This is a genomic window from Akkermansiaceae bacterium, from assembly GCA_017798145.1.
Lineage (GTDB): Bacteria > Verrucomicrobiota > Verrucomicrobiia > Verrucomicrobiales > Akkermansiaceae > Luteolibacter.
Window position 1 is genome coordinate 979215 of record CP059069.1, and the last position, 115343, is coordinate 1094557.

General features: G+C 61.4%; 94 protein-coding genes, 1 tRNA gene and 1 pseudogene (2 of these 96 cut by a window edge). 53 read left to right on the plus strand and 43 right to left on the minus strand.

Annotated elements, in window-relative coordinates:
- Together HZ994_04140 and HZ994_04145 are read left to right on the plus strand one after the other, a co-directional pair.
- Positions 1 to 1091 carry the 3' portion of a YifB family Mg chelatase-like AAA ATPase gene (locus HZ994_04140; GenBank protein ID QTN31548.1) on the plus strand. 445 nt of this gene lie to the left of the window's left edge, so only the last 1091 of its 1536 coding nucleotides appear in the window; its start codon lies beyond the left edge, outside the window; it ends in the stop codon at positions 1089 to 1091.
- Positions 1092 to 1110: 19 nt separating this feature from the next.
- A complete protein-coding gene (locus tag HZ994_04145) occupies positions 1111 to 1947 on the plus strand; it encodes a Bro-N domain-containing protein (GenBank protein QTN31549.1) in 837 nt (278 codons plus the stop codon).
- Positions 1948 to 2201: 254 nt separating this feature from the next.
- Here HZ994_04145 and HZ994_04150 read toward each other — a convergent pair whose 3' ends face one another.
- The gene (locus HZ994_04150; GenBank protein ID QTN31550.1) at positions 2202 to 2981 is read right to left on the minus strand and encodes a hypothetical protein; all 780 of its coding nucleotides are present in this window, start codon (positions 2979 to 2981) and stop codon (positions 2202 to 2204) included.
- A 138-nt stretch (positions 2982 to 3119) separates the two neighbouring features.
- Here HZ994_04150 and HZ994_04155 point away from each other — a divergent pair, with 138 nt between their 5' ends.
- The 4 genes from HZ994_04155 (at position 3120) to HZ994_04170 (ending at position 7705) form a co-directional block, all read left to right on the plus strand.
- Positions 3120 to 4187, plus strand: coding sequence for a substrate-binding domain-containing protein (locus tag HZ994_04155; protein ID QTN31551.1), 1068 nt, complete (start codon positions 3120 to 3122; stop codon positions 4185 to 4187).
- Positions 4188 to 4524: 337 nt separating this feature from the next.
- The gene (locus HZ994_04160; protein QTN31552.1) at positions 4525 to 6873 is read left to right on the plus strand and encodes a hypothetical protein; all 2349 of its coding nucleotides are present in this window, start codon (positions 4525 to 4527) and stop codon (positions 6871 to 6873) included.
- A gap of 100 nt (positions 6874 to 6973) precedes the next feature.
- Positions 6974 to 7456: a GNAT family N-acetyltransferase gene (locus tag HZ994_04165; GenBank protein QTN31553.1), complete on the plus strand. Its 483-nt coding sequence runs from the start codon at positions 6974 to 6976 to the stop codon at positions 7454 to 7456.
- Positions 7457 to 7546: 90 nt separating this feature from the next.
- Positions 7547 to 7705 (plus strand): hypothetical protein, encoded by a 159-nt coding sequence (locus tag HZ994_04170; protein QTN34313.1) that lies wholly within the window; start codon positions 7547 to 7549, stop codon positions 7703 to 7705.
- Between the two features lie 71 nt (positions 7706 to 7776).
- Here HZ994_04170 and HZ994_04175 read toward each other — a convergent pair whose 3' ends face one another.
- Positions 7777 to 8310 carry a hypothetical protein gene (locus tag HZ994_04175; GenBank protein ID QTN31554.1) on the minus strand — a complete coding sequence of 178 codons (534 nt, stop codon included), beginning with the start codon at positions 8308 to 8310 and terminating at the stop codon, positions 7777 to 7779.
- Between the two features lie 116 nt (positions 8311 to 8426).
- Between HZ994_04175 and HZ994_04180 the strand changes: the two genes are divergently transcribed.
- Positions 8427 to 10064: a hypothetical protein gene (locus HZ994_04180; protein QTN31555.1), complete on the plus strand. Its 1638-nt coding sequence runs from the start codon at positions 8427 to 8429 to the stop codon at positions 10062 to 10064.
- Between the two features lie 91 nt (positions 10065 to 10155).
- On the opposite strand, the gene HZ994_04185 is transcribed toward HZ994_04180, so the two are convergent.
- On the minus strand, positions 10156 to 10473 hold the full coding sequence (locus tag HZ994_04185; GenBank protein QTN34314.1) for a winged helix-turn-helix transcriptional regulator: 318 nt from the start codon (positions 10471 to 10473) through the stop codon (positions 10156 to 10158).
- A 58-nt stretch (positions 10474 to 10531) separates the two neighbouring features.
- Between HZ994_04185 and HZ994_04190 the strand changes: the two genes are divergently transcribed.
- The 15 genes from HZ994_04190 to HZ994_04260 all read left to right on the plus strand — a co-directional run bounded on the left by HZ994_04190 (position 10532) and on the right by HZ994_04260 (position 25880).
- Entirely contained in the window at positions 10532 to 11329 is a 798-nt protein-coding gene (locus HZ994_04190; GenBank protein ID QTN31556.1) for a DUF3365 domain-containing protein, read from the plus strand.
- 18 nt (positions 11330 to 11347) lie between these two features.
- Complete coding sequence (locus HZ994_04195; protein QTN31557.1) at positions 11348 to 12955, plus strand: FAD-dependent oxidoreductase; 1608 nt, start codon at positions 11348 to 11350, stop codon at positions 12953 to 12955.
- 5 nt (positions 12956 to 12960) lie between these two features.
- On the plus strand, positions 12961 to 13200 hold the full coding sequence (gene ccoS / locus HZ994_04200; protein ID QTN31558.1) for a cbb3-type cytochrome oxidase assembly protein CcoS: 240 nt from the start codon (positions 12961 to 12963) through the stop codon (positions 13198 to 13200).
- A gap of 218 nt (positions 13201 to 13418) precedes the next feature.
- A complete protein-coding gene (locus tag HZ994_04205) occupies positions 13419 to 13997 on the plus strand; it encodes an ATP-binding protein (protein QTN31559.1) in 579 nt (192 codons plus the stop codon).
- Positions 13998 to 14053: 56 nt separating this feature from the next.
- A complete protein-coding gene (locus tag HZ994_04210; protein QTN31560.1) occupies positions 14054 to 14275 on the plus strand; it encodes a hypothetical protein in 222 nt (73 codons plus the stop codon).
- A complete protein-coding gene (locus HZ994_04215; protein ID QTN31561.1) occupies positions 14275 to 14433 on the plus strand; it encodes a hypothetical protein in 159 nt (52 codons plus the stop codon). The genes HZ994_04210 and HZ994_04215 overlap by 1 nt, the downstream gene beginning before the upstream one ends.
- Before the next feature lie 403 nt (positions 14434 to 14836).
- Entirely contained in the window at positions 14837 to 17521 is a 2685-nt protein-coding gene (locus tag HZ994_04220; GenBank protein QTN31562.1) for a c-type cytochrome, read from the plus strand.
- Positions 17522 to 17603: 82 nt separating this feature from the next.
- On the plus strand, positions 17604 to 17753 hold the full coding sequence (locus tag HZ994_04225; GenBank protein ID QTN31563.1) for a hypothetical protein: 150 nt from the start codon (positions 17604 to 17606) through the stop codon (positions 17751 to 17753).
- 16 nt (positions 17754 to 17769) lie between these two features.
- Positions 17770 to 19704, plus strand: coding sequence for a sulfatase-like hydrolase/transferase (locus HZ994_04230; protein ID QTN31564.1), 1935 nt, complete (start codon positions 17770 to 17772; stop codon positions 19702 to 19704).
- 1 nt (position 19705) lies between these two features.
- A complete protein-coding gene (locus tag HZ994_04235) occupies positions 19706 to 20443 on the plus strand; it encodes a phosphatase PAP2 family protein (GenBank protein QTN31565.1) in 738 nt (245 codons plus the stop codon).
- Positions 20444 to 20456: 13 nt separating this feature from the next.
- Positions 20457 to 21134, plus strand: a complete 678-nt coding sequence (locus tag HZ994_04240; GenBank protein QTN31566.1) for a response regulator transcription factor — start codon at positions 20457 to 20459, stop codon at positions 21132 to 21134.
- Positions 21131 to 22570 carry a hypothetical protein gene (locus HZ994_04245; GenBank protein ID QTN31567.1) on the plus strand — a complete coding sequence of 480 codons (1440 nt, stop codon included), beginning with the start codon at positions 21131 to 21133 and terminating at the stop codon, positions 22568 to 22570. The genes HZ994_04240 and HZ994_04245 overlap by 4 nt, the downstream gene beginning before the upstream one ends.
- Before the next feature lie 128 nt (positions 22571 to 22698).
- Complete coding sequence (gene pxpB / locus HZ994_04250; GenBank protein ID QTN31568.1) at positions 22699 to 24429, plus strand: 5-oxoprolinase subunit PxpB; 1731 nt, start codon at positions 22699 to 22701, stop codon at positions 24427 to 24429.
- A gap of 19 nt (positions 24430 to 24448) precedes the next feature.
- The gene (gene pxpA / locus HZ994_04255; GenBank protein QTN31569.1) at positions 24449 to 25177 is read left to right on the plus strand and encodes a 5-oxoprolinase subunit PxpA; all 729 of its coding nucleotides are present in this window, start codon (positions 24449 to 24451) and stop codon (positions 25175 to 25177) included.
- Positions 25178 to 25214: 37 nt separating this feature from the next.
- Entirely contained in the window at positions 25215 to 25880 is a 666-nt protein-coding gene (locus HZ994_04260) for a pseudouridine synthase (GenBank protein ID QTN31570.1), read from the plus strand.
- A 24-nt stretch (positions 25881 to 25904) separates the two neighbouring features.
- Here the strand turns inward: HZ994_04260 and HZ994_04265 are convergent, their stop codons facing one another.
- Genes HZ994_04265 through HZ994_04290 form a run of 6 tightly spaced genes read right to left on the minus strand, consistent with a single transcriptional unit; the run spans position 25905 to position 42616 of the window.
- Positions 25905 to 27479 carry a cation:proton antiporter gene (locus HZ994_04265; protein QTN31571.1) on the minus strand — a complete coding sequence of 525 codons (1575 nt, stop codon included), beginning with the start codon at positions 27477 to 27479 and terminating at the stop codon, positions 25905 to 25907.
- The gene (locus HZ994_04270) at positions 27476 to 29113 is read right to left on the minus strand and encodes a cation:proton antiporter (protein ID QTN31572.1); all 1638 of its coding nucleotides are present in this window, start codon (positions 29111 to 29113) and stop codon (positions 27476 to 27478) included. The genes HZ994_04265 and HZ994_04270 overlap by 4 nt, the downstream gene beginning before the upstream one ends.
- Before the next feature lie 57 nt (positions 29114 to 29170).
- Entirely contained in the window at positions 29171 to 30274 is a 1104-nt protein-coding gene (locus tag HZ994_04275) for a thioredoxin domain-containing protein (protein QTN31573.1), read from the minus strand.
- 52 nt (positions 30275 to 30326) lie between these two features.
- Positions 30327 to 31241: a hypothetical protein gene (locus HZ994_04280; GenBank protein ID QTN31574.1), complete on the minus strand. Its 915-nt coding sequence runs from the start codon at positions 31239 to 31241 to the stop codon at positions 30327 to 30329.
- A gap of 13 nt (positions 31242 to 31254) precedes the next feature.
- Positions 31255 to 31914, minus strand: coding sequence for a PEP-CTERM sorting domain-containing protein (locus HZ994_04285; protein QTN31575.1), 660 nt, complete (start codon positions 31912 to 31914; stop codon positions 31255 to 31257).
- A 52-nt stretch (positions 31915 to 31966) separates the two neighbouring features.
- Complete coding sequence (locus tag HZ994_04290) at positions 31967 to 42616, minus strand: DUF11 domain-containing protein (protein ID QTN31576.1); 10650 nt, start codon at positions 42614 to 42616, stop codon at positions 31967 to 31969.
- A gap of 458 nt (positions 42617 to 43074) precedes the next feature.
- Here HZ994_04290 and rph point away from each other — a divergent pair.
- From rph to HZ994_04310, 4 genes and pseudogenes are all read left to right on the plus strand, one after another.
- Positions 43075 to 43791 (plus strand): annotated as a pseudogene (gene rph / locus HZ994_04295) (ribonuclease PH).
- A gap of 207 nt (positions 43792 to 43998) precedes the next feature.
- A complete protein-coding gene (locus HZ994_04300) occupies positions 43999 to 44964 on the plus strand; it encodes an SUMF1/EgtB/PvdO family nonheme iron enzyme (GenBank protein ID QTN34315.1) in 966 nt (321 codons plus the stop codon).
- A gap of 36 nt (positions 44965 to 45000) precedes the next feature.
- A complete protein-coding gene (locus HZ994_04305; protein ID QTN31577.1) occupies positions 45001 to 45879 on the plus strand; it encodes an FAD:protein FMN transferase in 879 nt (292 codons plus the stop codon).
- Positions 45880 to 45913: 34 nt separating this feature from the next.
- Entirely contained in the window at positions 45914 to 46753 is an 840-nt protein-coding gene (locus tag HZ994_04310) for an ion transporter (GenBank protein ID QTN31578.1), read from the plus strand.
- Between the two features lie 6 nt (positions 46754 to 46759).
- Here the strand turns inward: HZ994_04310 and HZ994_04315 are convergent, their stop codons facing one another.
- The gene (locus HZ994_04315) at positions 46760 to 48052 is read right to left on the minus strand and encodes a Gfo/Idh/MocA family oxidoreductase (GenBank protein ID QTN31579.1); all 1293 of its coding nucleotides are present in this window, start codon (positions 48050 to 48052) and stop codon (positions 46760 to 46762) included.
- A 46-nt stretch (positions 48053 to 48098) separates the two neighbouring features.
- Complete coding sequence (locus tag HZ994_04320; protein QTN31580.1) at positions 48099 to 49427, minus strand: sulfatase; 1329 nt, start codon at positions 49425 to 49427, stop codon at positions 48099 to 48101.
- 120 nt (positions 49428 to 49547) lie between these two features.
- On the opposite strand from HZ994_04320, the gene HZ994_04325 reads away from it, so the two are divergent.
- On the plus strand, positions 49548 to 52823 hold the full coding sequence (locus HZ994_04325; GenBank protein QTN31581.1) for a glycoside hydrolase family 9 protein: 3276 nt from the start codon (positions 49548 to 49550) through the stop codon (positions 52821 to 52823).
- Between the two features lie 246 nt (positions 52824 to 53069).
- Here the strand turns inward: HZ994_04325 and HZ994_04330 are convergent, their stop codons facing one another.
- From HZ994_04330 to HZ994_04340, 3 genes are read right to left on the minus strand one after another with little or no spacing between them, the layout of a single operon-like run.
- The gene (locus HZ994_04330; protein ID QTN31582.1) at positions 53070 to 54611 is read right to left on the minus strand and encodes a proline--tRNA ligase; all 1542 of its coding nucleotides are present in this window, start codon (positions 54609 to 54611) and stop codon (positions 53070 to 53072) included.
- A 60-nt stretch (positions 54612 to 54671) separates the two neighbouring features.
- The gene (locus HZ994_04335; protein QTN31583.1) at positions 54672 to 55076 is read right to left on the minus strand and encodes a hypothetical protein; all 405 of its coding nucleotides are present in this window, start codon (positions 55074 to 55076) and stop codon (positions 54672 to 54674) included.
- Positions 55077 to 55125: 49 nt separating this feature from the next.
- Entirely contained in the window at positions 55126 to 55815 is a 690-nt protein-coding gene (locus HZ994_04340) for a DUF1080 domain-containing protein (GenBank protein QTN31584.1), read from the minus strand.
- A 51-nt stretch (positions 55816 to 55866) separates the two neighbouring features.
- Here HZ994_04340 and HZ994_04345 point away from each other — a divergent pair, with 51 nt between their 5' ends.
- The 5 genes from HZ994_04345 (at position 55867) to HZ994_04365 (ending at position 61828) form a co-directional block, all read left to right on the plus strand.
- A complete protein-coding gene (locus HZ994_04345; GenBank protein ID QTN31585.1) occupies positions 55867 to 56976 on the plus strand; it encodes a transglutaminase domain-containing protein in 1110 nt (369 codons plus the stop codon).
- Positions 56977 to 57056: 80 nt separating this feature from the next.
- Complete coding sequence (locus tag HZ994_04350; protein ID QTN31586.1) at positions 57057 to 57347, plus strand: DUF4212 domain-containing protein; 291 nt, start codon at positions 57057 to 57059, stop codon at positions 57345 to 57347.
- A gap of 25 nt (positions 57348 to 57372) precedes the next feature.
- On the plus strand, positions 57373 to 59199 hold the full coding sequence (locus HZ994_04355; GenBank protein QTN31587.1) for a cation acetate symporter: 1827 nt from the start codon (positions 57373 to 57375) through the stop codon (positions 59197 to 59199).
- Positions 59200 to 59291: 92 nt separating this feature from the next.
- Positions 59292 to 60218 carry a sugar phosphate isomerase/epimerase gene (locus HZ994_04360; GenBank protein QTN31588.1) on the plus strand — a complete coding sequence of 309 codons (927 nt, stop codon included), beginning with the start codon at positions 59292 to 59294 and terminating at the stop codon, positions 60216 to 60218.
- Between the two features lie 35 nt (positions 60219 to 60253).
- Positions 60254 to 61828 (plus strand): hypothetical protein, encoded by a 1575-nt coding sequence (locus tag HZ994_04365; protein ID QTN31589.1) that lies wholly within the window; start codon positions 60254 to 60256, stop codon positions 61826 to 61828.
- Here the strand turns inward: HZ994_04365 and HZ994_04370 are convergent.
- Positions 61818 to 62663 carry a hypothetical protein gene (locus HZ994_04370; GenBank protein QTN31590.1) on the minus strand — a complete coding sequence of 282 codons (846 nt, stop codon included), beginning with the start codon at positions 62661 to 62663 and terminating at the stop codon, positions 61818 to 61820. The genes HZ994_04365 and HZ994_04370 overlap by 11 nt on opposite strands.
- 66 nt (positions 62664 to 62729) lie before the next feature.
- On the opposite strand from HZ994_04370, the gene ispG reads away from it, so the two are divergent.
- Genes ispG through HZ994_04385 form a run of 3 tightly spaced genes read left to right on the plus strand, consistent with a single transcriptional unit; the run spans position 62730 to position 65272 of the window.
- Positions 62730 to 64514: a (E)-4-hydroxy-3-methylbut-2-enyl-diphosphate synthase gene (gene ispG / locus HZ994_04375; protein QTN31591.1), complete on the plus strand. Its 1785-nt coding sequence runs from the start codon at positions 62730 to 62732 to the stop codon at positions 64512 to 64514.
- Between the two features lie 3 nt (positions 64515 to 64517).
- Positions 64518 to 64799 carry an ATP-dependent Clp protease adaptor ClpS gene (locus HZ994_04380; GenBank protein ID QTN31592.1) on the plus strand — a complete coding sequence of 94 codons (282 nt, stop codon included), beginning with the start codon at positions 64518 to 64520 and terminating at the stop codon, positions 64797 to 64799.
- Positions 64796 to 65272, plus strand: coding sequence for a hypothetical protein (locus HZ994_04385; GenBank protein QTN31593.1), 477 nt, complete (start codon positions 64796 to 64798; stop codon positions 65270 to 65272). Before HZ994_04380 ends, HZ994_04385 begins: the two co-directional genes overlap by 4 nt.
- On the opposite strand, the gene HZ994_04390 is transcribed toward HZ994_04385, so the two are convergent.
- The 4 genes from HZ994_04390 to HZ994_04405 all read right to left on the minus strand — a co-directional run bounded on the left by HZ994_04390 (position 65262) and on the right by HZ994_04405 (position 71951).
- Positions 65262 to 65933, minus strand: coding sequence for a hypothetical protein (locus HZ994_04390; protein ID QTN31594.1), 672 nt, complete (start codon positions 65931 to 65933; stop codon positions 65262 to 65264). The genes HZ994_04385 and HZ994_04390 overlap by 11 nt on opposite strands.
- A 22-nt stretch (positions 65934 to 65955) precedes the next feature.
- A complete protein-coding gene (locus HZ994_04395; protein QTN31595.1) occupies positions 65956 to 66843 on the minus strand; it encodes a tyrosine recombinase XerC in 888 nt (295 codons plus the stop codon).
- Positions 66844 to 66930: 87 nt separating this feature from the next.
- Positions 66931 to 69375, minus strand: a complete 2445-nt coding sequence (locus tag HZ994_04400; GenBank protein QTN31596.1) for a DNA translocase FtsK 4TM domain-containing protein — start codon at positions 69373 to 69375, stop codon at positions 66931 to 66933.
- Positions 69376 to 69506: 131 nt separating this feature from the next.
- Complete coding sequence (locus HZ994_04405) at positions 69507 to 71951, minus strand: circularly permuted type 2 ATP-grasp protein (protein QTN31597.1); 2445 nt, start codon at positions 71949 to 71951, stop codon at positions 69507 to 69509.
- Between the two features lie 143 nt (positions 71952 to 72094).
- Here HZ994_04405 and HZ994_04410 point away from each other — a divergent pair, with 143 nt between their 5' ends.
- Entirely contained in the window at positions 72095 to 73090 is a 996-nt protein-coding gene (locus HZ994_04410) for a DUF4190 domain-containing protein (GenBank protein ID QTN31598.1), read from the plus strand.
- Positions 73091 to 73106: 16 nt separating this feature from the next.
- On the opposite strand, the gene HZ994_04415 is transcribed toward HZ994_04410, so the two are convergent.
- From HZ994_04415 to HZ994_04430, 4 genes are all read right to left on the minus strand, one after another.
- Complete coding sequence (locus tag HZ994_04415; GenBank protein QTN31599.1) at positions 73107 to 76493, minus strand: transglutaminase family protein; 3387 nt, start codon at positions 76491 to 76493, stop codon at positions 73107 to 73109.
- Between the two features lie 64 nt (positions 76494 to 76557).
- The gene (locus HZ994_04420; GenBank protein QTN31600.1) at positions 76558 to 76848 is read right to left on the minus strand and encodes a KH domain-containing protein; all 291 of its coding nucleotides are present in this window, start codon (positions 76846 to 76848) and stop codon (positions 76558 to 76560) included.
- 79 nt (positions 76849 to 76927) lie between these two features.
- Complete coding sequence (locus HZ994_04425) at positions 76928 to 78925, minus strand: c-type cytochrome (protein QTN31601.1); 1998 nt, start codon at positions 78923 to 78925, stop codon at positions 76928 to 76930.
- 6 nt (positions 78926 to 78931) lie between these two features.
- Entirely contained in the window at positions 78932 to 81139 is a 2208-nt protein-coding gene (locus HZ994_04430; GenBank protein ID QTN31602.1) for a hypothetical protein, read from the minus strand.
- A 93-nt stretch (positions 81140 to 81232) separates the two neighbouring features.
- Between HZ994_04430 and HZ994_04435 the strand changes: the two genes are divergently transcribed.
- Positions 81233 to 81703, plus strand: a complete 471-nt coding sequence (locus tag HZ994_04435; GenBank protein ID QTN34316.1) for a GNAT family N-acetyltransferase — start codon at positions 81233 to 81235, stop codon at positions 81701 to 81703.
- A gap of 8 nt (positions 81704 to 81711) precedes the next feature.
- Positions 81712 to 82722, plus strand: coding sequence for a hypothetical protein (locus tag HZ994_04440; GenBank protein ID QTN31603.1), 1011 nt, complete (start codon positions 81712 to 81714; stop codon positions 82720 to 82722).
- A gap of 4 nt (positions 82723 to 82726) precedes the next feature.
- Here the strand turns inward: HZ994_04440 and HZ994_04445 are convergent, their stop codons facing one another.
- Positions 82727 to 83152 (minus strand): hypothetical protein, encoded by a 426-nt coding sequence (locus HZ994_04445; protein QTN31604.1) that lies wholly within the window; start codon positions 83150 to 83152, stop codon positions 82727 to 82729.
- A 50-nt stretch (positions 83153 to 83202) separates the two neighbouring features.
- The gene (locus HZ994_04450; GenBank protein ID QTN31605.1) at positions 83203 to 83664 is read right to left on the minus strand and encodes a tetratricopeptide repeat protein; all 462 of its coding nucleotides are present in this window, start codon (positions 83662 to 83664) and stop codon (positions 83203 to 83205) included.
- A 114-nt stretch (positions 83665 to 83778) separates the two neighbouring features.
- Here HZ994_04450 and dgt point away from each other — a divergent pair, with 114 nt between their 5' ends.
- Positions 83779 to 85062, plus strand: a complete 1284-nt coding sequence (gene dgt / locus HZ994_04455; GenBank protein QTN31606.1) for a dNTP triphosphohydrolase — start codon at positions 83779 to 83781, stop codon at positions 85060 to 85062.
- Between the two features lie 6 nt (positions 85063 to 85068).
- Here dgt and HZ994_04460 read toward each other — a convergent pair.
- From HZ994_04460 to HZ994_04480, 5 genes are all read right to left on the minus strand, one after another.
- Positions 85069 to 85139 (minus strand) — tRNA-Gln (locus tag HZ994_04460).
- 306 nt (positions 85140 to 85445) lie between these two features.
- The gene (locus HZ994_04465; GenBank protein ID QTN31607.1) at positions 85446 to 86321 is read right to left on the minus strand and encodes a transglutaminase family protein; all 876 of its coding nucleotides are present in this window, start codon (positions 86319 to 86321) and stop codon (positions 85446 to 85448) included.
- On the minus strand, positions 86318 to 87358 hold the full coding sequence (locus HZ994_04470; protein ID QTN31608.1) for an alpha-E domain-containing protein: 1041 nt from the start codon (positions 87356 to 87358) through the stop codon (positions 86318 to 86320). Before HZ994_04470 ends, HZ994_04465 begins: the two co-directional genes overlap by 4 nt.
- Before the next feature lie 19 nt (positions 87359 to 87377).
- Positions 87378 to 88805, minus strand: coding sequence for a circularly permuted type 2 ATP-grasp protein (locus tag HZ994_04475; protein ID QTN31609.1), 1428 nt, complete (start codon positions 88803 to 88805; stop codon positions 87378 to 87380).
- A 72-nt stretch (positions 88806 to 88877) separates the two neighbouring features.
- A complete protein-coding gene (locus HZ994_04480) occupies positions 88878 to 89624 on the minus strand; it encodes a TPM domain-containing protein (protein QTN31610.1) in 747 nt (248 codons plus the stop codon).
- Between the two features lie 105 nt (positions 89625 to 89729).
- Between HZ994_04480 and ruvC the strand changes: the two genes are divergently transcribed.
- Positions 89730 to 90233 (plus strand): crossover junction endodeoxyribonuclease RuvC, encoded by a 504-nt coding sequence (gene ruvC / locus HZ994_04485; GenBank protein ID QTN31611.1) that lies wholly within the window; start codon positions 89730 to 89732, stop codon positions 90231 to 90233.
- A 145-nt stretch (positions 90234 to 90378) separates the two neighbouring features.
- On the opposite strand, the gene HZ994_04490 is transcribed toward ruvC, so the two are convergent.
- The 5 genes from HZ994_04490 to HZ994_04510 all read right to left on the minus strand — a co-directional run bounded on the left by HZ994_04490 (position 90379) and on the right by HZ994_04510 (position 98387).
- Positions 90379 to 91707 carry a sulfatase-like hydrolase/transferase gene (locus HZ994_04490; protein QTN31612.1) on the minus strand — a complete coding sequence of 443 codons (1329 nt, stop codon included), beginning with the start codon at positions 91705 to 91707 and terminating at the stop codon, positions 90379 to 90381.
- Positions 91704 to 93146 carry a hypothetical protein gene (locus HZ994_04495; protein ID QTN31613.1) on the minus strand — a complete coding sequence of 481 codons (1443 nt, stop codon included), beginning with the start codon at positions 93144 to 93146 and terminating at the stop codon, positions 91704 to 91706. The genes HZ994_04490 and HZ994_04495 overlap by 4 nt, the downstream gene beginning before the upstream one ends.
- A gap of 30 nt (positions 93147 to 93176) precedes the next feature.
- Complete coding sequence (locus HZ994_04500; protein ID QTN31614.1) at positions 93177 to 94862, minus strand: sulfatase-like hydrolase/transferase; 1686 nt, start codon at positions 94860 to 94862, stop codon at positions 93177 to 93179.
- 65 nt (positions 94863 to 94927) lie between these two features.
- Positions 94928 to 97477 carry an SUMF1/EgtB/PvdO family nonheme iron enzyme gene (locus tag HZ994_04505; GenBank protein ID QTN31615.1) on the minus strand — a complete coding sequence of 850 codons (2550 nt, stop codon included), beginning with the start codon at positions 97475 to 97477 and terminating at the stop codon, positions 94928 to 94930.
- 193 nt (positions 97478 to 97670) lie between these two features.
- Positions 97671 to 98387, minus strand: a complete 717-nt coding sequence (locus tag HZ994_04510; protein QTN31616.1) for a hypothetical protein — start codon at positions 98385 to 98387, stop codon at positions 97671 to 97673.
- Positions 98388 to 98495: 108 nt separating this feature from the next.
- Between HZ994_04510 and HZ994_04515 the strand changes: the two genes are divergently transcribed.
- The 4 genes from HZ994_04515 to HZ994_04530 all read left to right on the plus strand — a co-directional run bounded on the left by HZ994_04515 (position 98496) and on the right by HZ994_04530 (position 100644).
- Positions 98496 to 99092 (plus strand): methyltransferase domain-containing protein, encoded by a 597-nt coding sequence (locus HZ994_04515; GenBank protein ID QTN31617.1) that lies wholly within the window; start codon positions 98496 to 98498, stop codon positions 99090 to 99092.
- A 52-nt stretch (positions 99093 to 99144) separates the two neighbouring features.
- Positions 99145 to 99285, plus strand: coding sequence for a hypothetical protein (locus HZ994_04520; GenBank protein QTN31618.1), 141 nt, complete (start codon positions 99145 to 99147; stop codon positions 99283 to 99285).
- On the plus strand, positions 99285 to 99905 hold the full coding sequence (lipB, locus tag HZ994_04525; GenBank protein QTN34317.1) for a lipoyl(octanoyl) transferase LipB: 621 nt from the start codon (positions 99285 to 99287) through the stop codon (positions 99903 to 99905). The genes HZ994_04520 and lipB overlap by 1 nt, the downstream gene beginning before the upstream one ends.
- Before the next feature lie 91 nt (positions 99906 to 99996).
- Entirely contained in the window at positions 99997 to 100644 is a 648-nt protein-coding gene (locus HZ994_04530) for a type II secretion system protein (protein QTN31619.1), read from the plus strand.
- A gap of 7 nt (positions 100645 to 100651) precedes the next feature.
- Here HZ994_04530 and HZ994_04535 read toward each other — a convergent pair whose 3' ends face one another.
- On the minus strand, positions 100652 to 101323 hold the full coding sequence (locus tag HZ994_04535; GenBank protein ID QTN31620.1) for a DUF1080 domain-containing protein: 672 nt from the start codon (positions 101321 to 101323) through the stop codon (positions 100652 to 100654).
- Positions 101324 to 101455: 132 nt separating this feature from the next.
- Here HZ994_04535 and HZ994_04540 point away from each other — a divergent pair, with 132 nt between their 5' ends.
- Positions 101456 to 102331, plus strand: coding sequence for a transglutaminase family protein (locus HZ994_04540; protein QTN31621.1), 876 nt, complete (start codon positions 101456 to 101458; stop codon positions 102329 to 102331).
- A 76-nt stretch (positions 102332 to 102407) separates the two neighbouring features.
- Complete coding sequence (locus HZ994_04545; GenBank protein QTN31622.1) at positions 102408 to 102815, plus strand: hypothetical protein; 408 nt, start codon at positions 102408 to 102410, stop codon at positions 102813 to 102815.
- Between the two features lie 49 nt (positions 102816 to 102864).
- Here the strand turns inward: HZ994_04545 and HZ994_04550 are convergent, their stop codons facing one another.
- Both HZ994_04550 and HZ994_04555 read right to left on the minus strand, forming a co-directional pair.
- Positions 102865 to 103545, minus strand: coding sequence for a rhomboid family intramembrane serine protease (locus HZ994_04550; GenBank protein QTN31623.1), 681 nt, complete (start codon positions 103543 to 103545; stop codon positions 102865 to 102867).
- 24 nt (positions 103546 to 103569) lie between these two features.
- A complete protein-coding gene (locus tag HZ994_04555; GenBank protein ID QTN31624.1) occupies positions 103570 to 104424 on the minus strand; it encodes an ROK family protein in 855 nt (284 codons plus the stop codon).
- Positions 104425 to 104673: 249 nt separating this feature from the next.
- Here HZ994_04555 and dnaX point away from each other — a divergent pair, with 249 nt between their 5' ends.
- From dnaX to HZ994_04580, 5 genes are all read left to right on the plus strand, one after another.
- Positions 104674 to 106131, plus strand: a complete 1458-nt coding sequence (gene dnaX / locus HZ994_04560; protein ID QTN34318.1) for a DNA polymerase III subunit gamma/tau — start codon at positions 104674 to 104676, stop codon at positions 106129 to 106131.
- A 12-nt stretch (positions 106132 to 106143) separates the two neighbouring features.
- Entirely contained in the window at positions 106144 to 106449 is a 306-nt protein-coding gene (locus HZ994_04565; GenBank protein ID QTN31625.1) for a YbaB/EbfC family nucleoid-associated protein, read from the plus strand.
- A 71-nt stretch (positions 106450 to 106520) separates the two neighbouring features.
- A complete protein-coding gene (locus HZ994_04570; GenBank protein ID QTN31626.1) occupies positions 106521 to 107519 on the plus strand; it encodes an endonuclease/exonuclease/phosphatase family protein in 999 nt (332 codons plus the stop codon).
- 73 nt (positions 107520 to 107592) lie between these two features.
- On the plus strand, positions 107593 to 108921 hold the full coding sequence (locus tag HZ994_04575; GenBank protein ID QTN31627.1) for an alkaline phosphatase D family protein: 1329 nt from the start codon (positions 107593 to 107595) through the stop codon (positions 108919 to 108921).
- A gap of 77 nt (positions 108922 to 108998) precedes the next feature.
- Entirely contained in the window at positions 108999 to 110156 is a 1158-nt protein-coding gene (locus HZ994_04580; protein ID QTN31628.1) for an alpha-hydroxy-acid oxidizing protein, read from the plus strand.
- A gap of 60 nt (positions 110157 to 110216) precedes the next feature.
- Here the strand turns inward: HZ994_04580 and thiH are convergent, their stop codons facing one another.
- From thiH to HZ994_04600, 4 genes are all read right to left on the minus strand, one after another.
- The gene (thiH, locus tag HZ994_04585; GenBank protein QTN31629.1) at positions 110217 to 111344 is read right to left on the minus strand and encodes a 2-iminoacetate synthase ThiH; all 1128 of its coding nucleotides are present in this window, start codon (positions 111342 to 111344) and stop codon (positions 110217 to 110219) included.
- Positions 111345 to 111617: 273 nt separating this feature from the next.
- Complete coding sequence (locus HZ994_04590) at positions 111618 to 112076, minus strand: hypothetical protein (protein ID QTN31630.1); 459 nt, start codon at positions 112074 to 112076, stop codon at positions 111618 to 111620.
- Between the two features lie 268 nt (positions 112077 to 112344).
- Entirely contained in the window at positions 112345 to 113064 is a 720-nt protein-coding gene (locus HZ994_04595) for an SGNH/GDSL hydrolase family protein (protein QTN34319.1), read from the minus strand.
- Between the two features lie 78 nt (positions 113065 to 113142).
- Positions 113143 to 113517 (minus strand): hypothetical protein, encoded by a 375-nt coding sequence (locus HZ994_04600; GenBank protein QTN31631.1) that lies wholly within the window; start codon positions 113515 to 113517, stop codon positions 113143 to 113145.
- An 82-nt stretch (positions 113518 to 113599) separates the two neighbouring features.
- Here HZ994_04600 and HZ994_04605 point away from each other — a divergent pair, with 82 nt between their 5' ends.
- Both HZ994_04605 and tsaD read left to right on the plus strand, forming a co-directional pair.
- Positions 113600 to 114196, plus strand: coding sequence for a DUF479 domain-containing protein (locus HZ994_04605; GenBank protein ID QTN31632.1), 597 nt, complete (start codon positions 113600 to 113602; stop codon positions 114194 to 114196).
- Between the two features lie 23 nt (positions 114197 to 114219).
- Complete coding sequence (gene tsaD / locus HZ994_04610; protein ID QTN31633.1) at positions 114220 to 115236, plus strand: tRNA (adenosine(37)-N6)-threonylcarbamoyltransferase complex transferase subunit TsaD; 1017 nt, start codon at positions 114220 to 114222, stop codon at positions 115234 to 115236.
- A 45-nt stretch (positions 115237 to 115281) separates the two neighbouring features.
- Here the strand turns inward: tsaD and HZ994_04615 are convergent, their stop codons facing one another.
- Positions 115282 to 115343, minus strand: partial view of a LysR family transcriptional regulator gene (locus HZ994_04615; protein ID QTN31634.1) — the final stretch only. Its footprint extends 838 nt past the window's final position; the window shows 62 of its 900 coding nt (coding positions 839–900); its start codon lies off the right edge, out of view; it ends in the stop codon at positions 115282 to 115284.

Here is a 115343-nt window from a genome sequence, read left to right on the forward strand (position 1 = left end):
TCGAAGGCATCGATGTCATACCCGTCCGCAGCCTGCGGCAGGCATGGGATTTCATCAGCGGCGAAAAACGCATCCTTCCCTTCAACCTCGACCGCCGCGCGTTTTTCGAAAGCCACCGCAGCTACCTCGTCGATTTCAACGAGGTCAAAGGCCAGCACCACGTCAAACGCGCCCTCGAGGTCGCTGCCGCCGGGGGCCACAACCTTCTCATGGTCGGCCCGCCCGGCACGGGGAAGTCGATGCTCGCGAAACGCCTGCCCACGATCATGCCTGACATGACCGAGGAGGACGCAATCGAGACCACCAAGATCCACTCCATCGCCGGCACGCTGGATACGAAGAAAGGCTTCCTCACCACCCGCCCCTTCCGCGCCCCGCACCATACCATCTCCGACGCCGGTCTGTTAGGCGGCGGCACGAACCCCGGCCCCGGCGAGGTCTCTCTGGCTCATCACGGCGTCCTTTTCCTCGACGAGCTCCCCGAGTTCCGCCGGCAGACGCTGGAGGTCTTGCGGCAGCCGCTGGAAGACGGTCACGTGACGATCAGTCGCGCCGCCGGTTCCCTGACTTTCCCCGCCCGCTTCATGCTCGTCGCGGCGATGAACCCCTGCCCCTGCGGTTTTTACGGCGACTCAAAGCGCCAGTGCCGCTGCTCCGTCCGCCAGATCGAGAACTACCGCCAGAAGATCAGCGGGCCATTGCTCGACCGCATCGACATCCACGTCGAGGTGCCGCTCGTCGATTTCCGCGAACTCACCTCGGACGCCGTCACCGGCGAGTCCTCGGCCGTGATCCGCGAGCGCGTCGCCGCCGCACGCGGAATCCAAGTGGAGCGTTTCAAGTCCGCAAAGCTCACCACCAACGCCGCGATGGGCGCGAAGCAAGTCCGCGAGTGCTGCAAACTCGACGCCGAGGGCAGGGGATACCTCGAGCACGCCATGGAGCAGATGAACTTCTCCGCCCGCGCCCACGACCGCATCCTCAAGGTCGCCCGAACCCTCGCCGATCTCGCTGGGAAGCAAAACATCACAGGGAACGAAATCCTGGAGGCTATCCAGTTCCGCTCGCTCGACCGTCAGTTGTTTGAGTGAATCCAACACACCGAATATCATGTCTCAAATCTCACTCTTCGAGGAAAAGCAAGTCCGCCGCGCCTGGAATGCGGAGCAGGAGAAATGGCTGTTCGCCATTGTCGATGTCGTAGCCATTCTGAGCAACAGCTCCAACCCACAAACCTACTGGCGCGTTATGAAAAAGCGCCTCTTGGATGAGGGAAATGAAACCGTTACAGATTGTAACGGTTTGAAAATGACCGCCGCCGACGGCAAACAGCGCATGACCGATGTCGCCGATACCGAACAGCTTCTGCGCCTCATCCAGTCCATCCCATCCCCCAAAGCCGAACCCTTCAAGCGCTGGCTCGCCAAAGTCGGATACGAGCGCCTTGAGGAAATCGAGAACCCTGAACTCGCCGCCAAGCGCACACGCGAAATCTACGAATTAAAGGGTTACTCGGAAGAATGGATCGAAAAACGCCTGCGCGGCATCGCCGTCCGCGACGAACTCACCGACGAATGGAAAAAGCGCGGCGTCAAACAAGGCAAGGAATTCGCCATCCTCACGGCCGAAATCAGCAAAGCCACCTTCGGCATGACCCCATCCGAGTACAAAGAGTTCAAGGCGCTTTCCAACCCCAAGGAAAACCTCCGCGACCACATGACCGACCTCGAACTCATCTTCACCATGCTCGGCGAGGCATCCACCACCGAGATCGCCAAGAAACGCAATGCCCTTGGATTCCCGGAAAACAAAAAGGCTGCGGAAGACGGCGGTTCCGTCGCCGGCAAAGCCCGCAAAGACCTCGAAAAGCAAAGCGGCAAGCGCATTTCCACACGAGAGAACTTCAAGGAACCACCCGAATCCCGAAATCGAATCCCCAAAAGCTGAAATAGCCCGCATCCTTCAGACCTCGAGGGAAAGCAGGACATCACCGGCAACGAGATCCTCGAGGCTATCCAATTCCGCTCCCTCGACCGGCGGCTGTTCGAGTGATTTCACCTGTTCCAGAGACCTCGCCAGATCCCGCTTGAATGTTGAGATTAGCGATTCGCTTCATTTTTCATAAAGTCTTTCAATCCGATCGGCCGCAATTGCGTGGCTGACCCGGACAAAAGGCCGAAGCTTTTGCAAAACGCTGCGTGTTATCTGCGACGGCGCACAAACATGAAGCCGAAAGCCAAGCCGAGAAGTGTCGCTGACGAGGTCTCGGGAATAACGTTGCCGTCGCTTAGCGAAAAGCTGGTGATTGTGCCGGGACACTGCTCCCCCGAGAGGGCAAAGCCGACCGAGTTGATGGAGGCCTGGCTAACAACATCCTCGGTGCCCTTGATGACCGTGTAGGAGGAAGCCGTCGCATCCTTGGCATACCATGTGGCTGTCCATGTGGTAGCCGTGGTATCCAGGACAATGCGCATGTCGATCGTTCCGGTCACGCTGATCGTGTTATCTTCAACGTGATTGACACTGGTTCCATCTTGCCAGGCTGCACCACCGCCACCTTCACTCATCAACATCCAGACCCGCCCCAGTGGCGTACTGCCGGTAACGAAACGAGCTTGGAAATTGGTGGCGGTGCTTTGGCCGCTCGCAAAACCCATGGCGAGCCAGCCGGTCGTGGAGGTGACATCCATCCGCGAGTCGAGTGTGTAAACCTTACCTGAGCTTGGCGTGTAGAGCAGGGTCGCACTGGCTCCCGCTGTGCCGCTCGCTGCCAGGAACGAACCATCGGCATTAAAGTTCGATGCAGAAACCCAAGCGGCTGCACCGGTGGTGGTGTCGGGTGACTCGCCGTTCAAGCCGTCTGCTCCGGTGTCGGGGTTACCCGTGAAATCGTCCTGAAAAATCACGGCGGCTTGCAGGGAGGAACAAGCCATTAGGATTCCCAGGGATAAGAAAGGGGCGATGGTATGGTCGGATTTCATGATGTTGATTGGTTTTTGATTTCTCGGAGGGGTCGCCTGGTGACATCGGGCGATTACTGCCAAACTAGTTCCTCCGTAAAATGATCCACAAGGGGATTTCCCTTGCCTAGCTGTTGGTTTTTCCGACAGGTTTTGGCCATGTCCGAATGCAATTTCACCTCGCGTGCCGATCAGGTTGTTGAGCGGCTGCGCGAGGGCATGCTGGACGGCAGCTGGCGTGGCAGCCTGCCGGGACGGAGCCGGCTGGCGGGACGATTCGGGGTCAGTCACTCGACCGTCGAGGAGGCGATGCGGCGCCTGGCCAAGGAAGGCTGGTTGGTTTCCGATGGCCCCGGGCGGCGGCGGCGCATCGTCCTACCCAGTGGCGCGGCAAGGGCACGCACCTTGAGGATCAGGATCCTGCTCTACGAGCGAAAGGACATCGGCGCGCGCGAGGAGCTCGAAGTGCTGGCTGAACTTGACCGGGCCGGCTTCGCTGTCGGCTTCGCCCAGAAATCACTCCACGACCTAGGGATGGATCCGGGGCGGGTCGCCCGTTTTGTCGCGAAAACCCAAGCCGATGCGTGGATCGTCTGTGCGGGGAGCAGCGAGGTGCTGGAGTGGTTCAGCCGGCAACCCGTGCCGGCCTTCGCGCTGTTCGGAGTGAAGTCCGGGTTGCCGATCGCCGGAAGCAGCGCTTGGAGAGACCCTACTGTGGTGGTGCGGCGTCTGGTCGAACTGGGTCATCGCCGCATCGTTATGCTGACGCGGGAAGAACGCCTGGTTCCGAAGCCCGCGCTTTATGAACAGGGCTTTCTTGACGCCCTGGAAGCCCATGGCATCGTCACCGGTCCCTACCATCTGCCCTGCTGGGGCAGCACCCCTGAGGAACTGCATCGCTACCTCGACCCGCTCTTCAAGCACACGCCACCAACCGCTTTCATGATCAGCGAGCCACCACTATTCATTGCGGTTCGCGATCACCTCGCGCAGCGGGGCATCATCGCACCGCGCGATGTGTCCTTGGTCTGCGAGGAAGCGGACGCCGCCCTGTCGTGGTGCGATCCGGAGGTCGCTTGTTTTGAGTGGGACTTCGCGCCGATCCGGCGGCGGATCCTGCGCTGGGCCAAGCTCGTGGCGCAGGGCAAGGACGACCGTCGCCAGACCTTTTCCATAGCGCGGTTCATCGAGGGCGGCACGATCGGACCGGTGCCAGCGGGCAGATGACCTATTGTGATCGCTTCCGCCAACCTGACAAACGGGGGACGGGTGAAATTACGCCCAAGAATCCTTTCGACTCTCCGGCTTTCAGGATTGCCCCGGCGTTCGACTTTTTCTTCGACGTTTCTCCTGCAAACAAACTCCTGCCCTTGTGGTTTCTGCAGGTGTCCAAAGGGATGGTTTCACGGCTCCGTCCGGCAGATCGAGAACCACCGCCAGCTGTTCGATTGGAATGAAAACCGGCACCCACGACAGGGCATGTCACAAATCTTCCTGTTTGTGAAAATGAGAGAGAAGAAAGACAGTCCCTCTGGTCACCGTTCAAGAACCAGCGCTTCGGATCATGAAAACCATACCCACCAAGCATCTCCTCTCCAGCCGCCTGCTTCTGGCTGCCATCTCCAGCCTGCTCCTGACCGGCGCCCACGCCAGGACATGGACCAGTTCCGACGGAGCCAAGACCTTCGAGGGCGAACTCAAGTCCTACGACCCCAGGATCGGATTGGTCACGGTGGCCTTGTCCAACGGCACGAGCATGCATTTCGAGCAGGACAAGCTGGCCGCTGCGGATATCGCCTACCTCAAGGAATACCTTGAGGAAAAACGCACCATAGGGGTGCCGACATCGGTGCCCACCCCGGCGGGCGCATCGGATCCCAAGGATCTCCCGGATGTCTGGCCTCCCGCGGACGAGAGTCCCTATAAGGGCAAGAGACTAAAGTCCGGCTTTGCGTCCGATTTGAAATCACTCAAGGAGGAAATCTCCCGCGCGCTGCCCAAGGTCGGCGACAGTGCGGTGGCGGATCTTGAAAATGCGGCGAAAGTGCTCGCCGAAGCATCGGCCACGGCGGATGCCGCGCAAAAGGGTCTCGGCCAGATCGCAGCCGCGAAAGGCTTGATCGACCACGCGAATGGCAAGTGGATCGGCGGCGCGAAGAAGGATATCGCAGCGGCTCAGGCGAACCTGAAGAATGCCAAAACCGCGGCGGAAAAGAAAGCCGCCGAAAACCAACTCGAGGCCGCCGAGAAAAACCTCGCCGCGGGCGAGGCCGCCCTCAAGGAGCGCACGGCTCTCTATGAAAAAGCCAAGGCCGACGAGCCATCCCTCAAGAAAGCCCACGAAAAGGCCCAAGCCGAACTGGCCAAGGCCAAGGCCGACGAGACCGCCGCCGCCAAAAGCCTCATGGGATCGATGGGTTCCTTCCTCGACAACGACACGCTCGACGGGAAACTCGCCAAGGCCTTCGTTCTCACCGCAGCCACCCCGGATGGGCTCGCCGATTTCGCCGAGCAAAGCGCCGACAACGCCGAGGCGGTCGGGCAGCTGCTGGCCGACGAGGCCTTGATGAAGGAGATGATGGAGGCCGGTGGCGCCCGCTTCGGAAAGTTCGGCGAGGCGATGAAAATTTTCACCGTCATCCGGAAGGTCAGCCCGCAGGCGAAGGACGGGGTTTTGCGCCGCCTCGCGCTGGCCACCAGCCTTGAGCACGCCAACCCGGTCACCCAGAAAAACAGCCCCAACGTGAAGGACCAATCCTCCCACATCCACCCGGTGAAGCGTTATCTGCATTTCGAAAAAGCCTTCCTGGGCGGCGAACTGGATCCCGCTTTCAAAAGTCTCACCACATGGGAGATGCGCTTTGTCGCCAACGCCGAGGACCCCGACGAAATCCTCGCATGGGGGCGTGAAATGCTCCGCACCTACCGCCCGGACCACATATACGGCGCGGACTACGGCTGGCGCTATGTTTCCAGCGTGAAGAGCGAGGTGCCCTACGGTTCGCAGAACGTGCAGTATGACGACCCCCAGAATCACCATATGCAGAACATCATCCGCAACGGCGGGGTCTGCGGACGCCGCGCGTTCTTCGGGCGTTTCATCCTGCGTTCCTTCGGGATCCCGACATGGGGAGTGACGCAGAAAGCCCACGCCGCCCTCAGCCACTGGACGCCGAAAGGCTGGGTGGTCAATCTCGGCGCCGGTTTCCCCCACAGTTGGTGGGACAAGGACGATGTGCCTCTCAGCGGATCCGAGTTCCAGCTGGAGACCCAGGCGCGCGCCCACAAGGAGGACTATATGAAAATCGTGCGCGCGGAAATGGTCAGCCGCATTCTCGGCGAGCCGGCCTACAGCGAACGCCGCAAGGTCGATGGCGGGTTCTGGAGCCGTGTCGCGCTTTACCAGTCCCGCACCCTCGCCGCAAACGCCGCCGACCTCGGCGCGCTCGGTGAGGAGCTCGCCGAAGCCAACGAGAAGGAGCAGAAAATCCAATCGGAGGCGGCCGCCAAGGCAGATCGTGAAATCCGCGAGGAAGGCGGCATCGTCACCATCCCGTCCGTCGCCCACGAAACGACATCCGGAAAATCGGCCTCGATGCGCTCGTTCTCCGGCGGCATGCAGATCCACGCCTTCGGTGGTTTCAAAACCGAGTACAAGGTCAAAGCACCTAGATCAGGGAATTACCTGCTGACAGCGAAGGTCGCCACCGCCCAGACCGGCCAGAAATTCCTCTTCGCCGTGAATGACGAAAGTCCTGTGGAACAACCCGTGCCCTACACCATAGGCCTCTGGCAAACCACAGAGCCGATCCCGGTCACCCTGAAAAGCGGATCGAACACCCTCCAGTTCGAAATCGCCCAGGGCAGCCGCGGCGTCACGATCAAGGAATTCATCCTCACCCCGGCGGAGTGAACAAGACCATCTCCTATCTCGTGGAATCCTCTCAATCGGCAACAGGCGGGAACTTGTAGTTTGAAGGGCGTGAGGAGCGCCGATCATGATGGATGCTTGTATGACGGAATGGATCACGTTTTTGGAGATGGTGGAGCGGCCGGTGAATTTTCCGACGGTGCCTGAGGATTTCCAGATCGCCCTCGCGGAAAAAAATGGGCGGATCAACCTGGACTGGTATCGAAGGGTGGGCGCGCGGTGGGCTTGGACGGATCGCCTGAAGTGGTCGGAGGAGGAGTGGCGCGGGTATGTGGAATCGGAGAATCTGGAGACATGGATCGCGAGTTTCCAGGGGCAGGATTGCGGGTATTTCGAGCTCTCGAGACAGGACGAGGGAGTCCGGATCGCGCTGTTGGGATTGGCTCCGGAATCCATCGGAAAGGGTCTGGGCGGGTCTTTGCTATCGAAGGCTTTGGAGCGCGCATGGACGGAGGGAATCGGACGGGTGTTTCTCGACACCTGCTCGAAAGATCATCCCAACGCATTGCCGACTTATCTTCGGAACGGCTTCCGGATCATCCGGACGGAATACGGGAGCCGATGAGCTCCATGCCGGTGTCTGCGAAAATGGAGCCCAGACCCGTGCGGGTTTTACGGAGACGGGTAGAGGCAGTGCCGCTGCTCCGTCCGGCAAATCGAGAACTACCGCCAGAAAATCAGCGGATCCCTGCCCGACCGAATTCTCAGGGTCTCCCGCACCTCGACCGACCTCGCCGGAAAGGAAAACATCACCGGTAACGAAGTGCTTGAGGCGATCCAGTTCCGCTCGCTCGACCGGCAGCTCTTCGAGTGACAAGTAACTGCTCCCAGATCACGCATCACATTTCTATGGCTACCTCATCAAGCCACAGGAGGGTCACTGCATCATTTCGGTGCCTGCTTTGAAGGTTCGGATTCGGCCGCCTTTTTTCCCTCATCGAACTTGAGCTGTGTGGTGTCCGGGTGCTCGCGCTCGACGGACGGGAAGCCTTCCTTGGCAAAAGAGGTCACGATGTTCGCATGGTTCTGGGCAATCTTGATGGCACGCGGGGTTTTGCCCGTCACCGTGACTTCGAGACCGTTCTCAACCGGGGTGATCTTTGCATCAAGATCCTCGTAGTGCTCCACCATCTCGGCGTAAGCCGGATCCCAACGCCGCACCATTGCGCCGGAATCGAGCCGCTTTTTCATGTAGGCGACATGGGCGTGAAGCTTTTCCACTAGCTCCTTGTTCTCTGTGGTGGTGACCGCGCTGTATCCCGTCTCCGTCATGGTGACTTTTCTCGACAACTCAGCGTGGTGCTCCGCCATGTAGTGGATGATGTCGCGCTGCTCTTCGGGAAGTGGGCCGCGGAAGGATTCTGCGCGAGAAGAGGCCGTGCTGGCGAGAAGGACGGGAATCAGGAGTAGGGCTTTCATTGTTGAAACGGTCGGTTGGTTTGGCATGACGACAAATATATTCTTCTATCGCGATATTTGCAATTGATGGGATGAGGAATTTTTGGGACGGTCTATCCATTCCTAGGAACTCCAGCATGAAAGCAATCACGATCAAGACTTCAACGCTCTCGCTGTTCGTGCTTGGCGCTCTTCCTTCAGCAGCTCAACACCAGACAGCTGAACTCACTTTGCCCTATGCCGAGGGCACCCTGCCATATTCCCTGGAGATTCGGGAGATTTCCTTGGCTCCGGCGGTTCTGCCGAACATTCACTCGGTGGCAGCGGCCTCATGGGAGGGGGAGTGGATTCTCATGGCGGGGCGAACCAACGGATTGCACGGCATGACGGGAATGAATGCTTTCGACCCGGTGTACGAGAACCGGGAGGTCTGGGTCATCAACCCAACGACCAGGCAATCGTGGCACAAGTCGCTCGAAACTTCCGGCGCCAGTGGTTTGTCTGCGGATCAGGTCGATAGCCTTTCCTCGACCAATACCCAATACCACCAACAGGGGGAAACGCTCGTGATCGCGGGCGGCTATGGCTACAGGCGATCGGTATCAGACCACCGAACCTATGACACTCTGTCGGCGGTCAACCTGCCGGGAATCGTCGCTTGGGTGAAAGAAGCCGCAGGTGCCGAGACTTCCATGGCCAGCGCCCACATCAGGCAGATTTCCGATCCCTATTTCCAGGTCACCGGCGGAGCCTTGGAAAAGCTGGGCACCGAATTCCAACTGGTCTTCGGGCAAAAATACGCCGGGCGCTATCGTCCGAATTTCAATGGTGTCTACACGCGGCAGGTTCGTCGTTTTGAAATGGGCCTGGATGCCTCCGGAAATCCTGTTGTCCCCGCAGCCTCCAAGATGGCAACTCCGGCCGATGACGCCTATCGCCGCCGGGATCTCAATGTGGTGCCGATCGTCAGGCGAACCGGCCTCGGGGAATTTGAGGAGGCCGCCATGGTGCTCTCGGGTGTCTTCACCCCGGAAAACGGGGTCTGGACCCTGCCCGTCCTGATCGGGCAAGGGGGGAGCGTCTCGATGCAAGACCCGGGTGACCAGGCCTCGCTAAAGCAGGCCTTCCAGATCTACCATTGCGCCAAGACCACCCTTTACCAGCGAGCCAACGATGAGTGCCATATGATCCTTTTCGGCGGCCTGACAATTCTAGAGCGGGAACTCGTCGGCGGCTCCTTCGTAAGGGACGACCAAGCCCCGTTCACCAACCAATGCTCGGCCGTCGTCCGCTCGTCCGACGGTTCGCTGCGGCAATACTGGCTTCACACGCGATTCCCCCTGGTCGAAAGCAATGGCAAAGAGCTCCGCTTTGGAACCAATGCCGAATTCTTTCCGAAAGAGGGTCTCCGGACGCTCGCCCCGAAGGTTCTCGACCTCACCGTGATGAACCAGCCTCTCGTAATCGGACACATTTTCGGCGGTATCGTAGCGGATGCCGGAAACGGCGGGAACACAGGGGCATCGGGTCGTGTTTTCGAAGTCGTCCTCACGCCAAACGTTCCGGAAACGGCACTAAGCATCAGGCTCGGGCCGGGTGAGTTGACCTGGGGGCCGCTTCCCGTCGGGACGTCCATACTGGTCGAGGAGTCAGCCGATCTTATCGGGTGGCGGGAGCTTGCCACCGGCCTAACGGCAGGGGTCTATGGATTCGATGAGACAAAGGCCGCGCAGAAGTTCTTCCGCATATATCCAGCGACGGAGGCCACCCCATAAGTCGGTTGATCGGATTTCCTGGTTGCCCCGGAGGCTATCGGAGGGCGATTGCCAAGAAGCCGCTGCCGGAACCCAAAACCTTCCTTGTCCGTTATATCGAATAGTCGATCTCTCCGCGGCTCTTTTGATCGGTATTCAGTTTCCCACAAACCAGTCTGCAGAGTGTGAAAACCATTTCGTCCTTCAACGAATAAAACACCTTCACGCCATCTTTCCGGCGCGAGACAAGTCCCGCGTCGAACATCAGCTTGAGATGTTTCGAAACACTCGCCTGCCCCTGTCCGCTTGCCTCAACAAGCTCACCTACGGTTTTTTCCCCGGATTTCAGCTCCTGAAGCAGCGAAAGGCGACCCTCCTCACCCAGAACACGGAACATCCCGGCGACTTTCTCCAATGCCGCTGCTCCCATCTTTGATTTTCCACTGGACTTCGTGCTCATCTATTCTTACTTCGGAATCTATTCATTTATGTCTCTACAAAATTCTATCGTCACCCAACCACCTGTCGCAAGCAGACTTTCAGAGAAGCGCGGAAGCAACCCGAAATTTCTCTTTCTTGCCACCTTTCACCCGCAAATCAACACAGGCTCCCACGAGCTGCTGGATGTCAGCATCGATGTCGATTTCGCGGAGCATCACGTCCCGGGATTCCACCACACCAGACTGAGCCTCTTCACCTCTCTTCTTTCCGCCTGTCTGCTCCCATTCACCTCGGGCTGCAGCTCTGATAATGACACTACCAACACAGCAGAACTGCCGCCGGAGCAGGTCGAGACAGCCGGGCGCATTGGCTCGGACGCCTCGCTCACCCTCAAGAAAAATCTTGGAGCACAGCTCAAAGCCGCCCTCCAATCCGGCAGCCCGGAGACCGCACTTCACGTCTGCCAGAAAATCGCCCAGCCACTAACCACGCAAACCAGCCAAGAGTTCCCAGAGGCAATCGTCTCCCGCACCGCACTACGAGTGCGCAATCCTGCCAACGCCCCCACCGATCAAGACCGCGCAGTCCTCCTCGAATGGGAAAATCTCCTCGCTTCAGGAAAAGATCTCCCTCCATCGAAACTCATCCACAACGGCCGCACTCAAATCATCTACTACCAACCCATTCTCACCGAAGCAATCTGCCTCAAGTGCCACGGCTCCCCCTCGGAATTTTCCTCCGCGCTGTCGGAAAAAATCATCGATCTCTATCCCAACGACCAGGCAATCAACTTCTCCGAAGGCGACCTCCGCGGTGCGTTCCGTGTCACCGTCACACTCGATTAATCCATTTCCACGCATCCTATGAAAATCCTCATCATCGGAGGCGTCGCCGGTGGCGCATCCGCCGCCGCCCGCGCCCGCCGCCTCTCCGAATCCGCAGAAATCACCATCATCGAGCGCGGCCCGGACGTTTCCTTCGCCAACTGCGGCCTGCCTTACCACATAGGCGGGGAAATCCAAGACCGCTCGGATCTCGCGATCCAGACCCCCGAGTCCCTCTCGCAACTCCTCAATCTCACGGTGCTCACCCGCACCGAAGCGCTCTCCATCGACCGCCCCTCAAAAAGCGTTCTCGTCCGCGATCTCTCGACGGGCACCGAGACGAAACTGCCCTACGACAAGCTCGTTCTCGCCCCCGGAGCTTCGCCCATCGTCCCGGATCTCCTCGGTATTGATCTCCCGCGCGTCCACTCCCTGCGCACCCTGCAGGATATGGATCGGATCGAGGACGATCTGAAATCCGCGAAGTCCGTGCTCATTCTAGGAGGCGGTTTCATCGGGCTGGAAATGGCGGAACAGATCCATCGCCTGGGCAAGCAAACGATCCTCGCGGAGCGCTTTCCGCAAGTGCTCCCGCCCCTCGATCCCGAGCTTTCCCACGATCTCGCGAAAGCGCTTTTCACAAATGGAATCGAGCTGCACCTCAGCGAGAATCTCATCTCCATCGAGCCAGGTCTGACGGCCTCCTTTTCCAGCGGCCTCCGCGTGGAAACGGATCTCATCATCCTCTCCGTCGGTGTCCGTCCGGAAAGCTCCCTCGCCAAGGACGCCGGCCTCACCCTCGGCCAGCGCGGCCATATCCGCGTCAATGAGTTCCAACAAAGCTCCGACCCCGACATCTACGCGGCCGGAGACGCCGTCGAAACGCGCGATGCCATCCTCGGCACCTACCGCCCGCTTCCTCTTGGCGGCCCCGCGAACCGCCAGGGGCGCACCATCGCAGATCACATTTTCCGCGGAGAAAAAGCCCTGCCATACCCCGGCTCGATCGGCACCGCCATCGTCCGCGTCTTTGACCAGATCGCCGCCGTCACCGGGCATGGCGAGGCGTTTCTCAAAAGCCAGGACATCCCCTACGAAACCGTCACGATCAACGCATCCTCCCACGCGGATTACTTCCCCGGCTCGGAAACCATCAAGCTCAAGCTCCTTTGGTCCCCGGAAGACGGCCGCGTTCTCGGCGCACAGGCCGTGGGCAAGGACGGCGTGGACAAGCGCATCGACATCATCGCGACCGCCATACGCGCCCGGATGACCATCGACGACCTCTGCCACCTGGAACTCTGCTACGCGCCGCCTTTCGGCTCCGCCAAAGACCCGGTCAACATCGCCGGATTCGCCGCCTGCAATCTCCGCGACGGCCTGCTGAAGCCCGCCTACGGCCTGCCGGAAGAATCCGCCCAGATCATCGACGTCCGCCCTGCCGCGAAATCGGCAACCCAGCCCGTGCCCGGAGCGAAAAACATACCCCTCGCCCAGCTCCGCAGCCGCCTTTCCGAGATCGATTCTTCGCAATCGGTCTTCACCATTTGCCAGATGGGAAAGACGTCCTACTTTGCTGCGCGCATCCTCCAGCAGAACGGTTTTGATGCCCACTCCATCATCGGAGGCGCGCACCTCAATCTCTGATCACAATGCTCACCGCCATCATCATCGTCATGGTCATCATGATCCTCGGCAGCCTCGGGACGATCTTCGCCTTCTCATGGGCTGCGAACAACCGCCAGTTCGAGGATCTGGAACATGCCGCCGAGACGATTTTCGATGCCAACGAACCCAACGGAGAGCCAACCGATCCATCCATTTTCTACTCGACGGTGAAATCATCGGGCAAACCAACTTCCGCGAGGAATCCCGCGAGGGCGCTACCCTAGCAATCGACCAACTCCTCGCCTTCACCCTTGCCTACAATTTCATCGGCATCGCATTCGCCGCCTCCGGACTCCTTCACCCGGTCATCGCCGCCATCCTCATGCTCGCATCCAGCATCACCGTCCTGGCCACTGCCAACCAATCACTTGGTGCATTGGCCAAAGAAGGAAATGAGTGAGGAAATCGAAGTGGTGAAACTCATCATTTCCCCGCCCGCTTCATGATCGTCACGGCGATGAACCTACACCCGTGCGGTTTTTACGGGGACTCGAAAAGGCAGTGCCGCTGCTCCGTCCGGCAGATCGAAAACCATCGCCAGAAAATCATCGGCCCGCTGCTGGATCGCATAGACATCCAGGTCGAGGTGCCGCTCGTCGATTTCCTCGAACTCACCTCCGATGCCGTCACCGGTGAATCATCGGCAGTGATCCGCGAGAGATTCGCCGCCGCGCGCCACATCAAGGTGCAGCGTTTCAAATCCGCGAAACTCACCACCAACGCAGCGATGGGCGCGAAACAGGATCGCGAATGCTGCCAGCTCGACGCCGAATCACGCGGCTACCTCGAACACGCCATGGAGCAGATGAACTTCTCCGCCCGCGACCGCATACTAAAAGTTTCCCGAACCCTCACCGATCTCGCGGGGAAGCAATACATCACCGGCAACGAGGTGTTCGAAGCGATCCGGTTCCGGTCACCCGATAGACAGGGCAACCAGGGCACGCTGCACGATGGTGCGGGTCTCTCTTTTCGGACGGAGGGGCGCTGGATTGGATCGAGGCCGGGCGCGGTGAGGTGACCCGCCATGCCGGGACCGATGCAGGCCATGGCCGTGCCGAGGAACGCAGGATCCGCGTGACGAATCATCTCGGTTGGATCGCCCCGAAAGGGCGGATCATGTGGGTGGGGATCTGCAGAGTGATGTGTGTGGGAAGCGTCCGGCACCTGCCGGGTGAGGAGGCTGTCAGGGCGAGGCGCCACTGGCTGAGCAGCCTGCCACCCGAGGCAACGCGGTTGCTCGCGCTCGTGCGCGGATATTTGGCGATCGAAAACCGCTGCCACTGGGTGATGACGTGATGTTCAACGAGAACCAGTCGCGCGGCCGCAGCGGGCATGCGGCGAAGAACATGTCGCTGCTGCGCCGTCTGGGCCACAACCTCCTGCAAACAAGCGGCGAACTTGCGGGGAAATCGGATCGTTCAAAGCGTCTAGCCGCCTTCCTCGGAACAACCTGAATGCGGTAGCCCTGGCATCCAGTTCCGCTCGCTGGACAGGCGGTTGTTGGAGTGATTGGACGGATATCAAACTAATGGGAAAACTCTCCGATTGCTGGGCAAAAACCGATCTGGCAAACGGAAAGCCTGGTCTCTCGGTTGAGGCTCACTGCCGGTTCGTCGGACACATTGCGAATGCGCTTTGGGAGAATTCGCCAAGACCCGTTAGGGACACAATACGCGAATGCACGGTCACCCTCAGGTTTCCCCACACCCGTGGGGATGAACCGCAGACTAGACAGCGCCATAGCCGCCGGTGGGGATGATTCTGTGCCTGAACGGGTAAGCCGAGCGCCGCTGCAGACGGGTGATTGACCAGAAAGTTCCGGCAAGTAGGATAGGCCATAGAGAAGCCTGCCGAAACATGAGACCCATCCACTTCCTGCCACTCCTTTTTTCCTCCGCCGCTTTCGCCTGGAGTCCCACCGATGAGGCTCCCGAGATGCCCTTGGATTCCTTCGTCTTACCGGAAAGCCTGGAGATTGTCCCGTGGGCCGCCTCGCCGCTGCTTTTCAACCCGACGAACATGGATGCGGACCATCTCGGCCGCATCTGGGTCACCGAGGGGGTCAACTACCGGGGCAAGCAAGGCCGCCGACCCGAGGGTGACCGCATCGTGATCCTCGAGGACACGGATATGGATGGGAAAGCCGACAGGTCCACCGTGTTCTGGCAGGATCCCGAACTCGTCGCGCCGCTCGGAATCGGCGTGTTCGACAACGTGGTCATGGTTTCGCAGCCGCCCAACCTTCTCAAGCTCACCGATGTGAACCGCGACGGGAAATTCAGCGAGGCGGACGGCGACACGAAAGAAGTTTTCCTGACCGGCTTCAACGGGCGCAACCACGACCACTCGCTCCATTCCGTCACCGGCAGCCCGGATGGGAAATGGGTTTTCAACCAGGGCAACACCGGCGGGATGTTCACCGACAAGGCAGGCAAGGCCTTCCGCTTCGGCGGATCCTACGTGCACGAGCCGTTCTCGAAATACGTCACCGATGTCCGGAAAATCGCCGGACTGGCCTCCGACGACGGCTTTTCCTACAACGCGGGCGCGGCTTTCCGCATCAACCCGGACGGCACCGGCACCGAGGTGATCGGCCACGGTTTCCGCAACTCCTACGAGCAGATCACAAACTCCTTCGGCTTCGTTTTCCAGAACGACAACGACGACCCGCCTGCCTGTCGCGTGACCCACATGATCGAGCATGGAAACGCCGGCTACTTCTCCCGCGACGGCAAGCGCGACTGGCGAGCCGACAAGCGTCCCGGCCAGGACACGCCCACCGCAGAGTGGCGGCAGCAGGATCCGGGCACCATGCCGGCGGGCGATGTCTACGGGGGCGGCTCGCCCACCGGGATCGCATTCTACGAAAACGGCGCGCTGCCGGAAAGTTTCAGCGGCACCCTGCTTTCCTGCGAGCCGGGCAAAAACGTGATTTTCTCCTACCGCCCGGAACTCGATGGTGCGGGCTTCAAGCTCGATCGCCACGACTTCGTCACCTCGAACGCCGGAAAGGAATTCCGCGGCTCTGATTTCGTCGGGGGGGTGAAGAAAAAGGATAACTCGAAGACGGGCCGCGAGGTCTTCTATCAGTTCCGCCCTTCGGATGTGATGGTCGGCGCTGACGGTGCGATCTACGTCGCCGACTGGACCGATTCGCGCGTGGGCGGTCACGGCACCAACGACGAGGCGGCCTCCGGCGTCATCTACCGCATCGCCCCGAAAGGCTTCAGGCCGTCCGTCCCGAGGATCGATCTCTCGACCATGGATGGGGCTGTCACCGCGCTGGAATCTCCGGCGAACAACGTCCGCTGGTCAGGCTTCCGTAAGCTCAAGGAAGATGGGGCAAAGAGCCATGAAGCGATTGCCGGGGTGCTGGAAAACGAGAATCCCTTCGTAGCAGCACGGGCGGTCTGGTTGCTCCCTTACGTTGGTGATAGGGGTGTTGCGAAGCTCGAGGAAATCCTCTCCGGGGACGATGAGAGAGAACGTCTCACCGCTTTCCGAGCGATCCGCCGCTCCGGCAAACTGGACGCACTGGCATACGGCAAGAGGCTCGCTTCGGACAGCTCCGCCGCCATCCGCGCGGAGGCCGCGATGGAAATGCGCTACCGCAGTTGGGACGAGGCCGGGGAAGTCCTTGTCGCCGTCGCCAAGGCATGGGACGGCAAGGATCGATCCTACCTCGAATCGCTAGGCCTCGGCGCGGGGCACAACACCGAGGCTCTCTGGAAGGCGCTTGTTGAGGAAATGAGACCCGGCGCACCCAATGCTTGGCCGGAAAGTTTCGCATGGCTCACCTGGCGGCTCATGCCGCAGGCCGCCGTTCCCGCGCTCGCCGCCCGCGCCAGCGAGAAAAGCTTTTCCGATGTGCAGCGCAGATTTGCGGTGGATTCGCTCGCCTTCATCGACACACGCGAATCCGCCGATGCACTCATTGCCTTGGCCGCGGAAAGCTCCCCCGCACGCGAACAGGCGACGTGGTGGCTGCTCAACCGCAGCGGTGGCGAGTGGTCATCCATGAACCTCCAGCCAGCGCTCGCGAAAAGGGGGATCGCCGGAAAGCCCGCGATGATCGTCGCCTCCCCCATGCCACCCAAACCGGAGGCCATGAAATTTTCCGTGCAAGATGTCCTGGCCCTGAAGGGCGATGCGGCGAAGGGCAAGCAGCTCGCAGCCCGTTGCATGATGTGCCACCAGATCGATGGCAACGGCCCGGACTACGGGCCGGCGCTCAAGGGGTTTGCGAGGGCTCAGCCGGCCGAGGTGGTTGTGCGCAGCATCGTCGATCCATCCGCCGACATCGCGCAGGGATTCGAGGGGCAGTCGCTCACACTAAAGGACGGCAAGCGCATCGATGGGATCGTGCTTTCCGGAGGGAAAGCCGTCTCCATCCGCTCCACCGGAGGCATCACCCAGGATGTGCCGAGACCGCAGGTCAATGACCTCAAGCCGCTTGACCGTTCCCTAATGCTCAGCGCCGACCAGATCGGCCTCAGCGCACAGGATGTCGCGGACATCGTGGAGTGGATGAAGGGATATTAGGCGGGAGATTTTTCCGAAAAAAACGCCTCTCTCATGCTTTTCTCATGAAGTGGCGGCTATTCCTTTGCGCATCAGCCCCACAATGATCCAGCGCGTCATCAGCTCCTACCCCATGCGTTTCGCATTCGTGGTGGGTGCCTTGGCGACCGCGTTGCTCATCGTCCATTACCGTTTGCTCTTGAAAAGGGACACCTCCCTTTTCCGCGCGAACCGGCACCGGACAGGCGGCTGATGGAACCCGCAAATCCATGAGAAAACTGACCGCATCCATACCCGCCCGCTTCGCCATCCTATCCTTCGCCCTGTTCTTCGCATTCTCGCTCATCGCCCGGATCGTGCTCGCCATCTCCGCCCACTCGGAGCTTGGCTTCAACGGATCCCTCCTCGGCGCCTTCGCGGTCGGCCTGCTCTACGACCTTGCGGCGGGCGTTTTCGCGGCCATCCCGTGGCTCCTTCTCGGCATCATCCTCCCATCAAGGCTGTCACGGAAAACATGGGCGCAGTGGCTGCTCGCCGCCCTCGCCGTGCTCTACACCGGCATGCTCGTTTTCATCACCACGGCGGAATGGTTTTTCTGGGATGAGTTCGGCGCACGTTTCAACTTCATCGCCGTCGATTACCTGATCTGGACCCAGGAAGTCTGGGGCAACATTTCCGAATCCTACCCCATGGGGCTCATCATGCCCGCCATAGCCCTGACAGCCGTCGCCATCGTCTGGGGCATGCGGCGCGCAGGGCTTTTCGGATTCCTGGACGAAAGGGCTACCACCTGCCTGCGCCACCGCGCCAGCGGCCTCGCCGTCCTGCTCACCGTCCCTTTCCTTACAAACCGCCTCGTCAGCCAGTCCTACATCCCCGCCTTCGGCAACCAATACGACACCGAGATCGCCAAGAACGGCTGCTGGGCTTTCTTCGCGGCCTTCAAGCAGATGGAGCTCGATTACAAGCGCTGGTACCTTGAGGGGGACGAGAATGAGATGCTGGAAAGCGCAAGGCAACTGCTCGTCACGGAAAACGAAAAACCCGCTTCCGGAGCCGCCGACGATCTCTCGCGCACCATTTCGAAACCCGGAAAGGAAAACGAATGGAATGTCGTGCTTATCTGCATGGAAAGCCTCAGCGCGGATTTCATGTCCTACTCCGGCGGAAGCGGAAGCCTCACGCCAAACCTCGACCGCCTCCGCGAGAACTCGGTCTTTTTCGAGAACCTCTACGCCACCGGCACCCGCACCGTTCGCGGCATGGAAGCCCTCACCCTGAACCTGCCCCCCACCCCTGGCCAGGCCATCATCTACCGCCCGCAGGGCACCGATCTCAAGACCACCTTCGGCCCCTTCCTGGACCGCGGCTACGATTGCGGGTTCTTTTATGGAGGCGACGGACGATTCGACTTCATGAACCGCTACTTCTCCACCGCAGGCTGCCGCATCATGGACTCCAATGCATGGGAGGAAAAGGACACCACCTTCAAGACCTCCTGGGGTGCATGCGACGAGGATCTTTTCAACAAGGCCATCGCCGAGGCCGACAAGGACCACGCCGAAGGCAAACCCTTCCACTTCTTCTGCATGACCACCAGCAACCACCGCCCCTACGAATTCCCTGCAGGCCGCATCGATCTCACCCCGGCAGACCGCCGCAGCGGTGCCGTCAAATACGCCGACTGGGCATTGGGCGATTTCATCGAAAAGGCCTCCGGAAAGCCATGGTTCGCCAAAACCCTCTTCGTCATCGTCTCCGACCACTGCGCAAGCAGCGCTGGCAAGCAGGACATCGACGTCACGAAATACCGCATCCCAGGGATGATCTACAATCCCGCCCTCGTCCAAGCGCAAAAGATCAGCAAGCTCTCCAGCCAGATCGACATCATGCCCACCGTCTTCGGCCTGCTGAACTGGAACTACACAACCCTGAGCTTCGGCCACGATTACCTCAGCGCCGCCGCCACCAGCCTGCCGGAGCGTTCCTTCGTCAGCAACTACCAGAAGATCGCCATGATCACCCCGGATAGCATGACCATCCTCAAGCCGAACAAGAAGCACTCCTCCTACAACTGCCTTTTGGCCACCGGCGAACTGACACCCATGGGCAACCGTGAGAAAGCCGCAGCCCTGCTCCGCGAAACCATCGTCTGGTACCAGGGAGCCTCATGGCTCTTCGGCTCCGGGAAACTGAAACGCTGACATGGACAGAACCCTTTGGCCATCCGTCGTTGTCCTCGCCGCTGTTTTCGCGATCTGCGAGGCCACCGGCATGGACCTGTGGCTCCAGGATCATTTCTACAACTTCGCCACCCACCGCTGGGTCGTCGATGCGAATGCCACTGTGCCACGCCTGCTCTTCTACACCGGCCCAAAGGTGATGATCTGGTTGCTCGGACTCTTCACAATCGGCGCAGTTGTTTGTTGCAGGAAACCCCGAAAGCTCCCCTTCGCCCGCCGCGATCTCATCATCCTCGCCGCCACCCTCGCAAGCGCACCCGCCCTCGTCGCCTTCGGAAAAGCCACCACAGACACCTTCACCCCCGCGCAGATCCGCCGCTACAACGGTGATGCCCCTTACGTGAAAGTCATGGGACATTACCCGCCCGGCGATCACCCGGCCAAGCGCGGGCGAGGCTTCCCCGCCGGCCATGCCAGCGGCGGCTACTCCCTGCTCGCCCTGGCCGGCATGGCTTCCACCCGCCGTGGCCGTGCCATCGGCATCTCCATCGGGCTCTGCGTCGGCACCATGATGGGCACCTACCAGATGCTCAAGGGCGCCCATTACCTCTCCCACACCCTCGTCACCGCCATACTGTGCTGGATCGTCTTCCTCTCATGGCGGCGCATCATCCCGCCCGCGCCCCCGGCCCAAATGCCCTCCGTGCCGGAAAAGCCGCACCCCATCTTCCATGGTTGGCGTTTCAAATCCAACGGCTAGGATTCGCAGGGAAATGCGACTCCTCATCATCGAAGACAACCGCGGCCTGCGCGAGTCCCTCACACAATACATGCGCGAGGCATCCTTCGTCGTGGACTCCACCGGCAACGGTGACGAAGGCCTCTGGCATGCCACCGAACAACCCTACGATGCCATACTCCTCGACCTCATGCTTCCCGGGATCGACGGCATGGAGATCCTGAAAAAACTCCGCAAGAAAGGCACCGACACCTTCATACTCGTCATCAGCGCGCGCGACGGCCTGGAAGATCGCCTCGAAGCCCTCAACGCCGGTGCCGACGACTACCTCACCAAGCCCTTCCCCATGGCCGAGGCTCTCGCCCGCATCCACGCCATGCTCCGCAGGAAATTCGACCGCAAGGACCCTGTCATCCACATCGCGGATCTCAACCTCGACCCCGTACGCCGCACCGTTTCACGCGCCGGCAAAACCATCGATCTCACCGCCCTGGAATACCGGCTCCTGGAATACCTCGCCTTCCGCAGCGGCGAACCCGTCTCCCGCACCGATATCTGGGAGCACGTCTTCGAGGACTCCACCGGCGGCACCTCGAACGCCGCCGACGTTTACATCGGCTACCTCCGGAAAAAACTGAACACCGGCGATCTGCCCAACCTCATCCACACCCGCCGCGGACACGGCTTCGTCCTCTCGGAAAACCCCGTATGAGCAGCCCTTCCATCCGCCGCAGCCTGCTCATCCGCTGCGGCATCGGCACCGGCATCCTCGCCGCCGTCCTCTCACTCTCCATCTACCTGATGGTCCGCCACAGCCTCTACGAGGAAATCGACAATTCACTCCGAGAGACCGCCTCCATCCTCGCCAACCAGATGGAATACGAGGGCGGAGCGATCATCTTCGAGTGGGAGGAAGGCATCGGCACCAACCCCGCCCTGAGCGACCAATCACTCTTCCAGTATTGGAACGAGCAAAGCGGCCTCACCACCCGCTCCCCCGCCCTCCGCAACAACGACCTCCCGAAATTCACCGGCCCCGAAGGCGAGCCCGATATCGAAACGATAGCAATCCCCGGACGCCTGGAGCACGCCCGCGCCATCGGACTTCTGATCTTCCCATACATTTTGCCCGGGGAGAAAGCCGCCATGAATGCCGCAGGGATGAAGTTCCATCCGGAGGAACATCCGCACACCCTCGTCGTCGCCAGGGATCTCACACCCGTCCTCCGCACCCTCGCCGAACTCACCGTCATCCTCTGCGTGGGCACCCTTGTCACCCTCGCGATCGGCTTCTACCTCATAGACCACGCCATCCGCGGCTCGCTCACCCCCATCGCCTCCCTCACCGAGCAAGTCCGCAGCCGCAGCGGAGAACGGCTCGACTCTCCCATCGTCCTACCCGGCGGCATACCCGCCGAACTCACTCCGCTCGCCGAATCCTTCGACACCCTGCTCTCCCGCGTCGCCGCCATCCGCAGCCGCGAGCAGGATTTCATACGCCACGCCTCCCACGAGCTGCGCACACCCATCGCCAGCCTCAGCGCCACCACAGAACTCGCCCTCTCGAAAGACCGCGACGCAAGCGAATACAGGCGGCACCTCGAAGCATGCGCAAAAACCTCCGCCGAGCTTGCCGCACTCGTCCAGCGCCTCTCCGCACTATCCCGCATCGGAAGCCAGGGCGACCCTGCAAAACCCGCCCCCATTGACCTCGGGGAAATCCTGACCGAATCCCTCGATGCTTTCGAAAAACGCTACAATGACTGCGAGATCGGCCTATCGATCACCTACCCAAACGACAACTTCACCTCCTTCGCCGATCCCGTGCTCACCGCCCTGATCATCAACAACCTCGCGGATAACGCCGCATCCTACTCCCCCCCGGGCTCCACCGTTTCCATCCGGCTCTCACGTTCCGAAGGCCGCCATGAAATCTCCTTCACCAATCCCTGCGCTGATCTCCCGGATGACCTCGAACGCCTTTTCGAGCCGCTCTTCCGCCGCGATGCCTCCCGCACCAGTTCCGCCCACCTCGGCATCGGACTCACCCTCTCCCGCGAGGCCGCCGAGGCCATGCGCGCAACCCTCACCGCCGACATACCCGAAAAAGGCTGCATACGGTTCACGCTCTCGTTGCCAGGCGCCTGATTTCTCCATTCCAGCCATGATCCGGCGTGATCAACCCTCCCACTGATAGATGGCCGCACCATTTCACTGCGAGACAGTGATCGAAAGCGCCACCTTGCGCCTCCCTGCATTTCTGGCATCCTGTCGCCATGGGATTGCACGCGCTCGGAGACTCGGCATGGCTCTTCAAGGCCAGCGGATCGACCCCGGAAGACAGGCTCGGGCTCATCCTCCGCCTGCGCCGCGTTCTGCAGTCAAATCCCATCCCGGAGATCGTCGATATCGTCTCCTCCTTCGACACCATCGCGGCACATTTCAATCCAGCCGACGGCCAGAAGGTGCTCGACCACCTGACCTTGCTCGATCTCGACCAGGCCGGAGGGGAACAAACCACAGCCGCAAAAACCGTCACCATCCCCGTGGCCTACGGCGGGCAATGCGGCTCCGACCTTGAGGCGCTGGCCGAAGCCCGCAATCTTACCGTGCCCGAACTCATCGCTCTGCACGGCAGCGCGGAATACACCGTCGCCGCCATCGGCTTCTCGCCCGGTTTCCCATACTTGCTGGGACTGCCTCCACAGCTCCACCAACCCCGCCACCCCAGCCCGCGCAAAGTGCAAGCCGGTTCCGTTGCCATCGCCGGCAACCAGGCCGGCATCTACCCCTTCGCATCGCAGGGCGGATGGCATGTGATCGGTCGCACGAATCTGACCTTGTTCGATCCCCACCGCGAGCCTCCGTCACTGCTCCAACCCGGCGACAAGGTGCGTTTCGCGGAGACGGACACGCTTCAGGAAACCGAACCCTCCCCCCCGCGATCCGAAGCCCCAAGCGAAGGCATCGAGGTCATCGAGCCGGGTGCGCTCAGCTCCATCCAGGATCACGGCAGATGGGGCAGCCAGCACCTCGGCGTATCGCCCGGAGGAGCCGCCGACCCGGTGCTTGCCTCCATCGCCAACCGCCTTGTCGGCAATCCGGACGAAACCGCCGTCATCGAATGCACCATGACAGGCCCCGTGCTGCGGTTCGTTGCGGATGCTTGCGTGGCATGGGTCGGCTGGGGGGATGAAAGCTCCGGGCGTCCGCACGGGATCAAGGCCGGGGAAATCGTCGATCTGCGCGGCCGCATGTGCCACCTGCGTGGCTATGTCGCCGTGGCGGGTGGCATCGACGTTCCGAAATTGCTTGGCAGCCGTGCGACGGACCTGCGCGCGGTTTTCGGCGGACAGCATGGCCGCACCCTACGAGCCGGAGATTTACTGCCCGTGGGAAAAGCGAGCACCTCCCAGACATCCGCAAACTGGCACGTTGCATGGCCCCATCCCGACGGGAAACTGATCGAAATCCGCTACCTCCGGGGGGGGCAGGCGGATTGGTTCGGCCTGGAAGCACACCGCGCCTTCTCTGGAAGTTTTTATGAAGTCAGCCCGTCCTCAGACCGGACGGGCACACGGTTGGAAGGGCCAAGGCTCGGCCTCAGGGAACCACGCGAAATGGTTTCCCAGCCGGTCGTATTCGGATCGGTGCAGGTTCCCCCGGACGGCCAGCCCATCGTCCTGATGAGCGAGCGCCAGACCATCGGCGGCTACCCGCAGATCGGCCACGTGATCTCGGCGGACATCCCCAGACTCGCCCGCGCCTGGCCGGGGACACAGCTGCGCTTCCGGGAGGTCGGCCTGGACGAGGCACGGGATGCCTGGAACGGGCTGCAGCGCGAGCTTGGCATTCTCAACGCCGGACTGATGCTCGCCATGCGGGAGAATGGGGCTGGTGGCAACGCCGCTACGCAAAGCCGTCCTTCCGGGCGGCAGCACAAGCCGGGTGCGGCGGCGCCTCAACCGAATCCTGCCGCCTCGGAGGTCGGCTTTCCATTTCCCTAGTCCCACCCGATACAAACCCATGCACACGATCGACCTCAACGCGGATCTCGGCGAAGGTGGCGAACAGGATGAAGCCCTCATGGCCTTCGCCAGCTCGGCCAACATCGCCTGCGGCGGACATGCCGGGAACAGGGAAAGCATACGCCGCGCCGTCGGACTCGCCATCAATGCGCAGGTCGCCATCGGCGCCCATCCCGGCTACGAAGACCCCGCACATTTCGGCAGGCGTCCGATGATCCTTTCGGCCGGTGAAATCCGTTCCCTGATTCATCGCCAGCTGGAGCGCATCCTCGCCATCCATCCAAGGCTGCACCACGTCAAGCCCCACGGCTCCCTCTACAACCAAGCCAACGAGGACGAGGCCATGGCCTCGGCCCTCGTCTCCGCCATCGCTGAGCTGCAACCGGACACGATCCTCTACTCCCCTCCCCGAGGCGCACTCGCCCTAGCCGCCGCCGCGATCAAGATGGCCACCTGCCCCGAAGGCTTCATCGACCGCCGCTACCAAGACGACGGAAGCCTATGCCCACGAACCGATGAACGGGCGCTCATCGAAAACGCCGATGAAGCGGTTTCACAGGCCATCCAAATCGCCATCAAAAAATCAGTCACCACCCTCAGCGGAGCCACCATCCCCCTGAAAGCGCAAACCCTATGCATCCACGGCGACAGCCACCATGCCCTGGATCTAGTGACCCTCACCCGCTCATCCCTGGAAAACGCCGGCATCAGAATCAGCGCGCCCTAACCCGGAATCCGTGCACCCCTTATCACTCCTCATTCCCATGACCCTAGCCCAGTTCATCGCCAAACACACCAGCCAGGGAAAACGCCACGCCAAAAAACTGTTAGAATCAGGGGCCGTCATCCTGAACGGAAGCACCGAAACCGACGGCACCCGGGAAATTGGAAAGTTCGACCAAATATCAGCCGCAGGAGAAATCCTCCAAGCTAACACCCGCCGCATCATCCTCCTCCACAAGCCCGCCGGCATCCTCTCCGCCACCAAAGATCCGACCCACCAAACCGCCATCGACCTGATCGGAGAACCCTGGGCGCACGAACTGCACCTCGCCGGCCGCCTCGACCGCTCCACCACCGGCCTCGTCATCCTCACCAACGACAGCAAATTTTCCGAATCCCTCACCCGCCCGGAGAACAAGATCCCCAAAACCTACCTCGTCCACACCGACCAAACCATCCCGGAAGAAGCCATCGCAAAATTCCGGGCAGGCATGTCTTTCGAAAAGGAAAACACCCGCTCCCAACCCGCCACCGTCGATCTTCTAACGGAAACATCCTGCCGCCTCACCATCCACGAAGGACTCCACCACCAGATCAAGCGCATGTTCCTCCGCTTCGGAATCCGCGTGACCTCGCTGCATCGTGAGTCAATCGGCGCATACTCCCTTGGGGAACTGGAAGTGGGACAGTGGTGTGAGGTAACGTAACGGCGGCATAAGATCGCCGGCACCTCACCCCTTCACCCTGTCATTGTTCTCCAGCCAGGCCATGAAGGTATCCGCCGCCGCCATGGAGTTCATCACCGGCCTGCCACCAGCCTCCCGAATCTTCTCCGCATCCACCTCTTCGAAGACCCTGGCGACCACGGGAACGCCTTTCACATGGCGCAATACGGTCAGCGCATCACCCACGCGGCGCATCGAGGCGATGACTAGTTTCGCATCCCGCGCCCCGGCTTTCTCAAGCACCTCGACCTCCGCTCCGTCTCCACGTAGGAAAGGAATGCCCTTTTTCGCCAACGCGGCGCAGACAACCGCATCATCATCGACAACGAGGACATTTTCGCCCTGGGCGAGGAGGGGTTTCAAAGTCCACATCCCTGCGGAGCCAAAGCCGAGGATGAGCACATGGCCGCTCGGAGCGGACTCGATCCGGCCTTTTTTCCGCAGCGGATGGAAGGGCAGCAGGAAATTCGCGACAGACTCGCGGCCGAGGAACGGGGTCGCCGTCATGGTGATCACCGTCGTCAGCGCGAGGACGGAAAAGGTTTCCGGGCTGACGTGGCCGAGCATCACGCCTCCCAATCCGAGCAGCAGGGAATACTCGCTGGTCTGCGCGAGCAGCAGGCCGGATTCGATCCCGGCGCGCGCGTTGAGCCCGCGCCACTCCGCCACCAGCGCGACGAGCGGCGGCGTCACCACGATCACCACCAGCGAGTAGACAAGAGCCTGCCCCCACAGACCCGCTTCCGGCACGCCGAGCAGCGCACCGAGCGCTACGAAGAACATCGCCTGGAAAAAATCCACCAGCGAGGAGAGCTGGCCGCGCACAAGGCCGTTGAGGGGAAATGCGGAAAAGACAAATCCGCCCACGAAAGCGCCTGCGATCAGCGGCAGATCAAGCCACGAGGCGAGCCCGACAAAACCGAGCAGCACCGCCACCAGCCACAGCAGCAGGTTCTCCTCATCCGGCTTGAAGCGGAACACCAGCTTCGGGATCACAAAGCGCTGCGCGACCCACGCGGCCCCGCCCAGCACCGCCGCTTCCAACAGGCCTCTCCCGACATTCCATCCACCGTCATCCACGTGCGAGAGAACGATGATCAGCAGGACCAGAGCCACATCCTGCAACAGCAGAACCCCCGTGACCACGCGCCCATACGGCTCGAACATCGCCTTGCGCTCCTGCAGGTGGCGCAGCACCACAAGGGTCGAACTCGCGGCCAACCCACCGCCCACATACACCGCCTCCAGCGTTCCCATTCCCATCCAGATCGCGCAGAGAAAACCGACACCCATCGCCAACGAAAACTGCACACCGGCCACCCAGAGCACCGCCTTTCCGAACCTCCTGAAGCGCCTCGGGTTCAGCTCCACACCCGAAGCGAAAACGAGGAACACCAGCCCGAGCTCCAGCATGCCCATCGTGCCCTCGCCGCCGCCGAGCGCCAAACCCTCCGGCACAAGCCCCGCCATCCCAAGCAACATCCCAGCCCCGATCAGCACGGGAATCGACGGCAACCTGAAGAAGCGGCAGAACCCATAGGCCACCGCTGCGGTCACGAGGAGCAAAGCGAACGCCGTCACTTCAGCACCCCCATTTCCTTGAGAATCCTGAGCTGCGCCTTCACCCCATCGACCTTGGAAACCATCAGGTAATCCGCCTCCAGCTCCAGCAAGTTGTCCACCACGGAGAGATCCACCACATGGATCGCACACGGCACGCCGACGCTCTTGCAACGGTAGGCGAGCAGGTCGTTCGTCTCCTCGATCTGCAGGGCGCTGACCAGCAGCTTCGCCCGCTTGTAGCCCGCTTCCTCCAGCACCGAGAGATACCCCACGCTGCCCAGCAGGGAGCTCCCGGGCAGCCCCTCAAGCTTCAGCGGATCGGTATCCACCGCCAGCACATCCTCGCCCTTTGCCGTCAGGCGCCGCACCAGTTCGCGCCCCAGCGTGTTCATCCCCACCACGATCACATGCCGATCCAGATGCTCGCCCGCATGCACGATCCTGTCAGCCATCTCCGGCTTTCCATCGAGGAATTTCCAGCGCAGCAAGCCCATCCTCAATGCCCACGCATAGACATTGTGGCTGTAGAGGATCAGGTAGGAGGAAACGGCGATCGTCACCACCCCGACCAGCGCGGACACCAGCATGATCTCCCCGCCGATCAGCCCCTTGGCCATCGCCAGCCCGGCGAGGATGAACGAGAACTCGCTGGTCTGCGCCATCGTCACGCCGGTGAGGAACGAGGTCTTCCTCCCGTAGCCGAGCCGCCCGAGGATCAGCAGGAACACGATGGGCTTGCCGATCAGCACAAAGGTGGAAATCGCCAGCACGGAACCCAACTGATCCACCACCCCCCCGAACTCGATGCGTATCCCCAGCGTCACGAAAAACACCGCGACGAAGAAGTTCATCAGCGGATGCACCCGCCGCCGCAGATCCTCGTTGTATGGGAGCTGGGCTAGGCTCATCCCGGCAAGGAACGCCCCGACCTCCAGGGAAAGCCCGAACTCATGTGCCCCGAAGACCATCAGGAAACACCATGAAAGTGCCCAGATCAGCAGAATTTCCGGCGACCTTGCCGCCCATTTGAACGGCCTCGGGAGAATGTATTTCGCCGCGACCGCAGCCACCGCCAGCAGCACCACCATCCCACCGAACGCCTTGAGCAAGCCCATCCCGATCGCCCCCGCATCCAGCCCGGAATCCGCCCCGGAAATCCCCGCAAGGAAAGTCAGCAGCATGATGACCACCAGATCCTGCACCAGCAGCACCCCCAGCGAGATCCTGCCGTAGAGGCTCTCCAGTTCGCCCTTTTCCTCCAGCAGTTTCACCACCACCACCGTGCTGCTGAAGGTCACCGCCAAGGCGATGAACACCCCTTCCACCAGCCCGAAACCCAGCCCCCACGCCACCAGATACCCCAGCCCCACGGTCAGCGCGACCTGCGAGAAGCCCGCTGCGAGCGCCACCTTCCCGACATCCTTCACCTTCGAAATGCTCAGCTCCAGCCCCACGAGGAAAAGCAGCAGGGCAATCCCCGTCTCGGAAATCAAACCCAACCCCTCATCCATCCCCACCCAGCCCAGCACCGGGCCGAGCAAAATGCCGCAGAGCAGATACACAACGATCGCGGGCATCCGCACCGCCCGCCCCAACGCCACCAGCACCGCCGCGCAAACCGCGATGATCCCGAGGCTCTGCAAAAATCCCACGCCCGTCATTTCTCCGGATGGATACCGTTAGGGGAAAATTGTCTCAACACGAATCGGCTACTTTTCCTTGGAAATCGCCCCGAGCCCGAGCTCGCCTCCCATCACGCGGATGAAGTCCTCCTCGCCGGAAGGCAGCCCGTGAAGGATGCGGGTTCCCTTGACCACGAGCTTCGGCAGCTTGGGAGTGGGGGTGGAGAGCTTGCGCCATCCGGCGATGTTGCCGCGTATGGCCTCATCGATCCATGGATCGGCAAGCGCCTTTTCCAAGCCGTCCTCGCGAAGCAGGCCGAGCGCCAGTTTCCGCGCCACCGCTGCTTCCGGCTGCGCCAGCAAGGCGGAGTGAAAAGCGGGGAACGCCGCAGGATCGGCCCGCCACACGGCGAGGGCGATGCGGGTGATCTCGCAACTGCCCGGATGCTGGGCCGCATGGGGATTGCAGGAGCCGTCGAGCGGCACCGGCCTGAGCACCACCGCGATGTCGTCGGGATATCTCCGCATCAATCCCGTGATGAATCCGGACATCGTGGCGCAGGCTGCGCATGGGTAGTCGAAATACTCCACCAGCACATGCTTCGCTCCCGGGTTGCCCAGGCGGGGAAAGCCGCCATCCGCCTCGCTGCGGGGCGGTGATTTCACATCCGCGACCATCGCTCCCGGAGCCGGCCCCCAAAGCTGGATCAGCGCAACCGCTGCGCCTCCCAGGTAGGCCGCATTGAACATCGGCTTCGCGATGTCCGCTGCCCTCACCGATTTCCTGAGTAGGAAAAATCCGGCCACCGCGAGCGCAACGCCGATCCCATGCGCCGCCATACACCAAGGGCAGAATCTCTTTTCCAAAAACGCCTGGGCAAAGGTAAGCCAAACCGCCGCTCCGACTATCAGACCCAGCAAAGGAGCCAGGGCGCGACGCCTCGCATCCCGCATCGCTGCCATCACGCCCAGATAAATGATCGACCCAAAGGCGGTGACAGGCACGCCCAGCACCCGCGCCCAGCGCGATGCGAATAGTGATCCGCAATCCTCCGCACCGCCACATCCAATCACTCCTGTGGATGGATCCGACAGGGTCGTGAACAGCAGGAAGCCGTTCAGCGTGAGTCCGCACAAAGCCAGAAACCAAATCAACGCCAGCAGAGGGCGGCAACTTCCCGGGCGGTTCATAGGGCGGAGATTAGCCGCCGCGCCGCGCCGCGCAAACCTTTACGCGGAAGGCTCATTGCGCAGGCAGGCGAAGGGCGATCCGGATGAAGCGTCTCGGATTTCCCGGGGCGAGCGGCGTCCTGTCGCGCACCACGAAATCATCCGCGTTGTTCTCGACAAGTTCGGTGAATTCATCCCCTTCCTGCCATACCGCGAGATCGGAGGAGACCTGCACGGAAACCTGCACCGCCCGATCCACCGGACGCGGAACACGGATACTGAGATAGCTTGATCCCGCAACGCCGCGCAGCGCAGCAGGCAGCGCGGGCCCCGCGCCGGGTACCGTGGGCACGCCGCCGAACGCGAACTCGAACAGGTTCGAAACCCCATCCTTGTCGGGATCGTCGAGGAGGCCGTTCTGCGCGACCCCATCCAGCAGGCCGGCCTGCCACTGCGCCCATGTCAGCGGGGTGTTGCCCGCGGCGGCGGATCTCATGAGAAACGGGGAACCCGAGGAATTGATCGTGCCGACGACGGTGGTGACGGTGGTGACGGTCGCCGCGTTCGCCGTCCATGGGGCGAGCGCGGGGGACGGAAATGAGGCGTCCGGCCATGTCCATGAGGGGGCGCGGAAAAGGATCCACTGCGAGCCGCTCCTGCCCCAGACATACGCCGGTTTTCCAACCGTGAACGGGGCGGTGTTGCCCGTGGCGTTGTGGACGGAGGCGTAGCGCGAGGTCGCGGGATTGTAGCGGGAGCTGTCCGCCATGTTCCAGTTCGCCGCCCAATCGGCCGTGTTCCCGGCGGTGGGCACGAAGGTTCCGGTGAAAACGCCCAGCTCGAAGACGTAGGTCGCGTCCATCGCCGCACCGAGGCTGCTCTGGTTCACCGCGCCGGCGGGGCTGCTCCAGGGGATGGGCACCTGCGCCGCCAGATTCGCGCAGAGCAAACAGGCGAACAAACCGATCCTTGATCCGGGGCGCGTCATTTCTGCGGGCGAGTTATTGCGGTCTGCTTCTCCTTGTCAGTAGGAAAGCGCAGCCGAGAAGAGCCAGCAGAGCCGATGAAGGCTCGGGGACGAAGGTGTAAGTCTGGAGTTCATAAACCCCGTCCGAGGTGAACTCACCCTGACCATCGGTGCCCATCTGGCTGCCCCATACAGGGGTGTTCGTCGGTGTGAGATCAGCGAGCGACCACTGGACGGGCAGCGCATTGTCGCAGCAGCCCGGGGTGGCGTCGGGGAAAGTCCAGGCCGGGGATTTCACCAGGAACCACTCGGTGGTGGGCGAGGGTGTCGCCGAATTGCGCACCCAGACATACGCCTCCAGGCCCTCGAAGCTGGGCGCCGCCGCCGTCATGAACGGGCTTTCGCTGGTGCCGGCATCCGTCATTTCCGCCGTGGAGGCGAAGTAGCCGTTGGTCTCGGAGTAGGCCGCACGGTCGAAAGCGAACCAGTTGGCGAACCAATCATCGGTGTTGGCATCGGTCGGTGTGAACGTGTCCGCGAAGACGCCGATTTCAAAAACGTAGGTGTTGTCCAGCGCCGCGCCTTTGCTGTCGACGATCTGGCTGAATACCTCGCTGCCCCACTCGATCGTCTGGCCGCGAAGGCCGGAGATCAGGGAGACCAGCGAGATCATGATGATGATGTATGTTTTCATGTCTGAAATTTTTCCGTATGGGGTGTTTGGGTGCATGGGGGGTAATTTCTGTTCAGGGGGTCCAGGGTGTGGGGATGACGTATCCGGTCTTGTCCGTGGCGACGCGTGTCATCACGCCGCCGTCACGCTTGAGTAACAGCTCGGCATCGCGGGGGGTGATGTCCACATCTCCCGTTTTCACCCAGCGTTTCACCGTCGGCTGTGAGGCACCCCCATCGAGCAGGAAATACGTGTCGTAACCGGAAGCCGTCGCGCTTCCGTCCGTGCGCCACACGAAGAACGAATCCGCCGTCTTGAAGTTCCTGCTGCCGAAGAAGCCGTCGGCGAGGTTCAGCCCGCGGCTGTTGTTGCCGATCGCGGATTGGTCGAGCGGATAGCCGCCGCCGACCATGTTCACGCCCTGGAGGAGCGGGCGGTGGAAGTCATGGCCGCGAACCTCCCCGTAGGCGAGGATCGATGTGGGGGCGGTGCGGTTGTGGAAGAAGACACCTTGTCCGGCGGGGATCACCGTGGCTCCTGCATCGACCATTGTGACATCGTCGGCGTTGACCCAGCGGGTCGCGGCGCCGTCCTCGAAGAGCCAGTAGATCGCCCAGGTGCCGTTGGCGAAAACCTGCACCTCGTCGGAGGTTTCCTGGGTCAGACCCGCTCCGAAGGAGGCCGCTGGGAACTGCCCGTTGAGCGTCTTGCAGGTGTGCAGCGCGATCCTATCACCAGCGAGCAGGGCCGGAGCTGCTCCCGTAAGGGTGTTGAACGGCGGCGAGGCGGAGCTCAGGCTGGCGTCGTTGGCGAGGGTAAGGCTTGTCGCGGTGGCTCCCGTCACATCGAAGCGGTGCCCCTCGAGGTCGCCCGTTTCCACCTCGATGTAGTAGGAGGTTCCGGGCACGAGCAGGGTGGAAAGATCCGAAGACCCGGCGCTGGTGGTGAGGACAAGCTCCTGGCCGTTCACGGAATCCACGGTGCCGGTGAAGGTCGCGCAGGGCAGGAACGGGTTGTTGTATGTGCGGCAGCACATGCCGAGCTGCGTTTCCACCCAGCCGAGCACCTCGGTGGAGTCCTCGGCGGTGTCCACGCCGTTGTCGAGCTGCACGCGGATACGGACGAAGCCCGCGCCCGCCGTGAGTCCCGTGAGGCTTTCCAGGTCGACGATGCGGACGGTTTCCGAGCCGTCGCCGTTGTTGGTAACGGTGGTGTTGCCGCCGGTGAGGGTGATGCTGTTCCAGGACGTCGGATCACCGAGCGCCGCTGCGTAATCGAGGATGTAGGTGACGTCCTGCGGGCCGCCTGCGGTGCGGGAGAACACGCCGTCCAACCCGCCCGTGACGGACAGCGAATTGACCAGGCAGAAGGGTTTGCGGCCTCCGCTGTTCGGCGGCATGCAGAAGGCATATTCGAGGAGGTTCGAGTAGCGGTCGCCGTCCGGATTATTGATGAACGCCGTTTCACCACCGAGAATCGTATCCCATTTGTCCTGCCACTCCGTCCACAGGTCGGGGCATTTCTGCAGCATCTCGAGGAAGTCGTTGAGAGGGTTCACCTGACCGGCGTTGACGACGATCACGGCGATGAGTTCCGGATTGCCGCCGTCCTTATCGGAGATGCTCCTGTAGCCCGGATCGTTGATTTTCGCTACCTGGTAGGTGCCCGGAGGCAGGTTGCCGAAGCTGTAGGTTCCGTTCGCCGCCGTCACCGTGGTGACGGGGACATTGCCCGCACCGAGGACGGGATCGCCGTTACCGTCCTGCAGGCTGAGGATCGCACCGGCACGGATCGCGTCAGGTGTGCCATCGTTGTTGTTGTCCACCCGGACGATTCCGGTGATGGACCCGGGGAGGAAATACCCGTCGTTGCCTGCGGAAGTGTCTGCACCTGCCACAGCCGTTACGGTGGTTGGGTCGGTGCCTTCCTTCTGGATGCTGCCAGTCGGATATTGTGGATCGGTTTCATCGACATTGGCAGTGGTGCTTCCGGGCGGAACGCTTGCCGTCCAATTGCCGGATGAGTTGGTAGCGACAGTTTGCTGGGCACCGAATGAGTCGGTGATGACGACATCGACATTGGCCAGATCCGGTTCGCCGGAGTCCTGACTGCCGTTGCCGTTCGTATCGATATAGAGATGGCCGCTGACTGTGCCGTTCTCGCGGACGCCGAAGTTCGCGTTGGTGACCGACGAGGTGACGACAGGCACCGCGAGGCTGCCGTTGACGGTGCCGTCGCTGCCGGTGCCGGCTCCGACGTTTTCGCCGGTGTTGACGTAACCCGCAGGGAGGGACGCTGCCGGGGCGGCGGCTCCGACCGTGCCTTGGGTCGTGCTGAGGACAACGGTATAGTTGGTGTTCGCGGCAACCGTGCCGAAATTATACGCACCGGCGGTGACAGTGACGACCTGGGCGACGTTGCCGCCGCTCACCAGGTTGGCGTAAAGCGTCGGCCCGGCGTAGGCGGTGCCGTCCACCGTGTTCACCGGCGTGCCGAGCAGGCCGTTCGCATCGTTGAAGACGTTTCCGCTGATGCCGATGGCCGTGAACGGCATGGTCGCGGTGGCGGGTGCCGAGGACTTCCCTGCCGCATCGACTGCAGAATAGGTGAAGCTCGCGGTGATCGCGCCGTCGTCGGGATCGAGCTTGAGCAGCGAGGCGTTGTAACTGGTGATCGTCTGGCCGAGCGTGACGGCGCTGCCGTTGTAATAGAGCGTGCCGTTAGTTGGCAGCGTGTTGATGGTGAAGCTGGTGACCGAGGTGTCCTCCGGATCGGTGGCGGTGAGCGTAGGAACGGTCACTTGCGCGGTGCCCGCCGGGTTCAGCTGCGAGGCCGATGAGACATTGGTGGCCGTTGGAATGAGCTCGACCCCGAAGTTTGCGTTGGTGACCGACGAGGTGACAACAGGCACGGCGAGGCTGCCGTTGACCGTGCCGTCGCTGCCGGTGCCGGCTCCGACGTTTTCACCGGTGTTGACGTAGCCCGATGGAAGGGACGCTGCCGGGGCGGCGGCTCCGACCGTGCCTTGGGTCGTGCTGAGCACCACGGTGTAATTGGTGTTCGCGGCAACCGTTCCGAAATTATACGCACCGGCGGTGACGGTGACGACCTGGGCGACGTTGCCGCCGCTCACCAGGTTGGCGTAAAGCGTGGGTCCGGCGTAGGCCGTGCCGTCCACCGTGTTCACCGGCGTGCCGAGCAGGCCGTTGGCGTCGTTGAAGACGTTTCCGCTGATGCCGATCGCCGTGAACGGCATGGTCGCGGTGGCGGGTGCCGAGGACTTCCCTGCCGCATCGACTGCGGAGTAGGTGAAGCTCGCGGTGATCGCGCCGTCGTTCGGATCGAGTGTTAGCAACGAGGCGTTGTAGCTAGTGATCGTCTGGCCGACGGTGACCGCGCTGCCATCGTAATAAAGCGTGCCGTTGCTTGGCAGTGTGTTGATGATGAAGCTGGTGACTGAAGCATCTTCCGGATCGGTGGCGGTCAGAGTGGGGACCGTGACTTGCGCGGTGCCCGCCGGGTTCAGCTGCGAGGCCGACGCAACGTTGCTGGCCGTTGGAATGCGCTCGACCCCGAAGTTCGCGTTGGTGACCGACGCGTTCGTCACTGGCACCGCGAGGCTGCCGTTGACTGTGCCGTCACTGCCGGTTCCGGCTCCGACGTTTTCGCCGGTGTTGACATAACCCGATGGAAGAGAAGCTGCTGGCGGAGCGGCTCCGATCGTGCCTTGAGTCGTGCTGAGCACGACGGTGTAATTCTTGTATCCGGCAACTCCACTGAAATCATAAGCACCCGAAGTGGCGGCGACGGCTTGCACCACCGCACCATTTTCCACCAAGTTTGCGTAGACTGTCGCACCGCCGTAGGTCGCACCGTCCACGGTGTTCACCGGTGTGCCTAGCAGGCCATTCGCGTCGTTGAAGACATTTCCGCTGATGGAAACTGACTGGACTTCCACGAACGATGCGGTTCCGGAACCGGCGACGGGAAGGTTGATTGCCACTCTATCATCAGTGCCTCCATCGGTGTCGGTGATGGTAAGGAATCCCGATGGTTGGGTTTCGACCACGACGTATGCGCCTGGAGGAAGGCCAGTGAACGAGTAGGCCCCACCCACTGCGGTGGAAGTAGTCGCAAATACAACCCCGTCTGTGAAGTCGCCGTCGCCATTGGGATCGGTGTATAGGGTCATGCCGACCGACTGGATACCCACATCGCCAGCATTGTCGTTATTCGTATCTGCCTGGACGGTTCCGGAAATGGAGCCATAGCTGGAAACTGGAACAAAGCCGAAGTCCACGCTGTTGTCCGTTTCACCCGCCGCGATGGCAAGCGCCGGACTGCTGATCGCCTGACCGGCTGCGGATTGGATACCGTTGTCATCATTATCCTGCTGATTGTCCGCTGTGTCGGTGAAGTAGCTGGAGAGCGTCGCCGTTTCCAACGCTTTCCCTGCACCAAAGTTCGAGGTGGGAAGATAGATGATGTAAGTATCCGCGGGGACGTTGCCAAAACTGTAGATTCCGCCACCGGAAGTCGTGGTGGTCTTGTATGGGACATCGACGCCCGGTGTCTGCGACGAACGGTAGAGCTGGACGGCCACACCATTGATGCCCGTTTCACCGGAATCAAAGACGCCGTTGTTGTTCGTATCGCTCCAGATCAGGTTGCCGATGGTTCCGGTTGCAGCGAGGTTCGAGGTATCGAGGAAATCATTGCCAGTGCTGGTTTGCGAGGCAGCCACGGTGACCGGGATTCGGTTGTCGTTTGGCAAGGTGATGTCGGCAGTGCTTACAAATCCGGTGGGATCGCTTTCCACGACGACATAACTTCCGGGCGGCAAGTTGGTGAAGCTGTAGTTGCCGCTGCCATTGGTCAGGGTAGTTGTGAACAACACGCCGTCGGCGGGGTTTCCATCGCCGTTCGGATCGGTGAAGAGATCAATGGTGACTCCTGAAATCCCGGAATCGGCATCGAGAAGATTACCGTCTGCATCGGTGTCATTGCGCACCTGGCCACTGATATTTCCGTAAAGGGCGGGATCGATGAACTGATCGAGGAAGTTGTTGCCTGTGCTTGGTGTGGAGGAAGTGAGTGTGACAGGGATACGGTTGTCATTTGCGCCCTGAGTATCCGCGATGCTCTCAAACCCGAATGGATCGGTTTCCACAACGGTATAGTTCCCGAGTCCGAGGTTCAGGAACTCGTAGGTTCCGTCGGCTTGCGTTTCCGTGATCGCCACGAGGGTTCCATCGGAAGGATCACCATCGCCGTTAGGATCGGTGAAGAGGGTAACGGTGACTCCGGACAAGGCGGTATCTCCACCACCGTAACCGGCGGTGCCTTGGTCCTCAAGCACGCTACCGTAGATGCTACCGGCGGTGGTTACGAGGCTGGCGCTACTGATGGAAGGCGGCACCGGATCACCGTTGGAATCGACCGCAAAGCTGACCTCAGCACGGTTTGTGGCCGGGCTGGCGGCACCGATCGCTCTAAGTGTGACAGTGATGTTTTGACTGGATCCGGCAGCGAGGCTTCCCGCACCCGTGATGTCGAGCCAGAGTAGGCTTCCGGATCCGGTGGAATCGGGCGGAACGCTCGCAGAGACGAACTCGAATGTCGCTCCGCTGTAGATATCTTCAAGTGGCAGCGAGGAAATCGGAGTGTCGCCGGTGTTGTTCACGTTGATATTGAAAACGACATCGTCACCCTTGTTTGCGGGGCCGGGATTCGGACTGACGAGGGTTTTTGTCACGGTGACAGCCGGACGGGTGATGATGACGTTGCGAGTGCTGGTGCTGGTGACACCACCTCCCGCATTGGCTGTGGCGGAATTCGTCACAGGATTTCCCGAAGCAAGCGCGGTGAAATTCACGATGATGGTTACGCTCTGACCCGGCGTCAGCGGGCCGACATTCGTCCATGTGAGTGATCCGCTTGCCACGGTGTTGGGCGCGGTGGATGCAGAGCCATAGGTGAGATTTGCGGCCGGGAATGTGTCGGTCAGCGATACCGTGGAAAGCGTTGTACTACCCGTGTTTACCACCCTCAGTCGGTATTGCACCGCCTCGCCAATGACGGCTTGTCCATCGGATGGTGCGAGTAATGTTTTGGAAACCGAGATGCCCGGTGTGCCTGTTGGCAATGGAACCGTGGCGTTGGCAGATGAGGTATCACTCGAATCGTCGGGATCGACGTAGTTCACGGTAAGGGCAGAACCCTGTGGCGCATGGAGCGTGCCGTTGTTCGATGTGCCGGGCGCCGTGGAGCTGGCCGGTATGACAAAAGTGAAGACTCCAGTGTTAGGGCCGGTTTCCGTGAGGGTCACCAGTTCACTGTCCCCGCTGCTGCTGGTGATGACTGCGGTGATGGTTTCCACAACTCCCGGAAGCTTGTTTTTATCGATGTCGGTGACGCGCACCCCGACCGACACGTTCGGATTGTAGGTATTTGTCGCCGCGCCGTTGTTTCCGACGGTGAACTCGGTCGTACTGGGTGTTCCGAGATCGAGGAAACTCATGTTCACCGCGGTGGAACGCTGGGAGGTGATCGTATTTTCAAAGCCTTCCCTGGCGGTGGCGGCGATGTTGTATGCTCCGGTGGTGGTGCCGGTATTCCATACATATTCGTAGGTCTTGGTCGCTGCCGTTGTAGCCACGACATTTGATGCACCAAGCGTCACCGAGATATCGCTTGCGGCTCCGGGGCCATCGATGCTCAGCGGCAGGCTGGTGATGTCATAGGCGCCAAAAGGATCACCCACGACAGTTCTAACATAAAGTGTCTGACCATTGGCCGGGGTGGTAGTGAGCGTGCCACCGGGGAAGGGCGCGTCATAGACTCCTACCGAATCGACGCGGATCACGGTATTGGTCGGCAAGTTGATGCGGGAAGGTCTCGTGGTGCTGTCGTAATCAAGCCTGAAAGTCACGCCACTCTGGCCGTTAGAAATGACCAAGGAAATGACGTCATTCGCCACGAAATTCGTCGGATTGACAGGGAAGGTGAAAGTGAGCAAGCCGCCAGAGGCTGTGACACCGGTGCTAGTGGCAAACGGGATACCATTTTTCCTAAGCACGGCACTGATGTCCGGGCTAGCGGGCATCGTTCCGCTGCTCACGGAATAATAGGCGATCACGGACGGCAAGGAAGTCATGCTGAACGCTTCTGCGAAGGCCGGAGTCTGCGTGAAAGTGACCGGGGTGCCTGCCGCAGGCTTGATAGGAACGGCGCAGATTGCCCAGTCGTCGTTGTTGGTTAGAGTCCACGACATCGTCACACTGCTGGCACCCGGCTCCGTGCTCCCGGCACCTGAAACGCCATCGCCAGCATTATCGGTGTTCAAATTCCATTGCTGAGCTTGGCCGGATCCCACTGTGACTCTCCTGCTGTCGTCAAGAGCCACGGTATCAAACACCAGCTCGCCACTGGCCGAGGAAACATTGACCGTGGCGGGGCCAGACGACCCGATGGCAGACACAGCGGTGCCGAACGGATTTGCCTGATTCACTCCGGAAAAGGTGCTCACTCCAACCACGATTTCGTCATCGGTAGCACCCGCGCCAGCCGTGGCGACGGTCACCGTGCCTGCGCCACTGGGAGGATTGATTAGGTACCAAATTTCAGACCCGGCTTCCACCGCTGAAGCACGTTGGATCAATCGGGTGAGTGGAAGTCCAGCGTAGGAAACCGAAGGAACCTTGAATCCGTCATTGTCATCATCCTCGTAAGATAAGCCCACCAACATCAGGCGATTGCTCCCGGAACCAGTCGTATGATTCACCGAAACAGTGCTGCCAGCCGAGCGGATGGCGACCGCGCCAATTGCCCAAGGGCCGTTCGTGCTCGTCCAACTCATCGTAACACTATCTGCGCCAGCACTCGTGCTTGAGGCACCAATGAGAGTGGCACTTTGTCGCACATTCCAGCGTCTCGTTTGGCCACCGGCCACAGCGAGATTGTTTGAGTCGGCATTCAAGGCGACGGTATCGTAAACGAGCTGATCGCTTGCGGCGGTCACACCTACTGCAGGCGTCGTCGAACTGCCGGTATTTGATGTAAATGCCTCCAGCGGTGTGATCTGATCCACACCCGTAAACGTCGTCGCCCCTATCGAAGCCTGCCCAGAGGCGCTGAGCGTCACGACAACGTTGGCAGCGCCACTCGATGGATTAGTGAGACTCCAGATTTCAACCCTTGCGTTGGAGCCATTGGCTTGGGTGCCAACCCGGGTGAGTGCCGCACCGCCGAAGGTCACCGAGGAAACTGACTGGCTCGCGTTGTTTCGCAGGGTCACACCGACCAGCAGCAGCCGGTTGGCGCCATTTCCGGGATTGTGGGAAAACGTGAACGAAGAAGCGGATCCGGAGGTTGTACTTACCGAAGCGAACGCAGGCTGCACAGGTGTTGAGGTGAAAACCGTGGATGACGATGAGGACGGAGAATCGGCAACAATGGTCGCTTGGCCAAGGATGGCCGTCTGCGATGTGGAGCCATCTGCCGTGTTAACCGGATCCACGCGATCCAAGTTGCCCGTGTTGTCGTTGTCCGTCCCATCCGTGGTAAGATACAGTTGTTTAATGAGACCCGGGGCGATGATGGTGGCTGTGGCACTCGCGCTGTCGCCGAAAATCGGATCGGTGTAGCTAACAGATAGATTGTTCAGCGCAAGGCCGTTCAGGGTTCCGTCATACGGTGCCAAGCCGGCGGTCGTTGAGGACGGCAGGACAGCGGTTGTGTTCCGGAAAACGCCGGAGCTGGCAGTCGTTTCGGTGAGAGTGACGAATTCAAGATCTCCGTTGGTCGTATTTTTCACCAAAACCGTGACCGTCTGGATGGTAGAGGAGTTGGTGTTTGCATCGGGATCTGACATCTGGATATAGATTCCACTGCCCTCATTGTAAGTTGCAACCGTGGTGCCGCCGCTATTGGTGAAATTGATCGTACAGGGCGAGCTGCCGTCAGGAACAGCCACGGAAACACTGGAAGTCACACCACGAAAGGAAGTACTCACGGTGTTGGTGATTGAACCTCCGGCATTGATGACGGTGCGATATCTAAGTCTTGTCACCCCGCCGCGTGGTAAGACCGGAATGATGATGCCTGTTTCATCAAGCGGAAAGGCAGAGGACGGTGACAAATTATCGCTAATCGCTACGGTATCTCGAGTTGTGGATCCGGCGACATAAGTGAGGGTAGGTGGAAGACCGTCCACCACGAACAGGTTACCCAACGCCACGAGGCTGTTGTTGTTCATCGTGATGAGGTATTCCAAGGTATCGCCAACACTCAGACCAGTTGCACCGACATCGTTGACGATCGTGTAAGATTTCGTAATCACAGGCACCGGGAAGGCGGGAATCGTGGTGCCGGCATCGAGAAATGGATTTCCGGGACCGGCCACGGCGGGATCTTGACCCCAAGCTCCGGTGATCAGAGTGCCATCCAAGGTGTAAACCCTCATTCCGGTCTGGTCTCGACTCGGATCGTAGAGGCGTTGCACCTCAAGCGCGGAGATATCGTAATGGACATCATAGTTGTCACCGTCCGGATCGGTTTGGGGGCCCGCGTAGTCCCCACCGTAGTCGACGTAGATGCGTGTGTTGCCCACGGCGGTTGCCCAAACAGGGCTGCCGTTGACGCTGAGATTGGAACTGCCCGGGCCCCAACCGCAGACGATAGAGGTGGTGAGATTCCCCTCGGGCACAAGACTGAAGCCCCAGTCGTGGACATTGTTGGCTGTTGGCTTTGCACCAACGGCGCCGATCGCGAAGAAGGGTCGGCTTGCCGTATTATAAAAGTGAGCACCGGAATCCTGCGGCATCAGGAAGCGGTAGCTGTCATTTGCAGGAAGCACAAAGGACCCAGTTCCTGAACGGGTGGTGTAGTTGACCGTGATTGCTGCCGGATCCGGGTTGTAGAGAAAAATATAGGTATCATCGCCGTCATTGGCAGTGCCAACAGGCGTGTAATAGCTACTGCCCCATTGATCGAGCGGAGCAACAGTATACCACCGAGACTCGTAGTTCGCCCCAATGTCACCTGTTAGGAGATGAACCTGCACCGGCTTCGACGCAGCGACGGTGGCACCTTTCAATATACCCCGATCCAAATAATAGTTCTCACCTTGGTTCAAGGTGACGGTGGTATCCACGCTGCCGTTTCCGTCCCTGTCCAACTGCACCACCGTGCCGTTCTGAGAGGCCTGAACGAAAATTGAGACGAGCTCAAACATGGAACTCGTCGCCGGAGTGGGGAAAATCTCATTTTCGCCGACCGGCATGACGAAATTCCTGCCCCAGTCGATCGTGGCGCTCACCTCCGTGGCATCCGCGAGGACAGAACCGGGTGTGGTGGCCCATGAAGAGCGAGACATGACAATGCCCTTGGTGGAACCCACGCGGTCGCGGCCGTCGAAAAGAATGCTCGAAGGATTGCGCGGCAGGCTGACATTATTGCGCAAAGCGATCACCGTGCCGGCATCAAGCGATGTGGGATCTTGGGCATATCCGGGCGGCTTGCCGTTGGCGTCGTTGCCATCGCCCCATATCTGGGTGCTGGCCTGAGTTGGATTGTTGATGTCGACCTCATAGCCATCCTCCCAGTGGTCGTAGACCATACGCGTCCCGCTGGTTCCCACCACCATCGACACCACCGTATCCATCGTGGTGCCGGTATTCGATGCGAGTATGAGGAACGACTGCCGGATCTGAGCTTCCGGCATCGGAACGTAGTATTCCTGCACAATGGTCTGAGCTCCCACGACACCCGTGGATGCGGCGAACAAGCCCATAGCCAGGCATCGGCGAGAAAGGTGCGATGCAATGAACTCTTCTAAAAAAAGAATCGGAGACAGCCTATTGCCAGAATTGCGAGTTTTCTTAGCGAGACCCGAAAACACGAGAGTGTTACGCTTCGAAAGGGAATGCAGGATAGGGATATTCATAGCCGGGTGAGCTCTCGCTGGAGGTATTTGGAAAATTTCACACCATCTTTTTTTGGACTTGAGGACGGCGACGAGTAAAAGTGATTAAATTTTTAAATTTTGTCTAGTTAATAGTTAACGTACCTTAAAGAAAATTTCAGCGCATACGGAAGACCGCCTGGAACTGAAGGAACACCTTTCTCCAAATCCCCAATTTGATGTTTGATGTTTCCGGCTCGGCCTTTGATCTTCCCGCCATGACCCGCCCCGACAGCCGCGCCAGCGACCAGCTCCGCCCCATTTCCTTTCATCCCAACGTCGCCCCGAACGCCACCGGCTCCGTCCTCGTTTGCTTCGGCGAGACCCGGGTGATCTGCTCTGCGACCATCGAGGAAGGTGTGCCCGGCTGGATGCGCTACCAGAAAGTCTCCGGCGGCTGGCTGACGGCGGAGTATTCCATGCTCCCCTACTCCACCCACGACCGGAAAGCCCGCGACATCTCCCGCGGCAAGCTCGATGGCCGTTCCTCGGAGATCCAGCGCCTCATCGGCCGTTCGCTGCGCGCCGTGGTGGATTTACAAAAAATCGGCCAGCGCACCCTTTGGATCGACTGCGACGTCCTCCAGGCGGACGGCGGCACCCGCACCGCATCCGTCACGGGAGCCTGCGTGGCAGTCGCCATCGCCTTCAACCGCATGATGGCGGAGGGCAAGATCAAGGATTTCCCCCTCAAGAAACTCGTCGCCGCCGTTTCCGCCGGCATCTACGAAGACACACCCGTCCTCGATCTCAACTACCCCGAGGACAAGGCCGCCACCGTCGATTTCAACATCGTCATGACCGAGGCACTGGAATTCGTGGAGGTGCAAGGTTCCGGCGAGGAGGCCGTATTCACTTCCGAACAGATGAACGCAATGCTAGACCTCTCCAAAAAAGGAATCTCCGAAATTTTTTCCCTCCAGAAAATGGCAATCCTCAACGCCGAAGAAGCCGAGCCTCTCGATTTCGCATCGCTCGTCGGCTCCTTCGGGAAAAAATCCCTGCTCGCCCTGCCCTTCGCGCTGGGCTTGGCGGCAGCCACCCTCGCCCCGGCCGCGGACCCCCCCAATCCCCAGTTCCTCCCCACCACCAAGGCAATCCACGAAAAAATCGTCGCCACTCCGGATCTCAGTGTGGATGCCATGAAAGCATACTCGGAAAAAATCCCTTTGGCAGGGGACGCCACCGTGGATCTCATCCCCATCCCCGGCGGCACCTTCAGGATCGGATCCACGGATTCCGAGACAGGCCACAAGCCCGACGAATCCCCGCAGAAGGAAGTGACCATCGCCCCCTTCTGGATGGCGAAGCTGGAAACCACCTGGGACATCTACCGCCCCTTCATGGAGAACGGAAAATCCCGCAACAAGGACGGCACACTCAACCGCGATTCAGACATCTACAGCGCCGAGCCTCCCGAGATCAAGGAAGGCGAGACCCTCGTGGACACCGTCACCCAGCCCACCCCGCCCTACATGCCCATGCATTTCTCGATGGGCGATGGATACTCCAAGGAATATCCCGCCGTCGGCATCACCTACCATTCCGCAAACAAATTCTGCGAGTGGCTCTCCGCCCAGACCGGTCACTTCTACCGCCTCCCCACCGAGGCGGAGTGGGAATACGCCTGCCGCGCCGGCACCACCACCGCATACTCCTTCGGCGATGATGCAGCACAGCTCGGCGATTACGCATGGTTCGCCGACAACTCGGAATTCCAATACCAGAAAGTCGGCACCAAAAAACCGAACCCGTGGGGTCTCCACGACATGCACGGAAATGTCGCAGAGCTCACCCTCGACCAATATATCCCTGAGGCCTATGCGAAGCTCGCTGACGGCGTAAAAAATCCGTGGAACCCACCAGTGGAGCGCCACCCCACCGTCTTCCGTGGCGGTCACTGGGATGCCGATGCCGCAATGCTCCGCTCCGCCGCACGCGCCCAGACATCCACCGATCTCAAGATCCAGGATCCCCAGATCCCGAAATCCCTCTGGTATTACACCGATGCCTCATGGCTCGGCTTCCGCATCATCCGACCGCTCGTCACACCCAGCGTCGAGGAAATGCACAAAGCCTGGAACCAAGGCCCCGGCGAAGCCGAGTAGCTGCCGTGATGGCGGCGTCCCGCCACCCCTCCCACCATGACCACCCGCAGGAAAACCATCCAACTTCTCTGCGGTGCCGCTTTCCTTCCAGCGATTGCACGTGCCCAACCGCACTCCACGGAACGGCCCCTCATGGGCACCCTGTTCCGCATCAAGACGTACGCCGACGACACGGGCCTCGCCGAAAAAGCCTCCGCCCAAGCCTTCGCCGCCGCAGAGGCGATCAATGCCGCCGCCTCCGACTACATCGCGGACTCCGAGCTGCTCTCCTTTTCCAAGCTACCCTTCGGGAAACCCCATCCGGTTTCCGAAACCCTTTTCCCCCTCCTACTACAGGCACAGCATTACGCCAGGAAAACGGACGGGGACTACGATCCCACCCTCGGCCCCCTTACAAAGCTCTGGCGCGAGTCCCGCCGCCGCAAGTCGCTTCCGGATCCCGAAGCCCTTGCCAAGGCCATGGCCTCATCCTGTTACAACAATCTCATCCTCGATGAAAAGGGGCGCACCCTCACCTTCACCGTCCCGGGAATGCGCCTCGATCTCGGCGGCATCGCCAAGGGACAGGCGGCCGATGCGATGCTTGCCGTTTTCAAGAAACACGGACTCCCCCGCACCTCCATCACCTGCGGCGGCGATGTCAGAGTCGGCGATCCGCCGCCCGGGAAGGATCACTGGCTCGTCGCCGTGATAAACTCCGGCACCGCCAAGCCCCCGCTCCAACTCAACAACTCCGCCGTCTCCACCTCCGGCGACCTCCACCAGTTCATCGAGATCGGAGGCAAGCGCTACTCCCACATCATCGACCCCCGCACCGGCCTCGGCCTCACCGAGGCGCGCACGGCCACCATCATCGCACCCACCGCCGCGGAGTCCGATGCGATGGCCACCGCCGCCTGCGTGGATCGTGGTTGATACGGCATGATTTTCGGATAGATCTTCCTTACCAATGAGTGAATCCGACCTGCTCCGCCTGCTCCAGGGCAACAATGTCTCGCCACGCCGCATAAGCGCGGCGAAATGGATCGAGTCGAAGAACGTGCAGGGCTTCGTCATCGCCGTGATCCTGCTCAACGCCCTCATCCTCGGCCTTGAGACCAGCAAGGCCGCCATGGCATCCTTCGGAGGGCTCCTGCTCATCCTCGACAAGCTCTGCCTCCTTGTCTTCGTCGCCGAGCTTGCGGTGAAAATGTCCTGCTACCGCTCCCATTTCTGGCGCAGCGGCTGGAACGTGTTCGATTTCCTGGTCGTCGCCATCGCCCTCGTGCCCGGCGCAGGGGTTTGGGCCGTTCTCCGCTCGCTGCGCGTCCTCCGGGTCCTTCGCCTGCTCACCGCGGTGCCGAAGCCTGAAAAGGTCGTCGCAGCCTTCGTCCACTCCATCCCCGGCCTCTCGGGGGTCATGGCCGTAATGGCGATTTTCTTCTACACCATGGGCGTGCTCGCCACCCGCCTCTTCGGCGAAACACACCCGGAGTGGTTCGGTTCCCTAGGGGCGAGCCTCTACACACTTTTCCAGGTCATGACCCTTGAAAGCTGGTCCATGGGAATCGTCCGCCCCGTCATGGAAACCCACCCGTGGGCCTTCGCCTTCTTCGTGCCCTTCATCATCGTCGCCACCTTCACGATCCTGAACCTTTTCATCGGCATCATCGTCTCCACCATGCAGGAGCTATCCCTCGCACCCGAGATTACCGCAAATGCCGATCCCGAACTGCTTTCCCTGCTGGAAAGGATAGACACCGACCTGAGATCGCTGAGATCCCAGATCGAGAAAAAGGCGAATCCCTGAACGGGATCAGAAAACCTTCGTCACACCCGGGATCGGTGCCGGGTAAAGGCCGTCCGGCCCCGGTTTCGGGCCGGGATCGGCATCCCATGCGAGCACCTTGGGCATGGTGTCGAGATCCGAGTTCAGCGCCTGCTCCCAGGTCACTTCCGCGCCGGAGTAGGTCGCCATGCGCCCCATGATCGCGGTGAGAGTGGACTCCGCCGTGTAGAACGCATTGTTGATCGGTTTATCCTCCAGGATGTGCTTCACCAGCACGTCGTGCTCCGTCTGGTAGGGGTTGTTGTTCTCCCCGCGGAAACGCCAGATGATCTTGCCGCTGCGATCCTTGATCACGCCCGGTGTCGCGCTGCCCTTGGTGCCGACGATCGTTTCCGAAACCTTGGACCACGTGCCGTTCCAGTGTTTGCACTGGCTGTTGGTGATCGTCCCGTCCGCATAGGTGTATTCGACGTAGTGGTGGTCGAAGATCTCGCCCCAATCCTTGCCGATTCGCTTGGTCCGCCCGCCGATTCCGTTCGCCTTGACGGGATGCCCGCCGAGGAACCAGTTGCTGACATCGATGTTGTGGATGTGCTGCTCGCAGATGTGGTCTCCGCAGATCCAGTTGAAGTAAAACCAGTTCCGCATCTGGTATTCCATTTCGGTCATCCCTTCCTTGCGGTCGCGCGTCCAGACGCCGCCGCCGGACCAATAGACCTGCGCGCCGGAGATATCCCCGATCATGCCTTCCTTGATCTTTTCCAGGGTCTCAAGATAGCTGTTCTGGTAACGCCTCTGCAGGCCGCAGACGACCTTGAGATTCTTTGCGTCCGCCGCCTTTGCAGCCTCGATCACCTTGCGGATGCCCGGGCCGTCCACGGCCACAGGCTTCTCCATGAAAACGTGTTTCCCTTTCTCCACCGCGTACTCGAAGTGCTGCGGGCGGAAGCCGGGAGAGGTGCAGAGCAGGACAAGGTCGGCGGCGTCGATGGCTTTCCTGTAGGCATCAAACCCGCTGAAACGGCGCTCCTCCGGGACATCGACGCGGTCGCCGAACTGTTTTTTGAGGGATTCATAGGCGCGCCCGACGTTATCGCCGAAAGCATCGGCCATCGCCACGAGCTTTGTGCCGGGGACATTGAGCGATTGGGAGGCGGCGCCTGTGCCGCGCCCTCCGCAGCCGACGAGCGCGACCTTGATTTCCTTGCCGCCATCCTGCGCGGAGGCCGATTCCGGGAGGAGGGATGCTGCGGTTGCAAGGCTTCCTGCCTTGAGGAAACTGCGGCGGTCTGTGTCTTGTGGGTTGTCGGAATGTTCCATTTTGCAAGATACGTGCGCCCGTTTCGCGGTCTTTCGGGAAATGGCATCATGTTCCGGCAATCCCGGCACCGACCTCCTGCGCCATCTTCTCCATCAGCCCGCGAAGCTCCGCCACCTTCTCCGGAAGCTCCGCAGCGCGGTCGATCCGCTCCGAAACATCCGTCCTGAGATTGAAAAGCTCCGGCTTGCCGGATGTCGTCCGCAGCTTCCAGTCCCCCGAGCGCACGGCCTCCAGCTTGCCGTTGAAATAATAGTAATCGGGACGCGGGGACAGATCGGCTTTCCCGGCGAGGAAATCCGTCAGGTCATATCCGTCCAGCACGTGTTCCGGGAGCTTCGCCCCGGCGACACCGAGCAGGGTTCGGTAGATGTCGGGCATCCCGACGAGATCCGCCCTCACCTGCCCGGCCTTGGTTGCCACAGGCCAGCGGATGAGCGCCGGAACACGCGTCCCGCCCTCGTAGGTGCTGGCCTTGGATCCTCGCAGCGGCCCGGTCGATCCGGCGTGCCATCTCTTGTTCCCCGCCTGGAGCATTCGCGGCGGCATCTCGATCCATGGCCCGTTGTCGGAGAGGAAAATGACGATGGTGTTTCCCGTGATCCCTTTTCCCTCCAGCGCAGCGAGCACCTCGCCCACGCTCCAATCCAGCTCCTCGATCACATCCCCGTAAAGACCCGCTGCCGATTTCCCTCGCCTTCCCTCGGAAACCGCAAGCGGCAGGTGCGGCATGGAATATGCGAGGTAGAGGAAAAACGGCACTGCGCCGCTCTTTCCGATCAGCGAAACCGCCTCCTCCGTGTAGCGGGTGGTGAGGGGATCCTGATCGAAGGGATGCTCGACCATTTCCTCGCCCCGGTAGAGGCCGAGCGGCTCGTCGGTGTTCACCCAAGGCCTCATGTAATCGTTCGAGTAAGGCAGCCCGAACCACGTGTCGAAGCCCTGGTACACCGGCAGGAAACGCTTTTCCTTGTACCCGAGGTGCCATTTCCCGATCATGTGGGTGGCGTATCCCGCCGCCTTCAGCCCTTCGGCCAAGGTCAGCTCGGAATCCGGCAAGCCGCCCTTTCCATCCGATCCGGTGCCGCCTTTGAAATCCACTCTAGGCATATAGCGGCCCGTCATCAGCTCCGTGCGAGAAGGCACGCACCACGATGCGGTCACGAACGATGTCAGACGCATCCCATCCGCAGCGAGTCTGTCGATGTTCGGCGTCTTGATCAGCGGATTCCCGTAGCAGCCCGCATCCCCGTAGCCCATGTCATCGGCGAAAAGGATGACGATATTCGGCTGCGCGCCCTCGGAACGGACAGCTTGCCCAGGGATTGCGCAAGCGGTGAGCAGGGCGAATGCGGTTTTCGGAAACGTTCTTTTCATCCGGCATTCGATAGGCGCACGGGCAAGGAACCGGAAGCCTTTTTCTCACCGACCGGGGGAATGGCAGTTTTCGGCCACTTGCCCGGTTTCTGGGTTTCCATCAGGTTAAGTCAAAAGCCGATGCTCCGAATCCTTCTGCCACTCGCCGCCACCCTGGCTACCGCGCTTTCCCAGACCGCACCCGTCAACATCACCTTCACCGCCCGCACACCGACATGGGAGGACGGCTTCAACGCGGACATCGTCATCACCAACAACAGCACGGCAGACATCATCGGATGGACTGTCGCCTTCGATCTTCCCGCCATCGGTTTCTCGAACATCTGGAACGCTGAGGAAGGAGCCTCCACCGCAACCCGCAAGTCCTTCTCTAACATCCCCACAAACGAAAGGATCCGCGCCGGCTCGTCCCGTTCCTTCGGCTTCACCGCCATCGGTCCCTACACCACGCCGGCAAGCAACTTCACCTTCAACGGCCTTCCGCCGGGCAGCACCCCCCCCACCCTCTCCATCGCCGATGTATCGGAAAACGAAGGCAGCACGAGCCGCGAGATGGTTTTCACCGCCACCCTTTCGAGGGCGGCCGAAACGCCGGTCACCGTAAGGTGGTCCACCGCGGACGGAAGCGCCACGGCGGGGCGGGATTACACCGCAGCATCTGGCTCGCTCGGCTTCGCCGCCGGGGAAATCACCAGGCAGCTCTCCGTCACGGTTGCCGGAGACACCACTCAAGAATCGAACGAAACCTTCACCGTCACCCTCACCAGTCCGAGCGGTGCCACCCTCGCCAAAGCCCAGGCGATCGCGACCCTTCTCAACGACGACCAAGGGGAGGGCGGCGGCTCGGGCACCGCAGGAAAACCCCAGGCAGGCACCTACAACTTTGCGGAAGCCCTCCAGAAATCCCTGCGCTTCTACGATGCCCAGCGATCCGGGAAAATCCCCGACGATTTCCGCATCCGCTGGCGCGCCGATTCCGCGCTACTGGACGGCAGCGATGTCGGGATGGATCTCAGCGGAGGGTTCTACGACGCGGGCGACCATGTGAAATTCGGCCTGCCCATGGCCCACAGCCTGACCATGCTCGCGTGGGGCGGGATCGAATACAGGCAGGCCTATTCGGAAACCCGTCAGCTTGACACCCTGTTAGAGAATCTGAAATGGGGCACCGATTACCTGATGAAATGCCACGTGCGCAACCCGGACGGCAGCACCGCCGCCTTTTACGGACAGGTCGGAAACGGCAACACCGACCACGCCTACTGGGGACGCGCCGAGGCCATGGCCATGGCGCGTCCCGCCTACAAAATCGATGCCACCAAACCCGGCTCCGACCTCGCGGCGGAAACGGCCGCCGCCCTCGCCTCGGCGGCCATCCTTTTCAGGGAAGCCCAACCCGATTACGCCACCCAGCTCCTCGGCCACGCCCGCGCCCTCTACACCTTTGCAGACACATACAGGGGGAAATACAGCGACTCCATCCCCGATGCCGCGAATTTCTACAACTCATGGAGCGGCTTCCAGGACGAGCTCGTGTGGGGCGCGATCTGGCTTCACCGCGCCACCGGGGAGGCCGCATTCATGGACAAGGCCAAGGCGGAATACCCCGCCCTCTCCGGCGGCGGCGCGGGCAACCATCCCCACCAGTGGACGCTTTCATGGGATGACAAGAAATACGGCTGCTATGTCCTCATGGCCATGCTCGACGGCGCCGCCGCCTACAAGGCCGATGCCGAACGCTGGCTCGACTGGTGGTCCATCGGCCACAACGGCCAGAAAGTCCCCACCACTCCCGGCGGACTCGCCCGCCTCGACCAATGGGGCAGCCTCCGCTACGCCGCGAACACCGCCTTCTGCGCCTACGTTTACGCGGATCGCGTGAACAACCCGGACTCCCGCTACAGCACCTTCGCCCGCAGCCAGATCGAATACGCCCTCGGCTCGAATCCCGCCGGTCGCAGCTACGTATGCGGCTTCGGCAACAATCCGCCCATCAACCCCCACCACCGCAATTCCCATGGCTCCACCACCAACGACATCAACACCCCAGCCACCAACCGCCACATCCTCCACGGAGCACTCGTCGGCGGGCCGGGGGCCAACGACGACTATGCGGATGTGCGCACGGACTTCGTCAAAAACGAGGTGGCCCTCGATTACAACGCCGCATTCACCGGCGCGCTCGCTCGGCTGTACGACCAGTTCGGCGGCTTTGCCCTGGACGAAACCATCACCCCGCCCGCTCCCGCAACCCTGCTCCATGAAACGCTGGACTCCTTCGCGCCGGGCGCAAAAACCGATGACGAATGGCTGCCGCTCTGGCCCGGCACGAAATGGGCGAACGGGCCGGACGAGGGCAGGCTGGCGGTGGATGCGGACATCGCCTACGATGCCAGCGGGAAATCGGTGCGCGTGCTCTACCCCCAGGGCGGCAAGCAATCGGGCAACAGCGGAGCCCAATGGTTCGTGGACATAGGCGGGAACCAGCAAGACCTTTACCTCAGCTACTGGGTGCGCTTCGAGAAAGGCTTTGATTTCGTGCTCGGCGGCAAGCTGCCCGGCTTCGGCGGGGCGAGCTCCTTCGCCGACCGCAGCAACGAATGGTCCACCCGCCTGATGTGGCGCGAGGACGGGAAAGCCGAATTCTACATCCACGTGCCCGCCGACAACCTCCACAACCCCGGCACCCGCTTCTGGTGGAACACGGAGGGCTTCCAGGCCACCTTTGTCCCCGGACGCTGGCATCACATCGAGATCCACATGCGCATGAACTCGCCCGGACAGTTCGACGGGCTGATGGAGGGATGGTTCGATGGCAAGAAAGCGGCGCACTACCCGGCCTTCCTGTTCCGCGATTCCAACACCGCCAGCGCAGAGATCGCATGGGTGTTTTTCAGCACCTTCTTCGGAGGCAGCAGCAGCCCGGTCTGGGAGGCGAAAAAGGACGAGTACGCGAACTTCGACCAGTTCACGGTCTCGAACACCCGCATCGGCTATCCGGGAATCCCCCGCGATGTCGATTCTGACAAGCTGCCCAACGAATGGGAGATCCGGTTTTTCGGCGACGACAGCGGGGCGGATCCCGATGAGGACTCCGACGATGACGGTGAGAGCAACAGGAACGAATTCATCACAGGGACCGATCCGAAAAGCGCCAGCTCCCGCTACGCAATCGGCGGCCTGTCCGAATCCCCCGCCGGTTCCGGAACATTCCTGATCCGCTGGCAAGGCTTGGCCGGGCGCACCTATCAGGTCGTCCGATCGGACGATCTTGCAGAGGAGTCATGGGAGCCGATCGCGACCCTACCCGGCAGCGACGGGGAAATGTCCTGCGAAGACCCCGCGCCCCCGCCCGACGGAAAGGCGTTCTACAAGATCCGTGTCACGCTCGACTGACAGGAAGGGGAAAACCGCCGAATCCCGGCAGGCATGACGCTCCGTTCTTGCTCTGCCAGACCAAAAAAAATCCCCCAGAAACACGCGATCACGTGATGCTGGCAGGCAGAAAACCTGTCAGCTTGTGGTCGTTCGCAACGCGGACTCCCCCCAACACGGATCGAACCGCCTTCCCCCGGCGTTACGATCCTACGGTTCCCACCGGGAACAGCCGATCTCCCCCCATCCTCAGTCAGAGGTGTTTTGTTAGTAGCTCCGTCCCCACAGGGTGACGGAGCTGCTTTTTTTTCCAGTCAGGAAACATTTGTCGCCGACCTTGGAGAGCAGGCCTTCCGGCAGCCCGGCATCGGCCAGCGGGATGCAGCGGATGGTGATCTTGTGCTGCTTGGAAAGCGTGTCCTCCTCCTCCGGCGTGCCTGCCCAGGGCGTCGCGAGCCAGCCGGGGTTCTCCGTTTCCCAATGGGCGTGGAAGGCATCCGGTTCATTGCATGCGGAAATGTTCGCATCGCGGAACGCGAGCGCGCGGGCGAAGAGATTGTCGTGGATCTCCTGCAGGATATCGGTCACGGACTGGATGAACTCGTCCTTCTCCATGAAGGATTTCTCGGTCGGGGCATTGTCGCGGCGCTGCACGCAGACCTTACGGGACTCGATGTCGCGCGGGCCGATCTCGATGCGGATCGGCGTGCCTTTCTTGACCCATTCCCATTTTTTCTGGCCGCCCTGGATGTCGCGGGCATCGACGTGGGCGCGGATCGGATCGCCGTGATAGGATTTGGTGGAGCGCAGGGTTTCCGCGAGCGCATGGCAGGCGGCGAGGACGGCATCTTTCGTATCCTCCTTCGGGGTGACGGGGATGATCACCACCTGCTGGGTGGCGACACGTGGAGGCAGCACCAGCCCGTCGTCGTCGGAGTGCGCCATGATGAGCGTGCCGATCAGGCGGGTGGAAACACCCCATGAAGTCGTATGGGCGAACTCCTGCACCCCGTCGCGACTTGCGAAGCAGATGTTCTGCGCCTTCGAGAAATTCTGGCCGAGGTAGTGCGAGGTGCCGGCCTGGATCGCCTTCCTATCCTGCACCATCGCCTCGACGGTCAGGGTCATGTCCGCACCGGGGAAGCGCTCGTTCTCGGTCTTCTCGCCGGGCACGACGGGAATCGCGAGGTGGTCGCGTAGGAATTCCTCATACAAACGGTGGATCATGCGGGTCTCCACATGCGCCTCGTCCTTCGTTTCATGGGCGGTGTGTCCTTCCTGCCAGAGGAACTCGGCAGTCCGGAGGAAAAGCCTGGGGCGCATCTCCCAGCGCATCACGTTCGCCCATTGGTTGATGAGCAGCGGCAGGTCGCGGTAGCTCTGCACCCAGCGCGCGAACGCCGCGCCGATGATCGTCTCGGAAGTCGGGCGGATCACGTACGGCTCGGCAAGCTCGCCGGTCGGGATCATTTTCGTTTTTCCGGTCTCCGGATCTTTCACCGCCTCAAGGCGATGGTGGGTGACCACCGCGCACTCCGTCGCAAAGCCCTCTGCGTGCTCCGCCTCTTTCTCAAGATACGAAAGCGGGATGAGCAGGGGGAAGTAAGCATTCTGGTGCCCGGTCGCCTTGAAACGCCGGTCGAGCTGCTGCTGGATCAGTTCCCAGATCCCGTAGCCCCACGGCTTGATCACCATGCAGCCGCGCGTCTCGGAGTTTTCCGCAAGGTCGGCGGCCTTGATGACCTGCTGATACCACTCGGGGAAATCCTGGGCGCGGGTCGGGGTGATGGCGGTCTTTTCGTTCGACATGATGAGGGGCGGAGAGTGACCGCATCAACCCGCCCTTTGCAAGCCGCTAGCGCCAGGATATCAGAACATTTTCCGGCGTTCCACGAGCGAAAGCACATAAAACGGCGCATAGGCAAGCACCGCCGAGACGGATGTCACGAAGAGGGCGATCTGGGTCTGCGGCAGGTTCTTGGGTATGACGAACATGCCGATCATGCCTATCGCCTCAGCCAGCGCCAGGCCGACCACCATCGCAGGCAGGAGTTTCGCAAGATCCTTGATCCTCGGGATCAGGAGAAAACGAATCGCCATCGAAACGGCCGCAAGTGCCATGGCAACCAGCACGAGACCCATTGGCGTTTCGCCTTCGTTCGTGCCTTCCGGGATACCTCCTGCGGCGAAGAACAGGATGATGAAAAGCCCGTTCAGGATCGCAAACCAGATGATCCAGAAAACAAATGGCACAGGTGGCTTACGTCCGCTCATGAGCTCGAAATTGATGGTGGGGCGGAACCAATGCAAGCCTGTCCGCTTGTCACTTTTGCCCCAACCGTTTGAGCAGGATGCTCCGATACTCGATCACCATCGGCGGGCCGACGTGCACCTGCACGCCAAGCAAGCCTTCCGCCACCCGCCTTTCTGCATCAAGATCCTCGACCTCGCTCATCAGGACGCCGTTGACGAAGTGCTTCATCACGTTGCCCTTGGCGACGATGCGATAGGTGTTCCAATCGCCTTTTTTCACCGCCTTCTGCAACTCGTCCTTGTCGCCGATCTCGGAAACGACCTCTGGCTTCGAATCCGGTTTCAGCACCACGCATTGCCCGCGATATGCCAGAAAAGTGCGCCCGCGCTCCTCGTAGTTCTGCCCCGTCCACCTGTCTCCGCCGTCGATGTCCGCCTGATAGCCGGTCAGCGACCATTTGAGATCCGGCGTCACCACACTGCGGTAATTGATCCCCGAATTCCCTTTTTCGGAAACGCGGTATTCCACCACCAGCTCAAAGTCCCCCAACGTGCCGCCTTTCCAGATGAGAAACGAGTTCCGGTTGAGGAGCGTTTCCGGCGTCACCTCGCCGACGATCGCACCGTCCTTCACGCTCCAATAAACCGGGTCTCCCTCCCAGCCATGCAGGGTTTTCCCATCGAAAAGCGGCACGAAGCCTTCCTGCGCGGCGGCGCATGCGGAGAGGAAAGCTGCGACCCATGAGATGCGGAATGTCATTCCCGTTTTTCATCGCTCCCGTGCACCATTCCAAGTATTTTCAATCCGCCCATGAAAGCAATCACCCTTTGGATCGCCCTGGCAGCGCTGGCCATCTCCGCCCCGACCGATGAGTTCATCGCCGCAGCTAGCACCAAACACGGCGAGTTCGGCGGGAAGGCGGCGCGTTTTCTTGTCGAACACATGGCGCCATCCGATAGGGAATCCCTCACCGCCGGTTTCCTCACAGAAAACCTCAACCTCGCCCTCAAAGCCCGCGAAACCTTTCCATGGGCGAAGGATGTCCCAGAGGAAATCTTCCTCAACGATGTCCTCCCCTACGCGGTCTTCGATGAACCCCGCGACCCATGGCGCGCGGACTTCATGGCGAAGGCCGCCCCACTCGTGAAGGATGCCAAGTCCGCCTCCGAGGCCGCGCAAATTCTCAACCGCGATTTCTTCAAGCTCATCAACACCCACTACAATACAGGGAGGAAACGCACCAACCAGTCGCCCAAGGAATCCATGGAGCAAGGCCGCGCCACCTGCACCGGCCTTTCCATCATCCTCGTCGATGCCTGCCGCGCCGTCGGCATCCCCGCCCGCGCCGTCGGCACACCCATGTGGCACGACGACAGCGGCAACCATACCTGGGTCGAGATCTGGGACGGCGAATGGCATTTCACCGGTGCCGACGAATACACGGAGAAAGGCCTCAACCACGGCTGGTTCACGGGCATCGCCGGCAAGGCGGACGCCACGGATCCCCTCCACTCCATCCACGCAACCTCATGGAAGCGTGACGGCGGCCATTTCCCCATGGTCTGGTCTCCTGAAAGCAAGGCCGTTGGCGGAATCAATGTCACGGGGCGCTACGCCGCGAAGACCGCACCCGTTGCCACCACCATCGGCATCCGCTATTTCAAGGGGCTGGAACGCGTCGAAATGGATGGCACCCTGATGGCGGCGGACAACAAACCGGTCGCCTCCTTCCGCACCAAGGCCGGCAGGGCGGATCTCAACGACATGCCCCGCCTCGCAGTGAAGCCGGGCGAGGAATACCACCTCACCTTTGCCCTAGGCGGGGAAACCCTCCGGACGGCCACCTTCACACCCGCGCAGGTGGAAGGGGGCATCCTGGACATCCGGGAAAAGGATCTGCTGCGCGTCCAGAGACCCTAGCCGCGCATCGGCCGAGAAATATCCTTCCCACCGCATGGACAGGCATTTAGACCATTGGGGGAACCCGAAACCCATTCCCCATGAGCAAGCTACCCACCGAACAGGCGATACGACTTTACTGGAAGGCGAACCTGAAATGGCTGGCCATCCTCCTCTCCATCTGGGCTTTCGTCTCACTCGGCTGCGGGATCCTTTTCGTCGATTTCCTCGATAGGTTCAAGCTGCCCGGCAGCAACCTCAACCTCGGCTTCTGGTTCGCACAGCAGGGCAGCATCTACTGCTTCATCCTGCTCATCGTCGCCTATGCACGTATCATGAACCGCCTCGACCGCGAATTGCTCGAAGGCACCGGTGCCGAAGAAGGCTCCTAAAACATTTTTCCAAAAAACACCCATCATGGACGTAACCACTTGGACCTATATTTTCGTCGGGCTCTCATTTGCCCTCTACATCGGCATCGCAATCTGGACACGTGCCGGAAACACCGGCGACTTCTACGTCGCCGGTGGCGGGGTTCCGAAAATCGCCAACGGCATGGCCACGGCGGCAGACTGGATGAGCGCCGCCTCCTTCCTCTCCATGGCCGGCCTCATCTCCGTGATGGGGCGCGATGGCGCCGTCTATCTGATGGGCTGGACCGGCGGATACGTGCTGCTCGCGCTGTTGCTCGCACCATACCTCCGCCGCTTCGGGAAATTCACCGTCCCGGATTTCATCGGCGACCGCTACGATTCCTCCACCGCCCGCGTTGTGGCAGTGTTCTGCGCAATCTTCGTTTCCTTCACTTACGTCGCCGGGCAGATGCGCGGCACCGGCGTGGTGTTCTCGCGTTTCCTTGAGGTGGATGTGAACACCGGCGTCATCATCGGCATGGTCATCGTCCTTTTCTACGCAGTGCTCGGCGGGATGAAAGGCATCACCTACACCCAGGTCGCGCAGTATTGCGTGCTGATCTTCGCATACCTCGTCCCGGCGATCTTCATCTCCATCATGCTCACGGGAAATCCCATCCCGCAGCTCGGCCTCGCCAGCAATGCCACGGGTGAAACCATGGGCCTTGTCCAGAAACTCGATGGCCTCAGCAAGGAACTCGGCTTCGACCAATACTCAACCGGCCACAAGCCGATGATCGACGTCTTCGCCATCACCCTGGCGCTCATGGTCGGCACGGCTGGCTTGCCGCACGTCATCGTCCGTTTCTACACCGTGAAAAAAGTCAGTGACGCCCGCAAGTCAGCCTTCTGGGCTCTGCTTTTCATCGGCATCCTCTACACCACCGCCCCGGCCATCGCCGTCTTCGCCCGCACCAACTTGCTCGGCACCGTTTCCGAAGCCACTTACACAGAGCTGCCTTCGTGGTTCAAGAAATGGGAGAACTCCGGACTCATCGCATGGGTCGATAAAAACGCCGACGGGAAAATCACCTACAACGGCAGCGGTGAGGCCTTCAAAATTCACCCCACGAAAACCAAAGTGGAACCGGTGTTCGTCGAGAAAGGCTCGGTCAATGAAAAGGGATTCTCAAACGAACGCATCCTTTACAACGAACCCACCGACAACTCGAACGAGCTCTACGTCGATCCGGACATCATCGTCCTCGCCAATCCCGAGATCGCGCAACTCCCTGGCTGGGTGATCGGCCTCGTCGCCGCAGGTGGACTCGCCGCTGCCCTGTCCACCGCCGCAGGTCTGCTGCTGGTGATTTCCACCTCCATCGCCCACGATCTGGTGAAACGGACTCTCAACCCATCGATCTCCGACAAGGCCGAACTGCTCCTCGCCCGGATCGCGGCGGGTGTGGCCGTGGTCGTCGCCGGATACTTCGGGATCAACCCGCCAGGTTTCGTCGCACAGGTGGTCGCATTCGCCTTCGGCCTTGCCGCCGCGTCCTTCTTCCCTGCCATCGTGCTCGGCATTTTCACGAAACGGGTGAACCGCTTCGGCGCAGTCTCCGGTATGGTCGCGGGCATCGTTTTCACCGGTGCCTACATCTGGTACTTCACACTGGCACCGACAGGGATGCGCGGCGATCCGAAAGACTATCTCTTCGGCATCTCGCCCCAAGGCATCGGATCCATCGGGATGCTCATCAACTTCGCCGTCGCCATCACCGTCTCCCTCTTCACACCGCGCCCACCAAAGCATATCGAGGATCTCGTGGACGGCATCCGCGTGCCCCGTGCAGCCTTCGGGAAGGTCGATGCCGGCCCCAGCCACCACTGAGCCGGACTCTCCACCATCGTTTCTCATCAAGGATCAATGACCCCTGATTCTTCTTCATTGAAAGTTGATGCCTGAAGGCTGAAGGTTTCCGTGTGCTTGCCTTCTCAACCTGCTGGAACAACAGCCGCCACACCGAGGGCGAGGCGATGATCCAGGAAATCCTCGAACTGGGGTTTTCCAACATCGAGCTATCCCACGGGATGACCGTAGCCAAGCTTCCTGGCATCCGGAAGGCCCATGAGGGCGGCATGTTCACATGCTCCGGGGTGCACAACTATTTCCCCTCCCCCGTGGAGGTGATGATCGATGCTCCGGATGCCTACGAGTTCACCTCCCACCGCCCCTTCGAGAGGAAACGGGCGATGGACATGACACTCAAAACCCTGGAACTCGCCGCTGAATTCAAGGCGCAATACCTTGTCCTCCACATGGGCTCCGCACCGATGAACCCCGCGAAGTTCACCAAGCCCCTGACCAAGATGGTCGCCGCCGGGCAGCAGCGGGAACCGTCATACATCAAGAAGAAGATCGCCTTCATCAAGAAGCGCGAAAAGCTCGCCCCGCTCTACTACCGCCGCGCCACCGAAGCCCTCGAAGAGCTCGCCCCGAAGGCCGAGGAATACGGGGTGAAGCTTGCCGTCGAGTCACGCTCCCGCTTCGAGGACATGCCCAACGAGCGCGAAATGGTGATGCTCCAGGAGCACTTCAAGGACAACCCGTGGATCGGATACTGGCACGATTTCGGCCACGTCCAGCTCAAGCACAACCTCGGACTGTTAGACCACCACGAATGGCTCGCCACCATCGCCCCGCACATCATCGGCGGCCATGTCCACGACGTCCAATGGCCCGCCCGGGATCACCGCACCCCTTTCACCGGCAGCCTCGACTACGATTCCATCCTCCCGCGTTTCCCTGAAGAATGCCCCCTAGTCTGGGAACTCAGCCCCACCCGTGAGGCTGAGGAGATCAGGGATTCGCTCACCGTCTGGAAACACAAGTTCCCGGAGCGCCGGTAAATCCGACCAAGTCACGCGCCCACTATCCGTCCCGCATGAAACAGGCCGTCATCGCATTCGCCATCCTCGGCTTAAGCGCCTTCTTGCCATTGCTGGACCCACCGGATTTCATCATCGCACTCTGGCCCGCCGTGTGCGCGCTGGTCGTCATCACCATCACCCGCCATGCCTCCCTGGGCCTCGGCAGCGGGGTGGCGGCGGGCGCTTTGCTCATTCATCACGACAACCCCGCCGGTGCGCTCAGGGCGATCTTCGCGGACTACATTTTCCCCTCACTCGATGGATCTTGGCACGTGGGCGCGATTATCTTCACGCTGCTGCTTGGCGCCTTCGCGGGCCTGCTGGAAAAATCCGGCGGCTTCGACACCATACTCGCACGACTGGTCGCCAAGGCGAAATCCCCGGAAAAACGCCTGCTCGGAAGCGTGTATCTCATCGGCTTGCTATGCTTCTTCGACGGCCTTGCCAACAGCCTACTCACAGGCCGCATCGCCCGACCCTTGGCCGACAGGACCGGCGTTTCACGCGAAAGGCTGGCGTGGGTGGTTGATTCCACCTCGTCCCCGGTGGCCTGCGTGGCCTTCATCTCCACCTGGATCGCGACGCAGCTGAGCCTGATCCAGCAAGGGCTGCAGGACGCGACCTTTGCGGTGGAGCCCTACTCGCTGTACTTCCAGTCCATCCCGGCGAACCCCTATTGCCTGCTCACCCTCATCCTTGTCCCGCTCGCCATCTTCCTGAACTACCAGCCGCAGGCCATGAGCCGCTATCTGCCGCAGGCTCCGGAAACAGGAAAATGGAACGGGCAGGATGAGGCTTCCCCAAAACATGCGGTGATCCCACTGCTCGCCCTGGTGGTTGGGATTTTCGCTGCCTTTCCCTTGCTTTCCTCACCGATGACAGACCCGCTGTCCATGCAAGGCTGGCGCGAGGCTTTCAGCGGCGATGCCGGACCCTATGCGCTGGTTGCGGGCAGCCTCTTCGGGCTGGCTGTGGCATGGGCGATGTATCCGAAAAACCGGAACATTTCAGCGGGCGGAGCCGCCTACCACGGTGCCACAAACCTGCTCCCCGCACTCATTATCCTCATCCTCGCATGGTCGCTGGGAAATGTTTTCTCCGCCCTAGGTGCCGGGGATCAGCTCGCAAAGCTCCTAGCCGGAGGCTTCCGCGTGGAGTGGCTGCCGCTGGCTGTCTTCGCCGCTGGCTCACTGATGGCATTCGCCACCGGCTCCTCCTGGGGGACGATGGGCTTGCTCATGCCATTGGCATTGCCCGCAACACTCGTTGCGGCGGGCTCCGCCAGTCTTCCGCCCGAAGAACTGACCACGCTCATTCCCATGATCATCGGTGCGGTCTTCGGCGGTGCGGTCTTCGGCGACCACTGCAGCCCGTTCTCAGACACGACCATCGTCAGCGCCATCGCATCCGGCTGCGAGCCGACCGCACACGTCCATTCGCAGCTGCCGTTCGCAGCCCTCGCCGCAGGGTTTTCCGCAATCGCCTACGCGCTCATGGCAGGAGGAATCCATGCTGGGATCTCCACCGGGATTGCGGCACTGCTGATGTGCGCGGCAATCTGGATGCTTGCGAAAAAAATCACCCCTTAGCCACTTTCCAGGCTGTGAGCCACTGCGTTTTCACCCGCACAAATCCCCTCTCCAGCAGCCTCTTCTCCATATCCGGGAAATGCGCGGCGCCATAGAAGATCCCAATCTTCTTCCCGCCCTTCGCAATCTCACGATCCAGCACCTCCATGCACTTCGCATTGCGATCCGTGATGATCACGTTTTCCCCGGCCATCGCATCGATCTGCTCGCCACCCTGCGCCATCGTGTGCATCACCTCGAGCTTCACGAGATCGGGGCGACCGGTGAGAATGCCCCGCATCAGCCGCATCGCATCGGGATCCTTGGTTGGCTTTTCTGCATTCATCCCTGCCTGGATCATGAAGCCCAAAATCGACTCACCCCGCTCCTTCTGCAGCGCCTCGAACTCCTCCATCGTCAGATCCGCATGCACGAAGTTCTCCGCGAAATAATCGATCTGCGATCCCTGCCCCGTCAGCCCCAGCGCTTTTTCCATCGATTCATAAAGTGTCCGCAGGCCTGCGAGTTTGTTCTCCCCTTCTTGCTTGTCGGCTTCCCGCTTATTCTTCCCTCCTCCGAGGCGCTCCCCCCCTACCATTTCAAAAAGCAAGACCCCGTAACCCTCGAAACGCTTGTTGAGGAACTGGTAGTATCCCTTGTCTGCAATATGGATCGCCCCGATCAGATCCACGTGGCCCCCATCCTTCTCGTAACCGAAAACTGCCGTCTGGAGCTTCGCGGAATCATCCGTCTCCTTCACCCGGATGAACTCCCCGGCAAGCCCCTCATCACCCACACTTACAAGCATCCCCGCAACCATGGCGGCAGTCCGCGCCCAAGACATCGTGATCTTCATGCGACCATTATCGCACCGTATCCCGTCATTGCCCACGGAAAATTTCCGGTCTATCCTCTCCCGCCCATGAGCGACCACGCGACCCTTTCCTATTGCCCGGATCTCCTTAGCTATTTCCGCAGGAGGACCCGCGAGGTCATGGTCGGGCACGTCGGCGTCGGCGGTGAAAACCCGATCCGCGTGCAGTCGATGATCACCTCCGACACCCGCGACACCCCCGCCTGCGTCGCGGAAGTGCTCGGCCTCGCGGAGGCTGGTTGCGAGATCGTACGCATCACCGCCCAGACGAAAGTCTATGCCGCGAACCTCGAGAACATCGCCCGCGAAGTCCGGGCCGCCGGTTGCCAAGTCCCGCTCGTCGCAGACATCCATTTCAAACCGGACGCCGCCATGGAAGCCGCGAAATGGGTCGAGAAAATCCGCGTGAACCCCGGCAACTACGCGGACAAGAAAAAATTCGAGATCCGCGAATACTCAGATGACCAATATGAGGCGGAGCTGGAGCGCATCCGCGAGCAGTTCACCCCGCTCGTCCATCTCTGCAAGGATCTCGGGCGCGCGATGCGGATCGGCACCAACCACGGCTCCCTCTCGGACCGCATCATGAACCGCTACGGCGACACACCATTGGGCATGTGCGAGAGCGCCCTGGAATTCGCCCGCATCGCCCGCGACAACGGTTATCACAATTTCGTCTTCTCCATGAAAGCCTCCAATCCGAAGGTGATGATCGAGGCCTACCGCCTCCTCGTCGCCCGCCTGGACACCGAGGGGCCGGACTGGAACTACCCCATCCACCTCGGCGTCACCGAGGCTGGCGACGGCGAGGACGGGCGCATCAAATCCGCGATCGGCATCGGCTCCCTCCTCGCGGATGGCATCGGCGACACGGTCCGCGTTTCCCTAACCGAGGACGCCATCCATGAGATCCCGGTCGCACAGGCATTGGCCGCCGCATTCAACTCGAAAACCGGCACCCCATCCGGTTCCTCCGACCTATCCCCTTCCTATGACCCTTACACATACGAAAGACGCGGAAGCTCTCCCATCACCATCCAAGGCCATGAGCTTGGCGGGGACAAAACCGTCCGCGTGTTCACCACCCAGGAACGCTGGAACGCCCTCGCCCACAAGATCGCGAACATGGGCGACTTCAAACCGGAGATCATCTTTGAAAAATCCGGTGCACTTGAAATCGATCCACGTGACCAAGCCGCCATCTCGGCGCTGAACTCCGAAACCGAAGCACGTCTCATCACCGTCCCGGACGGCATGGCCATGGAACCGATCCATGCATTCCGCATGCTTGCCTTCAAGGCCGACCCACGGCATCCTATCCTCCTCAAGGACACGCTCGATCCGCCCACCGGCGAAACCGATTTCCTCCGCGCGCTGCTGCCTGCGGCACAGAACATCGGGTCGCTCCTCTGCGACGGCATCGGCGATGCGATCCTGGTCCGTGGCGAAACAGCCCCCGGCCAGTCCCTCCGCCTCGCCTACAACATCCTGCAGGCCGCAGGAACACGGATTTTCAAGACAGATTACGTAGCCTGCCCGTCCTGCGGGCGCACGCTTTTCAACCTCCAGTCCACCACCCAGAAAATCCGCGCCGCCACCGGCCACCTCAAGGGCGTGCGCATCGCCGTCATGGGCTGCATCGTAAACGGCCCCGGCGAGATGGCGGATGCGGACTTCGGATACGTCGGCGGCGCACCGGGCAAGATCAACCTCTACGTCGGCAAGACCGCCGTGAAATTCAACATCCCGGAAGCCGAAGCCGTCGAGCGCCTCATCGACCTCATCAAGGAACACGACAAGTGGATCGCCCCGACCGAACCAGCCCCAGCCTGAACCATGGCAGACACCACCACCCTCACGGAAACGGACACCAACGTCTCCACCCAGCCCCCATGGAACGTCATCGTGCACGACGATCCCGTGAACCTCATGGCATACGTCACCTTCGTACTGATGAAAATCTTCGGCTACAACGAGAAGGTCGCCACCACCATGATGCTCCAGGTCCATCACCAGGGGCTTTCCATCGTCTGGTCCGGGGAGCTGGAGAAAGCGGAGTTCTACGCCCAGCAACTCCAGTTCCACCAGTTGAAAACAACCCTTGAGAAGCACGGATGAACATCGCACCCACCATCGAGGGCGGCCTGCGCATCGACCCGCAGACCGCTGAGGACTGGCACATCATGCGCTCCATCGTCCAGGATGCCAACAGCCACGGCATCGACCTCGCGAACCGCCTCGGAGGTCTCATCACGGAAGAAACGATCGCCGAGGACTGGCAGGACATCGTCGTCCCCGACCTGCGCGAGATGTTCATGGACGACCTGAACCACATCCACGCGGCCATCGAGGCGGCGGCGGCCTTTCCAAAGGACGGGGAGAACCCGATATTCATCACGCGCGAAGACGCCTTCACCTGGTACAGCTCGCTCAACCAGGCAAGGCTTGCCCTGGAGGAAAGATACCGCTTCGGATCCGATCCGGAATCAGATCCCGCGAACCTCACCCCCCTGCGCCACGAAGCCCTGATCCGCTCCCATTTCTACTGTGCGCTCCAGAGCTTCATCCTCAGGCACGCGCTCAGTCCCTGAAGATCGTCCGGTAGAATTCCTCGGCCGTCACCTGGTTGCCGTAGCCACCCGGATGGCTGCCGTCCTCATGGAAAAGATCCGCCCCGCGACCGGCCAGGAACTCGCGCTCCCACGCATCGCCCGCTTTCACGATGAGGATTCCACCGCCGTTCCTTGAGGCGGACAGGTAACCTTTCCGCACCCTCTCGTTCATCGCATGGAAATCATCGCCCGCAATCTCCGGATCCCCGTCCAACCGCCCCCATGTCTGATAGAGCAGCGGCACCGCTCCCAGGGCACGCGCCTCGCTCGCAAAGAACTGCACGCCGGGATCCATCACCGCGCGCCGCTCGCGCTCCTTGCGCGACGGATTCTTGCTGTAGTCCTGGATCACAACCACATCCCACCCGCCTTCGCGCAATTTCTTCAAAGTCCCCGGATTCCGCGAATGCCTCAAAAGGCTCCACCCGCTGAATGTCGAGTGGCCGATCCTGACATCCTTGCCCTTCGCCGCCGCAAGCTCCCCGAACGCCTTTGGCACCCCGAAGCTGTAGCTGTTGCCCACGAAAAAAACGGACAGCTTCCCATCCTCGGCCAACGCATCCAGCTTCTCCCTCTCGCCGGTCACCGGAGGTAACACGCAACCGGACAAGCCGAGGAAACCGAGGATCTTCGAAAGCATGGTCAGTCTGCGGATAATCTCATTACGCACGTGGATGGGCTTCGTCATACACCTTCTTCAACCGTTCCTTGGTCACATGCGTGTAGATCTGGGTCGTGGAAAGCGACGCATGGCCGAGCAATTCCTGTACCGTCCGCAGATCCGCGCCCGCGTCAAGCATGTGCGTCGCGAAACTGTGGCGCAACTTGTGCGGGCTTACCCCGAAAGGGATCCCGCTCATCTTCAGATATTTTTTCAGCATCAGATCCACCGCTTGCTGGGTGATCCTCGTCCCCCGCACACTCCGGAACAGCGGCCCGTTGGAAACCGCGGCCTCCTCCCGGTATTTCCGCATCGCGCGCATCGCCGCGCCACCGACAGGAACCATCCTCTGCTTGCGCCCCTTGCCCTCCACCTTCACCACCTCGTCGATGAAATTCACATCCCTCACATCAAGGCCGAGCAACTCGGAAATCCGCAGGCCGGAGGAGTAGAAAAGCTCAAGGATCGCCGCATCGCGGTATTTCAGCCACGGCGAGCCATTGGTGGGCGCTTCCGATTTCAGCGGCATTTCCAGCAACTCATCCATCTGCCTGATGCTCAGGACGACAGGCAGCCCGCGCTCCAGCTTCGGCACCTGCACTCCCGCGACCGGGCTTTTCTCCAGCCCCCTGCGCAGCACGAGGAACTTGTAGAATGACCGCAGCGCGGCGAAGCGGAGGCGGATCGTCGTGCGCTTCAGCCCCTTCTTCATAAGAGCGTAGAGATAGTTGCGGAAATCATCCACGCCTTCCTTCCGCCAGCAGTCGAAGGCCGCCCCACGCCATTCCACATACCCGGCAAGAGCCGCATCATAGTTCCGCAACGTCAGCGGCGAGGCGTTCTTTTCCGTCTCCTGGAAGCGGAGAAAATGTGCAACGTCATTGGTCATAAAATTCAAATTTCAAACAGGGGGCATGCCGCACCTTCCGGGAAACACCGCACCACGACACTTGCCTGAAATTTGAGTTTTGAATCTTCATTTCAGGAAAACCTCACGCGCCTTCGCGCCCTCGCCGGGGCCGACGACCCCGCGCTGCTCAAGGATATCCACCATCCGCGCCGCCCTCGTGTAGCCCAGGCGGAGCCTGCGCTGGAGGAGCGAGGTGCTTGCTTTCTGCTCCTGCCTCACCACCTCGATGCACCTGATGATCAGCTCCTCGTCCGCATCGGAGATCTCCTCCTCATCGTCCATCCCGGCCGCGTCGATGGTTTCGCGGATGTCGTTCTCGTAATTCGGCTTCGCCTGCCTCGCGCAGTGATCGACGATGCGCTCCACCTCGGCATCGGAAACGAAAGCGCCCTGGGCGCGCTCCAGCTTCGCCGAGCCGGGCGGCAGATAGAGCATGTCACCCTTGCCGACCAGCTTGTCAGCTCCCTTGGTGTCGAGTATGACCCGCGAGTCGAGCGCCGAGGAAACCTGGAACGCGATCCGGCTCGGGATGTTCGCCTTGATGATCCCGGTCACAACATCCGCGCGCGGCGTTTGGGTCGCGATAATCAGGTGGATGCCCGCCGCACGAGCTTTCTGTGCGATGCGCGCAATGCACATCTCCACATCCGCAGGAGCCGTTTGCATCAGATCCGCAAGCTCGTCGATCAGGACAACGATATACGGGAAACGATCCGGGATCTCATCCTCCTCGATCTCCAGCTCCTCGAAATCCGCCTCCGGACCCAGGTCGCCGTCTTCCAGGGCGGTGGCGATCTCCTCGATGTCGTCGAGGTTCACCTCCGGCTCCTCCGCCTCGGGCATCTCCGCAGGGGCGGCCTTTTCCTCACGCGGGCGGTTGTTGTAGCCATCGAAGTTCCTGACCCCCATTTTCGCGAAAATCTTGTAGCGCTTCTCCATCTCGTTGACCACCCACTTGAGCGCGGCCACGGTCTTCTTCGGATCGGTCACCACCGGCACGACCATGTGCGGCAGCTTGTTGTACATCTGCATCTCCACCACCTTCGGATCCACCATGATGAAGCGCAGCTCGTCCGGGCCGAACTTGAAGAGGATCGATGCGATGATGGAATTGATGCATACGGATTTCCCCGAGCCGGTCGCACCCGCCACGAGAAGGTGGGGCATGGCAGCGAGATCGCCGATGACGGTTTTCCCGTAAACGTCCTTCCCGAGCGCCAGCGGGATTTTCTTTTTCGCGGAGCGGAACTCGGGATCGTGCAGTAGCTCATGGAGCGGCACGGCCACTTTGTTGGAGTTCGCGATCTCGATGCCGACCGTGTCCTTGCCGGGGATGGGTGCGAGGATGTTGATGCGCTCCGCGCAGGTCGCACGGGCGAGATCCGCCTCCAGCTGTGAGATCCGAGAAACGCGCAGGCCCGTCGATGGATAGATCTCATAGCGCGTGATCGTCGGGCCGCGGGTGATGTCCCCGGCCGTCACCTCGATCCCGAAGGCTTTCAGCGTCTCTACGATGGTCGTCTGGATTCCGAGAAGTTCCTGGTGGTTCGCCGCCTCCGCCTCCACCTCCACCGCATCAAGGAGATCGAAGCCAGGCAGGTCGTAGTCCTCGAAGCCGGAAACCGACAGCGACTGGTGCCCGGGCTTTTTCCGCTCGAATGGCTTTGCGCCCGCCTCCATCGGCCCGGTGGAGCGGCGCTGCGAGGAGTCGATGATCTGGGGTGCAGGTGTCTCGCGCATCGGCAGTTGCTTCTGGCCCGGCTCGTCGGTTTCGGCGGCCTTGAGCTTGGCCAGCTCGCGCTCCAGCCTGCGCTGTTCGCGCTGGCGCTCGCGCTCGTTGAGAAGCTCCTTCTCGCGGGCGGCCGCGCGGCCTGCCTCGGTGCGGCTTTCCTTCCAGGCATCGTATCTCGCCTTGAGCAGCCGGTGGCAGCCGCGTGCGAAATCAAGCGGCCTCTGGCCGGTCAGCCAGATCAGACCAAGCAGATAGGCGAGGCTGGCCACCGCAATGGATCCCGGTTTCCCGATCACCGGCATCATCAGGAAACCCCCAACCGTATTCCCGAGCACCCCACCCGGTCGGCCGGGAAGATTGCAGCGGGCCACCCACTCTCCGAAAAAAATGCCTGCGGCATGAAGCCAGACCGCCCCGGCTAGCAGCACCACAGCCAGACCCAGCGCCATGCGCGGCCAGATCCTGCCGCGAAAAGCCAGCTTCATCACCCCGAACCAGATGAACCCGATCGCCAGCATCCAGCCTGCCGCACCGAGGATGAGGATCTGCAAGAAGGCCAGCACCCCGCCCACCGAGCCGAGCCAGTTGTCGCCGCTGGCACCGCTTTTGTCGGCGAAAGGCTCAAACATCCCCCAATCCGGCAAGTCCGCCGGGCTGAAGGAAAGCAGGGAGAGCAGCAGGATCAGCCCGCCGCCCATCCAGCTCACGCCCGCGATCTCCGTGGACCATTTCTTTGGCTCCTCCACATCGCCGCGCTTTTTGTTCACTCGGTTCGCCATCGTTTCTCGTCCCCCCACAGCATCCCCTGCCGCACCCCCGAGGGCAAGATTGTTTTATCTACCCGAAATACCCGGAAATCCAAAGCACTTCCGAATTTCAGCGTTTCGGTTTTCGGAGCTTCATTGTTTGCCTAGTAGACCCTGCGCACCGAGTGGCTGAAGTAGTGCTGGGTCAGCAGGTCGGAAAGACCGGCGAGGGATTCCACCAGGCCGTCGAGGGTGGCTTCGTCCGGCTGGATCCCGGAGGAAAGCAGCGCATCGAGCTCCACCACCCTTTCCATGATCCTGGGGAAAAGCCCGAAGCTCGGCTCGCCCGGGAAACGGTCCGCCTCCTGCCTGAGGACGGAAACCTGGAACGCAACGGAGCGGGGGTTGCTGTCATCCCTGAAAAGGAGATCCACCACGCCCGGCCATTCCGGCCTTGAGAAGTAGCGCCTCCGGTAGGTCATCACGCTGTCGCAGATCTCGATGAGCGGCTCGAGCATGGATTGGTCGGAAACGGCGGTGCGGAGCAGGTTGAGCACGGCCAGCCCGCGCTCGATGCGCCGCCCGGTCTCCAGGAAACGCCAGCCCTGGCCGCGTATCATGTTCTCCGCCTGCATCCCGGAGAATGCGGAAAGGTGTAGCAGCATCCTATCCAATGTCCGCAGCAGATCCGCCGCCCGCGGCACCCGGCTCGCGCTGTCCACGATGCCCTTGAGCTGGTTGAAGAAAATCCACGTATCGTCGGAAAGCCTATCCCTCGCGCTCGCCGCATTCCCGATGAGCGAATCGACGAGGTTCGCCAGGCTGCCTGGATGCTCCTTTGCGAAAATCAGGGTGGAAAGCTGCTCCACGGATCTCATTTTCCCGACCTCCTCGCCCAGCAATGCGCTGCCCTCCAGCAGCCGCACGCAGGCATCGAGCTGATCCCTTTGCCTACGCCCGCTCTCACCCTCGATGCAGCGCAGCGTCACCCGCAGCATCCGCGTCACGCTCTCAACCCTCTCCGCATACCTGCCCACCCAGAAAAGCTGCTCCGCAATCCGGCTCGGCACCTCCGGAGTCATCCCCAGCCTTTCCCCGGAGATGGGGCGATGGATATCCACGCTGCCCGCCGCAGAGGCCGTCCCCGTCAGCCAAACATCCTTGGTGAAACCCTCATGATCCGGCCACAGCTGCGGCGGCACGCCGATCTTTCCGACCCGCGCCAGCCCCCCCGGCAGCACCACCGGACCATCGCGCCCGTTCAGGCAAAACGTCCGCCAGATCAGCGGCCTGTTCTGCACACCGCGCCCCTGCATGGATGGCACAAGGCTCGGCGACATGTCGCGCTGCACCACGAAATCCCAAGGCCTCTGCACGATCTGCCCCATCCACTGCCTCCTCGATGCGGCGATCAGCGTGCTCCACCTGATGGGCAGGAGCCGGTCTTTCCCGAAGGCGGAGAGCAGGACGAAACCGTTGAGATCGTTTGCCACCCTTTCGCGCACAGCCTGCTGCCCCAGCCACCAGCTCTCGACGAAGGGCAGCTGCAGCTCCTCGCCGAGCCACTCCCGGCAGATCAGCGGCAAAAACGCCTGCAATGCCGAAGATCCCGCAAAGCCGGAGCCCGGAGCATTGAGCAGCGCCACGTTCCCAGACCGCCACGCCTCGATCAACCCCGGCACCCCGCCGCCGCCGGATGTCCAGAACTCCAGAGGATCGATCCCATCCTCCTCCAAGCGGCTCAAGACCCCGTCCACCCTCCGCAGCCCGCCGAGGGTTTTCAGGAAAAGCCGCCGCTCACGAACCGTCAGATCCGCCGCCTCCACCAGGGAAATCCCTAACAGCCGAGCCTTGTAGGCGTGCTCGAAATACGACGGATGATGATAGCCCGGCGTCAGGAAAACCACATTGGAAACCCCGCCCCGGCTCGTCTCCAGGCCTTGCAATGCGGCGTGTTCCGCATCGAAAAACGGGCGCAGCTTCGCCACCCGCGAGCTCTCGAAGAGATCCGGCAGCACCGAGGAAACCACACTGCGGTTCTCCAAGGTCTGCCCCAGCCCGCCGGGCGTGTGGGTGTGATCCCTCAGCACCGTCCAGACACCGTTCGGCTCGCGCACCAGATCGCAGCCGCTCACCAACAGCCATTTCCCCCCCGCGGGATGGATGTCGCGGGTCGATTGGTGGAAGGCCGGGCTGGCATGGACGAGATCCGGCGGCAACAGGCCGTCCTTCAGCAGTCGCCGCGGGCCGTAAAGATCCTCCAGCACCGCCTCCAGCAATTTCATCCGCTGCGCCAAGCCCTGCGCCACCGTTTCCCACTCCCGCCACTCCAGGATGAACGGGATGGGATCGATCTCATACGGCTGCCCCGCACCTCCGACATCTCGATAGACGTTGTAGGTGGTGCCGAGGTCTTCGAGCATGCGTGCGGTTTCCTCGACCAGCGACCGCTTCTCATCCGCCGTCCAGCGCTGGATCCTTGCGGACATCTCCGCCCAACACGGCCTCACCCGCCCCTGGGGATCCAGCAGCTCGTTCCACACCCCGGCTGGGGCTGCCTCGGCAAGCACCGCACCCATCGCCGGGGAAAATCTCTGCCGCTGATTCATCTGCGCCGAATGAATCAGAACCCGCGCCCTTTCCCAATCCTTATCCTGAATTCTTTGGCCAAAGAATGGCCGGTCGACCCCAGGGCGATCAACCCGCTCATTTTCTCCTTTCCATGAAATCGGGTTTCGCATCCGATTCACCCATGGGAATTTTCATCCAGCACAAAGGCAAGCAGACCGGCCCGTTTTCGCAGCAGGAAATCCAGGCAGGCCTCGCCGGCGGCCTCTACCAGCCATCGGATCTCGTCTGGGCAGAGGGCATGGATGGCTGGATCCCCCTTTCCCAGGCAAGCCACCTCCTTGGCGGCCCGCCCCAGCTCCAGGCGGGACCAGCTGCCGGACTACCTGCGGTAAATTCCGGGCTCGCCATCACCAGCATGGTGCTCGGGATTTCTTCGTTTTTGTGCGGCATCACCGCCATACCCGCGGTCATCTGCGGGCACCTCTCACTCGGCAAAATCAAGCGGTCCCAAGGACAGCTTACCGGTGGTGGCTTCGCAATCGCGGGGCTCATCACGGGATATCTGGGAGTCTTTGTTTTTATCGCCATGATGGCAGGGCTCACCGCGCCGATGGTGATCCGCCAGAAGAAAAAAGCGGAGCAAACCATGGCGATCGCGAATGCAAAGCAGATTTACTACGCCCTGGCCGAGTTCGAGGTGGATTACGGAAGCCTACCCAACGCCACCACGGCGGCACCCGTAGCCGAGGATGCTGGTGAAGAAGCGGCAACCAGTTCTTCGTCAAACGCGAGGTTTCGCCAACTCTTCCACGCAGAGATCACTGCAAGCGAAGATATGTTTTACGCAAAGTCCGCTGGAAGCCGTAAACCCGACGGAATCATCTCCGGCGACAGCGCCCTGTCCCCCGGAGAATGCGGCTTCGGATACATCGAGAATATCGAAAAACTGCTCGGCCCCACACGCCCCCTCGCCATGACTCCCTTCAAGCCCGGCAGCGACGAGTTTGATCCCATGCCCTTCGATGGAAAAGCGGTCGTCCTTTTCACAGACGGCTCCGTGCAAGTCCTCTCCATCAACCGCAGCAATGGCCAGGCTATTCTCGACGGTCAGAACCTGCTGGATCCAAACCACCCGGTCTGGGGCGGCACCCCACCTTCCCTGCTGCTTCCGGAGTAGAGCTACTGGAGAGCCCTCACACCTTGTCCGGCATCATCCGCAGATCCAGCGTGAAGGGGAAATCCGGGCTGGGCTTCGGCTCCATGACGGTGACTTTCCCTCCGGTGTGTCCATGTCGGAAAAAGCGTGCTAGACGCCGTGATTCCGCCTCGAAGGAGTTCACCGGAAAATCCTCATGGCTGAGGCCGCCCGGATGGGAGGCGTGGTAGGTGCAACCCGCCACCGAGGCATCGTTCCAAGTATCCACGAGGTCGAAAACCAGCGGCGTATGGACGGGGATGGTCGGGTGCAGGCAGTTCGGCGGCTGCCAGGCGCGGTAGCGGACTCCGGCGACAAACTCGCCATGTGTTCCGGTGGAATGCAGAGGCACGCGGTAGCCATTGCACGTGACGATATGCCGCTCCCCTGTCATGCCCTTGACCTTGATCTCCATCCGCTCCACCGAGGAATCAACATATCTAACAGCGCCGCCCGCCGCACCTTCCTCGCCTAGCACATGCCATGGCTCGATGGCATGACGTAGCTCCATCTCGATCCCGAACTGTGTCAGATCACCGATCCGCGGGAAACGGAACTCAAGGTGCGGATCAAACCACGCGGGATCGACCTCGTATCCATGTCTGCGGAGATCGGCCAGAACCTCGTTGAAATCCTGCCAGATGAAATGCGGCAGCATCCAGCGGTCGTGAATCTCGCTGTCCCAGCGGACCAAGGGTTTTTCGTAAGGCTCTTTCCAGAACCGCGCAACCAATCCGCGTAGCACCAGATGCTGCGCAAGGCTCATGCGTGAGTGCGGCGGCATCTCAAAGCCGCGCATTTCCAGCAGGCCCAGCCGTCCCGTCGCGGTGTCCGGCGAGTATAGCTTGTCGATGCAGAATTCCGCGCGGTGGGTGTTTCCGGTCGCATCGATAAGCAGGTTGCGGAACGCGCGGTCAACCTTCCATGGCACCGCATTCCCATCGCCCTCCAGAGTCCGGAACGCGACCTCCAACTCATGGATCGAATCATTCCTGCCCTCATCAATGCGAGGAGCCTGCGAGGTTGGGCCGATGAAAAGCCCCGAGAAAAGGTAGCTTAGGGATGGATGGTGGTTCCAGAAGGTGATCATGCTCCGCAGCAGATCCGGCCTGCGCAGAATGGGGCTGTCGGATGGCGTCTCGCCGCCGATGATGATGTGGTTGCCGCCGCCGGTGCCGGTGTGGCGGCCATCGACCATGAATTTCTCCGTCACAAGACGACACAGGCGCGCCTCTTCGTAAAGGACGGTGGTATTTCTAACAAGAGCCTCCCAGCTTGCGGCGGGCTGCAGGTTCACCTCGATCACACCTGGGTCTGGCGTGACTTTCACCACCTCCAGCCTCGGGTCAAACGATGGCGGCGTGCCTTCCAAAATCACCGGCATCTCCAGATCCCGCGCAACCTTTTCGATCACGGCGACCAATTCCAGGAAATCCTCGGTAGTATCCACAGGCGGCAGGAAAATGTGCAGCCTGCCGTTGCGCGGCTCAATACAGAGCGCGGCGCGGGTGATCCAGCTTGCGCTTTCCTGTTGCCCTGGCTCGCGGAGGAGTGCGGCCTCCGCTTCGGAGAGAGTGGCGCGGAGATCGTCGTGGGCGGGGTTCGGCATCGCCGCTTCTGCATCCTGCGAGGCTTTCGATGCGGCCATGCGCGCATTGCCATCACCACGGATCTGCATCACCGCATCGCGCGACGGCAACGGGGCGTAGTCCGCCGTGGGATCTTGCGGGATGGTCCACGGATACTCCTCCTTTTTCACCCATGGCAGGGAGTCGAGCGGGAGGCGGTAGCCCATCGCGGAGTCTCCGGGCAGCAGGAAAAGCGTCTCCTCACGCAGAAACCATGATCCGCTGATCCACTTTCTCACACCACCGACTTCCTTCTTTTTCAGTGGTAGAACATGGCCGGTGACAGTATTCAGCCCGGTATCGAAAAGGCGAGCCAGTCGGTCACGCTCCAGCTTGTTCTTCAAATTCGATTTCAGCGGATCAACATTGCTTGGCATCCGCCGCTCGCGCCACATGTAGTAAAACGCGTCCTCGTAGGCATTCATCAGAAATTTTTCATCCACCCCGAAGCCCGCCGCCAGCGCCTTGCCGAAACGCTCCGCCTCCACCGGGCCGTGGCCGTAGTCCTTCGATTCGTCGGCGATGAGGGAAACATTTTCCCAGATGGGCACGCCATCCTTGCGCCAATAGCAGCAGAGGCTCCAGCGCGGCAGTTCCTCGCCGGGATACCATTTCCCCTGTCCGTAAAACAAAAGCCCGCCGGGCGCGAAGTGGCCGTGGAGTTTCTTGATGAGCTTGTCGGAGAGCTTGCGTTTCGTCGGCCCCTGTGCGGCGGTGTTCCACTCCGCACCGTCGAAGTCGTCCATGGAAATGAAGGTCGGCTCGCCGCCCATGGTGAGTCGCACGTCCATGGCTTTCATCTCCAGGTCGATGTCGTGGCCGAGGGCGTTGATGCGTTCCCACTGGTCATCAGTATAGGGAAGCGTGGTGCGCGGGGACTCGTAGATGCGCTTCACGCTCATCTCGTGCTCCATGGTGGATTCGCATGGCGCGGTGCCGCCGGAGACCGCAGCGGCGCTGCCGGGGCGCGGCGAGCATGCCAGCGGCAGATGGCCCTCACCGGCCAGAAGCCCGGATGTCGGATCGAGGCCTATCCATCCGGCACCGGGCAGATAGACCTCCGTCCAGGCGTGGAGATCGGTGAAATCCACCTCCGATCCGCTCGGCCCGTCGAGGCTTTCGACATCGGCCTTGAGCTGGATCAGGTAGCCGGAGACGAAGCGCGCCGCGAGTCCCATGCCACGCAGGACATTGACCAGCATCCACGCGGAATCGCGGCAGGAGCCGGAGCCTTTTTCCAGGGTCTCCTCCGGTGTCTGCACGCCGGGTTCCATCCGTATCTTGTATTCCACCGCCTTCTGCGCGGCGGCGTTGAGCTCCACCAGCACGTCGATGGTGCGGCCGGTTTTCTTCCGGAAATAATTGATGCAATGGTTCATCCGCCGCCCCGCATCCTCGACCTCCAGATAGGGTGCGAGCTCCTTGGCGACATCCGCTTCGTAGGTGAACGGATACTTCTCGGCCTTCTCCTCCAGGAAGAAATCGAAGGGATTGTGCACCGCCATCTCAACGACGAGATCCACCTCCACATCCAGCCTCGGCATCGGCTCGTTGAATACGAGCCGAGCAAGGTAGTTGCCTTGGGGATCCTGCTGCCAGTTGATGAAATGGTCTCCCGGCCCGATCTTGAGCGAGTAGGAGAGCACCCGTGTTTTCGAGTGAGCGGCGGGGCGGAGCCTCACGACATGCGGCCCGTGCTCGACGGCCTTGTCGTATTCGTAGCTCGTTCGGTGGTGCAGCGCGACATGGATGGACATAGGGGCGTGGAAAAAGGTTTCCTGCGGCCTCAATAAGCACCCCACATGCCAGCGGCAAGGCCCATCAGCCTTCGCGGGCCAGGAATTCCGCCTCCTCCTCGTGGGAGTGGATCTGGAGGTTCACCTTCACCCCCTCCTTCTCTGCCGCCGCGTTCAGGACGCTGCGGATCGCCGATGCCGTGAAGCCGTTGCGGCCGATGAGCATCGCCACATCCTCCTGAGCCATCACCAGCTTGAAGCGCAAACGCTTCGGCCCCAGTTCCGCAACCTTGAGCTGCGCCTGGGATGGGTTGTCGATGAGTTTGACAGCCACGAACTGCAAGAAATTCCTCAACCGATCCGTCACCGTATTCATGCGGACAGTTTCAGCGAAGACTTGCGGCTCCGCAAGCCCGAAAGGCTCCAGACATACCGCGGAAGGGCTGCATTGCCTGTCACTGCGAGTGAAGCCACTGCCAGATCGCCTCGTATTGCTTGCGGGCATCGCCATCGAGGATGTCGCCGCGCTGGGATTCGTTGCCCTCCGCGTAGCGTGGCATCTTGCTCCCCGGCACTACGGCCGCAGGATTGTCCATCCAGCGATGATAATAACCCTCGCGCAGCCGCTCCGGGGTGAGGCTGAAATTCACCGCACCGACCTCGAAGGCCGCCGTCGGCGCCTGGTCGCCGATGCCATGGCATGTGGTGCAGCCGAAGCCATCCGCCCCGACCAAGCCCTTGCCGATCTCCGCAAGTTCCTTGTCCACCTCCACTTTCACCGGCCCAAATGGCTCGAAGCCGTGCATTCGGCTAAGCCCTTCGGAAAACGGTTTCGCATATGCGGAAAACGCGGGCATGCGCGTCCCGAGCCATGGTCTCGGGCGGGGTTTGGCGGTTCCGGCCAGCATCGCCTCGATGTAACTTGTGTAGAGCATTTCCCCGATGAAGGTGAGCTGCGGCCTGCTCTGATCCACCCGCTCGTCAAGACCCTCGATATGCGCGGCCAGCCCGGCGGTGGTGCCATGGAGGGAACTGAGCAGCGCCGCCTCCCCATCCATCGAATGGCAGGCGGTGCAGCGTTTCGCATCGATCTGCCGCTCCGCGAACTCCGCGCTACAGTCCTTCATCAGGGCCGCATGGCCTTTTTTTGAAAACGCAACCAAGGCCTCGCGCTCGCCTTCGCGCAGGTTCGGCACCGGCAGCACCGGCCGTTTGTCGGACTCCGCGATGCATCCCTTCCGCGCCCAGTCCGCCTTGAACACCGCATCAAGAGACGGGGTTTTCGGGACACCGCCCGGCAAACCCGGATGGCAGGTGCCGCATTGCAAACTTTCGGAAACCGCCGCACCGCGTGTTGCATCGCCTTTCGGAAAGACGTAACCGGTTTTCGTTTCCTTGCCTTCGGATTCCGCCCGCAGGAACGCAGCCAGCGAGGTCGCCTCCGCATCGGAGAGCTGGAAATTCGGCATCCCCGTGAAGGGATGGTAAGCCTCCGGTTTTTTCAGGAAGGCCACCAGTTCGCCGGGCTGGAATTTGGATGCCACATTGTTGAGCGGCACACGACCTGTGCCATCGTCCGCTGCTGCCTCGCCCGCCGGGAAATGGCAGGCCACGCAGCCGAGCTCATGGAAGTGCGCACCGCCATCCTTCGCCAGCGCCGGATCGGGGGCCGGTGCCGCCTCCGCGCCTGTCTTCTGCGCCATCAGGAAAGCGGCAAGATCCGCCGCCTGCTGCAAGCCCTCGGGCGTCCCCGGATCGACCATGCGCGGCATGTGCGTGGTCGGCTTCAGCGCCTTCGGATCCGCGATCCAATCCCTCAGCCATTTTTCCGAAACCCTGTCACCCAGCCCCGCCAAAATCGGCGCGATCTCGCCCGTCTCAGGCATTGGCGACGCACCGAAACCGGCCTCCGGAGCATGGCACTTCGCGCAATTCTGCTGGGTGAAAGCCATCCTTCCGCGCCGCTCGATTCCCCCGAGCTTCGCCTCCTCCGTCGGCTCCACCGCAAAGGCCTCCGGCGGGATCGTCTGGCGCGGCATTTCCTCCTCCTCCCAATAAAGCCGGAACTGCCCGCTGCCATCCTCAGCGCTTTCATAGCGGATGGAAACGGCATGGGAGCCCGGATTGAGCCGCAGCCTTTTCGATTTTTGCTCCGCCAGCTCCCCCTCACTGGCGAGCACCTCCTCACCGGCGATGTTCAGCACGGCCTTGCCCTTCCCTTCGAAGGAAAAATACAGCCTGCGCCGCTCTTTCAAAACGATCTCGCCCGTCCACTCCACCGCGAAGGCCCCCGCATCGAGGAATGCGGATGGAGCCGTCCCGGCCGCCACCGAGACGGCGGGCAGCCTGTCCATCCGCACATCCTTCGAATCGCCCTGTGTGAAGGTGGCTACCAGTTCCGCATGGGCGTAACCGCACAGGGCGGCGGCGAGGATGAATTTCCGGAGCATCATATCACGTCATTTCCCGTAAACCGTCGCATGGATCTCGCTGTTCAGCACTTCCCCCTCCGTATCCTCAAGGTCGTATCCGATCTTGAGCCCCATCGCCGGCTTCATCCCTTCCAGGGCCAGCTCAACACTTTTGCCATCCGCCGAAAGCTTTGCCGAAAGCACGTTCACCTTGTCCCGCTTGCGGTGACCTTTCGATTCCGCCGCGAGTGCCTGCTCCCTAGCCTCCGCGTCCGGGTTATCCACGGAAAACTCGCCGGATCCATATTGCGGCCCGCGCACATAATCCCAGCGCTGCACCGAGTAGCTCGTCACATCCTCGGCAAGCTCGTCATCCAGCTCCACCGGGAAGGCTATCGTCACACCTGTGTCAGAGTAACCGAGCTTCTCGGGAAGCATCGCCGGCGCACCGGCGTTGTAGCGGATGCGCTGGAAGGCGCACTCGGTGGCCGCATTCGTCTGCCAGCCACGGAAGCCGAGCACATACATCGAGCCGTCCTCATGGAAACGAGCGCGCATCGCGGAGGATTGCAGCTGGATCGGCAGCTTCACCGCACCTGCCTGCGGCTTGCCGTTGTAGGAAACCGGAAGCACGCGGTAGATACTGGATTTCCCGTAGGAAAGGTGGAGCAACTCACCCGCTTTCAGGCCGAACTTCGCACCCTCCGGCACCCACACCTGGGAGCCGCCGGAATTGTCCGCATCCATCGGCAGATACATCAGCGGCTCGGTGAAAGGCGCATCCGCCAGGGAATGCCGGGCTGGCTCCGTGCCGAAGAACGCAGGCACATCCGCGGCCTTCACGAAGTTGATCTTGCACGCAGGCTGCCATGTGCCCTCGTTCTCCCCCGTGGTGATCTCGCCGTTCGGCCCGATGCCCACGCCGCCCGGTGCGCGCAGGCCGGTGGCAAGCACCTCGAATTTTTTCCCGTCCGGGGAAATCTTCGCAACGATGCCGTGGTGCGGCAGGATCCTATCGAACCCGCGCCCACCGCCGCGAACCGGCGCGCCTTTGGAGAAATAGAAATTCCCTTCCTTGTCCGTCTGGAGATCGAAGGCGAATTCGTGGAAATTTTCCGAGACATAGACATCCCGGTTGAACACCTGGAAATGATCCGTTTCCCCATCACCGTTCAGGTCGATGAGCTTGGTGATCTGGTCGCGCCCGTTCACGTGGATTGTTCCGTCCACAACCTTGACCCCGAGCGTCTCGAAAAGCCCCGAGGCGATCCTCTGCCATTTCAGCTCCTTCCAATCGCCAGCAAGTCCGCGGACAATCCAGACATCGCCGTTCCAGGAGGAAAGCGCCGCCGAGTCCGCATCGATGAAATCGAAGCCGCCGAAGCGCAGGTTCGCCCCCCACGGGTTATCCGACGGGAGCGACACCAAATCCGTGACATACGGCTTGTTCTTGTCTGCGGAAACCTTGCCCTCTGTGATCAGGATCTCCGGCCAGATCCCGGGGCCGCCCGATGTCAGTTTGTTGAAATCCGGCACCGGCCCAAGGGTCGGATTCCCGGCGGCGGAAAAGGCGAGTTGGACGACAAGCCCGGCATCGCCGGCAGTGATGCGGGCGAGCGTGCGCCCTTCGTTTTTCGGATCGGGAGCCACCTTGATCCCCTCGCCGGCAACCATCTTGGAAGCATCCATGCCATCCGCCACCACCATGGTCAGATCGGCCGGCCTGGCATCGAACCTGAACGACCTTGTCACCGTCTCCCCGTCCCTGGAAATCGTCTCGAGCACATCCGTCCCGTTGACCGTGTATGCCAGCACCACCTCGCGCCCATGGCGGTAATGCCCCGTGAACCTTGCGTCCGCCATGTTGCCGTATCCCGGTATCTCACGCGTATCCGCAAAGGAGCCGCCCCGATCCGCCCAGCCCGGCCCGGAACCGGTGACCAGCAGCGCATCCTTGTTGTTCATCGTGATCAATCTCCCGTGCTGACCCGTCCATGGCGTGCCGCCCCATTCGATGCCGCCCTTGGAAACGCTCACCAATCGCAGCGTCTCGGTATCATACAGCGCACGCCAGCCATCGCCGAGATCCACGGAAAGCCCCTTGACCGCCCCAATCCGCTTCTTGCCCTGGAAATAGTCCCCGAAGGTATTCATCCATGCCGGGCCGACGTCCATTTTCTCGAACCATTTTTCCTGCGCTGGCAGCGGCTGGATGAGGAGCGTGGCGAGGACAGCAAAGAACCGTGGGATTTTCATACCCCGAACCTAGTGGACATCCCCGCTAGGTCTAGCATGGAAATCGCCAAATCCGCGCTTCACCTCGGGGCCGATCCGGCGTTTTATCACCACATGATCGACATGCTCGTGCGGCTCTATGACCTGCCGGATTCCGGCGAACTCTACCGCAGCGTGGCCTCACAAGGCATCACCCTGCGCCGCGCCCGCGCCTTCGAGACCCACACCCTCGAGAAATTCGCCCGCGAGAATTTCTCGGAAAAATGGGCGAGCGAGATCGGGGTCGCCCTCACCCGCCAGCCGGTCTCCTGCTGGATCGCAACGCGCGAAAAACGGATCCTGGGTTTCTCCTGTTATGAGACCACCCACCGGGGCTTCTTCGGCCCCACCGGCGTGATCGAGTCCGCGCGTGGCACCGGCCTCGGCAAGGCGCTGCTCTTCAAGGCGCTCGAGTCCCTCAGCGACATCGGATACGCATACGGCATCATCGGCGGGGTCGGCCCGCGCGAGTTCTATGCGAAAAACTGCGGTGCCATCGAGATCCCCGGCAGCGATCCCGGGGTCTATGCGGACATCCTGCCATAAAGCGACCCGTGGCAACCAGCGAGCATAGCGATCTGCCGGAGCGATTCGGGCCGATGACGATCAAGGAGCTCCGCCAGAGCCTGCGGCGCACCAGCTTCGTCTATCCCTTCATCTGCATCCACATCTTCGCCACGCTGGCGATCTATGCGGAATTCCAGCTCGGGGTGGGGCATGGAGGCGGAGGTGTGAAAGCGGTCTTCGCATGGGATCCGGATGATGTCAGCCCGTTTTGGTGGGTGGCGATGGCGGTCTGCGGTGTGCTGATGCCGATGGCGGGATTTTTCCTGATGCCGCAGGAAACCGAGGAAGGGAACCACGAGCTGCTCCTGCTCACCACGCTGAGCCGTTGGCAGGTTGTCTCCGGGAAATTCATCATGCTCTGGGGCTTGAGCGCGCTGACCTTCACCAGCCTGCTGCCCTACATCATCATCCGCTATTTCATCGGCGGCATCGAGTGGTTCCAGGAGCTGGCCAGCGCTGCCTCCGTCATCGGCCTCGCCGCCGTGGTTGCTGCCGGGGCGATCGCGGCCTCGGGCTTCGGCAACCTGGCGGCAAGGCTCGGAGTCTTCGCGCTCTACGCATTTTCCGCATTGGCAGGCGGCGGAGCCGGAATGATAGGCGGTGCGGTGACGCTGAACATGAGCAAGACATCCGGCTATGCCTGGCTGGGGAACCTTTTCTACCACATTTCCGCCCTCTGCGTCGTCGCCTGCTACGCCGTCATCGGCTTGCTCGTCGCCCGCTCGCGGCTGCGCCTGGCAACGATGAACTTCGAGCTCAAGCCCTCCGCCGTCTTACTCATCATCCTCGGCCTTGCACCCTTCATCATCGGCATGGCCGCAGCCTTCACCTGCGGCTTCGGCAGCCTCGCCGGCGTGCTGCTTCTGACCTACCTTGCGTGGAATTCCGATCTCACGCCAAAGGCTCCCAAGTGGATGCCCCCTCCCCCGCCCAATGTCCCGCCGCCCATGCCAGCCCCTGCGATCACGCCGCGGGCGGATGAAGAGCCGACACGCTGATCAATCAACGCTTGCCCACCGGATGCGACTTGCCTTGCAGGCGTTTTCCGGAAGGCAGGAAAGGATCGCGCATCGCCTTGCGGAAATCGAAGACCTTTTCAAAATCCTCCGGCTTGTCGGACTCCTGTTTTCCGAAGACCTGTTCCTCGATCATCAGGAAGACCATGTTACCGACATCGCGGCATTCCTTGATGCCCCACTCATCCATCAGGGTGCCGGCCAAGGGGCCGAACTGTTCAAGGGCATGGTCGCGGAAACCTTCCAAGAGTTCCTTGCCGCTGACATGCCGCATCTGCCCGCCATTCCCGTCGAGGAAGCGTTTGAGGGTGAAATCCAGCGATGATTTGAGGAAAAGGTAGGCCTGCGCGTCATAGCGGTCATCGCGGCGCAGGATCGCGGCGATGGATTCCTCGATGTGGAGCGGTTGCATCGCAGCAAGCTGCCAAAGGACCACTGCGGTGTCAAAGCGCATTCGGGCAATCAGAATTCCATGCCCACGAGATCCCTGTCAGTCTTCGCCGCGTCGAGGAAGCCCTCGTCCATGGCAATGGCCTTGTCCAGATGCTCCTTCGCCGAATCGCCCTCGCCCAGCGTCCAGAGGTAGCAGGCCATGTTGTAATGGTAGACGGGGAACTCCCGCAAGACCTCCGGCCCGCCGGAAAGCAGTTGCCTGGCCTCTTCGGTTTCGCCGGCCTCATGGAGGCAATAGGCGGCGCTGAGGAAAAAATCAGGCTCATCCGCAGCCTGCCCGCAAAGCTGCCGCGCCGTCGATGAAGCGCCAGCCCAGCTGCCCTTCGCCATCTGCGCCGCAAGTTCCAGTTCGAGGACTTTCCTCCCCTGCCTGTCCTCGCCGCTGAGGCCGTTGAGCTCCTCCAGCGCATCGTCCGGCATACCCAGCTCCAACCAACCCGATGCCGCCCTGATCACCTGCTTCGTTACCATCACTATCCACATAGCAGATCCCGGGCCAGGCCGCAACCCCGGCCGAGGGCCGTGCATCCGATTTCCCAAAACTCTTCCCTTGAAACCCGCAAGCCATGCTTGGCAGACTCGCCCATGGGGAACGAATTCTACGGCCACTTCGATACCGAGCGCCTTTCAGGCAGATCCGATGCCGGGGATTTCCGAACGGCCTTCCAGATCGACCGCGACCGCGTCCTCCACACCCCGACCTTCCGGCGCCTGCAGAACAAGACCCAGGTCTTCTGGTCGGGCGAATACGATTTCTACCGCACCCGCCTGACCCACTCGCTGGAGGTCGCTCAGATCGGGAAGTCCATCTGCGCGTGGCTTCTCAAGATGGATGGTTCGCTGCTCTCGGAGAGCTTCCACATCGATACGGATCTCATCGAGGCCATCTGCCTCTCCCATGACCTGGGGCACCCGCCCTTCGGGCACGCCGGGGAAAGGACGCTGAACCACCTGATGGCCGGCCACGGAGGCTTCGAGGGCAATGCGCAGACGCTGCGCCTGCTCACTGAGCGGATTTTTTCCGCAAGGCATACGGGAATGGATCCGTCCCGCGCATTCCTTGACGGGATCCTGAAATACAAGACGCTTTGGACGGAACTCGCCTCCGCAGGCAGCCCTCCGGAAAACCATTTCATCTACGACTCGCAGGACTCGTTCCTCGGATGGGCATTGGGTGGAAATGGTTTCCCGTCCGAGCTTTCACCCGGAAAACCGCGCGACGCGTTCAAATCCATCGAATGCCAGATCATGGACTGGGCGGACGACACAGCCTACTCGCTCAACGACCTCTCCGACAGCATTCGCGCCGGCTTCCTGCATATTGAACGGATCGAGGCATGGGCAGGGCGCAACCAAGTTGACAATGGCCCGGATACGCCGCTCGGAGAACTGATCCAGGCGATCAGGAAACAGCGGGTCGACCCTTTCATCGGGAAACGGATCGGCGGCTATATCCGCTCGACGCGGCTGGAGCGGGACGAGAATTTCCTTTCCGGCGCCAGCAACCGCTATGGCTACCGACTGGTCATCGATGCCTCCGTGAAAGCCGAATCCGCCCTCTTCAAGAGACTCGCCTATGATGTGGTTTTCCTATCCCCGCAGCTCAAGCAGCTGGAGCACAAGGGTTCCCGGATGCTGCGGCAGCTGTGGGAGCTCCTGGAGGCGCGCTACGTCCGTGGCGAGAGCATAGACGGCCAGGATTTCCAGCTCCTGCCCGAAGAGACCGTCTCCGAGATCGAGGCCGCAGGGGATGGGACGGCGCGGGCGCGGCTGGTGTGCGATTATCTCGCGGGGATGACCGATGGATATGCGGCAAGAACCTACAAGCGCTTGTTCTCGCCGGACTTCGGTTCCATCAACGATCTCTGAGAAGAGTAGCCTTACTAGGATTCGAACCTAGAATAACGGAATCAAAATCCGGGGTGTTACCATTACACTATAAGGCTTTTGAGGGCTAACCCGCACCTACCCGAGGCTGATGCCCGGGGCGCGGGAAGATACGCGAAGCATCGGGAGCTTGGCAACCCGGAAATCAGCCCTTCCGAAAAAATAATCCCGGGATCGCACGAAGCGGCGTTCCCTTTTTTGGCGGTGTTTTCAAGGGCGGCTCCAAAAAGCCTTCGGCCGTGATCGTCCTTGGAAAGGATTGGCTTTCCCGCCCGTCCAGCTGCGCCGTGTCAGACCTCCATCCCAATCCCCGTTTTGGGTAAGATGGCTGGGCTCAAGGCGATGATCCGCTCCGCCGGGTGGATTCAGATCCTTTCCACTGAAACAGAGACCTCCATCGTGCATTCGGCGGAGCCTTTGTAGCGGCCTAGGATGGGGGCGACATCGCCGTAGTCCCTGCCGACGGCGATCTTGATGTAGCGGTGGTCCGCGAGGACTGCGTTGGTGGGGTCGAAGCCGATCCAGCCGGTCTCCGGGAGATAGACCTCGCACCATGCATGGGATGCCTGGGCGCCGACGAGTTCGTTTTTTCCTCCGGTGAAGATGTAGCCGGATGCGTAGCGCGCGGGGATGCCGACGCTGCGGCACATGCCCAGCATGATGTGGGCGAAGTCCTGGCAGACGCCCTTGCGGAGCGCGAAGGCGGTCTCGAGGTGGGTTTCGGCATCGGTGATGCCGGGCTCGTAGCAGAACTCGGAATTAATCCAGCGCATGATGGCGGCGGCTTTTCCGAAAACGGCATCCTCGGTGGCGGTGACATCGACGGCGGCTTTCCAGATCTCCGGGTTGAGGGAAACCCAGCGGCTTTCATGCAGGTAGGAGTGGCAGCGCTCGACGATTCCCGGGGATCTGAAGAAACCCATGCCTCCGGAGTAGCCGTCGTTGGGGATATGGAGGGGCAGGTTGATGACGCGGATCTGGCTTTCAACCACCATGCGCCGGTGCTGGGTGCCGATCTCGAAGGCGTGGGTGATGTTCCCGAAGAGGTCTGTGGAGCGGTTCAGGCGTGTGGGTGGCATGACCTTGACCACAGAGCCGAGGGTTTTCTGGAAAAGGAAATCCCTCGGCTCAAGGTGGAGGGTGTTCGCGTTGCCGGTGATCCAGTTGCTGTAGTGGAATTCCGTCCTGTGCCTGACCGAAAATTTCGCGCCCCCGGATTCCCTGTCGGTGGGTCGGCTCACGGTCTCTGCTGCTGTTGCAGGGGTTGCTTGGTTTCTTTGGCACCGGTGGTTTCCTCCCAGGCTTCCGGCACGGGAAGCTCCTCGGGGACGAGGACATACGTCTTGAAAACCTCCTCGGCGATCTTGTTGAGGGTTGACTGGACCCCATCGAGGTATTGGTGGAGGCCCATTTCGAGGACGTCCGCCGGATCGCCGAAGCTGAGGCCGGCAAGCATCTTGCCGGTTTCGCGCTCGGCCTCGGTGGAGAAGGAGCCGTGGCTTGCGCCGGAGATGCGGTGGAGGGTGGCGTTGATCTTGTTGATGCAGTATCGGAGGGAGCGGGGGAAGTCCGGGGAATAGAGCAGGTATTCCATCACGGTGCGTCCGTTGATTTCCAGGCCGGTGGCGCGGAATGCTCCCATCGCGCCACAGGAGCTGAGGATGGCGGACCAGTGGAGCACGCCCACGCCGCTCTGATCCATGCCCTCCGCGCCTTTCGGGAAATAGGTGGAGATGTCGAGGAAGCGTGTGGTCTTGTCGGCCCGTTCGAGGTAGCGTCCGAGGGTCATGAAATCCCAGACGGCATCGCGGGCGGTGGTGGAGACGGAGATGCCCAGCACGGTCATCGAGGAGCGGCGGACCTCCTCGTAGAAGCGGGGCGGGTTTTCCCTGAGCAGCTGGAGCGCCTCGTCGGAACGGGTGAAGAGGTAGATGGCGTTGAGCTCCTCCCACAGCTCGTCGGAAATCTGGTCTCGGATGGTGCGGGCGTTCTCGCGGGCGAAGCCTATGCAGGAGAAGATGCTGTTCGGGTTGCGTGTGTCCTCGGTGAGGAAGCTGATGACGTTGTCGCTGCTTGCCTCGTCATAAAGCTCGCTGAAGGCGGATTCGTCGCCGGTGCTCAGGATGATGGGCTGCCAGAAGCCGCTCAGGCGCTCGCTGTCGAGGCTCTCGAAGTCGAGGAGGAGCTGTTCGTTGACATCGATGAGCCGTGCGAGGTTATCGGCGCGTTCGACATATCTCATCATCCAGTAAAGGGTGTTGGCTACGCGGGAAAGCATGGGGTCGTGTGTTTTGGATTTATTTGAGCACCCAGGTGTCCTTGGAGCCGCCTCCCTGGGAGGAGTTGACAACGAGTGAGCCTTTCTTGAGGGCGACGCGGGTAAGGCCGCCGGGGACGATTTTCACGGTCTCGCCGTTGATGATGTAGGGGCGTAGGTCGATGTGGCGGCCCTCCATGGCGCCATCGCACCAGGTGGGAGACTGGGAGAGGGAGATGACGGGCTGGGCGATGTAGTTGCGCGGATCGGCCTTGATGAGTCCGCGGAATGTCTCGATCTCCTCCTTGGAGGCGGTCGGCCCCATGAGCATGCCGTAGCCGCCGGATTCGTTGGCGGCTTTCACCACCAGCTCGGGAAGGTTTTTCATGACGTAATCCATGTCCTTTTCCTCGGAGGGCAGGAAGGTGGGGACGTTCGGCAGGATGGGTTTCTCGCCGAGGTAGTATTCGATCATCTTGGGGACGAAATAGTAGATCACCTTGTCATCGGCGATGCCGGTTCCGACGGCGTTGGCGAGGGCGACGTTGCCGGCCATGTAGGCGTTCATAAGGCCGGGGACGCCGAGCACGGAGTCCTTGCGGAAGACGACGGGATCGATGAAGTCGTCGTCGATGCGGCGGTAGATGACATCGACGCGGACGAGGCCTTTCGTCGTGCGCATGTAGACGAACTTGTCCTTCACCACGAGGTCGCGGCCCTCGACGATCTCGATGCCCATTTTCCTGGCGAGGTAGCAGTGCTCGAAATAGGCGCTGTTGAAGCAGCCGGGGGTGAGCAGCACGCAGACCGGATCGCCCTCGCGGCGGGGCGAGATGTGGTGGAGCATGTTGAGCAGGTCGCGCGGGTAGGAATCGACCGGGCGGACGCCGAGGGAGTCGAAAAGTGCGGGGAAGGCACGCTTGAGTGCGTTGCGGTTTTCCAGGAGGTAGGAGGCTCCGGAGGGGCAGCGGGCGTTGTCCTCGAGGACATAGTAGGTGCCGTCCGCGCCGCGGATGAGATCGCTGCCGCAGATCTGGATGTAGATGTCCTTCGGCACATCGACGCCGCGGAATTCCTTGCGGAAGCTTTTCGCCTCCTCGATGTAGAAGCGCGGGATGACCCCGTCCTTGAGGATTTCCTGGTCGTGGTAGATGTCGTTGAGGAAAAGGTTGAGCGCGGCGATTCGCTGGGTGAGGCCGGCCTCGATGAGCTCCCACTCGTCGGCGGGGATGACGCGCGGGACGGGATCAAAGGGGAAGATGCGCTCGGATCCCTGGTTGTCGTGATAGACGTTGAAGGTGATGCCCTGGCGCATGAAATACAGCTCGCTGGTCGCTTTCCGGGAGAGGAAATCGTCGGTCTCAATCTGCTGGAATTTGCCGAACAGGGGCTCGCAGTGCGGCCTGACGCTGCCGTCAGGGGCGAACATTTCGTCGTAGAACTTATCGGAGGCGTAGCCTTTGAACATGATTGGAAGGGTTTTGGGGTCTGGCGAAAGGATTAGCATCCGCCGCGCCAAAACCCCAATCGTATTTCAAATTTATCGACCGCCGGTGCCGAAGCTGCCGTGCCCCCCCCCGCCCCCGCCATAGGGTGCGGCGAGCCTTTCGGGCACCGCCACGGATGGGAAAACCCGTTTCTGGAATCTCCTTTTTTCGGATCTTCCCATGAGCCACCCGAGCCCCATGCCGCATAGCGCCAGCAGTGAGAGCGCACCGATGGTGATGAGCGCCAGCTTGAGCGAGCGGCTGCCATCGACGGGTGCTTCCTTGCGCGCGAAATATCCCTGGAGGTTCTCACCTATCCCGGAGACGAGCTTCTCCACATAGAGCTCGGGGTCCTTTTCCGGCTCGGCATCCTGGAGCACCTGCGAGATGTTCGCGACCAGTTCGTAGGCGGGGACTCCCGCCTTGTTTTCGACCAGTCCTTCACTGGCATCCAGACCGCGCCCGAAGCCGAGCCTGCGGGTATCGGACTCGAAGACGATGACCAGCCCGCCGCCGTCGGGCAGCCATTCCTGCTGGAGCTGCGAAGCGAGGTCGTTGGGCGATGTGGAGATCAGGACGCGCTCCAGGATCACGAAGAGGCGGTAGCCATGGCGCGCTTCCAGATCGCGGATGATCTCGATGATGCGCTGGCGGGCTGCGGGATCTTTCCCAAGCACCCCGCCATTGTCGGACAATCCGGAGGATGGCCGGGGAGGGATGTCTGCATCGGAAAGCATTTGCGCCGCAAGCGCACCGGCAAACACCGCCATGAGCGCAGCTATCAGGGAAAAGATTTTCACCGGGGGCAGCATCCATTTTCCCAAGCGCCCTGACAACCATGAAAAGCGTTTGCAGCGATGGATTTGCCGCTTCCATGGAAGGCATCATCCCGCCTAACTCCCTTCATGCGCGTCCTCGCCATAGACCCCGCCGTCCGCAACACCGGATACGCCATCCTGGAGGGCGATCCGCGCAAACCGTCCGTACTCGGCTACGATGTGATCTCCATCCCGCAGTCCATCCCGCAATCCGCCGCGCTTTCCGCGATCCGCACCCACCTCGTGCACCTAATCGCCAAGCACCAGCCCGACGAGGTGGCGGTGGAGGGAATCATCTACGTACAGTCCCACCGCACGGCGATCTCGATGGGTGCGGCCCGCGCCGCCGCGTTGATCGCCGCCGCCGACCATGGCCTGCCCGTGTACGAATACGCCCCGCGGAAAATCAAGATGGCCGTCGTCGGGAAAGGCACGGCGGACAAATCGCAGGTCGCGTTCATGGTCAGAGCCCTGTTAGGGCTTTCGGAAACCCCTCCACCGGATGCCGCGGATGCACTCGCCATAGCCCTCGCCCACCTTCAGGCATCCGATCCGATCCGCGCGAAGCTGCTCGACCGCAGGCTGGTCTGACCTTTGCCACTCGCCTCCACAGAAAGAATTCCTCTGCCATTCCAAGACCCAACGGTCACTTTCAAAAATCTCGCCGGGAAGACGGAACAAACCGTCTGGCACATGCCATGTTTCCTGAATGCTTCGTCGGCGAATCGCTATCGTTTCACCGCAGGTAGTCCTTTCCCGCGAAGCTCGCCTTGACGCCCTCTTGCCAGGCCTTGAGCTCCTTGAGCATTTTCCCCACTTCCTGCGGATGCCCGCCCGCGATGTCCTTTTCCTGGCCGGGGTCATCCACTATGTCGTAGAGCGTCACGGATTCCTCCCTGCGCCGCTTGCTGGGTGCGTCGAGCCGCAGGATGTGGCGACCGTCGATCCATGCCGAATTCAGGATCTCACATGAGGGGGGCTCGCTCTTGCCAGCGTAGCGGCCAGAGGCGAAGCCCAGCGGTTTGGGGCGGCTCTCCATCCTGCCATCGAACAGCGGGACGATGCTCACACCGTCGATCACCGGCTGGTGCCCCATGCTGACGCCGGCGACGTCCAGCACGGTGGGATACATGTCGATATGGCAGACCGGCACATCCGAGCGCATGGGCCTGGGGATTTTCCGTGGCCAATCAATCAGTCCGATGGTGCGCGCGCCGATGCGTCCCTTTTTCTCAATGCCGGAAGTGTCTGAGATCCCGCCATTGTCGCTGACGAACCAGAGCAGGGTATTCTCGGCGATGCCGAGCCGCTTCAGTTCTCCGCGCAGCTTGCCGACGGCGGCGTCGAGCCCCGAGATCTCGCCCCACAGGTTCTGTTCCGCTTCGGGGAGATCGGGATAGAGCTTCTTGAATTCCTCAGCGGCTTGGTGAGGGGCGTGCGGCGAACCGAAGCAGATTTGGGCGAAGAAGGGCTGGCCGCGTTCCGCGCGTTTCCCGATGAAATCGAGCGCGATCTCAATGATGGCCACCGACGTGTCGCCGGTGGTCTTGATCGGTGCCTCATCCTGCTTGTCGCTGTCGCCCACGAAGAATGCAGCACCAAGGTCGAAGTAGTTTTTGCTCCATACGGCCTCATCGAATCCGACCTTCAGAGGGTGGGTGCCGTCACGGCCCAGACCCCATTTGCCGAAGTGGCCGGTCTCGTAGCCGGCGGTCTGGAGCGCGGCTGCCACCGTGACCTCCCCCTCCTGCATCGCGCCCACTGTCGTGACCATGCGTGCGCGCAGCGGGGTGCGTCCTGTCAGGATCGCCATGCGCCCCGGAGAGCAGGTTCCGGCGGCCGAATAGAAGTAATCGAACCGCAATCCCTCCGCCGCCATGCGGTCGAGGTGAGGGGTTTTGACGATGGGGTTGCCGCTGTAGCCCGTGTCCATGAAGCCCATGTCGTCGGCGACCACGAAAATGATGTTCGGCTTGGAATGAGGGCTATCAGCTTTGGCGGAGCCGATGAAAGCCGGAATGGCACCGAGGAGGAGGCAGGCCAGCAAAAAGAATGAACGGGTCATTTTCCGATGGGTGGGGTTTGGCGGTCATACCCGCAGGTGGTGAATGGCCCGACGGGCATGGCGTCGGTGTTGTAGAGCAGGTGTCCGAGGGGCTGGCCCGTGTAGGCGTAACGCACGGCGATCGGCTTCTCCACGCCCCCGGCCGAGACGATGAGTTCGGAGCCGTCGATCCTGCCATCGGCCCAGTGCCATGCGCCGTCGGCGTCCTGGATCGACAGCCACTGGAGCTTTGCGTCCGGGGTGGGAACAGCTGGCAGGAAGCCGTCCGGCAAACCTTCCGCCTTCTTCGCGACCATCAGGCCCACCTCCGCATCATCGGTGAACGAAACGCGGATCGTTTTCCCCTCGATCTCATGGCTTTTGTAAAGCGGGCAGGCGGTGATTTTCTTCATGCCATAGACCTTGTTGAGGACGGATCGGGCCAGCCGGTCGCCGGTGTCGTATTTGTTCGGCGGGTGTTCGCCCTTGGTACCGACGTCGAGGGTGACCGCCATGCCGGTGTGGGGCAGTGCGAGGGTTTCCACATAGGCCTGACGGATCTCGGCCCGGCCGTCACCGCCTGCGGGGTTTTCGGTGGTCGATTCGCCGAGACCCGGCAACTGGACGTAGTGGACCGGGAAGTCGCCCTGTCCCCAGGCCTTGCGCCATCCGAGGATGAGGGATTTGAGTTTCGGGTGATAGGCGCGGCCGTCCTTCATGTTGCTCTCTCCCTGATACCAGACGGCTCCGCGGATGCCGTAACCGACCAAGGGTTCCAGCAGTTCGGTGTAATGTTTGCCAGTGGGATAAGGCGGTTCGTTGAGCCAGCTCTCGATGTTCGAGCCGCCAACCGCGCGGGTCATCAGGCCAATCGGGATCAGGGCGTCCTGCTGCAGGCGGCGAGCGAAAAAGAAGGCCACCTTGCCGAAGTTCGGGGCCGTCTCCGGCGAGCAGACAAGCCAGGCATCCTCGCCCAGCAGGCGCAGCGCGGGGTAGTCGGCCTTGTCGAGCGAGTCCGCGGGATGGTGCGCGCCCCTGCCGGTTTTCATGCGACCCGCCATGTTTGACTGGCCCGCGCAAAGCCACACGTCGCCGACGAGCAGGTTGCGGATTTGCTTGGTGGCCTGCTCGCCGTCCTTCGCGCAGACCACCGTCATCGTCTTGCCCTCCGGCGAGTCGTTGACCGACTTGAGGGGCACGGCGGTCAAAGGCTCGAGCAGGAGGCGCCACCGCCCTTCGGCATCCGCGGTGGCCGTGGCGGATTTCCCGTCGAAGCCTACGGTCACCTTCGCACCGGGAAGCGTATGCCCCCATACGGGCAGCTTGATGTTTTGCTGAAGCACGCCGTTGTCACGGAATGGCCCGGCGACAGAGGGCTCAAGCGACGGCTCGGCTGCAGACGCGCCGATGAATGCGTAAACCCAGGCGAAGGTGGCGGCGAAGATGGGATGGGGTTTCATGGCTTTTGGTATCTTTGGGGGAAAAGTGGCTCAACGTTTCTTTTTTCCGGCGGGCTTCGGATAGATGAAGGTCCGCTCGGCCTCCTTTTCCCAGAGATCGGCCAGCTCGCGCACTTTCTCCGGGTGGGTTTTGCTGAGATCGTTGAGTTCGGAGCGGTCGTCCTCGATTGCGTAAAGTTCCCACGGCCGAGTTTCCCCTGCGCGCACCAGTTTCCACGGCCCCTTGCGGATCGCGGCCTTGCCGAAGTGCTCGAAGAGCAAAACCCGCTCCTCCGTGCGGTCGGCGGCGAAACCGCCTGCCAGGCTGCGGCCCTCCATCGGCAGGATGTCGTGATCGGCGAAGCGTGCGGGATACTCCTGACCGGAGAGCTCGATACAGGTGGCCATGAGATCGACCAGGTGACCCGGCTCGTGGCGCAGTTCGTTGCGGGCGGCGATGCCCTTGGGCCAATGGGCGATGAGCGGGGTGGCGATGCCGCCCTCGTGGTTGCTGCTCTTGTATTCGCGGAACGGGGTGTTGGAGACGCTGGCCCAGTTGCGGCCGTAGGCGATGTAGGTGTCGGCTGGGCCGGGCATTTCCCCCGGACCGGTGCGCACCGGGCGACCGTCGCGGGATCTCTGGGGGACCATCATGGTCTGGAGCTCGTCTTTCCCCATCGGGACGATGTCGTCCGGCAGCGGGCGCTTCGGGGTCTTGCGACCGTTGGCCTCGGCGCAACCCCCGTTATCCTGAAGATACAGGATCAGCGTGTTGTCGAGCTGGCCGGTGGCTTGAAGGGATTCGACGATGCGGCCGATGCCCTGATCCATCGAGTCGACCATGGCCGCATAAACCTCCATGCAGCGCAGCTCCCACGCCCGTTCGGACTCATCCACCGCTTTCCACGAAGCGTCCGCGGGGCTCAGCTTCCAGTCGCCGATGACTCCGAGCGCCTTCATCTTTTCGTAACGTGCCTCGCGGATCGCCTCGTATCCGGCGTCATAGCGGCCCTTGTATTTGGCGATGTCCTTTTCGAGGGCATGCATCGGCCAGTGTGCGGCGGTGTAGGAGACATACATGAAGAAGGGTTTTCCCGCATGATCCTTGGAATGCTCGCGGACGTAACGGGAAGCGTGGTCGCTGATCGCATCGGTGTAGTAGTATTCCTTCGGCTGGTATTCCTCGTCGTTTTCGGGAGTGATCGCGTCGTTGCCGCGTGTGAGCGTCCAGGGATCGAAGAAACTACCGGCACCGATGATGGTGCCGTAGAAGCGGTCGAAGCCGCGCTGCAAAGGCCAGTTGCTCTTGTCGCCCTCAGGCTTGAGCTGCTTGGTCACGTGCCATTTGCCCGCCATGTAACTGCGGTAGCCGGCGGGCTTGAGCGCCTCGGCGATGGTGACCGCGTTGCGCGACAGGTCGCCCCGGTATCCGCGCTGGCCTCCGTCGTTGGTCATCTCGCCGATGCCCGCCTGGTGGGCGTATAGCCCGGTCAGGAGAGAGGCGCGGGTCGGGCAACAGCGGCCGGTGTTGTAGAAGCGGGTGAAGCGCAGGCCGTTCGCCGCTAGGCGGTCGAGCGTTGGAGTCTCGATTTCACCGCCGTAGCAGCCTATGTCCGAGTATCCCATGTCATCGGACATGATGAGGATGATGTTCGGCTTGCCGGGTCCGTCTTCGGCGGTGGCCGTGAGAGCCCCGATGAAGAAACAGATGGATGTGATATGGAAAAGGCGTGTCATGGGATTCATTGAGGGTGGTTTTGAAAAGTCCTATCGACCGGTCACGGTAATGTCCATGACCGAGCCTAATTTTTGCCCGGCGGCATCAGGATGAAAAACTTAAGAGCCACGCCAAACTGCGGGGCTTGATCGCGCCAGAAGTGCAGGATGTTCTTGCCCTGCCTGAGGTTCAGCGTGACCGGCTCGCTCTCTGCCCACAACCCGATCGTGAAGGGCAGCGCGATGGTGGTGGGGGACTTGTCCTCATTGACGGAAAGCTGGAGCGACTGTCCGACATTCGAGGTGGCCACCTTGGCGGTCAGCGTATAGGTGCCGGCCTTGGGCACCTCGATCGTGTAATCCATTTCCGAATGGGTTCCCAGCAGCGGCCCTGCCGGATCGATCCCGGGGCTGTTCGCGTAGTAATCCTCCGAGTGTTCGTCGCGGACGAACTCCGCGACGTTGCCATAGATGTCGTGTAGCCCCCAGGGGTTGGGTTTTTTCCGGCCGACCGGATGGGACTTTCCTCCCGCGTTGCCATTGAACCAGGCGTATTCCCCGAGCTTCGAGGGTTCGTCGCCGAAGAACCAGCGGGTGCCGGTGCCTGCGCGGGCCGCGTATTCCCACTCGGCCTCGCTCGGCAGGCGCGCTTCCAAGCCGATCATCGCGGAGAGATGCTCACAGAACAGCAGGGCGTTGTAAGGTTTCACTCCGTCCGCCGGATAATCCGGGCCGCTGCCCATGCTTCCCTGTGCCTTGCCCATGACCGCCTCGTATTGAGCCTGGGTTACCTCGTATCTTCCGAGGTAGAAGCCCTTGGTGAGGGTCACATCATGTCTCGGGGTGTTGGCGAGAACGTCGCCTTGCTTTTCCCTGAGGTCGCCTCCCATGAGGAACCTCCCCGGTGGGATGTAAACGAACTCCATCGCCACGCCGTCCGCCAGTTCGACCGCGAATTCCTTTTCGGCCCGTTCACCGTCCGGCGTCACCGCGACCCTGAAGCCGCGCAGATCCTTGGATTTTTTCGGACGCGCGCCCCTCCAATGGCGTGTCGCGGACTCACACAGGGAAGCCTCATGGCGCAAGGATCCGCCCCTCACCAGGATCGGCTTCTGCTGGAGGAAGCGCGGCAGGAACACCTGCATCCCGCCGCCGAAGCTCTCCATGGCAATCACATCCTCGCTGTCGCCCGTGGCTTGCGCGCAGGCCGCCGCCGGAATGGTGATGGTGCCGTCTTCGCCCCGGGTGATCTGGCGGGCATCGGGAGGGATGGGCTTGCTTTCCCCGGCGTCGCTCTTGCCGTCGGCCTCGCCGAGATCCGCACCGACGGCATCGGGTGTCACCGCCCCGGATTTCTCGATGATACTCCTCTGGGTGGCCAGCGCGACGGCATTCCAGAAGGCGGGGGCGGCCTTCGGGTCGAACTCCGTGTAGCAACTTTTCTCTCCCATGGCATCGCCGATCCAATAGGCACGCTTCACCTTGAGAAATTCGTTTGCGCGGGCGCGCGCTTGGGTGGTGGCGAGGAAATCGCGGTCGGTGCGGTAGCGGGTGGTGGACTTGCCACTACCCCAGCCCGGGCCGAGGACAACGACCCAACCTTGCGGCGTCCATCGTGCCGAGGCTCCGTGGCCGGTGCTGGGACGCGCGGTGGCGGGAATCCCAAAAGCGCGGCAGATGAAGCGCGCGAAGAACGAACGGCGCCCGCAGATCCCCCCATTCATGAGGATGTTCTGTGGCCCCATCAGTTCGGGCCGGTCCTTTCCGACGTCGATGGATCCGTAGCGGACATCGGTGTTGACGAGGTTCGCATAACGCCAGCCCTCGTTCTCGGTGAAAATATGATCGGGCCGGTAGTTGCGCAGCATTTCACGCCCCCAGGCGAGAGCCTCGTCGCCTTCCGGGGCGCAGACGACAAAGCGGAGGTCCCAGATGCCCAGGCGGTCGAAGTTCGCATCCAGCTCACCGGCCTGGTAGGCCTTCTCGAAATGCAGGTAGCGTTTCACCGGATCGATGGGATCGGGTTTGGCGGGAGCGTCTTCTGTCCCGTCGTTCCCAAGCGGTTCGCTGAATTCCAGGCTGACCGCCAAGGCCAGGCGCTGCAACACTCCCTCCTTGGCCTTGGGACTGGCTTTCTGGATTGCGGTGTAAATTCCCATCGCGCGGCCATAGTTGGCCGGTTCCGAATCGCGGCCATGCACTGGGCGCGCACCGTCGGCGATGGCCATCTGAAGCATCAGTTGGTCGTCTGCCAGCAGGGCATCGATTGATCTCCTCTGCTCGGCTCCCTTGGCGGCGAATTCAGCCAGTCCGGCGGGCGTGGCTTCATGGAGGATGACGAATTTCGCCAGCTTTGCATCGAGGGCATCGCTGGCGAGGAACTTGTCCAACTCAGGCAGCTTTCTGGCGGCCTCGACCCGCGCCTTGGAGTCCTTGGCTCCTTCGATGCCCGCGCGGGAGGCGTCGTTGAATCGGGGCAGTTTCGCACTGATCTCGGAACGCAAGGCTTCAAGCATGCCCGAGTAGGGATCGGCGGCCTGCGCTGCCGTGGGGATGCTTCCGGCAAGGGCGGCGCAGAATAAGGCGGAAAAGACCTGCCGTAGGGGCTTGGATTCGGGCATGCATGATTTTTTCATTGGGTCGTTTCGTTCGGTTATGCTTCGCCGCAGATACGGTGAAGCACTGCGAATGTACACGGCGGTTTCCTCCGGGAACGCCGAGGGTGCGCCGATCCTATCACGGGGAAAAAACACACGCATCTCCCATGCTTCATGAAGTGATGGGTTCCCACATGTTTCCGATGAGCCATTCCACGCGCCAAAACGGCCTCTATCTAGCCTTTGCATCCGCCAGTTGCCTGAGTGCCGCCTCCCCGAATCGCTCGCCCAGCTTGACGGATTCTCCGCTTGGATAGTGGAGATCTCCCTCGGGCTTGGCTGCATCTCCGCCGTTGAGGTCGTCGGTGTCGATCCATGATCCGAGGGGATCGTCTTCCGCGATCTTCTGTTGCACCGCGCGCATGCGCTTCCAGCCCTCGGCCGCGTCTCCATGCAGGCCGTAATCGCTGATGCGGCCGATCACGAAATGCATCTCTTCGATGCCGAGCTCTTTTTTGAGGCGGCCCGTGAGCGTGATGAAGCTTCGCCCGTAGGCCGCGCCCAGATCACGGCTGGCATCCGACTCGCCCTGCATCCAGATCAAGGTGACGGTCTTGAAGGTGCGCGCATCGCAGCTGTCTCGCACCGCCTTGGCCAGCCGCAGGAATTCCTCGCCGTTGCCACCCGTGAGCCTGCCTTGCAATTCATGGCCTTCGGGCGGCGCATAGTCCGCGACCCAAAAGCGTATGCCGCGCCCGGCGCGAGAGCATTGGACGATCATGACCTCATCCTCACCCAAAGACCCGGCGACCCTGTCGGTGAAACCTTTCCTCAGGCTGCCCGTCATGTTGGACTGGCCGGAAAGGATGAACAGGTGGCCGGACTTTTCCCCTGCGCGTGCAAGCAGCGCCAACATGCCGGCAACAAGAAGGTGGGCGAGGGATTTCATGAGCATCCCGGCATTACATCCTGTCGGAGCCGGTTCTTGCAGATCGCATCGCGGCCACCGGATCGCAGCTTGGTTTGACCTACGGGAATGGAGGGCTAGTTTCGACCCATGACGGACTGGAACGCGCGTTACGAAACCGGCGACACCCCTTGGGAAAAGGGTGAGGCCGCACCGCCCTTGCTGGAAGCTTTGGGAAAACTCGGCGCCGAAATCTGGGGCGATGGCCCGGTGCTCGTGCCAGGCTGCGGCTCCGGCCACGATGTCCGGGCGCTCGCCGCATCTGGCCTGCCATCGGTTGGCGTTGATCTGGCCCCGCTTGCGATTGCGGCCGCCGAATCACATCCCAAAGCCGGTGCGGAAACCTACGAGCTCGCGGATTTCCTCCATCCCGGTTGGCAGGAAGGCAGGTCGTTTTCCGCCCTCTGGGAGCATACCTGCTTCTGCGCGATCGATCCCTCACGGCGCGATGATTACGCCCGGGCCTGTGCGAATCTCATCGCGCCCGGCGGTCGCCTCATCGGCGTGTTTTTCCTCACACCCCAAGGCCCCGGCGAGGAAAACCAGGGGCCGCCTTTCAACTCGACGGCCACGGAAATCGAAGCCCGCTTTGCGGAATGGTTCGACCGCGAGCACGGCTGGATTCCGGAGCGTGCCTACCCCGGACGGGAAGGGAAGGAGTGGGTTGCGGTTTTCCGCAGGAAATGAGATCCCGCTTTCTGCTTGCCCGTGAGATGGGATTCCCGGCAAATCAGGGCAGATGAAATTCCTCTTCCTCTGCATGGCCTGCGTTGCCGCCGCATCATGCGCAAGCCCGCCCGCGCAGCCTCCCGGGATGCCGCTGGACAGGGAGTTCAGTCACGGCGAGGAAAACTCCGCCATCACCAAGGTCACGCAATGATGCCGGAGATACGCACCATCCCGGAGCCGGTATCCTATGCCCACGGCCTCACGCTTCAGGAAAAGGCTGTCGAAGCCATCCTCTCCGGCGAGGGCAATGACACGATATTCCTGTTAGAGCATGAACCGGTTTACACCATAGGCCGCCTCCGCGACCAATCCTCGCTGCGTGCCGCCGCCAGCCTGCCGCACCCCGTATTCGAGACGAACCGTGGAGGCCAAGCCACCTACCACGGACCTGGCCAGCTCGTCGGCTATCCCATACTCGACCTCAACCCGCGCGGGCGTGATCTCCATCTCCACCTCCGCCTCATTGAGGACGCACTCATTTCCGCCTGCGCAGATCTCGGCGTGCAGGCCGGTCGCCGCGTGGGGATGACCGGGGTGTGGGTTGAGGACAGGAAACTCGCCTCCATCGGGGTCGGCGTGCGAAAATGGGTCTCCATGCACGGCTTTGCGATCAACGTGACCCGCGAGTCGCTGCCACCGTTCCTTTCGATAACCCCGTGCGGGCTGGATGGGGTTTCCATGACCTGCATCGAGGCGGAGGCATCCGCACCGGTGACGATGGCCGGAGCCGTGGGTATGATTGCCAGACATCTTGAATTCCGGTTTGGATAGCTGTTTTTCATCGGTGGAATGCGATCCTGTGCAGGCTGTTGGCATGCGGGCGGCTTGGATGTGAGGGGCAACCAATCTCCGAACATACCGCATGAAAAACAACCGCATCCCCCCTTCCCATGGCTTCACCCTCGTGGAGCTTCTCGTCGTCATCGCAATTGTCGCCGTCCTCGCCGCCCTCAGCTCCACGGCTGTCTTCCGCTTCAGGAAATCGGCGGACAAGGTCGCCGTCACCAACAACCTCAGGCAGATCCAGGCGGCCAACATGGGCTACGCCACGGAGCAGAACGGAAAGTTCGTCCCGCCGAGTGAGACGGTGGAAGGCATCACCTACCTCTGGTTCGAGAACCCCGATTTCTTAAGCCAGATCAAGGGCGGATCGGCAACCTATGCTGCCGACGGCTCGGCCAACACCAGCCTGGAGCTTTCCATGATGGATCCTGCTGTGATTCGGGAAAAACCGTCCGGCTACAAGACGCTCGCCGCCAGCTACGGCTACACCACCCCCGTGGACGCAAGCCCCCTGCGCAAGGCCCAGCTCGACGACGCTTCCCGCACCGCCGCATTCATCACTGCGGACGCTCCCTTCGCCGGATACGGTTCAAAGGCAAACATTGCGTATCGCCATGGTGACAAGGCAATCGTTGTCTTCCACGACGGACACGCAATTCCTCTTTCCGCGCAGGAGATCGCCAAGAAATCCGCATCCAACGTGTTCTGGGGAGCATCCGCCCTGTGAGACTGCCTCAGGGAAGCTCCTTGATACGCAGATTTTTCCAGCGGACATCGGTTGCACCGCCAGCATGCACCTGCATTCCGAAGAATCCTTCGGCGGTGGCGTTTTTCGGATCCTCGTCGGTGTAGTCAACGCGCTTTTCTCCGTTGAGGAAAATCTGGATGTGATTGCCTTCGCATAGGATGCGGATCTCGTTCCAGCCCTCGGGCTTGAAAATCCCCTGTCCCTGCTTCGTGAAGGCCGCGCACTGCGCCTTGTCCGCCTTGTCCGGGAAAAGCCAGCCGCGCCGCGCCTCATCGTAGAGCCCGGCGGTCCATGCCCGGGCCATGCCGTTGTCATGCTCGCACTGGTAGCCGAAGACCCGCCCGTTGCCATCCGCCGATTCCTTCTGCAAGCCACGGAACATCATCCCGGAATTCCCTTTGAGCGTGTCGAACTTCATCTCGAAGCGGAAATCAAAATTCCTATACGTTTTCTCGGAAATCAGGAACGTGTTCGCATTCACCTTCCGCCCTGTGCCGACAATCTCGCCGTCCACCATCCTGTATTCGCCGTTACCTCCGACCTTTTTCCAACCGGTCAGATCCTTGCCGTTCGTCAGCGGGGTGAAGCCTTCCTCCACCTGGGCGAAAACGGGGCAGGTGAGCAGGGCGATTACGGGCAGCAGGTTTGTCATGTTCATGGTATGTATGCCAGATACGCCTTCCGGAAGCGCTTTCTTGCGGCTGCACCCACCCTGCGGTGTCTGAGCCCCGCGCGCAATGCCAACCCGGTAAAGATCGACACCCGGAACACCGCGGGATAAACCGATGGCGTGCGATACAAAGTGACCCACCGGACAAGATATGTGTACGAAGGCGTGGTGACAGTCTCCCACCATCTCGCCCGTCTCGCACCGAGATTCCTTCCAGGCCAGCGCTGCCCATGGCATGTGATCGAGATCGTCCCGGAGCCGGTCGGACGCAGCCGCCACAACGACGTTTACGGGAACGTCACCACCTACTTCGAGTGCGAGGGCGCGCACGGCGAGCTTGAGGTGACGGCGCGGAGTCTTGTGGAAGTGCTGCCCACAGCCAGGCCGGAGCCCTCCTCCACCCCACCATGGGAAACGATACGGGATGCCGCCGGCGCCGACAAGCTCACCCCCGGCACCGAGGCGGGCGCGTTCCGTTTCTCCTCGCCCATGGTTCCGCTCGGAGATGAGTTCGCCGGATATGCCAACGCCGATTTCCCGCCCGGACGCCCTATCCTTGAGGCCGCTTCCGCCTTGATGAACCGCATTCACCGCGAGTTCGATTTCAACCCCGCAGCCACCGATGTCGCCACCCCCGTCGCCGAGGTTCTCCAGAAAAAAGCCGGGGTCTGCCAGGACTTCGCCCACGTGATGCTCGCCTGCCTGCGCTCGCTGGGCCTACCCGCACGCTACGTCAGCGGGTATCTGGAAACGCTTCCCCCTCCCGGCCAGAAACGCCTCACCGGTGCCGATGCCTCCCACGCCTGGGTCTCCATCTTCTGCGGAGAGACCGCCGGCTGGATCGATGCCGATCCCACCAACGACCTTCTCCCCGGCGAGCGCCACATCACCGTCGCCTGGGGGCGCGACTTCTCCGATGTCAGCCCGCTGCGGGGCGTGACGCTGGGCGCGGGCGGGCAGAGCCTGACGGTGGAGGTGGATGTGGAGCCGATCTGAAAGAAGGGGTTCGCTCCGGGACTCGTTGCGATTCGGCCTTGACCCTGCGGTGCATCAACCCCAGTTCTCCGGCGACATGACTTTTGAATACGAACCCATCGAATGGGATGATGAGATCACCCTGCTGATCGACCGGCTTGAGGAGAAATCCGCGGATGGCGGCCTGACACGCCAGGAACGCGCGCTGATGGATGTTGTCGAGACCGTCCAGTTGCTCGACCCCGAAGGCGAGGGCTTGCACGAGTTCTGGCAGACACCCCTGAACCACAGGCGAATCATCAGCTCCTTCGACCTCGTCGGAGCCAGCGCCGTGGTCGATGCGCTCAACGCGAGCCAGTGGTGCCAGACGCGTGGCGATGACCGCGACCAATACTCGGAAACCGAATCCGAATACCTCGCAGGCATCGAGGATGAGCTCTACGAAGCCCTCGCCGAGCTACCTGATCAGGTTGCCGAGTTCATCGAGGATGAGATCGGGATGTAGATGGGTCAGTTCACGCTCCCGGCATGATGGGGATGCGCCGAAAAATCGCTCAGAAAATCTCCTCGGCTCCCTTGCCAGTGAAAATATCGAGCAGTGAGCGGTTGTCGTAGCGGGTGAGTTCGATCCAACCGAGATGTAACCCGGTCAGACCGATCGCAACCCCGCCTGCAAGCCCGCCGATGTGCGCCCAGTAGGCAATCATCGAGCCGCCGGTGGCAACACCCCATACATCGAACAGCAGCCAGAAGACGATGATGATCCATGCTTTCACCGCAAAGGTTCCACCCTTGATGAGAAACAGCCACCAGACATGGATGCGGTTCAACGGATACATCGCCAACACCATCCCGACCACCCCGTTGATCGCACCACTGGCCCCGATGGCCGGGCCGCCGTCGAAAAGATTGTGGGCGGCGGCGGCGATCAGGGTGCAGCCGAAAAATGCGGCGAGGTAGCGGAGATTCCCGATGTTGGTGCACACGGCGTTTCCGAAAACCCATAGGAAAATCATGTTCCCGATCAGGTGGATGAAGCCGCCGTGGAGGAAGATGTGCCCGATGAGCCCAGCCGGGTTCCAGCCCCACAGCACCATCCTGTCGATCGCTTCCTCGGAAATCACACCGAAGATGGCTGCGAGGGAAACCAGTGTGGACAGGCCCACCAGGATCCAGTTCGCCCACGGGCGCTCCTGCCTCAAGGTCTCGATCTCGTAGGGTATCAAAAGGAACATCGCGGTGGCGATGCGATAGGAAAACTACAGCCCCGTCAACATCAGCGCGCCGCGGATGCCGGCCTCCTGGTCGAACTTCGGCGGCACTACGTAGGGCGAATTCTCAACCGCAGGGAAATACCCGCCCGCAAGTTCGCGGAGCAGGTTTTCCGTCTTCTCATGCAGCCCCTCCGCCTGCGAGACCCCGCCGCCGATCACCACCCTTTCCGGCGGGGCAACGGCGAGCAATGCCTGGATCCCGTGCGCCAGATACCATGCCTCGGTGTCCCACGCGGGATGCCCTGGTGGAAGCCCGCCGCCCGGAGTTCCCCAGCGCCGCGCAATCGCCGGCCCGCTGGCCATGCCTTCCAGGCATGCGCCATGAAACGGGCAAGCGCCCTTGAAATCATCCCCGGGTTTGCGCGGCAACAGCAGATGTCCGAACTCCGGGTGGAGCGCCCCGTGCAACAGCCTGCCATCGCAAAGCACCCCCGCCCCGATCCCGGTGCCGATGGTGATATACGCGACGTTTTCCAAGCCCTCCGCCGCACCGATCCGCGCCTCCGCAAGACAGGCGGCGTTCACATCCGTTTCCAAGGTGATTTTCATCTCAGGAAACACCGCAAGCAGCGTCTTTGTGATCGAAAACCCGCTCCAGTTCGGCTTCGGCGTGGGGAGCATCTCGCCCCAGTTCGCGGCCTTTGGGTTGACCTGCACCGGCCCGAAGGCGGCGATCCCCATCGCTTCCGGCGTGCCTTTTCCGGAAAACCATTCGATCGCCTTCTGGAACGTTTCCTCCGGGGTGCTTGTCGGATAACGGCGCTCCTCGATCAAAGTTCCGTCGCTTTCCCCAATCGCGACCACCGTCTTGGTGCCGCCCAGTTCCATCGCTGCAATCATTCTGGGAGCCTAGCGGCATGAGCGGGAGCGTCGAGCTTTCGGTTTCCAATGGGATCTGGCCATCAACGGAAGGATCACCTTCGATCCAACGAGGCTTGCCCCCGGAGATCGAAAAGCGCGTCGCACGTGGGGAAAATCCGATCGGGGTGAGGGTAAAACATCGCCTGTTACGGCAGGATTTGAAAGCTACCGGAGGAATCCGGAAAATCCCCGCATGACAAACCCGCCCCCATCCCTATGCTCGGGGGCGTGAGTTACCAGGTTTTCGCCAGAAAGTATCGCCCCAAGACCTTCGCCGACGTCCTCGGGCAGGATCATGTCGTCCGCACCTTGCGCAATGCCATCGAGCAAAAGCGCCTCGCCCACGCCTACCTTTTCGTCGGCCCGCGCGGCACCGGCAAGACCTCCACCGCCCGCATCCTCGCCAAAGCCCTCAACTGCACCGGCGGCCCCAGGATCGACTTCGACCCGGATGAGGACGTCTGCCGCGAAATCGCCGAAGGCCGCTCGCTCGACGTCCTTGAAATCGACGGTGCCTCCAACAACGGCGTCGAGCAGGTGCGGGATCTCCGCGAATCCGTGAAATACGCCCCGGCCCGCGGGCAGTTCAAGATCTACTACATCGATGAGGTACACATGCTCTCCAACGCGGCCTTCAACGCCCTGCTGAAAACCCTCGAGGAGCCGCCGGAGCACGTGAAGTTCATTTTCGCCACCACCGAGGTTCAGAAAATCCTGCCTACCATCCTCTCCCGCTGCCAGCGCTTCGACCTTCGCCCCATCTCCACCCAGACCATCGCCGATCACCTGCTCCACATCGCCTCGGAAGAAGGCATCACCCTCGACAAGACCGCCGCATGGGCCATTGCCAAGGGCGCAGACGGCGGGATGCGCGACGCCCAGTCCATGCTCGACCAGCTCGTTGCCTTCTGCGGAGAGACGATCACCGAGGAGAACGTGCTCGACGTCTTCGGCTTCACCTCGCGGGAAAAGGTCGCCGCCCTGACCACGGAACTCCTATCCAGAGAGACCCCTGCCGCCCTCAAGCTAATCCAGACTGAATCCGAAAGCGGCCGCGAGCTCTCCCAGCTCCTCGGCGAGCTCATCGGCTGCCTGCGCGGCCTGCTCATCGCCAAGCTCGACCCCTCCGCCGACGGCGAGGGCATCCCGGCAGCGCTTTGGGAAAAACTCCTCGATGACGCCGGCGAATACGCCCCGGAGCGCATCCTCGCCGCCATCGATGTCTTCGCGGAAACGGAAGGTCGCATGAAATGGGCCACTAACAAACGCCTGCACTTCGAGCTTGGCATGATCAAGGCGATCCAGGTGCTTTCCGAAGTCCGCATCACCGATGTCATCAGCATACTCACGAAAGGTGCGGATCACCTTTCCTCACCCGCTCCCGCACCCGCGGCGGCGGCAGAGCCCGCTCCCGCACCCCAGGCCGTCGCCCCACCGCAGCCCGAGCCAGCTCCTCCCGTCCGCAAGGAAAAACCCGGCGACACCATGGCCGCCTTCGACGACCTGATCGCCAACGCCCCCGAGGGCGGTGACGAGGACGAGGAAACACCGTTCCAGGCTCCCAAGCCAGAAGCCGCCGCCCCACAACCCAAGCCGGAGGAAAAGACCGAGGAGGACACCTTCTACAAGGATCCGCTCATCCAGGCGGCGATGGCTAAATTCGAGGCGAAGATCCTCGGGAACTGAACACACCTGATCATGAACATACAGAAACTGATGAAACAGGCCCAGCAGATGCAGGCAGGGCTGGCGGCGAAACAGGAAGAACTCGCGAAACGGGAGGTCGAGGTCTCGGTCGGCGGCGACAAGGTGACAGTCCGCGCCACCTGCGCGGGCAATGTTCTCTCCATCAAGATCGATCCCGCCGTGGTCGACCCTTCGGATGTCGATTTCCTACAGGATCTCGTCCTCAAAGGCGTCCAGGAAGCCATCGCCAAGGGCAAGAACCAGGCGGAGGCCGAGATGAAGAAACTCACCGGCGGCCTCGGCATACCGGGGATGTAAGTTCCAACCTTCCACCCCCAAGGAAGACAATCCATTTCGCGAGAATTCTCGCTCATTCGCGGTTAGAAACCATGTCAACAACAAGGCGAGCAGCAGGTTGGGTGTTCGTCGGCGCATCGCTGCTGATGCATGTCCTCACCGTCTGGGCTTACGCCAGCCAGCCGGACTCCCTCGCCGCTTTCACCGTCTTCCCACTGTGGTTCTGGGGCGGCATCGGGCTTGCGCTTTCCGTCATCGCCTTCTGCTTCCTGCGCGCACCGCTCTCGCTCATCGTCACTGCCGTCTGGGCGGTCACCCTCTCCGTGGCGATGGATGAGGCGAAGGCACTCTCGAACTTCAACCACCCCAAGATCGCCGTCGAACGCTCCGTCATGCTCGACGGCCAGCGCATCATCCGCGTCGCCACGGTGAACTGCGCCAGCTTCGGTTACGGCGATCCGATGGACGACCTCAGGAAATGGGATCCGGACATCGTCCTGTTGCAGCAGGTCTTCCCCCATCGGGTGAAACAGGTCGCGGAAAACCTCTACGGCGGGCAGGCTGATTTCCGCGCCTACCAGACCAATGGCATCGTCACCCGCTTCGAGATCCGCCGGGAAGTCAGGAACCCGGCCTCGCGCAACCAGCAGGTCACCATGCGCCTTCCGGAGGGCACCGAGATCGAGGTGGTCAACATCCACCTCGCCACGGCCGCAACCGACATGCGCCTGTGGAGTTCGGATTCCCGCTCACTCCACCGGCAAAACCGCGATCTCCGCCGAAAGGAGTTGTCCGTTACACTCCAGGTGCTCGAACAGACACGCCCTTTCACTTCCACCCCGACCATCCTCGGCGGCGATTTCAACTCGGGAGCCACCGATGTCGTACACCGCCAGCTCATCCGCGATTTCGACGATGCCTTCTCGGTGGTCGGACGCGGCTGGGGCAACACCTTCCACCGCCGCTTCCCCATCCACCGCATCGACCACATCTACGCCACCCGCCAGCTCCAGCCAGTCAGCTGCGGCGTCATTGTTTCCAGGAAAACCGATCACAGGATCGTCATCGCAGACCTGCGCCTGCAGCGGTGACGTGGGGGCGATCTTCGGTCGCCCCCTGTTCCCACCCAATGAGCGGCGACCGAAGATCGCCCACACCAACCGAATGAAAATACCAACTATCCTCTTTCTCCTTCATTTCCCATGCCATGCCATCGGTCTCGCCAACGGCGTAAAGATCGGCGAGGTAACCGACACCACTGCGGTCTTATGGGCGCGCCTGACCAAGGACAAGCAAGCCGGCAACCGCGTGGATGAATGGAAAGCCGACGCGCCGAACTGGAGCGTGCCGGGATGCGGGGGACAAATACGCTTCCACTATTACAAGGACAACGACAGGGAAAACCTGTCCTCCACTGCGTGGACTTCCGTGGATGCGGAGACCGATTTCTGCCATCAGGTGAAACTCGAAGGCCTTGAACCGGATACCGCATATGCCTACGAGGCGCAGGGGCAGGTGGACGGCAGGGGCGATGCCATCAAAGGCGAATTCCGCACCGCTCCCCTCTCCTCATACGATAAACCCATCACCTTCACGGTCTCCACCTGCCAGGAATTCGAGCTCCGCGATGACATGGAAAACGGCCACAGGATCTACCGCTCCATGCTCGCCCTGAAGCCGTCGTTTTTCATCCAGACGGGCGACACCCTTTATTACGACCGCAAGCCGCCGCTCGCGAAAAACATGGAACTCGCCCGCTACCAATGGGGACGCATGTATTCCCTGCCTTTTCAGAGAACCTTCCACAAAAGTATCCCTAGCTACTGGATGCACGACGACCACGACCTCCTTAAGGATGACTGCTGGCCCGGGCAAACATACGGCGACCTGACGTGGGAGCAGGGGCTGAAAATCTGGCGCGAGCAGATCCCGCAATCCGAGAAACCTTACCGTACCTTCCGCTGGGGCAAGAACCTCCAGATCTGGCTGCCGGAAGGCCGTGAGTTCCGCTCTCCTAACAAAATGGAAGACGGTCCTGAAAAATCGATCCTGGGGAAAGAGCAATGGGCTTGGTTGGAAGAGACGATGAAAGCCTCGGACGCCACCTTCAAACTTTACATCTCCGCCACGCCGGTCGTAGGCCCGGACCGTGGCGGCAAGAACGACAACCACGCGAACGAGGGTTTCCACCACGAGGGCGAGCGCCTGCGGAAATTCCTCAACTCCATACCCGGCTGCTTCGTCATCAACGGCGACCGCCATTGGCAATACCACTCCGTCGATCCCGAGACCGGCCTCAACGAATTCGGCTGCGGCCCGGCCTCGGACGCCCATGCGCAAGGCTGGAACCCGAAGGACAAGCGCCCGGAGCACAGGTTCCTCCGCGTGAAGGGCGGGTTCGCCTCGATCACCGTGGACGGCAAGAAGGCCGTTTTCACCCACCACGATGTGGATGGTAAGGAAACCTACTCGACAACTTTGCAGGGACTGTGATGTTTGGGGGAAAATCTGCCTTTCCCATGACGGAATGTCACTCTAGTTTGCGGCTGCCTGCCACAACCACCAAACCCATGGAAGAATCCTTCAATTCATCGCTGCCCTCCATCGAACACCTGCGCCAGAGGGCGAAACGGCGCATGCCCGGCTTCGCTTTCGATTACCTGGAGGGCGGATGTTTCTCTGAAATCAACCTGAGGAGAAACACCGAGGAGATCCGCGAGGTGCAGCTCAGGCCGTATTATTTGCGCGATTATGCAGGTGCCTCGCAGAAAACGGAATTGTTCGGCCGCACGTATGATGCGCCGTTCGGGATCGCACCCATCGGCCTGCAGGGGCTAATGTGGCCGCGCGCAACCGAGATTCTGGCGAAAGCCGCGTTTAAGGCAAACATCCCCTTCATCCTCAGCACGGTCGGCACCGCCAGCATCGAGAAAGTCGCCGAAATCACCGAGGGCAACGCATGGTTCCAGCTTTACCATCCCGTCGAGGACGATCTCCGCGACAAGCTCCTGAAACGCGCCGAGGTCGCCGGTTTCCCGACCCTGGTGATCCTCGCCGACACGCCGACTTTCGGATACCGCCCCAAGGAAATCCGCAACGGCCTTTCGATCCCGCCGCGGATGACGATGCGGAATATTTTCCAGATGATGACCCACCCTACCTGGTCGTTTTCCCAGCTCTTCGCGGGTGCTCCGGAGTTCCAGACGATGAAACCCTACATCCCGAAAGGCCTCAGCATGAAGCACCTCGGGCTGTTCATGAACAAGACCTTCAAGGGCCGGCTGAATCCCGATAAGATCAAGGCCTTGCGCGACCGTTGGCCCGGCAAGCTTGTGATCAAGGGCGTCGTCACCACCGAGGACGCAGAGTCCGCCATCGCCTGCGGTGTCGATGGCATGATCGTCTCCAACCACGGCGGCCGCCAGCTCGATGCCGGGCAATCCACTATCAAGCCGCTCGCAGAACTCGTCCGCACGGTGGGCGACAAGACCACCCTGATGATCGACAGCGGCGTCCGCTCCGGGCCCGACGTGGCCTGTGCCCTCGCCACCGGCGCGAAGTTCGCCTTCATGGGACGGAGCTTCATGTACGGCGTCTGCGCCATGGGCAACAAGGGCGGCGAACATACCATCTTCATGCTCAAGCGCCAGCTCCAGCAAGTGATGGAGCAGATCGCCTGCGAGCGCGTGGAGGATTTCCCGAAACACCTGATCCGGGAGGATTCCTGAGCCCACCGGGAGCGCGGGTTTCCAACCCGCATCTTTCAGGTCGGCGACCGAAGATCGCCGCTACGCCTGCACCAGCACCTGATCGAAATCCTTCCACACCGGATCAATGTTCTGTGCGCGCAGCATCTCCGCGATCTGGGCGGGGCTGCGGGTGTCGTGGATCTGGAATTGCTCGGTGGCTTTTTCCTTTCCTGATTTTTCGGAAAGCTCCACGCGGCGACCCTTGACGGTGAGGTGCAGGTCGTCGGAACCGGCTCCGGTGTAACCGCCGGGCTCGGTGCGGGCACCGGCGGACATGTGGGTGACGCCGAGCGGGGCCATCGCGTCGCGGAGCGGGGCGGGCTCGCGGGTGGACAGGACGATGGCGCACTGCGGGAAGGTGATGCGGAAGGCGGTCACCAGGCGGAGCAGCGCGGCATCCGGAAGGTAGCGGTTGGGATCGGGTTCGTATTGGTAATTTCCCGCATACGGTCTCATGCGCGGGAAGGCGACGGAGAACTGCGCCTTCCAGCAGTGCTTGTAAAGGTATTCGAGGTGCGCGGCGAGCGAGAGCGCCTCGTGTTTCCAATCCGCCAGCCCGAACAGCGCGCCGATGCCGATCCTGCGGAAACCGCCCGCATACGCCCGCTCCGGGCAATCGAGCCGCCAATCGAAATTCTTCTTCGGCCCTGCCGTGTGGAGGGTCTGGTAGGTCTCGCGGTGGTAGGTTTCCTGATAGACGATGAGTCCCTCCGCGCCGTGGTTCACCAGTTCGGTGTATTGGTCGTCCTCCATCGGGCCGACCTCCAGCGCGAGCGTCGGGAAAAGCGGGATCAGGGCATCGAGGCATTTCTGGAGGTAGCCTTCGGAAACGAATTTCGGATGCTCCCCGGCGACTAGGAGGAGGTTGCGGAAGCCCTGGGCGTGGAGGTATTTCGCCTCGGTCACCACCTGATCGACGGTGAGGGTCGTCCGCAGGATCGCCGCATCGCGGGAGAAGCCGCAGTAGGAGCAGTTGTTCACGCATTCGTTGGAGACGTAGAGCGGGGCGAAAAGGCGCATCGTCTTGCCGAAATTCTGACGCGTCGCCCGTTGGCTTTTCAGCGCAAGCGTTTCGAGGGAAACCGCCTCATCCAGCAAGCCCATGAACCGCCGCATCAACGGTGTCGGGCTCTCGAGGAGTCGGGGATATTCAGCGGAAAACGGCATGCGGGGAACGTGGGGCATCCCGGGGCGGACGTCCAACACGGATGTTGGGGGGGCGACGGAAACGGGCAGGGACTTTTATCCCTAAAAGTCCATATCTGACGGCTTGTGGGATCTTGGAGGATGGTTCTCGGGGATCGCGCCGCGAGATATGGACGACTCGGAACCGGAGCGAAGCGGAGATGGCCAGAGGCAAAGATCGTCCCTGCCTGTTGCTGTGCCGATGTGGGAGCATGGTCGCAGAGAAACCGGGAACTATCCTGCAACTCCAGAGAACTACACCAGCTCGAGCAGCTTTTTCTCCATGATCTCCGCATGCTTCTTGGTTCCGTATATCTTCGATAACTTCTTACAAACCTCGTCGCGATCCACCGAGCGCATTTCGCGCGAAAGGTAAGCCAGGGCAAACGCGTCATCATCGGGAGTCTCTTCACTGATCGTCCACATGAATCCCCCTTTGTAGGGGCAGTCCGGCCAACGCGCGATCCACCTCCAATACACGTATTTCTTCCGGTTCGGTTTCCGTCGGATGGACCGTGCCAAACAAACCCCGACGACCCCCGATTTGTTCCGCTTCGTCATTCTCCCTTCCTCATTCATCCGCGAGGGGGGCAGGATTTTCTTCTGTTCGACAATCCACTCGCGACCCGCCTCCTCGGCAGCCTTCCATGTTTTGTATTCTTTGAGCGGAAAGCTCTTCTGGTGCATCTCGCAATTCCTCATGATGCGGGCCATCACACATCCCTGGGCTTTGTTTCGTGTTATGTGCATTCTTAATTCTGTAACGGTTACGCAATTACAGGGCACACCTCAGCGAAAAACAGGATTTCTGGCGAGAATAATACTGAAGCGCCGTGCGGTGCCCGAGGATTTGGGGAGTGATCATAGGCAGGGACTTTTATCCCTAAAAGTCCATATCTGACGGCTTGTGGGATCTTGGCGGATGGTTCCCGGGGATCGCGCCGCGAGATATGGACGGCAAGGATTGCCGTCCCTGCCTGTTTTATGCGGGCCAGCGGGCGCTCACTTCCTGGAGCCAGTTGCGTGCGATGAGTTCGTGGCCTTGCGGGAGGGGGTGGATGCCGTCCCAGATCCAATGCTCGGGCGACACCGCTTCCGCTGCGGCATCGAAAATTTCCTGCGTCCTGATGTGCACCGCATCGTAGTCCTTCGCCAACCGGGCGACAACAAGGCCGAGCTTGTCGGTGGCGCTCCGGCGGCTTGTCCACGCACCCTCTTCCTTCAATCTCCCGGAACGCAGGACGAAGGGATCAAGGAGGACGAGCCTCAGGTCGGGATTGGATTTCCTGCTGTCGTCCAGGATCTGGCGGTAGTCCGCCTCAAAGGCATCCGCCTGCACTCCGCTGCCGACGTCATTGGTGCCGATGAGAACGCTTAGGAGGTCGGGCTTCATCCCGATGGCATCCTTCTCCCAACGCTTCCGGAGATTCGCCACCGTGTTCCCGCTGTTGCCACGGTTGTAGATATCGAGCTGCGCCTGCGGCATATCGACCCCGAGCCTTGCCGCGATCAGATACACGTAGCTGTGACCCAGATAATGATTCCGGTCGCCCTGGTTGCGACCCCAGTTCATGGCCGTGATCGAGTCACCCTGGAACAGCAGGCGGCTGCCGGTTTTGAAGGACGGCAGAAGGTAGCTGCATCCGCTGTCTGACGATGGATTACCAAGCGGTTCCTTTGCCTGGGAATTTCCGGCGAGCATTGCGGATCCGAGGGCGGTGATGCCGCTGGTTATGAAGGTTCGTCTGTCCGGCATGATTTTTTCAGTTTCGACTTCACTTCACCGGGATGAAAACCAGCAGCCCGGCCTTGGAATCCGGGACGATGAGCTGTTGGTTTTTTCATCGAGGATGAGGTCGGCGGTGATGAGTTTTCCTCCGAAAAAAACGAGGCCCTTGGGGTCGCTGAGGCCTTCGGTGAAGACGCTGACCTTGTCACCATCGACCATGACCACCCGGCCATCGCCATCGCCCTTTTCCTGCTTGGGGCCCATGAGGGTGACGAAGAGTTTCCCGTCGAAACCGAAGGCCGCGCTCTCCGGGGTCGCGCCGACGGAGAGGGAGCGGAAGGTTTCCTCCGCTTGCGATATGTTGGCGGACGCACACAGGATGAGGGCGGAGGCGGAAAGATCTCGTGCAACGGTGACCAGGGGCATGGGGCGGAGAATGGGAGGAAGTTTGGCGGGAGAGAAGTGAAATGTGGCGCATCGGCCCGGGAGGCTTCATGTTCGGGGCGCCTTGAATTTCCTAGCCCATCTCTACCTCGCGGAGCCGACCGATGAATCCCTGATCGGGAATTTTCTCGGGGACTTTGTGAAAGGCACTCCGGAGAGCCTGAGGGGGAGTTATCCCGAAGCCGTGATCCGCGGGATCCGCAAGCACCGGGCCATCGATGCGTTCACGGATTCACATCCCACTTTCCGAAAGGCCAAGGCATTGCTGGAGCCGCAAAGGAGGAGGCTGGCGGGGATCGTGGTGGATGTGTTCTATGACTACTTCCTATCGATGCAGTGGCCGGGAGGGAGGCCGAAGCGGTTGGAATTCATACGGGAATGCCACGAAACGCTTTCGGCGCCGCAACCATGGCTTCCGGAAAATTTCCGGGCGGTCATCCCCCGCATGATCTCGGAAAACTGGCTGGGCAGCTATGCGAGCATGGAGGGTCTGGCTCTCACCTTTCGCCGTGTGTCAACGAGGGCTCCGGTAGCCGCCGCGGTGCTCGGCGCGGAACAGGACCTGATCGGGAACGAAGAGGCTTTTTGGGAACTCTACTCGGAGTTTTTCCCTGATCTCCGCGAATTCGCAAACAATTGGGAGGAACCGGAAGCCCGATAGGGATTGCCTGAACGCGGGGAGACATGGATCATCGCTGCGTGGCGGTTTTCCTGGCGATAGAGAGTTCCTGTGACGAGACGGCGGTGGCGATCCTGCGGGGCGAGCCGGGCGGCGTGACGGAGGTGCTTGCCAGCGAGGTGGCGTCGCAGATCGAGGAGCACCGGGAGCACGGCGGGGTGGTGCCGGAGGTGGCGTCGCGGAGCCATTCGCTTTGCCTGAACGGGTTGGTCGAGCAGGCGCTGGGCACCGCGGGGATGGGCATGGGGAACGTGGATGTTTTCGGCGCGACGATGGGACCGGGGCTGGCTTCGTCGCTGCTGGTGGGGAGCACGGCGGCGAAGGCGATGTCCTGCGTTTCCGGGAAGCCTTTCGTCGGCGTGAACCACATGGAGGGGCATCTGCTCTCGCCTTTCATGGATAGAACGGAGGTGCCGAAGCATGTCGGGCTGATCGTATCCGGAGGGCACACCTTGCTGATGCAAGTGCGTGGCGCGGGCGAATACAAAACGCTCGGCACCACCCGCGACGACGCGGCGGGAGAGGCTTTCGACAAGGTCGGGAAAATGCTAGGGCTGCCGTATCCCGGCGGCCCGGAGATCGAGAAGGCGGCGAAGGGCGGGAACGCCACGGCCTATGACTTCCCACGCTCCATGATGCAGGGCGGCGAGCTGGATTTCTCCTTCTCCGGGCTGAAGACGGCGGTGCTCTACACCTTGCAGAAGGAGCCGGACGCGAAGGTTGCAGATGTGGCGGCCTCGTTCCAGGCGGCGGTGGTGGAGGTGCTGGTGGAGAAAACCATGCGCGCGGCGAAGCTTGCGAACACCGGGATCATCGGCCTTTCGGGCGGCGTCAGCCTGAACCGGGCGGTGCGCGATGCGCTTACGGCACGCTGTGCGAAGGAAGGGCTGGAGCTTGCGGTCGCGGAGCCGGGTGTCTGCACGGACAACGCGGCGATGATCGCCTTCGCGGGACTGCTGAGGTTTTTCGCAGGCTTCAGCGATCCTCTCGACGGCGACATCGATCCGAACCTCAGGCTCTGATTTCCCATCGAAACCAAAAAACCTGCCTGGCAGGCCGAATCCACGTCATGCCTTGATCGCCGCTGCACCCTTCGCTTCCTTCAGCAACTCCTGCGCGAGCGGGTTCG

Bases quoted from the DNA above. Each gene is read 5' to 3' on its own strand.
- HZ994_04475 (QTN31609.1), bottom strand. From the start codon at position 88,805: ATGTTCAAAGGCTACGCCTCCGATAAGTTCTACGACGAAATGTTCGCC.
- HZ994_04520 (QTN31618.1), top strand. From the start codon at position 99,145: ATGAAATTCCTCTTCCTCTGCATGGCCTGCGTTGCCGCCGCATCATGC.
- HZ994_04550 (QTN31623.1), bottom strand. From the start codon at position 103,545: ATGTTCCTTTTGATACCCTACGAGATCGAGACCTTGAGGCAGGAGCGC.
- HZ994_04435 (QTN34316.1), top strand. From the start codon at position 81,233: ATGATCGACATGCTCGTGCGGCTCTATGACCTGCCGGATTCCGGCGAA.
- HZ994_04365 (QTN31589.1), top strand. From the start codon at position 60,254: ATGAAACAGGCCGTCATCGCATTCGCCATCCTCGGCTTAAGCGCCTTC.
- HZ994_04340 (QTN31584.1), bottom strand. From the start codon at position 55,815: ATGACATTCCGCATCTCATGGGTCGCAGCTTTCCTCTCCGCATGCGCC.
- ruvC (QTN31611.1), top strand. From the start codon at position 89,730: ATGCGCGTCCTCGCCATAGACCCCGCCGTCCGCAACACCGGATACGCC.
- HZ994_04580 (QTN31628.1), top strand. From the start codon at position 108,999: ATGGAAGAATCCTTCAATTCATCGCTGCCCTCCATCGAACACCTGCGC.
- HZ994_04165 (QTN31553.1), top strand. From the start codon at position 6,974: ATGACGGAATGGATCACGTTTTTGGAGATGGTGGAGCGGCCGGTGAAT.
- HZ994_04330 (QTN31582.1), bottom strand. From the start codon at position 54,611: ATGTCGAACGAAAAGACCGCCATCACCCCGACCCGCGCCCAGGATTTC.
- HZ994_04575 (QTN31627.1), top strand. From the start codon at position 107,593: ATGAAAATACCAACTATCCTCTTTCTCCTTCATTTCCCATGCCATGCC.
- HZ994_04510 (QTN31616.1), bottom strand. From the start codon at position 98,387: ATGAAATCCCTCGCCCACCTTCTTGTTGCCGGCATGTTGGCGCTGCTT.
- HZ994_04490 (QTN31612.1), bottom strand. From the start codon at position 91,707: ATGACCCGTTCATTCTTTTTGCTGGCCTGCCTCCTCCTCGGTGCCATT.
- HZ994_04470 (QTN31608.1), bottom strand. From the start codon at position 87,358: ATGCTTTCCCGCGTAGCCAACACCCTTTACTGGATGATGAGATATGTC.
- HZ994_04205 (QTN31559.1), top strand. From the start codon at position 13,419: ATGATCGTCACGGCGATGAACCTACACCCGTGCGGTTTTTACGGGGAC.
- HZ994_04215 (QTN31561.1), top strand. From the start codon at position 14,275: ATGTTCAACGAGAACCAGTCGCGCGGCCGCAGCGGGCATGCGGCGAAG.
- HZ994_04285 (QTN31575.1), bottom strand. From the start codon at position 31,914: ATGAAAACATACATCATCATCATGATCTCGCTGGTCTCCCTGATCTCC.
- HZ994_04160 (QTN31552.1), top strand. From the start codon at position 4,525: ATGAAAACCATACCCACCAAGCATCTCCTCTCCAGCCGCCTGCTTCTG.
- HZ994_04425 (QTN31601.1), bottom strand. From the start codon at position 78,925: ATGATGCTCCGGAAATTCATCCTCGCCGCCGCCCTGTGCGGTTACGCC.
- HZ994_04555 (QTN31624.1), bottom strand. From the start codon at position 104,424: ATGATTGCAGCGATGGAACTGGGCGGCACCAAGACGGTGGTCGCGATT.
- HZ994_04395 (QTN31595.1), bottom strand. From the start codon at position 66,843: ATGACCAATGACGTTGCACATTTTCTCCGCTTCCAGGAGACGGAAAAG.
- HZ994_04505 (QTN31615.1), bottom strand. From the start codon at position 97,477: ATGAAAAAATCATGCATGCCCGAATCCAAGCCCCTACGGCAGGTCTTT.
- HZ994_04385 (QTN31593.1), top strand. From the start codon at position 64,796: ATGAACATCGCACCCACCATCGAGGGCGGCCTGCGCATCGACCCGCAG.
- HZ994_04570 (QTN31626.1), top strand. From the start codon at position 106,521: ATGTCAACAACAAGGCGAGCAGCAGGTTGGGTGTTCGTCGGCGCATCG.
- HZ994_04260 (QTN31570.1), top strand. From the start codon at position 25,215: ATGACCCTAGCCCAGTTCATCGCCAAACACACCAGCCAGGGAAAACGC.
- HZ994_04450 (QTN31605.1), bottom strand. From the start codon at position 83,664: ATGGTAACGAAGCAGGTGATCAGGGCGGCATCGGGTTGGTTGGAGCTG.
- HZ994_04515 (QTN31617.1), top strand. From the start codon at position 98,496: ATGACGGACTGGAACGCGCGTTACGAAACCGGCGACACCCCTTGGGAA.
- ispG (QTN31591.1), top strand. From the start codon at position 62,730: ATGAGCGACCACGCGACCCTTTCCTATTGCCCGGATCTCCTTAGCTAT.
- HZ994_04155 (QTN31551.1), top strand. From the start codon at position 3,120: ATGTCCGAATGCAATTTCACCTCGCGTGCCGATCAGGTTGTTGAGCGG.
- HZ994_04185 (QTN34314.1), bottom strand. From the start codon at position 10,473: ATGGGAGCAGCGGCATTGGAGAAAGTCGCCGGGATGTTCCGTGTTCTG.
- lipB (QTN34317.1), top strand. From the start codon at position 99,285: ATGCCGGAGATACGCACCATCCCGGAGCCGGTATCCTATGCCCACGGC.
- HZ994_04370 (QTN31590.1), bottom strand. From the start codon at position 62,663: ATGAAGATCACGATGTCTTGGGCGCGGACTGCCGCCATGGTTGCGGGG.
- HZ994_04315 (QTN31579.1), bottom strand. From the start codon at position 48,052: ATGGAACATTCCGACAACCCACAAGACACAGACCGCCGCAGTTTCCTC.
- HZ994_04230 (QTN31564.1), top strand. From the start codon at position 17,770: ATGAGAAAACTGACCGCATCCATACCCGCCCGCTTCGCCATCCTATCC.
- HZ994_04595 (QTN34319.1), bottom strand. From the start codon at position 113,064: ATGCTCGCCGGAAATTCCCAGGCAAAGGAACCGCTTGGTAATCCATCG.
- ccoS (QTN31558.1), top strand. From the start codon at position 12,961: ATGCTCACCGCCATCATCATCGTCATGGTCATCATGATCCTCGGCAGC.
- HZ994_04245 (QTN31567.1), top strand. From the start codon at position 21,131: ATGAGCAGCCCTTCCATCCGCCGCAGCCTGCTCATCCGCTGCGGCATC.
- HZ994_04275 (QTN31573.1), bottom strand. From the start codon at position 30,274: ATGAACCGCCCGGGAAGTTGCCGCCCTCTGCTGGCGTTGATTTGGTTT.
- HZ994_04195 (QTN31557.1), top strand. From the start codon at position 11,348: ATGAAAATCCTCATCATCGGAGGCGTCGCCGGTGGCGCATCCGCCGCC.
- HZ994_04565 (QTN31625.1), top strand. From the start codon at position 106,144: ATGAACATACAGAAACTGATGAAACAGGCCCAGCAGATGCAGGCAGGG.
- HZ994_04305 (QTN31577.1), top strand. From the start codon at position 45,001: ATGACCACCCGCAGGAAAACCATCCAACTTCTCTGCGGTGCCGCTTTC.
- pxpA (QTN31569.1), top strand. From the start codon at position 24,449: ATGCACACGATCGACCTCAACGCGGATCTCGGCGAAGGTGGCGAACAG.
- HZ994_04225 (QTN31563.1), top strand. From the start codon at position 17,604: ATGATCCAGCGCGTCATCAGCTCCTACCCCATGCGTTTCGCATTCGTG.
- HZ994_04290 (QTN31576.1), bottom strand. From the start codon at position 42,616: ATGCCGGAAGCTCAGATCCGGCAGTCGTTCCTCATACTCGCATCGAAT.
- HZ994_04400 (QTN31596.1), bottom strand. From the start codon at position 69,375: ATGGCGAACCGAGTGAACAAAAAGCGCGGCGATGTGGAGGAGCCAAAG.
- dgt (QTN31606.1), top strand. From the start codon at position 83,779: ATGGGGAACGAATTCTACGGCCACTTCGATACCGAGCGCCTTTCAGGC.
- HZ994_04335 (QTN31583.1), bottom strand. From the start codon at position 55,076: ATGAGCGGACGTAAGCCACCTGTGCCATTTGTTTTCTGGATCATCTGG.
- HZ994_04175 (QTN31554.1), bottom strand. From the start codon at position 8,310: ATGAAAGCCCTACTCCTGATTCCCGTCCTTCTCGCCAGCACGGCCTCT.
- HZ994_04405 (QTN31597.1), bottom strand. From the start codon at position 71,951: ATGAATCAGCGGCAGAGATTTTCCCCGGCGATGGGTGCGGTGCTTGCC.
- tsaD (QTN31633.1), top strand. From the start codon at position 114,220: ATGGATCATCGCTGCGTGGCGGTTTTCCTGGCGATAGAGAGTTCCTGT.
- HZ994_04535 (QTN31620.1), bottom strand. From the start codon at position 101,323: ATGAACATGACAAACCTGCTGCCCGTAATCGCCCTGCTCACCTGCCCC.
- HZ994_04600 (QTN31631.1), bottom strand. From the start codon at position 113,517: ATGCCCCTGGTCACCGTTGCACGAGATCTTTCCGCCTCCGCCCTCATC.
- HZ994_04355 (QTN31587.1), top strand. From the start codon at position 57,373: ATGGACGTAACCACTTGGACCTATATTTTCGTCGGGCTCTCATTTGCC.
- HZ994_04415 (QTN31599.1), bottom strand. From the start codon at position 76,493: ATGTCCATCCATGTCGCGCTGCACCACCGAACGAGCTACGAATACGAC.
- HZ994_04590 (QTN31630.1), bottom strand. From the start codon at position 112,076: ATGGCCCGCATCATGAGGAATTGCGAGATGCACCAGAAGAGCTTTCCG.
- HZ994_04445 (QTN31604.1), bottom strand. From the start codon at position 83,152: ATGCAACCGCTCCACATCGAGGAATCCATCGCCGCGATCCTGCGCCGC.
- HZ994_04390 (QTN31594.1), bottom strand. From the start codon at position 65,933: ATGCTTTCGAAGATCCTCGGTTTCCTCGGCTTGTCCGGTTGCGTGTTA.
- HZ994_04380 (QTN31592.1), top strand. From the start codon at position 64,518: ATGGCAGACACCACCACCCTCACGGAAACGGACACCAACGTCTCCACC.
- HZ994_04235 (QTN31565.1), top strand. From the start codon at position 19,706: ATGGACAGAACCCTTTGGCCATCCGTCGTTGTCCTCGCCGCTGTTTTC.
- HZ994_04240 (QTN31566.1), top strand. From the start codon at position 20,457: ATGCGACTCCTCATCATCGAAGACAACCGCGGCCTGCGCGAGTCCCTC.
- HZ994_04145 (QTN31549.1), top strand. From the start codon at position 1,111: ATGTCTCAAATCTCACTCTTCGAGGAAAAGCAAGTCCGCCGCGCCTGG.
- HZ994_04280 (QTN31574.1), bottom strand. From the start codon at position 31,241: ATGACGCGCCCCGGATCAAGGATCGGTTTGTTCGCCTGTTTGCTCTGC.
- thiH (QTN31629.1), bottom strand. From the start codon at position 111,344: ATGCCGTTTTCCGCTGAATATCCCCGACTCCTCGAGAGCCCGACACCG.
- HZ994_04325 (QTN31581.1), top strand. From the start codon at position 49,548: ATGCTCCGAATCCTTCTGCCACTCGCCGCCACCCTGGCTACCGCGCTT.
- HZ994_04410 (QTN31598.1), top strand. From the start codon at position 72,095: ATGGGAATTTTCATCCAGCACAAAGGCAAGCAGACCGGCCCGTTTTCG.
- pxpB (QTN31568.1), top strand. From the start codon at position 22,699: ATGGGATTGCACGCGCTCGGAGACTCGGCATGGCTCTTCAAGGCCAGC.
- HZ994_04545 (QTN31622.1), top strand. From the start codon at position 102,408: ATGACTTTTGAATACGAACCCATCGAATGGGATGATGAGATCACCCTG.
- HZ994_04430 (QTN31602.1), bottom strand. From the start codon at position 81,139: ATGAAAATCCCACGGTTCTTTGCTGTCCTCGCCACGCTCCTCATCCAG.
- HZ994_04495 (QTN31613.1), bottom strand. From the start codon at position 93,146: ATGAAACCCCATCCCATCTTCGCCGCCACCTTCGCCTGGGTTTACGCA.
- HZ994_04180 (QTN31555.1), top strand. From the start codon at position 8,427: ATGAAAGCAATCACGATCAAGACTTCAACGCTCTCGCTGTTCGTGCTT.
- HZ994_04310 (QTN31578.1), top strand. From the start codon at position 45,914: ATGAGTGAATCCGACCTGCTCCGCCTGCTCCAGGGCAACAATGTCTCG.
- HZ994_04300 (QTN34315.1), top strand. From the start codon at position 43,999: ATGAAAGCATACTCGGAAAAAATCCCTTTGGCAGGGGACGCCACCGTG.
- HZ994_04500 (QTN31614.1), bottom strand. From the start codon at position 94,862: ATGACACGCCTTTTCCATATCACATCCATCTGTTTCTTCATCGGGGCT.
- HZ994_04190 (QTN31556.1), top strand. From the start codon at position 10,532: ATGTCTCTACAAAATTCTATCGTCACCCAACCACCTGTCGCAAGCAGA.
- HZ994_04220 (QTN31562.1), top strand. From the start codon at position 14,837: ATGAGACCCATCCACTTCCTGCCACTCCTTTTTTCCTCCGCCGCTTTC.
- HZ994_04345 (QTN31585.1), top strand. From the start codon at position 55,867: ATGAAAGCAATCACCCTTTGGATCGCCCTGGCAGCGCTGGCCATCTCC.
- HZ994_04420 (QTN31600.1), bottom strand. From the start codon at position 76,848: ATGAATACGGTGACGGATCGGTTGAGGAATTTCTTGCAGTTCGTGGCT.
- HZ994_04320 (QTN31580.1), bottom strand. From the start codon at position 49,427: ATGAAAAGAACGTTTCCGAAAACCGCATTCGCCCTGCTCACCGCTTGC.
- HZ994_04350 (QTN31586.1), top strand. From the start codon at position 57,057: ATGAGCAAGCTACCCACCGAACAGGCGATACGACTTTACTGGAAGGCG.
- HZ994_04150 (QTN31550.1), bottom strand. From the start codon at position 2,981: ATGAAATCCGACCATACCATCGCCCCTTTCTTATCCCTGGGAATCCTA.
- HZ994_04530 (QTN31619.1), top strand. From the start codon at position 99,997: ATGAAAAACAACCGCATCCCCCCTTCCCATGGCTTCACCCTCGTGGAG.